The sequence below is a fragment of the Arenivirga flava genome, assembly GCF_030161575.1.
GTDB classification, from domain to species: domain Bacteria; phylum Actinomycetota; class Actinomycetes; order Actinomycetales; family Microbacteriaceae; genus Arenivirga; species Arenivirga flava.
Map to the genome: position 1 here is coordinate 1074667 of NZ_BSUL01000001.1, position 112276 is coordinate 1186942.

The window sequence follows — 112276 nt, forward strand, 5'->3', positions numbered from 1 at the left end:
GACGACGACGCGCTGCTCGACGCCGTCGAGCAGCGGCTGCTCGCGGTCGGTGCCGCGGTCTCGGGGTCGGTGGCCAAGGTGGCGCGCGCGCTGGGAGCGGCCGTGCCCGCCGCCCGGGAGGGCGCATCCGCTGCGCTGAAGCCGAAGGCTGGCCTCGACCGCTTCGCGACGGACGCGGTCGGCGCACTCGTGTCGCGGCTGGTCGCGCTCGACGAGTCGGTGCGCCGCGGCCAGGAGGATGCCGTGCACCAGCTGCGCACGACCGCGCGGCGCCTGCGCTCGGTGCTCGGCGCGGTGGAGCCCGCCTACGAAGCCCAGGCGGTCGACGCTCTGCAGAACGGCCTGCGCGAGCTCGGACGGTCCCTCAGCGCGGCGCGCGACGCGGAGGTGCGCCGCGAGCGGTTGACCGCTGCGGTCGCCGACGAGCCCGAGGGGCCGGCGGTCGAGCACCTGCTGCGGCTCGCCGCCGACCACGAGGAGACGGCCCGCGAGGCGGCGGTGGCCGCGCTCGACGGCGAGGAGTACTTTGCCCTGCTCGACGCGCTCGAGGCGCTGACCCCGCTCGAGGGCGTGCGGCATCCGCGGGCCTCGAAGGCGCTGCGCGAGCGGATGCGGCGCGAGCACCGCCGCGTGCGCCGGGCCGCGATCCGCTTCGACGAGGCCCCCGGGCCCGCGAGCTCGGGCGAGGCGCTGCACGATGCGCGCAAGGCCGCCAAGCGGCTGCGCTACGTGATCGAGGCGGCCAGGGCGCTGCCGGGATTCGGCGGCACCGGCCTGGCGCGCCGGGCCGAGGCCGTGCAGGACGCGCTCGGCGAGCATCTCGACGCCGTGGCGGCGGCGGCGGCGATCGTCGAGGCCGTGCCGCTGGCGCAGCGGCTCGAGCCGGCCGGGCTCTTCTCGCTCGGGCGGGCGCACGCGCAGGAGGAGCGCCGCGCGGCCGATGCGCTCGACGCGGGCCTGCTGGCGCTGTGGGAGCTGTTCGACCGGGAGCCGTGATCGGGGTGCCGCGTGCGCGGCGCGCATGGTCGGCGCCCGCGCGCAACCCGCTTCTGAGGCGCGTGTTCGATTCGGAGGAGATCCGGCGTCGGAGCTCATCCGCTCGGGGGCTGAGGTGCGGGAAGTCGGGGACTGCGGCCTGCGCCGCAGCTCGACGGCGCGGTTCCTCCTCCGAATCGCACATGGGCGGACGCGGCTGAACGGGCGGTCGGCGGGCCGGGAACGACGAACGCCCCCGGAGCAGCACTCCGGGGGCGTTCGTGTTGTCGGTGACCCCAGCGGGATTCGAACCCGCGTTACCGCCGTGAGAGGGCGGCGTACTAGGCCGCTATACGATGGGGCCGGTCTTGCGAGGCTTTCCGTCTCGCGACAACTCAATGAGTATGACACGGGGCCGAAGGAGCGGCCAAATCGAGGCTTGCTCCCCGGGCGTGTCGCGCCCTTCCTCCGCACCCGGCCCGCGCGCGCACCGGAGTCCCGCCCCCGGCACGGGCGCTCAGCGCCGGGCGGGCTCGGGCACGGGCGCTCAGCCCCGGGCAGGCTCGGGCACGGGCGCTCAGCGCCGGGCGGGCTCGGGCGCGGGCGGCGCGAGCACGCGCAGCGCGCCCGGCTCGACGCGCACGTCGAGGGGCAACGGGCCGACGCGCTCGCCGTCGGCGTAGCCCACCGCATCCGCATCCATCCGCACCCGGTGCACGCGCTCGATGCTGACGCGCGGGTCGCCCACGTGCGTGCCGGCGAAGACCCGCGGGAAGATGCGCAGGAACGACAACCGCCCCATCGGCGCCACGATGAACAGGTCGAGCAGGCCGTCGTCGAGCAGCGCCTTCGGCGTGATGAGCATGCCGCCGCCGAGCGAGGTGTTGTTCGCCACCGACACGAGCAGCGCCTCGACCGAGCGCCGCTGCCCATCGACGACGAGGTCGTAGCGGCGCGGGCGCAGACGCAGCAGCTCGAGCAGGATCGCGACGTTGTAGCGCTGTCGACCCCGCGGCCAGCGCAGGGCGTTCGCCCGCTCGTTGACGATCGAGTCGAAGCCCGCGGAGAGCACGCCGGCGAAGCGGCGCTCCGTGGAGCCGTCCTCCGCGCGGATGAGGCCGGCGTCGATGGTGCGGGCCGGATGCTCGAACGCCTCCAGCAGCACCGCGACGGCGCGCTGCGGGTCGCCGAGCGGGATGCCGAGGCCGCGCGCGAAGTCGTTGCCCGTGCCGCTCGGCACGAGGCCCAGCGGCACGCCGGTGCCGGCGAGCAGGCCGGAGGCGAGATGCACCATGCCGTCGCCGCCGACCACGACGAAGGCGTCGAGCGGCTCCTGGACCAGCAGCTCGCGGCAGCGCGCCTCGAGCCGCGCCATGCTCGACTCGAGCACCCGTGTGACGCGGTGGCCGGCGGACTCGAGCGCGCGCACGACCTGGTCGCCCGTCGAGCGGCGGGCTCCGAACGAGGCAGCGGGGTTGACGGCGACGACGACGTGTCGCGGAGTCCGGGCGCTCATCCGCTCAGTATGGCCGTGCGGATGCGCGCTCGGCGAGCCCTGGGGCGCGGACGGCCTGCGGGCACTGGGTCGCGGACGCCGGCGGGATCGTGCGGCGGTGTCCCTCGGGCGCCGGGCGCGGTGCGGCGGGGAGCCGGGTCAGGAGTCGGAGCGGGGTGCCGCGTCGGGTGCCGGCAGGCCGAGGGCGGCGCGCAGGCGGGCCTCGGCGTCGCCGGCGTCCTCGCGAGGTCGGCTCGCGGCCTGGTTCGCCTCGGTGACGGCCCTGAGCACCTCCTCGCGGTGGATGCGGACGCCGCGGGGCGCATCGATGCCGATGCGCACGCCGTCACCGCGCGACTCGATGATCGTGACGACGATGTCGTCGCCGATCAGCACCCGCTCCCCGGGCTTGCGCGTCAGCACCAGCATCCGCCCAGCGTATCGGCTCGCGCGCCGAGCGCTCCGAGGCGGGCGGGTGTTTCTCGGCGGACGAGGGATGAGCGCGGTGCGCGACGGGTCCGATGCGATCGCCTGCGGCTGACCGTGCTCGACAGGGCGCATCCGCTCGGCTGGTCGGCGTGGCGCGCAGCCCGGACCGCCCACGCACCCGACCCGTCGCGGATGGGAGGCGCGGGCCGCTCACGGCGATCGGTGCGAGTCGTGGCGGCCCGGCCTCGCCCGGCGCCGCGACGAGTCGCACCGCTGCCGCGCGGCGGGTTCAGAGGGCGGTGGGTTCAGAGGGTCGGGGCCGTCGCGGGGGCGGTCTCGATCCAGCCGACGGGGATGCGCAGCTCGTTGACCGTGGCGGGGCTGGCGGTGCCGGTGAGGCCGACGAGCGCGAGGGCGTCGACGGGGAGCGCCGCGGCGACGGCGCCGACCCAGCGGGCCGTGTCCTCCGGCTTGCGGCCCGGGTCCACCACGACCCAGACCTGGTCGGCCGGCACCGCGCGAAGACCCTCCAGGCGGGCGGGGTCGACGGGGAGGAAGCGGGCAGCCCGGCCGCGACGATGCCGGCCCTGCCGTGCTGCACGCCGTCGGCGCGGAAGGCGTTGCCCGAGCGGCGGTCGTCGACGCGCGGCAGCCCGGGCTCCTCCAGGGCACCGGAGACGGCCAGGCGGGCTCCCCGGCGACGGACATGGTGCGGGCGATCGCGAGCGGCACGGCGCCGAGCCCGATGACGAGCACGAGGTCGCCGGCGCTGGAGCGCAGCGCGGGCACCGGGGCCTGCGGCGGCTCCGGCGCGGTGACGGCGACGATCTCGTCGAGCAGGCGCGCGAAGTCGGGGCGCTCCGTGGAGACGTGCGCTGGCGGGGCGAGGGGTTCGCCGGCCGGGGCGCCGTGCATCCGCTCCTCCGCCCGCTCCGCACGATCGAGCAGGGCGTCGATGCCCGAGGCGTCTTCGGGGACGTGGGAGCGGCGGCCCGCAGCCGCGATGACGTGGTCGGGCCCCAGCCCCTGGCCGGAGCCGCGGGAGCGGTCGCCCGCAGCCGCCTCGGACGCCGAGCCGGCTCCCGGGACCGGTTCGGCGCGCAGAGCGGACGCCTGCGATGCCGGGCCGTCCGGGATCTCGATCTCGGCCTCGAAGTAGGCCTTGCCGAACAGGCCCCGCAGCCCGCCGGCGGTCACCCGCTCGGCGCTGAGGATGCGCGCGCGCGGTCCGAACTCCCGCTCGACGCGCTCGGTGAGCTCGGTGAGCGAGGGCGCGTCACGCCGCAATCGTCTCGGAGACACGCACCACCCCCACGGTCTCGATGCGGCTGCCGGCGCTCGTGGCCTCCTGGTAGGAGAGCACCGCGACGCCGTCGGCCTGGGTGCCGGCCAGGCGGCGGACGGCGGGGCGCAGCGCCGGCGCGCAGACCAGCACGGGCGCGATGCCGCGCGAGTCGACCGAGCGGATGGTGTCCGCCAGCGCCGCGATGACCTGCTCGATGCGGCTCGGGTCGAGCACGATCTGCGTGCCGTGCTCGCTGGGTCGCAGCCCCTCGAGCATCGACTGCTCGAGCGCCGGATCGATCATGACGACGCGCAGCACGCCGTCGTCGAGGTGCTTGGCCACGAGCGCCGGTCCCAGCGCCGTGCGGGCGGCCTCGATGAGCCCCTCCGGATCGGAGGACTGATTGGCGCGCAGCGACAGCGCCTCGTAGATGCGCGGCAGGTCGTTGATGGCGACCCGCTCCGCGAGCAGGCCCTGCAGCACCCGCTGCACCTCGGCGAGGCTGAGCACGTTCGGCACGAGCTCGTCGACCGCCGACGGGTTGACCTGCTTGACGCCCTCGGTGAGCACCCGCACGTCCTCGCGGCTGAGCAGCCGGGCGGCGTTCTGGTTGATCACCGCGGAGAGGTGCGTGACGATGACCGAGACGCGGTCGATGACCGTGGCCCCGGCCATCTCGGCGGCGTGGCGCATCTCGGCGGGCACCCACTTGCCGGCGAGCTGGAACACCGGCTCGACGGTGGCCTGGCCGGGCACGTCCTCGAGCCCGTCGCCGAGGGCCAGCAGTCGCCCCGAGGGCGCGGTGCCCCGGCCGACCTCGACGCCGGCGACCCGGATGGCGTAGGTGGAGCGGGGCAGCTCGATGCTGTCGCGGGTGCGCACGGCCGGCACGACCACGCCCAGCTCCGCGGCGACCGTGCGCCGCAGCGCCTTGACCCGGGCGAGCAGGTCGTCGCTCTGACCGCTGACGAGGTCGACGAGGTCGGGGGCGAGCTGAATCTCGAGCGCGTGCACCCGCATCTGCTCGATGAGGTCCTCCGTCGTGTCCCCGCTCGGCGCCGGCGGCATCGCCTCGGCGATGCGCTTCGCCGCCTCGGCCCTCTTCTCGCCGGCCGCGATGCGCCGGCTGGCGATGATGAGGCCGACGCCGACGACGATGAACGGGATCGGCGGCATGCCGGGGATCAGCGCCATCACCAGCGCCGCGCATCCGGCGATCATCAACGCCATCTGCGACTGCGACAGCTGCTTCGACGCCTGCGAGCTCATCTCCTGGTCGGAGGTGGAGCGCGTGACGATCATGCCGGTCGCGACCGCCATGAGCAGCGCGGGGATCTGCGTGACGAGCCCGTCGCCGATGGTCAGCAGCGTGTAGGTCTCGACGGCCTCACCGATCTCCATGCCGCGCTGCAGCATGCCGAGGGCGATGCCGCCCACGACGTTGATGATGATGATGATGATGCCGGCGATCGCGTCGCCCTTGACGAACTTCGACGCACCGTCCATCGCGCCGTAGAAGTCCGCCTCCGCAGCCACCTCGGCACGGCGCTCCTTGGCCTGCTGCTCGCTGATCATGCCGGCGTTGAGCTCGGCGTCGATGGCCATCTGCTTGCCGGGCATCGCGTCGAGGGTGAAGCGGGCGCCGACCTCCGCGACGCGCTCGGCGCCCTTCGTGACGACGACGAACTGGATGACGATGAGGATGAGGAACACGACCGCGCCGATGACGAGCGAGCCGCCGACGGCGACGTGCCCGAAGGCGGCGATGACCTCGCCGGCGTAGCCCTCCCCCAGCACCAGGCGCGTCGAGGCGACGTTGAGGCCGAGCCGGAACAGGGTGGCCACGAGCAGCAGCGATGGGAACACCGAGAAGTCGAGCGGCTTCTTTGCGAACATCGTCGTGAGCAGGATCACCAGCGCGAAGAGGATGTTCACGATGATGAGCAGGTCGAGCAGCGGCGCGGGCACCGGCACGACGAGCAGCAGGATGATGCCGACGACCCCGACGGGCACGCCGAGCATCGTGAGCAGGGACTTCATGCGCGCGGTCATGCGTCTCCTCCGGTGAGGACGGGGGTCATGGTCTGGATGCCGGATGCGCCGCCGCGGCGCTGCAGCGCCATCACGAAGGCGAGCAGGCGGGCTACGGCGGTGTAGAGCTCGGCCGGGATCTCCTGGCCGACGTCGCAGGCGGCGTGCAGGCCGCGCGTGAGCGCGACCTCGCGCACCATCGGCACGCCCGACTCCTCGGCCTTCTCGCGGATCCGGCGGGCGATCTCGTCGACGCCCTTCGCGACGACGCGCGGTGCGCTCTTGCCGGGCTCGTAGCGGAGGGCGACGGCGTAGTGGGTCGGGTTCACGACGACGACGTCCGCATCCGCCACCGAGGCGATCATGCGGTTGCGGCTCATCGCGAGTTGGCGGGCGCGGCGCTGCGACTTGATCAGCGGGTCGCCCTCGCTGTTCTTCGACTCGTCGCGCACCTCCTTCTTGGTCATGCGGGTGTGCTTGCGGTTGCGCCGGGCGATGACGAGCATGTCGAAGACCGCGAGCGCGAGCCCGGCGAGGACGCCCGCCTGCAGCAGGGCCACGACACCGCCGCTGGCGACCCCCATCACCGCGGAGAGCGGGAGCGAGGCGCTCGCGGCGAGCGTGGGCAGCAGCCCCGTCACCACGATGGCGAGCACCCCGCCGACCACGGCGGTCTTGAGCAGGGCCTTGACGCCCTCCCAGAGCGCCTGCGCGCCGAAGGTGCGCTTGACGCCGTTCACGAGGTTGAACTGGTCGAAGCGGCCCTTGAACTGCTTGAGGTGGATGCCGCCCTGCACGAAGGCCGCGGCGACGGCGACGATCGCCACCACCGCGAGCACCGGCGCGATGAGGCCGAGCACGGTGCCGAGCCCCTCGCCGAGCATCTCGAGCGCCACCCGCGGATCGGGCTGCGCGATGATGCGCGGCACGTTCAGCAGCTGGTCGGTGCCGCCGTCCGCCGCCTGCTGCACGACCGCCGGCAGCATCGCCCCGACCGCGCCGATGCCGATCCAGGCGGAGAGGTCCTGGCTGCGGGAGAGCTTGCCCTCGCGGCGCACCTCGCGCATCCGCTTGTCGGTGGCGAGCTCGGTCCGCTCTTCGGAGGAATCGGACATCAGCGAGCACCCCCATCAGCTCGAGCGCATCGCCGGTGAGCGACTCGACGATGGCGGGGAGGCCGACGAAGGTCGTGACCGCGAGCACGAGGGTGAGGAGCACCTTGAGGGGGAAGCTCAGGGCGAAGGCGTTGAGGGCGGGCGCGACCCGGGTGAGCAGGCCCATGCCGACGTCGGCGAGGAAGAGCACGACGATGAGCGGGCCGGCGATCTGCACGGCCGCGAGCAGCATCTGCCCGGTGCCCTGGATGAGCAGCGGGCCGGTGACCGCCGCGGTGAGCGCCGAGCCGACCGGCAGCGCCTCGAAGGAGCGGACCAGGCCGCCGACGACGAGCAGGTAGCCGCCGGAGGCGAACAGCAGCGCGATCGCGGTCATCTGGAACAGGCGGGCGAACTGGGCGCCGTTGACCATCGACTGCGGGTCGAAGCCCTGCGCGAGCGAGAAGCCGCCGAACAGGTCGATGAGGCTGCCCGCGGACTGCACCGCGGCGAAGGCGACGAAGACGAGGAAGCCGAGCAGCGCGCCGGCCACCAGCTCGAGCACGAGCGCCACGAGGAAATCGCCGGGGCTGCCCTGCACGTAGCCCTCGGCGGCGCGCGGCGACACCGCCAGCGCCAGGCCGACGGCGAGCATCCCCTTCACCCGGATGGGGAACGCGCCGGTCGAGAACGGCGGGGCGATGACGAGGAACGCGACCATGCGCACGGCCGCGAGGCCGAAGGCCTCCAGCCAGCCGAGGTTGATCGCGAGGGTCATGGTCGGTGCCTCAGACGGTGCCGAGCAGGCCGGGGATGCGGTCGAAGAGCTGCGTCGTGAAGCTCACCATCTCGGTGATCATCCAGTTGCCGGCGATGACGAGCGCCGCCGAGACGGCCACCATCTTGGGCACGAAGGAGAGCGTGACCTCCTGCACCTGGGTGATGGACTGCAGCAGCGAGATGGCGAACCCGACCACGAGCGCGGTCACGAGCATCGGAGCGCTGAGCTTGGCGCCCATGAGGATCGCCTGCATGGCGATGTCGAGCACGCTGGCGGTGTCCATCAGGCCGCCCCGGAGTAGCTCTGCACGAGCGCGGTCACGATGAGCCCCCAGCCGTCGACGAGGATGAAGAGCAGGATCTTGAAGGGCAGCGAGATCATCACCGGCGGCAGCATCATCATGCCGAGCGACATCAGCGCCGCCGAGACCACGAGGTCGATGACGAGGAACGGCACGAAGATGACGAAGCCGATGATGAAGGCCGCGCGCAGCTCGCTGATCATGAACGCCGGCACGAGCTGGGCCAGGTCGACGTCCGCCGGCGAGGCCGGGTTCTCGATGCCGGCCGCCCGCGACATGAGGGCGATGTCCTCCTGCCGGGTGAGGCCGAGCATGAACTCGCGCAGCGGCCCGGTGGCGGTCTCGAAGGTCGTCGTGACGTCCATCTCGCCGGCCAGGTAGGGCTGGATGGCGGTCTCGTTGATCTCGCTGATCACGGGGCTCATGATGAACAGCGACAGGAACAGCGCCAGCCCGGCGAGCACCTGGTTGGGCGGCACGGTCGGCAGCGAGAGCGCGTTGCGGGTCATCGCGAGCACCACGAAGATCTTCGTGAACGAGGTCATCATGATGATGAGCGAGGGCGCCACGCCGAGCAGGGTGACCGCGAGCAGCGTGACGATCGCCTGCGAGGGCGTGCCGTTGGGGCCGTTGACCTCGACGCTCACGCCGCCGAGCTGCAGCGCATCCGGGTTGGCTTGGGCGGATGCGGGAGCGGCGACCGCGAGGACCGCCAGGAGGGCGCCGCCGAGCAGCGCGAGGGCGGAGCCGAGGAGCAGCCGACGCGCGGTGGGAGCGGCCCTCATCGCAGCTGCTTGATCGCGCGGGCGGCCTGGCGCCAGGTGGATGCGGCGAGGATCGAGCCGTGCAGCGCGCCGCCCGGGGCGGGCAGCACGGCCTGCTCCTGCTTCGCCCGCTCGAGCTTCTCGGAGAAGTCGGCGACGTTGCCGGCCGGCTCCTCGGGCGCCTCGCTGGTGTGCAGCAGGTTCACGCTCTGCTCGGTGACGCCGAGCAGGAAGCGCTGACCGTCGAGGTCGACGACGACGACCTGCGCCTTCGCGCCGACGCCCTGGCGGCCGCGCACCTGCAGCGGGTTCGCGGGACGGCCCGCGCGACCGCGCAGGACGCGGCGCTGCACGTACCAGAGCAGCGCGACGACGACGCCCAGCGAGAGGGCGACGCGCAGCACGACGAGCACGGTGTCCACGGTCAGCGCAGCCCGTCCTGCACGTCGAGGATCTTGGTGACGCGCACCGCGTAGTCCTGGTCGACCACGACGATCTCGCCGAGGGCGATGCGGCGGCCGTTGAGCAGGATGTCGGCGGGTGCTCCCGCGGAACGGTCCAGCTCGACGACGGCGCCGGGCTCGAGGCCGAGCACGCTGCGCACCGGCATGCGGGTGCGGCCGATCTCGACGGTCAGCACCATCTCGACGTCGTTGATGCGCGCCAGGCGGTCCATCGCATCCGACGGTCCGGCGTCCAGCTCGCGGGTCGGCTCCGCGTGCGCGGTGAGCCGCACGGCGAGCCAGCCGACCACGCCGAGGGCGGTGCGCAGCTCGAAGAAGCCGGCCTGCGCATCCGCCATCAGGGCGCTCGCGTCGTCGCGGCGCACCTCGCCGAGCACGCCCGCGCCGAGCGTGTCGACGGCGGCCTCCAGGGCCGGGCGCAGGATGGTCTCGAGCGGCAGGCTGTCGCCGCCGTCGAGCCCCTCGATGCTCAGCGGGTCCTTCAGCACGAGGCCGACGTCGGCGCTCGTGGCTCCGACGAAGGACGCGACCACGGCGCTCGCGGCCTGGGCGGCGAGGCCGCGGGGGCGCGGCGCGGCGCTCGCGGTCACACCCGCGATGGGCAGGGACTGCGCGAGCGCCTCCGCCGCGGCGGCGGTCGAGCTGGCGGTGGCGACGGTCACGATGACTCCTCGGTGTCGACGATCACTCCGGCGAGTCGGCTTCCGACGGCGCCGGCGGCGGCCCGGGCGATGGGCGTGCCGTGCACGCTCACCTCGAACGGGCGGTGCTGGGCATGGGGCAGGGAGAGTACGTCGCCGACCGCGAGATCGAGGATCGCGCGGGGCGTGACGGCGAGCGGGGCGAGGCGCAGGGCGACCTCGACCGGCGCCCAGTCGAGGTGCTCGCGCAGGCGCTCGGGCGCATCCGAGATCCGCTCGACGGCGTTGGCGTTGCCGAGCCGCGGCAGCACCGCGCCGAGCGGCAGGGCGACCGTGGCGGGCGAGGAGCTGTCGCCGACGCGCACCTCGAACTCGGCGACGAGCATGAGGTCGCTGGGGGCCGCGGCCTGCGCGAACTGCGAGTTGTAGTGGATCGAGTCGATCGACACGTTGTCGGTCAGGAGCGCGCCGAAGGAGTACTCGAGGTCCTCGATCGCGTCGTCCATGAGGTTGCGGATGAGGGACTGCTCGATGGGCGTGAAGCGCCGGTCCGGCGGCGCCACGACCCCGGAGCCGCCGAGCATCGACGAGATCCACCCGAGCGCCGCCGCGGTCGGGAACTGGATGACGGCGCGGGCGGACTGCCCCTCGAGGTCGAGCAGCACCATGGCGGTGATCGACGGCAGCGACGCGGCGAAGGCGTCGTAGGTCTGCACGGTGAGCTGGCTGAAGCCGACCTGCGACATGACGCGCACCTTCGCGGTGAGCTCGGTGCCCCACTGCCGGGCGAAGGTCTCGAAGGCGACCTCGAGCACGCGCGACTGGTGGCGGGCGAGCGTGGTCGGTCGACTGAAGTCGTAGACCTCGATCACGCGTTCCTCATCCGTCACATGAGGGCACTATCGGGCGCCGGAGCGCTCGGGTTAGCGTCCGGTGCAGCCCGCGTTCGGGGGTGCGGTCAGTGCGACTCCTCCTCGGCGTGGGTCTCGACGGGCTCGGGGGCCGGCTCGGCGCCGCTCCCCTGCTGGTTCAGGTACTCCTGCGCCGCGCCGAACAGGGCGCGCACATCCTCCGGCTGGTCCGAGAAGACGACGATGTCGGTGCGGCGGTTCGCGGCGAGCGCGTCCGCCGAGTCGCCGTCCATGATCGGCCGCGCGTCGCCGTAGCCGATGGCGCCGGCGCGGCTCGACGGCAGGCCGGCGCGCTCGACGAGGTAGCGCACGACCTCGGTGGCCCGCGCCGCCGACAGCTCCCAGTTGGTGGCGTAGGGAGCGCTCGAGGCCCGGTAGTCGGCGTGGCCCTCGACCGCGACCTCCCAGGTCGCGGCCGCGAGCTCGCGTCCGATGCCGCTGAGCACCGACTCGGCCGCAGGGGTGAGCCGGTTGCTGTTGGCGTCGAAGAAGGTCTGCGTGCCGACGAGGCGCACCGTGAGACCGCGGTCGTCGAGCTCGAAGCTCACCGTGTCGTCGAGGCCCTGCGCCACGAGGGTGCTCGAGATGCGCTCGCGCAGCTCGGTGAAGTCCTCGACCTCCTGCAGTGCCAGGTCGAACGGCGTCGGGTCCTCGGTGTCCTCCGACACGAGGTCCTCCGGCACCACGGTGCCGGTCGCGGTGTCGGCGAAGCTCGTCTCCGTCTGACCGAAGCCGGTCGCCAGCGAGTTCTTGAGCTGGATGTACTTCTCCTCGTCGACCGTCGAGATCGCGTAGAGCACGATGAAGAGGCACATGAGCACCGTCACCATGTCCGAGTAGGAGACCGCCCAGCGCTCGTCGGGACCGTCGTGACCGTCGCCGTGGTCGCCGCCCTTGCGGCCGCGCCGGCGGCTCATGCGCTCGCTCCCGCATCCGCTCGCATGGCTAGGCCGCTTCCTTCTGCTGCTTGGGCTGCGAGCTCGGCGGGATCATGGCGCGCAGCCGCTCACCCAGCACGCGCGGCTGGCTGCCGGCCTGCACGGCGAGCATGCCCTCGATGACCAGGCCGAGGCGCTGCTCCTCGAGCTCGGCGAGGCGGCCGAGCTTGCTGCCGATCGGCGCCCAGAAGAAGTTGGCGCTGAGCAGGCCCCAGAGGGTGGCCACGAACGCCGCGGCGATCATGTGGCCGAGCTCGTCGGGCTTGTCGAGGTTCTCGAGCACGTGGGTGAGCGAGACCACCGTGCCGACGATGCCGATGGTGGGCGCGTAGCCGGCCATCGACATGAAGAACTTGCCCGACTTCTTCTGCTCCTGCACCGTCGAGTCGACCGTGTCCTCGAGGATGATGCGCAGCTCCTCGGCGTCGGTGCCGTCGGCGATGTTCTGCAGGGCGTCGCGGATGAGCGGATCGTCGACCTCCGCCGCCTCCTGCTCGAGGGCGAGCAGACCGTCCCGGCGGGCGCGCTCGGCGTAGCCGACGATCGCCTCGATGGTCGCGGCCGGCGGGTTCACCTTGCCGACGAACGCCTTCGGCACGGCGAACAGGGCGCGCTTCGCGTCGCCGACGGTGCCGCTCGCGATGGTGACGGCGATGGTGGCGCCGAAGACCAGGATCATGGGCGCCGGCAGGAAGAGCGCGCCGACGTGCGCGCCCTCGAGGGTGATCATCGCGTACAGGGCGCCCAGCGCCAGCAGCATGCCGATGATGGTGGAGGGGCTCATCGCTCGTCCTCCGGCAGGGGGCGGACCGCGGTCAGCGGGGCGGGCGCCGACTCCTCAATGCGACGGGCCATCGCGATGACGCGGGCGCGGAAGGCGACGATCTCGTCGATCACCTCGTCGAGCGTCTCCGTGACGACGTAGCTGACGCCGTCGACCATCACGAGGGTCGTGTCCGGGCTCGCGTGCAAGCGCGCGACGAGGTCCGGGTTCACCGCGAAGCGGCTGCCGTTCAGGCGCGTGACCATGATCATCCTGATCTCCAAGCTCGCCCGCCATCCATAGCAGGCACTGCGTACTGTCGGCCGGGGCGGGCGGCCGGTTAGGCGGGGACGGGTGGGAGGGGCTTCTCGAGCTGCGAGTCAGCAGCGTCGCGACATCTCAGCACCGAACACGGGGCCGAGTTGTCGCTTCGACGCTGACTTCCGGCGGGATCAGGCCCGGGGCAGCTTGCGGCTCGGGCTCGTGGGGACAGCTTGGGCTCGTGGGGGGCAGCTCGGGCTCCTGGGAGGGAGGCAGCTCGGGGTCGGCGCGGGGGCGGCGCGACTGCTCAGAGCTGCTCGAAGGTCGAAGCTCGAAGCCCGGAGGTCGAAGGTTGCCGCAAGTCAGCAGCATCGCGACATCTCGGCACCGAACACGGGGCCGAGTTGTCGCTTCGACGCTGAGTCCCGCGCCAGATCGCCGCGCGCGCCCGGGACGCCGCGGGCGCGGGATGCCGCGCGGGCGCGGGACGCCGCGCGGCGCCGCCCCGCGGGACGGCGCCGTGCGGCCGCGGCGCGTCGGGTGCGCCGCGGGCGGGGTCAGCGCTTGAGGTTCGACAGCTCTTGCAGCACCTCGTCGCTGGTCGTGATGATGCGGGCGTTCGCCTGGAAGCCGCGCTGCGCGACGATGAGGTTGGTGAACTCCTGCGAGAGGTCGACGTTGGACATCTCGAGGGCTCCGGTCTGCAGGCCTCCGCGGCCGTCGGTGCCGGGGGCGCCGACGGTGGCCGCGCCGGAGTTGACGCTGGCGCGGTAGGTTGAGCCGCCGGCCTTCTCGAGCCCGGCCGGGTTGATGAAGGTGGCGACCGCGACCTGGCCCAGCACCTGCTGCTCGCCGTTCGAGAACATGCCCAGGATGCTGCCGTCGTTCGCGATCGAGTAGCTCTCCAAGGTGCCCGCTGCGTTGCCGTCCTGCTCGGCGATCGAGATCGTCGACAGCTTCGGGAACGTCGTCACGGCGCCCAGGTCGACGTCGATGCCGGCGACGGTGAAGGCCCCGCCCGCGGTGAGCGCGCTGCCGGTGAAGGCGAGCGTGCCCGTGTAGGCCGTGGCGGGGTCGCCGGTCGAGGCGTCGACGGCCCAGTTCCCATCCGCCTGCGCGGTCATGCGCAGCGTGAGGGTCAGCTCGTTGCCGGCCGCGTCGTAGACGTCGATCGTGCGCACGAGCTCGGTGCCCTCGGCGGAACCGGCGGGCAGCGCACCGGTGACGGTGGCGCTCTGCGTGGCGGCGGCGGGGTTGATGACGCCGTAGGGCAGCTGGATGCTCTCGAGCTGGCCGCCCCGCTGCACCACGCCGTCGACGGCGTTCCAGCCCTGCACCATCTCGCCGTTCGGGCCGACGAGGCGGCCGTTCGAGTCGAACTCGAAGGCCCCGGCACGGGTGTAGAGCGTCTCGTTGCCGGACTGCACCATGAAGAAGCCGTCGCCCGAGATGAGCAGATCGGTGCCCTTGCCGGTGGTCTGCGTCGAGCCCTGGCCGAAGTTGGTGGTGATCGCGGCGACCTGCACGCCCAGGCCGACCTGCGCGGGGTTGGTGCCGCCGATCTCGCCCTGCGGGTGCCGGCGGCGCGGGTGAGCTGCGACAGCGTGTCCTGGAACTGCGTGGCGGAGCTCTTGAAGCCGACGGTGTTGACGTTGGCGATGTTGTTGCCGGTCACGTCGAGCATGGTCTGGTGCGAGCGGAGTCCGGAGATGCCGGAGTAGAGCGAGCGGAGCATGGCTGTCGCCTTTCGGTGGGAGCGGATTCAGGCGGTCGCCGCACCCGGGGCGGCGTCCGTGGTGGGGGTGGTCGAGGGGGCGACGCCGCTGACGGCGTCGAGCGCGACGGCCTTGCCGGCGACGTTCACGGTGGGCGGGCTGGTCGCGAAGGAGATGGACTCGGCGAGGCCGGTGACGGTGGCGCCGTCGGCGCCGACGTAGCTCACCTGCTGGCCGACGAGCGAGGCGGCGGCGGAGCGCATCTGCAGCCCGAAGCTCTCCTCGCTGAGTCCCTGCAGCGTGGTGAGGCTCTCCATCATGGCGAGCTGCGTGGTCTGCGCCATCATCTCGTTCGTGTCCATGGGGCTGGAGGGGTCCTGGTTGCGCAGCTGCGTGACGAGCAGCTCGAGGAACACCTCGCTGTCGAGCGCCTGCTTGGGGCCGGCGGCGTTCGGCGCGGCGGCGGCCGCACTCGCGGCGCCCGGGGCGCCGACGGGGGTGACGATGGTCATGACGTTCCTCCGGCTCAGGCGAGCAGATCGATGGTGGAGAGCGGATGCGCGGTGCGCGCCCCGAGGTCGGTGCCGGTCGCGGGGCGGTGCGGCTGCGGGCCTTCGTGTCCGTCGTCGTCGCGGGTGGCCGCCGCGCCGTCGCGCGCGGCGCCCTCGCGGCCGGACGTCTCGCGACTCTGCCCGTCGCGGGCGCCGCGACCCGGTGCGTCGTCGGCGGAGACGTCGAGTCGGGTGCCTGCACCGGCGTCTCCGAGGTCGCGGCGCAGATCGGCGGCGATCGCGCGCAGCGCCTCACGGCCGGCGTCGTTCGGAGCGAAGAGCTCGACCCGCAGCTGGCCGTCGGCGCCGATGAGGGCGCGCACGGTGACCGGTCCGAGCCGCTCGGGCTGCACGGTGAGGGTGACGATGCTGTCGCCGCCCTCGGCCGCGGCGATGGCGAGCACCGGCGCCTTGAGCTGCGCGCGGAACGCAGCCGGGTCCACCGGCGCCGCCGGGCCGGCGGCAGCGGGTGCGACGGTCGAGGTGAGGGACTGCACGGACGGCTGCCCGCCGACGCCGGCCGCGGTCGGGACGGCCTGCGTCGCAAGCAACTCCGCGGAGGGTGTCGCGGTGCCGACCGTCGCGGTGGCACCGCCGCTCGTGCCGCCCGCCGCGGTACCGGCCGCCGACGCACCGACCGCCCGGGCGGTGCCTGCCGAGGCCGAGCCGCCGGCGGATGCCGGGGCGCCGGGCGCCGTGAGCGCGGCGCTCGGGCCGCCTGGCTCCGGCGCCTCCTGCTCCGACCCGGCGGCCGTGGCGACGAGCGGAGCTGCCGCAGGTCGCACGGACGCGACGCTCTGCGCAGCCGGGGTCGACGCCTGCCCCTCGCTCGGCACGGCGGCGCCCTCCACCGATGCCGCGGGGCCCGCGGGCGCGGTGCCCGGTCGCAGGGTCCGTTCGGGTGTCGCCGTCGTCGGCGAGGCCGCGTCGGCCTCGGCCGCACGCGGCTCCGGGGCGACGGCTGCGCCGTCGGGCGCCGGAGCCGCGATGGCGGTCGCTCCGCCCGAGCCCCCGCGGTCGTCTCGGCCGCGGGCCCCGCGGGCGGGTCGACCGGAGGCGACGCGACGGCCGCAGCGGTGCCGTCGGCCGCGACGGACGGTGCGGCTCCAGCCGTCGCCGTCGCGGAAGCAGCCACGAGCGCGGGAGCGGCGGCGTCGGGTCGCCGGTCCTCCCCGCGATCGCGGTGGTCGTGATGGCCGTCGTGTCGGCGGCGGGCGCCGCCTCGACGACGAGCGTCGCGGCAAAGCCGAGCTGCGCGGTCGCGAGCGCGGCGACGGTGCCGGACGCGGCGTCGACATCGGCCGCGGCGTCGGAACCGGATGCAGTCACGGAGCCGGACGCGGCGTCGGAACCGGATGCGGGTCTGGAACCGAGCGCGGTCCCGGAACCGGTCTCTGGCGCGGACGCCTGCTGCGGGCCGGCCTCGGCGGACGACGCGGCGTTCGCGGCACCGGCCGCGGTGCGCATCCGCTCGTCGCCCCCGGCCTGCGCGGACGGACCTGCGGGATGGCCGCGCAGCGCCGCGTCGAGCAGGGAGCCGAAGACGTCGGGTCGGGCGGTGGAGCCGGCTTCCGCGCGGGACGCGGGACGCGACGGCACGGAAGGAGCGGGGGCGAGCGGCATCACGCGGCGCCCCCGGCGATGAGACGCTGCAGGGCGGCCTGCACGAGGTCGGTGCCGCCGGCGCCCGCCGTGCCGCCCAGCGCACCGGTGAGCCCGGCGAGACCTCCGGCTCCGGTCAGGCCGGCCAGCGCGGCGGTCGGGCCCGTCGCCGCCTGCGCCGTGCTCGCGCCCTCGGCGGGCACGATGCGCCGGATCGTGTCGATCTGCGCATCGCTGATGCGCACGGGGACGAACTCGACCTCGCCGCCGGGTCGGGGGCGTGGATCTTCATGCCGTTGCCCGCGTAGATCGCGATGTGGCCGTAGTCGGCCGAGACGATGAGGTCGCCCGGCTGGGCCTCGGCGAGCGAGCCGACCTCGGTGCCGAGCTTCGCCTGATCGGGCACGACCCGCGGCATCTCGATGCCGAGGTTCGCGAAGACGCGCTGCACGAGGCCCGAGCAGTCCATGCCGCTGGCGTCCTCACCGCCGAAGACGTACGGCACCCCGAGGTACTGCATCGCGTCGTCGACGACGGCCTGGCCGGTGACCCCGCCGGATGCGGGCGCGCCGGTGGCCGTTCCCAGCGCCTCCGCGAAGGCGGTCGCGGTCGCGGCGCCGCCCGCGGTGCTGGCCGGGGCGGCGGACCGCGTCGCGCTCGAGAGCTGGCTGATCTGCGTGCGGATCTCGTCGATCCGGGCCAGGGCGTCCACCACGCTCACGAGCGGTCACCGCCCGTGCGTCCGGCGATCTCGTCGAGCTCGATCTGGCCGAGGCGCAGCTCCTCCGCCGCGACCGCATCACGGTGGCGGGTCTCGAGCTTCTCGATGCCGCGGGCGCGGCGCACGGCGTCGCGCACCTCCGCGGCCGCCCGCTCCTCCTCGAGGCGCTGCTCCTGCTCGCGCGCGTCCAGCGCGGCGAGCATGCTGCCGGCCGCCGCCCGCGCGGCGGCGATCGCGGTGAGGCTGGCGGCGTCGACCGCGTCGGTGCCGGACGCGGCGAGGCCGCCGGCCATGCGCATCCGCTGGTCCGTGGTCGCCTGGCGCAGCGCCGTCGTGCGTCCGAGCCGCGAGACGGCGGCGTCGTGCTCGACCTGCCGCACCCGCAGCAGGCCGGCGAGCGGGAACTGGCGGTTCACGGGGCACCTCCGGGGGTGGCGAGACGGGCGACGAGCGACCCGAGGCGCTGCCACGACTGCTCGAAGGGGGCGGCCTCGTCGAGGCCCTGGCGCAGGAGCGCGTTGATCGCGTCCTGGTGCGCGAGCGCCGCGTCGACGCGCGGGTTGCTGCCGGGCTGGTACGCGCCGACGTCGATGAGGTCCTGGGCGCTGCGCTGCGCGGCGAGCACCGCACGCAGCTCGGAGGCCGCCTGGCGCCGGGCCGGCTCGACGACCCGTCCGGCGAGCCGCGAGACCGAGCCGAGGGCGTCGACCGACGGGAAGTGGCCCAGCGTGCCGAGCTTGCGGTCGAGCACCACGTGCCCGTCGAGGATCGAGCGGGCCGCGTCCGCGACGGGCTCGTTGTGGTCGTCGCCGTCGACGAGCACGGTGTAGACGCCGGTGACGGAGCCGTGCGCGGCGGTGCCGGCCCGCTCGAGCAGTTGCGCGAGCACCGAGAAGGTGGAGGGCGGGTAACCCCGGGTGGCCGGCGGCTCGCCGGCGCTGAGGCCGATCTCGCGCTGCGCCATCGCCACGCGGGTGAGCGAGTCCATCATGAGCACGACGTCCTCGCCCTGCTCGCGGAAGTCCTCGGCGATGCGGGTCGCCAGGAACGCCGCGCGCTTGCGCAGCAGCGCCGGCTCGTCGCTCGTCGCGACGACCACGATCGAGCGGGCCAGCCCCTCCGGGCCGAGGTCGTCCTCCAGGAACTCGCGCACCTCGCGACCGCGCTCCCCCACCAGCGCGATGACGGTGAGGCGCGCATCCGTGCCCCTGGCGATCATCGACAGCAGCGAGCTCTTGCCGACACCGCTGCCCGCGAAGAGGCCGATGCGCTGACCGCGCCCGAGGGTCGTGAGGGTGTCGAGCACGCGCACGCCGGTGGCGAGCGGGGTGAGGATGCGCTGGCGGGCCATCGCGGCCGGCGGCTCCTGCTCCACGGCCACCCAGCGGTCGATGCGGATGGGCCCCTTGCCGTCGATCGGACGCCCGGAGGCGTCGATGACGCGACCCAGCAGTCCCAGCCCGGTCGGCGCGAGGGCCTGGCCGGAGCGACGGCGCACGATGGCGCCGGCCCGCACGCCGGTGAGGCTGGCGAGCGGCATGCAGCGCACGGAGCCCTGGGCGGTGGCGACGACCTCGGCCGCGATGACGCGGTCGTCGGCCTGGATCTCCAGCTGCTCGCCGAGCCCGGCCGCGATGCCGCGCACCTCCACGCCGAGGCCGAGCACGGCCGAGACGACGCCGGTGCGCACGGGGCGCGCGGCGGCGAGGGCGGCGGCGTGCCGCGCCGGCCTCATCGCCAGGCCCCTTCGAGCGCGGCGCGGGCGCGGGTCATCGCGCCGGCGATCGTGGCCTCGACGACGCCGTCCGGGCACTCGCCGATCGCATCGCCGGGGCGCACGGAGGGGTCGGCCACGAGCGGCACGCCGGTCTCGGCGCGCAGGGCGGGATCGAGCATGCCGAGGTCGTCGGGGTGCAGCCGCACCCGTACGACCTCAGCGGCGCTCTCGTGCGCGAGCACGCGGGCGAGGGCGGCGCGGGCGCCGTTGGGCGCATCGTCCAGCTCGACGCCGACGATCGCCTCCGCGAGCTCGAGACCGCCCTCGACGAGCGCGTGCTCAGCCTCAGCCAGCACGGGCTGCGCGACCAGCGACACCCGCTGGGCGGCGGTGCGCAGGGCCTGCGCGGCCTGGTGCAGCTCGGCCATCGCGGCGGCCAGCGCCTGCGAGGCCTCCGCCTCGAGGCGCGCCTCGCGGGCCGCGACCTCGGCCGCGCCGGCCTGCAGCCCCTCGGCGTAGCCGACGGCGCGGGCGCGTTCGCGCTCGCCCCGCAGCACGTCGCTGCGCGGGTCGAGGCTGGGGAAGGCGATGCGCGCGAGGCGGGACTCAGACATAGTCGTCCGCCTCCTCGTCCTCGAACTGCAGGCTGATGACGCCCTCCGCGTCGAGCGAGCGCATGGCGCCGACGATGGCGGCGCGCGCCTCCTCCACCTGCGAGAGCCGCACCTGGCCGAGCAGGCCGATCTCGTCGTCGACGAGCTCCTTCTGGCGTTCGGAGATGTTGCCGCGGATGGTCGTCTCGATCCGCTCGGACGCGGCGCGCAGGGCGAGCGCCAGCACGGCGGGCTCGATGCCGCGCAGCACGGCCTGCACGTCGCGGTTGGTGAGGCGCAGCAGGTCCTCGAAGGTGACCATGCGGGCGCGCACCTCCTCCGCCAGCACCGGGTCGCGCACCTCGAGGGCCTCGAGCATGGCGCGCTCGGTGGCAGCATCCGCTCGGTTCAGGATGTCGACGAGCGGCTGCACGCCGCCGGTGACGGAGACGGCCTCGCGCGGCGTGATGACCGCGGCGATGCGGCTGCGCAGCGAGTCGGCGACGATCGCCACCGCCTCGGGGGTGGCCGCGCCCATCGTGGCGATGCACTGCACGACGTCGGCCCGCACGTCGTCCTCGAGCCCGGCGAGCACCGCCGAGGCGAGATCGGGGCGCAGGTGCGTCAGCACCAGCGCGATGGTCTGCGGCAGCTCGGCGTCGAGCAGGGTGCGCAGGTGGCTGGCCTCCGCCTGCTCGAGGAACTCGAAGGAGCGGCCGTTGAGCGTCGAGGCGACCCGGTCGAGCACGCCCGCGGCGCGCTCGGCGCCGTACGAGGCCTCGAGCAGGCCGACCGCGACGTCGCGGCCGCCGCGGGAGAGGCGGCGCCCCTCGGTCGTGAGGTCGTAGAACTCGTCGACGGCGCTCTCGGCGATGAAGCTGTCGACCCGCTGCATGGCCAGGATCTCGGCGGTGACCGCCTCGGCCTCGTCGTCGGTGAACTCCTTCATGACCTCGGCCGCGTGCTGCTGGTCGAGCTGCATGAGGATCACGGCGACGCGCTGCGCACCGCTCAGGGTGCCGGGCCGCTGCACGCTCACGAGCGGTTCCCGTCATCCATCATGGCGCGCAGCAGGTCGGCGGTGCGGGCCGGATCGCGCTGCGCGAGCGCGTTGAGCTCGGCGCGCTTGATCTCGTTGCTGGTCGGCTCCACGGGCTGCAGCTGGGTGAGCGGCACGGTCGGCGGCTCGGCGGGACCCGCGATCAGCTCGTCCCACTGCGCCTGGCCGTCGAGCTCGGCGCGCTGGTCGCGCAGCTCGCCGATGTCGACCGGCTCGCGGCGCGGCTTGCGGGCCGCGCGGGCGACGATGATCGCGACCACGATGGAGCCGATGAGCACCGCCAGCGCGATCGCGCCGGTCCGGATGAGGGACTGCACCTGCTGCTCCTGCTCGGCGGCGCGCGCCTCGGCCAGCGCCGTCTCGGCACCCTCGGCGGCCGTGGTGTCGAAGTCGACCACCTGCACGGCGACCGCGTCGCCGCGGGCGGCGTCGATGCCGGCGGCAGCTGCCACCAGCTGCTCGATGTTCCCGACGTCGGCACCGCCGAGCGCGGCCTGGTTCAGCGCGACCGAGACGGTCTGCCGCTCGACGCCGCCGGCGGGCGTGGTGACGGTCTCGACGGTGCGGTCGATCGCGTTGGTGCGGTTCGACGACTCGTTGACGTAGGCGCCGTCGCCCTGGTTGCCCTCGGCCTGCGGCACCGCGATGTTGTCCGGCCCCAGCACGCCCGCGGCGCCCTGCTGCTCGCCGGTGTAGCTCTCGGTGTCGGTCGTCTCCGTGAGCGCGGGCGCGCCCTCGGGCACGCCGTAGCTCTCGCTCGTGCGCTCGCTCACGCCCTGCGCCACGTCGGCGGAGACGACGACCGAGCTGTTGCCCGCCCCGACGATGCGGTCGAGCATCGTGGTGACGGCCGCGGCGACGCGGGTCTCGTACTCGTTCGCCTGATCGCCCGAGCTGCCGGTGGCGCCGCCGCCGACGGTCGAGAGCACGGTGCCGTCGGCGTCGATGACCGCCACGTCGGTGCTCGCCATCCCCTGCACGGCGGCCGAGACGAGGTGCACGATCGCCTGCACCTGCTCGCCGGAGAGCGTCGTACCGCTGCGGGTGGCCACGAAGACGGATGCGGTCGGGTCGCGCTGCTCGCTCACGAACACCGTCTCCTCGGGCAGCGCGAGGCGCACGGTCGCCGTCTCGACGCCGCTGATCGCCGCGATGGTCGCGGCCAGCTCGCCCTCGAGCGCGCGCTGGTAGGTCACGTTCTGCTGGAACTCGCTGGCGGTGACGCCCATCTGGTCCAGCAGGTTGTAGCCCTGCGAGTTGTCGCCGGGCAGACCGGCCGAGGCGAGCGCGAGGCGCTGGTCGTACACGTCGCCCTCGGGCACGAGCACGGTCGAGCCGCCGTCGGCGAGCTCGTACGAGACACCGCTCGCCTGCAGCTCCTCGACGACCGCGCTGGCGTCCGTCGCGCTGAGGCCCGAGAACAGCGGGGTGAGGGTCGGGCGCGCCAGCCAGCTGGCCAGCGCGACGCCGCCGAGCACGACGGCGGCCAGGCCGATGATCGCGATGGTCATCTGCGCGGGGGTGAAGCCGCGCACCCATCCGCTCAGCCGCTGCCAGAGGTTCTGCACTGCTGCCGGCATCAGGCCTGCATCCTCATGATCTCGTTGAAGGCCTCCACGCCGCGGTTGCGCATCGTGGCGATGACCTCGAGCGTGAGGCTCGAGCGCGCGGCGGCGATGGTGGCGTCGTGGATGTCGGTCAGGTCGCCGGTGACGGCCGCGATGGCGAGCTCGTTCGAGACGCCGGACAGGCGCTGCGCCTCGTCGACCGCGCCGGTCAGCTGGGTGGCGAAGCTGCCGCCGCGCTCGGCGGCCGCGGCCGCCTGCGCCGAGGAGACGCCGACGGGGGCGGTCGTGATCGGGGCGATCGGGGCGAAGCCGGCACCCGCATCCGCTCGTTCGAAGGGGTTCACGGCACCGACGCCGCCGATGGCGCCGAGCATCTCGCTGCCGAAGAACGCCATCACTGCCTGCCGATCTGGATGCCGGCGAGGTACGTCTCGCGGGCCCGGTCGACGACCGCGGCGCTGGCCTGGTAGCCGCGCTGGGCCATGATCAGGTTGCCCATCTGCTCGGCCATGTCGATGTCGGGGTAGCGCACGTAGCCCTCCGCGTCGGCGAGCGGATGGTCGGGGCTGTAGACCACGCGCCCCTCGGCGTCGCCGAACGCGGCGCTCGCGAAGGCGCCGGTCGTGCCCTCGCCCGCCTGGATGGCCACGTAGCGGGTCTGGAAGGCGGCCCCGTCGGTGCCGGTGACGGTGTTGACGTTGGCGAGGTTGTCGCTGACCGCGTCGAGCCACTTGCGGTGCGCGGTGAGTCCGGTGCCGGCGATGCCGATCGCGTCGAAGGGCATCAGCTGCCCCGCAGGGCGGTGCGCACGCCGGAGAACTGGCCGTCCATGGCGTTGGCCGCGAACTGGTAGCGCAGCACGGTGTCGACGTTCGAGAGCGTCTCGGTGTCGAGGTTGACGTTGCCGCCGTCGGTGCGGGTCGGCTCGAGCGAGAGGGAGGTCGTCGCCTGCACCCGGCCGTCGCCGCGCGAGGCGGAGCGGGCGAGCTCCTCCTCGAACCGCACCCGGCCGGCCTGGTAGCCGGGGGTGTTCACGTTCGCGATGTTGTCCGCGATCTGCCGCTGCCGCTGCGCGAGGCCGTCGAGCGCGCTGTGCAGCACGTTGAAGGTCACCGAGGTCATGGAGGTGCTCGTCTTCCCGAAAAGAGCGAAGCGGCCGATCCGTGGCCTACCCGAAGCGGGACGATCCGTGTCCCGCATCAGGCACTCTCGGCTCGGGCCGGCGGCCGGTAAGCGACGCTCGTGGCCCACTTCGGGGGTCAGTGGCTCGGCGGGCGAGGTTCCGCGTCGCCCGGGGTGCATCCGCGCGCGGGCGCTGTCGCGACCGTGCGCATCCGCTCGTCGGCGCTGTCGCGTCCCTGCGCATCCGCTCGTCGGCGCTGTCGCGTCCCTGCGCACTCGCGCGTCGGCGCTGCGGGTTCGGCCCACCTTCTTGCCGAACGACGGAGATCTCGGGCCGATGCCGTCGCATCGGGCGAGGTGCAGCGCTGCACATGGTGCCGGGGCAGGTTATCTCCGTCGTTTGGCGAAGGGCCTCGGGCGCCTCGCGGTCGAGCGGATGCGGGCGGGTGGGCGGATGCGGGCGGGTGGGTGAGTGAGTGAGTGAGTGAGTGAGTGAGTGAGTGAGTGAGTGAGTGGGCGCGGGTGCGGGCGGATGCGCCCCGCGCGTCAGGCTGAGACGTCGAGGTAGCGGGGCACGGCCGCTCCCCCGGTTGCCTCGACCGCGTCGATCGCGACGCGCTGGCGGTCGAGGTCGAGCAGCTCGGCGCGCAGCGCCGCGATGTGCTCGGCCTGCAGGGCGAGCAGCCGCTCGGCACGGCCTCGCAGTGCCTCGGGCAGCGGGCCGGCGAGCGCCGGCGGGCTCCAGCGCTCCAGCGTCGTCGTGCTCAGCGCCGCCTCGAGCTCGTCGAGGGCACGCGACCATGCTCGGGCGGCGAGGTCTGGGGCTGCGGTGGTGGTCACGGTCGGGTTCCCATGCTGTCGGGACGAGCGGATGCGGGTGGCGGCGGCGCAGCGCCGCTCAGGCGATGCCGCGCGCGGCGAGCTCGGGCGAGGCCGTCGCCGTCGAGGTCGCCGCCGCGGCCTGCCGGAAGCCGTCGGCGACGGGCTCGAGGATGCGGAGGCACTCGCGGGTCCGCCGCGCATCGCCCTCCACGTTGGCCCGCACCATCTCGCTGCCGACGAAGGTGTAGATCGACAGCAGCTGCGCCGCGCCGTCCCAGGTCTCCGTGTCGAGCGCGCTCGCGAGCTCCGCGACGATGGCCTGCGCGTGGATGAGCTCGGTCGACGCCGTGACGAAGTCCCCCTGCTGCTGCGCCCGCTCGGCGCGGGACAGGTCGAGCAGCATCCGGTCGAAGAGCATGACCACGAGCTGTGCGGGCGTCGCCGACTGCACGGACTTGCGGACGTACTCGGCGCGGGCCCGCTCGGGGTTCAGCAGTGTCATCGGTTGCTCCCTGCATTGAGGTTGGGCAGCGTGGCGAGCTGGCCGGCGAGCCAGTTGCCCTGGGACTGGAGGTTGGAGAGGGTGACCTCGAGGGTGGCGTAGGTCTTCTCGAGCGTCGCGCGGCGGGTCGCGAGGCTCACGTCCCACTGCTCGATGCGCTGGGTGAGGCTCTTCGAGAGCGACTGCTGCCCGGTCACCTTGGCGGTGATGATGCCCTCGCGGGGGTCGGACAGCCCCTTCGCCGTCTCCTCGACGCGGGCGCCGAGCGTCGCGACGGCGGCGAGGGTCTTCTGCGGGTCCTTCGCGAGCGCCGCCTCGAACTCGGCCGCGTCGAAGCTGAACACGCCTGCTTTGTCGACGGTGATGCCGTATTCGCTCGGCGAGACGCCGTCGATCGGTGCGATGAAGGCGGTGGTGAGCTTGTTCTTGGTGTCGCGGGCCGTGCTGTCGCCGGCCAGCGTGCCACCCGTGGTCGCTCCGCCGTCGGTGGCCGAGGTGATGCGGCTGTTGCTCGTGATGTAGCTCAGCGTCGAGCCGAGGTTCGTGACGAGGCCGGCGACCTTGGCGCTGACCGCCTTCGCGTCGCGCGAGACGGTGACCGTGGTCGGCGTCTCCGACGCCTCGGTCACGGCGAGCGTCACGCCGGGCAGCACGTCGGCGAAGGTGTTGCCGGCGGAGGTGACGGCCTGCGCCGCCGCGGTGCCGGGCCAGAGGGTGAGCTGCGCGTCCTGCGCTTCGCTGACGACCGCGGCGCCGTCGGCGGCGAAGAGGTCGGCGGCGCCGGCCGGATGCTCGAAGGAGGCGCCCGCGTAGACGGAGAACCTGGCCGCCTCGCCGGTCTCGCTCGACGCGAACTGCAGGCGGTAGAGCGCGGTGCCGTCGGCGTCGGTGCCGGCCGCCACGCGGGTGGCGGAGATGCCGAGCCCCGCCTTGTTCACGGCGGAGGCGATGTCGCTCATCGAGCTCGAGGCCGCGGTGAGCTCGTGCCGCTCGCCGTCGATCTCGATCGTGATGAGACCGGAGGCGTCGGCCCAGGCTGCGGACTTCGCCGTCACGGCCGTCTGACCCTGCGCGAGGCGGTCGACGGTGAACTTCAGGGTGCCGGACGCGGCGCCGTCGCCGAGGGTCGCGGTCACGGCGGTGCTGCTGCTCGTCGCGGCCGCCGCGTCGACCTTCGCGGCGCTCGTGAGCTTGCCGGCGTTGGTCGCGAGGTTCGCGACGGTGGAGTTGAGGGTCTGGTACGCCGAGATGAGGGTGCCGACCTTGACCTGCTTCTGCTTCAGCAGCGTCTGCGGGTTGGCCTCGAGCTGGATCAGCGAGTTGATCAGCGCAGCGGTGTCGAGTCCGCTCGCGAGTCCATCGATCGCGGCCATGGTCTCCTCCTGAGCTGCCGGTGGTCAGTGGGCGCTGCGCCCGGAGGCGGCGACGATCGACGCGCCGCCACCTCCGGGTGCTCGAGTTCCGGAGAACTCAGCCGAGCAGCGAGAGCACGCTCTGCGGGAGCGAGTTCGCCTGCGCGAGCATCGAGGTGCCCGCCTGCTGCAGGATGTTCGAACGGGTGAAGTTCGCCATCTCCGCCGCCATGTCGGTGTCGCGGATGCGCGACTCCGACGCCGACAGGTTCTCCTTCGAGATGTTGATCGAGTTGATCGCGGTCTCGAAGCGGTTCTGCTTTGCGCCGAGCTCAGAACGGGCACCGGCCACGTCGGTGATGGCCTTGTCGAGGTTGACGATCGACATCTGAGCCGACTCGTGGCTGGTGAACTGCAAACCGGTGCCGGCTGCAGCGCCGGTACCGTCAGGCCCCGCGAGCGTCGCCGCGGCCGTACCGACAGCGAGGTTCGTCGTAGCCAGGGCAACGATGTCGAACTTGTCATCGCTGAGACCGACGCTGATCGAGTTCGACGAACCTGAGTTGGCGCCGACCTGGAAGGTGAGGTCGTCCCCGCCCGCGAGGAGCTTGGTGCCGTTGAAGTTCGTCGAGTTGCCGATACGAGCGATCTCGGCAACCAGCTCGGTGGCCTCCGTCGTGATGGCCGCACGCGAGTCGGCGTTGTTCGAGTCGTTACCCGCCTGCACCGCCAGGTCGCGCAGACGCTGCAGGTTCGAGTGGACCTCGCCCAGCGCGCCTTCCGCGGTCTGCACGACCGAGATGCCGTCCTGCGCGTTGCGAGCGGCGACGTTGAGGCCGCCGATCTGGGCGCGCAGGCCCTCCGAGATGGACAGGCCGGCTGCGTCGTCAGCGGCCTTGTTGATGCGCAGACCGCTCGAGAGCTTCTCGAGCGAGCCGGTCAGCGAGTTCTGCGTGCTGGAGAGGTTCCGGTACGCAGCCATGGCGCTGACGTTGGTGTTGATCTGAAAACCCATGATGTCCTCCGTGGAATTGGGTGGTGAAGCGCCACCCCGTCCGTGGGGTGACAAGGGGCACTGTCGGCCCCTCGACCGGCTGCGTTAGCCGGAAGTCTCGGAAAATCTCACGAGGCGATCGCGGCCCGCGCGCGCCGCGCCTCGACCGCATCCGCCATCATCAGGTCCGCGACCTGCGAGCGGTACGCCGCCCGGCGCGCCTGCACCGCCGCGGTCGCCGTCTCGACGACCGGAGCGGGGTCCGCCGCGAGCAGATCGCCGATGGACTCGCGCATGAGCTTCATCGCCGCCGTGCGCTGCTGCGACACCGCGGAGTGGGTGACACCGAGCTCGTCGGCGATCTCGCCGACCGTGCGGCCGCCGAAGTAGAGCTGCTCGACGATGGCGCGCATCCGCTCGGGCAGTGCGGCGACGGCGCTGCGCAGGGTGCGGTCGCGCTCGGCGTCCGCCGCCTGGTCCTCGGGCGTCGCCTGCTCGGCGGCGAGGCCGTTCTCGACGATCTCGTCGATGACGCCGACGGTGCGGCCGGCGTCGGCCATCGCCTCGCGCACGCCGGCGCGGTCGGTGCCCATGGCCGTGGCAATCTCGTCGATCGTGGCGGCGCGGCCCAGGCGCGCGGCGAGCGTCTCCTGCACCTCGAGCGTCGCCTTGATGCGCTTGCGCGTGCCGCGGCTGGCCCAGTCGGCCGAGCGCATGTCGTCGGCGAAGGCGCCCATGATGCGGCGCCGCGCGTAGGCGCCGAACGGCACCCCGAGCGCGGGGTCGAAGGCGTCGGCCGCCTGCACCAGCGCGAGCGCGCCGGCGCTGGCCAGATCGTCGCGCGACAGGTGCGTGGCGCGGGCGCAGACCTCGGCGACGAGGTAGCCGACGAGCGGCAGGTTGTCGACGACGAGAGCGTTCCGATGCGCTCGCGAGGTCGTGGTGGTGTTGTCGTTCCGAGTCGCGTCCGTGCTTCCCGAAGCAGCGTCATGAGTCCCGATCATGAGGCCCCCTCAGGTGTGTGCAGTTGTGGGTCGTGCTGGCGGGCCCCCGATAGGCCCTGGTCGGCCTTCCTGGCCAGCAGCTACTGTCTCGTCCACCGAGCGATCGGGGCCACTCCCCCTTGTGGTCGGCCCACTTCGGGGGCTCCCCGCAGTGGGGGCAGGCGTGGCCCGAGTGATTTCGGGCGGATCCCCGCCAACGCTGGGATGGGAGCGGATGCAGTCCTCCTAACGACCGACCGGCGGGCGTCGATAGTGGTCTGCGAAGCGGAGGTTGTTTCACCTCCGACCACCATGCACAGCCGGCTCGCAGGTCCCGACCGCGAGCCGAGGTGCCCGATGCCGGAGCGGGAGGAAGCGTGAGCGCCAACGAACTGTCGGCCGCGCTGTGGCGCGAGCGGGAGCTGCTCGAGCTGCTCGCGTTCAAGCTCGAGGAGGAGCATCTGCTGCTCACCGCGGGCCGGACGCGATGGCTGCCGTACGCCACCCGCGAGGTCGAGCAGGTGGTGGAGCGCCTGAGCGGCGCGAGCCTCGCCCGGTCCATCGCCGCGACCACGCTCGCCGAGCTGTGGCGGGCCCCGCACGACGCGACCCTGCGGCAGCTCATCGAGCACGCCCCCGACGAGACATGGCGCGAGATCCTCACCGGGCACCTCGCAGCCCTCACCGAGCTCACCGGGCAGATCCGCGAGCTGCGCGACGGGAACGAGCGCTTCCTGCGCCAGGCCGCGCGCAGCGCCGAGGAGACGCTCGCGGCGACCGATGGTCTCGGCGACCGCTACGACGCCTCCGGCGGTCAGACCGCATCCGCTCGCGGTGGCGACCTCTTCGTGAAGGACCTGTAGACCATGAGCACCTTCGGCGGGCTGAACACCGCCTACACCGGACTCGTCGCCGCCCGCCGCGGCCTCGACGTGGTCGGCCAGAACATCGTCAACGCCAACGTCGACGGCTACACCCGTCAGCGGGTGACCCTCGGCTCGGTCGAGGCCGTCGGCAACCGGTTCAGCACCGGCGCCGCCGCCGGTCAGGGCGTGAGCGTGACCGGCATCGCCCGGCTCGGCGACGTCATGCTCGACAATCAGGTGCGCAGCACCGCCGGAGCCTATGGTCACGCGAACGTGCGCGCCACGAGCTTCTCGCGGTTGGAATCCTCGCTGCGCGAGCCCGGCGAAGGCGGCCTCTCCGCTCGCTTCGACGCCTTCGCGGCGGCCTGGCAGGGCGTCGCCAACCAGCCGGGCGAGGCTGCGCCGGCCGCCGTGCTCCTCGGCGAGGCGAAGGCGCTCGCCAGCAGGATCGCGGCCGGTCACGACGAGGCGTCCGCCGAGTGGACCCGCGTGCGCGCCGACGTCGACGGCCTCGTCGCCGAGGTGAACAGCACCGCGGCCGGGGTGGCCGAGCTCAACGACCGGATCCGCAAGGGCGCCGCGCAGGGTGTCGGGGTCAACGAGCTCGTGGATCAGCGCGATCGACTCGCGGCGAGCCTCGCGGAGCTGACCGGCGCATCCGTCCGCCACGGCGAGGGAGGCATGGTGGACGTCGTCGTCGACGGGAACAGCCTCGTCGCCGGCACGAAGGCGCACGCGCTGCGCGCCGAGGGCGGCCGGTCGATGTCCGACACCGAGGGCGGCCCCGTCCGTGTGACCTGGGCCGATTCCGGCCGCTCGGTCGCGGCGGGCGGCGAGGCCGGCGGGCTCGTCTCGCTGCTCGCCTCCGTTCGGGACGGCGGGCCGATCGCCTCCGCGGCCGCGCAGTACGACGCCCTGGCGACGAAGCTCGCGGACGCCGTCAACCGCCTGCACGCCTCCGGCACCGCACCCGACGGCTCGCAGGGCGCGCCCTTCTTCGCCATCGGCGCGCCTCCGGCGACGACGCTGACCGTGCTGCCGACCGGCGCCTCCGGCATCGCGGCGGGCATCGGCGGCGCGGATGCGAGCATCGCCGACCGCATCGCCGACCTGTTCGGCGGCCCCGGCTCGGTCGACGAGGACTGGTCGAGCTACGTCACGACCTTCGCCGCCGCGTCGAAGGCTGCGACCTCGTCGGCGAAGCTCGCGCAGACGGCCGCGACCAACGCGCTCGGCGCCCAGGCGGCCGGAGCCTCCGTCGACATGGACGAGGAGAACATCAACCTGCTGATGTACCAGCAGGCCTACCAGGCCTCGGCGCGCGTGCTCTCCGCCGTCGACGAGGCGCTGGACACCCTGATCAACCGAACCGGAGTGGTGGGACGCTGACATGGACCGCGTGACGAATCAGACCATGGCCGCGACCGCGCAGCGCAACCTGCAGGCGAGCCTGCAGCAGATGGCGCGGCTGCAGGAGCAGGGCTCCTCGCAGAAGCGCATCCTCACGCCGAGCGACGACCCGCGCGGCACCGCCGACGTGATCGCCGTCCGCTCCCAGCAGCGCGCCGCCGAGCAGCACGGGCGCAACATCGACAACGGCACCGGCTGGCTCACCACCGTCGACAGCGCACTCGGCAACGCCACGGACATCCTGCAGAGCGCGCTGCAGCGCACCCTGCAGGGCGCGAACGACGGAGCGCTCGGTCAGGAGGCGAAGAACGCGCTCGCCATCGAGATCGACGGCCTGCGCGACGCGCTGCTCAAGGAGGCGAACGCCACGTACCTGGGCCGCAGCGTCTTCGCCGGCAGCTCGGATGCGGGACGCGCGTTCTCGGACGCGGGCGCGGAGCCCCCGTACGCGTGGACCGGCACGCCCGGCCGCACCGTGGACCGGAAGGTCGCCGAGGGCGTCACCGTGCGCGTCGACGCCGACGGCGCCGCCGCCTTCGGGGAGGGCGAGGCCTCGGTCTTCGCGCTGCTCGACGGCATCGCCGCGGACCTGCGCGCCGGCACCCCGGTCTCGGGCCGCATCGACGCGGTGCGCGACGCCCTCGACGGCGTCATCGCCGCCCACGCCACGGTCGGCGCGCAGCACGGCCAGCTGCAGCGGGCCGAGTCCGTGCTGAAGACCACCGAGGTGGATCTCGAAGCCCAACGATCGAAAGCGGAGGACATCGACTTGGCCAAGGTCATCCTCGACCTCAACGTGCAGAGCACCGTCTACCAGGCGGCGCTCAACGTCACGGCTCGCGTCCTGCAGCCCAGTCTGATGGACTTCCTGCGATGAGCGCCCCGATCACCTTCGTCACGCCTCCGCTCGGTCTCGGCGACGCGCGCGAGTTCACGCTGCGCGGCATCGACGGCGCCGACGGCCTCTTCGCCCTCGAGGCCGCCGACGGCGCCCGCCTGTTCGTGCTCGATGCGGCGCGCTACGTGCCGGAGTACTCCCCCGAGATCAACGACGCGCAGGCCGGCCTCATCGGCCTCGAGCGTGCCGAGGACGGGCTCGCCCTCGTCGTCGCCAACCCCGCGGAGGGCGGCACGACGGTGAATCTGCTCGCCCCGATCGTGCTCAACCTCACGAACGGCCTCGCGGCGCAGGTGATCCTCGACGACCAGGATCAGCCGCTGCAGCACCGGCTCACGACGACGCAGCGCGCGGCGAGCTGAGGCCATCCCGAGCGGATGCACGGAGCAGCCGCCTAGGCTCGGCACCATGCGAGTCACCAAGCGCGAGCACGCCTGCCAGATCCTCGAGAAGGACGGCCGCCGCCTGGTCATCGACCCGGGGACCTTCACGGCGCCGTTCCACGTCGAGGACGTCGCGGCCGTGGTGATCACCCACGAGCATCCGGACCACTGGACGCCGGAGCACCTGGAGCGCATTTTCGCGGCGAACCCCGAGGCGCGCCTCTACGGCCCCGCCGGGGTGGTCGCCGCCGCCGAGGGCTTCGATGTGGGCGAGATCGAGGCGGGCGACGAGCTGCAGAGTGGCCCGTTCGCGCTCGAGTTCTTCGGCGCCGAGCACGCGGTGATCCACGAGTCGATCCCCGTGATCGACAACGTGGGCGTGCTCGTCGACGACGCCTACTTCTACGGCGGCGACGCGCTGCTGCCGCCCGGGCGCCACGTGCGCACCCTCGCGGCGCCGGCGGGCGCCCCGTGGCTCAAGATCGGCGACGCCATCGACTACGTGCTCGCGGTGCGACCCGCCCTGGTGATCCCCGTGCACGAGGCCGTGCTCAGCGACGCCGGCCACGGCTTCGCGGACCAGCGCCTCGCCTGGGCGGCGGAGCAGGGCGGCGGGCGCTACACCCGGCTGGCCGCCGGGGACTCGCTGGAGGTCTGAGCCGCGCACGCGGGCGCGGGTTCGGAGCGGCCGCCCAGCAGCTCGGGGCCGCGCCTGGGGCAGACTCGCCGCATGACGGTGACCCTGCGCCCCATGCCTGCCGAGCGGATCCCGGCGTGGCTGCGAGCCTCGCAGACCGCCTACGCCAGCGATCGCGAGCGAGCCGGAGAACCCGCGCAGCTCGCCCGGCGCACCGCGGAGCGCTCGATGGCCGCGTACTTCCCCGACGGCGAGCCCCTCGCCGGCCACCTGCTCTTCGAGGCGCTCGCCGAGGACGAGCCGGTGGGCGTGCTGTGGCTCGGCCCGCACCCGCAGCGCCCCGATGGGCTGTCCTGGTGGGTCTACGACATCGAGATCGCGCCGCAGCACCGGCGCCGCGGCCACGGCGCGGCGACCATGCGCGCCGCCGAGGCCGAGGTGCGCCTGCGTGGCGGCCGCGAGCTGGCGCTCAACGTGTTCGGCTTCAACACGGGCGCGATCGCGCTCTACGAGGAGCTCGGCTTCGCGGTGACCAGCCAGCACATGGCGAAGACGATCTGATCGAGCGAATGCGGGCGGTCGCCTCCGCCCCTCCTCACGCCCCCGTCGCCACCGGCAGCTCGGGGTGGTTCGCCCACTGGCTCCAGGACCCGGGGAACAGCAGCGGCTCGTAGCCGGCGAGCGTGAGCGCCACGGCCTGGTGCGCGGCGGTGACGCCCGAGCCGCAGTAGACGCCGACCGCGTCGGCGGCGCCGAGGGCGGCGAAGCGCGCGCGCAGCGCCTCGGGCGCGAGGAAGCGCCCGTCCGGGCCGACGTTGCCGGTGGTGGGCGCCGACACCGCGCCGGGGATGTGGCCGGCGCGGGGATCGACGGGCTCGACCTCCCCGCGGTAGCGCTCCCCCGCCCGCGCATCGAGCACGAGGCCCTCCCGCGCCAGCACCGCGACGTCCTCGAGGCGCAGGGTCGGCAGGCCGCCCCAGGCGAGCGTCGCGGAGCCGGGGGCGGCGGGTGCGGGCTCGCCCTGCTCGAGCGGGTGGCCCGCCTCCGTCCAGGCGCGCAGCGCGCCGTCGAGCAGGCGCACGTCGGCGAGGCCGGCGGCGCGTAGCAGCCACCAGGCGCGGGCGCTCGAGAGGTTCTGCAGGTCGTCGTAGACCACGACCGTGTCGCCGTCGTCGACGCCCCAGGCCCGGACGCTCTCCTGCAGCGCCTCGAGCGTCGGCAGGGGGTGGCGGCCGTCGGTCGGCGCACCGTGCGCGGCGAGCTCGGACTCGAGGTCGACGTAGCGAGCGCCCGGCACGTGGCCCGCGAGATGCTCAGGCCGCCCGTCGGGGCGGTCGAGCCGCCAGCGCACGTCGAGCACCCTGACGGGACCGCCGTCCGGGTAGCGGCCGGTCTCGATCGCGGCGGCGAGCTCGGCAGGGGTCGTGAGGATGCGGCTCATCCCGGCAGTCTGCCTCAGCGCGCGTCGCGGTAGCGCCACATGGTGAGCGGCCCGAACACGAGCACCAGGCCGGCGGACCAGAGCAGCACGACGAGGAACGACGAGCCGAGCTCCTGACCGCCCATGAGCTCGCGCGCCGAGGTCACGACGTGCGAGAGCGGGTTGACCCCGACGAACGCCTCGAGCCAGTCGGGCAGCGTGGTCGGCGAGACGAAGATGTTGCTCGCGAAGGTCAGCGGCATGAGCACCATCATCGAGGTACCCATGACCGCGCCGGACGAGCGCATGAGCAGGGCGATGAAGGTCCAGATCCAGCCGATCGAGAACGAGAAGAGCAGGACCACGAGGATGCCGAGGATCACGCCGACCGGTCCGCCCTGCGGCCGCCAGCCGAGCAGCAGGCCGACACCGACCATGATCGTGGAGGCGATGAGGAAGCGCACGGTGTCGCCGAGCAGCATGCCGACGAGCGCGCTGGGACGCCAGATCGGCAGCGAGCGGAAGCGGTCGAAGACGCCCTTCTCGATGTCGTTGCGGATGGTCGTGCCGGTGTACATGGTGATCATGACGACCGACTGCACGATGACGCCCGGCATGAAGAACTGGATGTAGTCCTCGACGCTGCCGGCGAGCGCGCCGCCGAAGATGAAGGTGAACAGCAGCGTCATGATGATCGGGAACAGCGTGACGTCGAACAGCTGCTCCGGCACGTGCCGGATCTTGAGCAGCGCCCGGTGCCCGAAGGTGAGCGAGGTCGAGAGCGCGCTCGGCGCCGGCGGGCGCTCGCCGCTCACGAGCACGGCGAGCAGAGCCTGCTGCGCCGGGGTTCCGGTGTTCGCGCCGGTCGGCGCGGTCTCCGTGCGCGTGCCCCGCCGGCCGTCCCGCTGCACAGCCGTCCCGTCCGCGCCCATCCGCTCGCTCATGCCGCCGCCTCCTCGTCCTCGTCCTCGGCGGTGTGCCCGGTGATCGACAGGAACACCTCGTCGAGCGTGGGCTGCCCCAGCGAGAACTGCGCCAGGGTGATGCCGTCGTTCTCGAGCGCCGTCAGCGCCCGGGTCACCCCGGCGCTGCCCGCCACGTTGGCGGTGAGCGCGCTCGGATCGATCTCCTCGCGCACCTCGACGCCGAGCTCGCGGGCGAGCACCGCGCGGGCGGCGGGCCGGTCGGCGCGGTCCATCACGCGCACGACGAGCGTGCCGCTGCCGACCGAGGCCTTGAGCTCGGCGGAGGTTCCCTCCGTGATGACCCTGCCGCGGTCGATGACCGTGATGCGGTCGGCGAGCTGGTCCGCCTCCTCCAGGTACTGCGTCGTCAGCAGCACGGTGGTGCCGCCGGCGACCATCGCGCGCACGATGTCCCACACCTCGTTGCGGCTGCGCGGATCGAGGCCCGTGGTCGGCTCGTCGAGGAACAGCAGCTCGGGCGTCACGACGATCGATGCGGCGATGTCGAGGCGGCGGCGCATGCCGCCGGAGTACTTCTTCACCTGGCGGTCGCCCGCATCCGTCAGCGAGAACGCATCGAGCAGCTCCTCGGCGCGGTCGCGCGCCCCCTGCCCGAGTAGCCGAAGAGCCTGCCGATCAGGCGCAGGTTGTCGCGCCCGGTGAGGTCCTCGTCGAGCGAGGCGAACTGGCCGGTGAGGCTCACCCGGCGGCGCACCTCCTTCGAGTCGGCGATCACGTCGCGGCCGAGCACGACGGCGGTTCCCGCGTCGGGCCGGGTCAGGGTGGCGAGCATGCGCATGACGGTCGTCTTGCCGGCGCCGTTGGGCCCGAGCACCGCGTGCACGCCGCCGCGGGCGATGGCGAGGTCGACGCCGTCGACGGCGACCGTGCCGCCGAACGTCTTGACGAGACCGGCGGTCTCGATGGCGAGGTCGTTCACGATGCCTCCGTGGTTCCAGGTGGTGCGGTGCCGGAGCGGATGGACGTGCCGAGCGGATGCACGACTGCGCCGCATCCGATGTGGACACCGTACACATATCACGGACCGCCGACAAGAGCGGCGAGGACCGCATCCGCCACCCGGCTCCCCCGCCCCGCCGTGGCGGACGGCGGCGACCGCATCCGCTCCCCGGATTTCCCGCCGTGCCGCCGCGGGCGGAGAATGGTGCGGATGCGCCGCGCACCGCGGCCGGACGAGGAGGCCGTGTGACCGTCAGCGAACCGCGCACCGGCATGATCATCAGCCGCGGCTTCGGCGACCGCCGGCGCACCCCCGACCCGTCGCTGCCGCCGGGCCAGCGCACGACCGACGACTTCCCGGTCATGTCGGCGGGCCCGACCCCGGTGGTTGCCCCCGCGGACTGGCGCTTCGCGATCGCCACCGAGCGCGGCACCGCCGAGTGGGGCTGGGACGACCTCATGGCCCAGCCCATCGACGACATCACCACCGACATCCACTGCGTCACGCGCTGGTCGAAGCTCGGCACCCGCTGGCGCGGCGTGAGCGTCGACCACGTGCTCGCCGCGGCCGGCGGCACCGAGCAGGTCTCGGCCATGATCGACTGCCACGGCGACTACACGACGAACGTGCCCATCGCCGACCTCACGGACGGCAAGGCGTGGCTGGCGTTCGAGTTCGAGGAGAGCCGCTCGAGCCCGAGCACGGCTTCCCCGTGCGGCTGATCGTGCCGCACCTCTACTTCTGGAAGAGCGCCAAGTGGGTGCGCGGGCTGCGCACGCAGGCCACCGACGAGCCCGGGTTCTGGGAGGTCAACGGCTACCACCAGTACGGCGACCCGTGGCGGGAGCAGCGGTACTGGTGAGCGGCGACTGGCTGCCCGCGACCGTCATCGACGCCGACTGGCCGATCCCAACCGGGCGCTCGCTGTGGGTGCGCGTCGACGGCTGGCCGGGCAACCTCGCCGGCCAGCACGTGGATGTGCGGCTCACAGCCGAGGACGGATACCGCGCCGAGCGCTCGTACTCGATCTCGACGCACGGGCCGAGCCCGGTGCTCGAGTTCGCGGTCGACGAGCTGCCCGACGGCGAGGTGTCGCCGTACCTCGTGCACGACATCGAGGTCGGCGACCGCTTCGAGGTGCGCGGCCCGGTCGGGCGCTACTTCGTCTGGGAGCCGCAGCAGACCGGCCCCGTGCAGCTCATCGCCGGCGGCTCGGGCATCGTGCCGCTCATGGCGATGGCCCGAGCCCGCCGCGACTCAGGCAGCGACGCACCGTTCCGGCTGCTCTACTCGGTGCGCGGCGAGCCGTACGCGTACTTCGCCGAGGAGCTCGAGCAGCTGCGCGACGAGCGCTTCGCCATCGACTGGGTGTACACGAAGCGGGCGCCCGAGGGATGGCACCGACCGCCCGGCCGCATCGACCGCGAGCTGCTCGCCGAGCTGGTGATCCCCGCCGAGGAGCGCCCGGCCGTCTACCTCTGCGGCCCGACGCCCTTCGTCGAGGTCGCGGCGAACCTGCTCGTCGATCTCGGGCACGACCCGTCCCGCATCCGCACGGAGCGTTTCGGCGGCTGACCTCGCCGTGCGCCGCGCCCGGACGACCCCCGGGGCCGAACACGAACACGAACACGAACACCAAAGCGAAAATGAAGGAGTTTGTCGCGACACGCCGCGATCTCTCGCGCCTGACATCGGCGCGTCGCGACGAAGTCCTTCGTTTTGGTGCGGCCGGTGCGGCCGGTGCGGCCGGGACCGCTGGCGCGGCTGGTACGGATGGTGCGGCAGGTGCGGCCGGGACGGATGAGCGGGGGCGGCCGGTGCCTCAGGCCTGCTCCTCGAACACCGAGCGGATGAGCGGGGCCACGCGGCTCGGCACCGGCGAGCGCAGCGCGATCGAGGTGCTGCTGCGCGTGACCCCCTCGATCGCGACGATGCGCTCGGTCAGCTCGTAGAGGTGCCCGGTGTCGCGCGCCACCACCTTGAGCAGCAGATCGAGGTCACCGGTCGTGGCGTGCAGCTCGAGCACCTGCGGGATCTGCTCCAGCTCGCGCATGGCCGCGTCGCTGCCGCGCTGCGCGATGGCGAGCGAGACGAACGCGACCAGCCCGTGTCCGAGCGCCGCCGGATCGACACGATGGCTGAAGGAGCGCAGCGCGCCGCCGGCGAGCAGCCGCCGCAGGCGCGCGTGCGCGGTGTTGCGGGCGATGCCGAGCCGGCGCGCGAGGCCGAGGGTCGTCGCATCCGGATCGTCGTCGAGGGCGAGGAGGATGCGCGCATCGAGGGCGTCGAGACCGGTCATATCGTCACTCTACGGTTCGCTGGAGAGCGGATGTGCGCAGCGCACCTCCGCTCGCTTGCGCAACATATGCGGCGGCCCGAGGATCGTGCGGTGCGACTGGCGACCAAGGACCCCGAGACCCTGGCGGCTCGCGCCCGCTTCCACTCCCCGTCGAGGACGTCATCGGCATTCTCAGCGGCACGCTGCTCGCGGCGTTCGGGGCGCACCTGCTGCACGCGGCGCAGCTGGTCACCGGCGGTGTCGCCGGCCTGGCGCTGCTCGTCGACTACGCCGGAGGCCCCGTCTTCCCGGTCGCCTTCGCCCTCGTCAACCTTCCCTTCTTCGTGCTGGCGTGGCTGCGCCGCGGTGCCGCGTTCACCCTGCGCTCGCTCCTCGGCGTCGGCCTCGTCTCCGCCTTCGCGGCGCTCATCGGCCCGCTGCTGGGCCCCGTGCATCCGCATCCGGCCCTGGCGCTCGTGCTCGGCAACCTGCTCGCCGCCGTCGGGATCCTCATGCTCTTCCGCCACGGCGCTTCGCTGGGCGGCTCGGGCATCCTCGCTCTCGTCGTCCAGGACCGCTGGGGCGTGCCGGCCGGCTGGACCATGTTGGCCTTCGACACCGCCGTCGTGCTCGCCTCGCTCAGCGTGAGCGGATGGTGGACGGTGCTGCTCTCCGCCGTCGGCGCGGCCCTGCTCGGGGTCGTCATCGCGCTGAACCACCGGCCGGGGCGCTACGCCGTCGGCAGCTGACCCGCGGCGGGCGGCAGCCGATCGCCGATGAGCGCGAGGTTCTGGATCGCGGCCAGCGAGTACTGCGCGGCGTCGTTGGTCGAGACGCTCGCGATCTCGTCGACCGGATGCAGGACGTCCGGCGGCAGCACCCGCCGTCGCTGCAGCGCGCTGCGATGCAGCAGCCATTCGCCGCCGCCCTCGAAGGCCTCCCAGGCGCGTGCGGCGGCGGCGTCGTCGTCGGAGCGCGCCGCCACGTAGGCGGTCAGCCTGCTGTGCGCCTGCTCGAGGTGGATGCCCCGCAACGGCGCTCCGAGCTCCGCCGCCTGTTCCTCGGGCGTGGCGGTGTAGAGCCTGCAGTAGCGCTCCCAGGCCCGGGCGAAGTCCGGCACGTCGAGCAGGTCGATCAGCTCGCTGCAGATCTCGACGAGGCCGAAGACGGCGCTCAGATGCGACACGGCGATGTCGTCGCGACGCCGATCGAAGCGGCCGCGTTCGAGATCGTACGAGCCGACCCCGGTGAGGAAGCCCTGCGGCATGGCCGCGATGTCCGCCATCGTGCCCAGCAGCCGGTCCCGTGATCGCTCGTCGCCGCTGCGCTCCCACGCGGTCAGCCAGGTGGCCGCGAGCGCGCCCCAATCGGTGCCGAGGGAGACGGACAGCGCAGCCGCGTCGGGACGGTACCGTCCCGCGTCGTCGCGCACCTTCCGCAGCGGGTCGAGCTGCAGGAAGGTCCGATCGCTGTCCACCAGTTCGTCGAGGAGGTCGCCGACGCGCTCGTCCGCGGTGAGGTAGTGGAAGATGCGCCGGTAGATCGGGCTACTGATGCGCAGCTGCTTGGCGCTGCATCCCCAGTGCTGCACACCGTGGCGGGTCCCGAGCCCGGCCCAGCGCCCCAGGTGGTAGACGTCGACCTCCCCGGTGTGGCGCGTCATGGCCTCGGCGAGGCGGAACACGTCGGCCCGCCCCGAGCGCAGGTAGGAGTACCACAGCCAGAGATCGGTCGACAGCTCGCTGTTGTCCCAGGCGTACCCGCCCACGTCGTAGCGCCACGCGTGACGATCGAGGTCGTAGGAGTGCATCACGTCGCCGTAGTCCCAGAAGCCGTACCACCGTCGCTGCTCCACCTGACCGAGGTAGAAGTCCAGCAGCGCGTCGAGGCTGTCCTCGATCTCCGCCCGCGCCGGCTCCAAGCGGTCCACCGGCGCCCAGTCGCCGAAGACGCCCGCCGCGTGCAGGTGCTGCGGCGTCGGCTGGAGCAGCGGAGGCGCATGCAGGTCCCGCACGTCGAGCGCGAGCCGCTGCAGTCCCGGTGTCGCGGCGTGCGCGACGAGCACGAGCTCGTGGGTGCGAGCGATGCCGTGCGCATCGCCGAAGCCCGGCTCGTAGTCCTCGTAGGTGATCTCGAGCCCCTCGAGCTGCTCGGCGTGATCGGTCTGCCCGAGCCCGTCGTGATAGAAGCGCAGATCCATCGGCGGCGCCTGCGGGGCGTGCAGCCACGCGGTCACCGTGGCGCTCGCCGTCGCCATGCCCCGCACATCGAGCTGCGCCGGGTACGACTGCCAGAAGCCGCGCACGCCCAGGCCGATGCCGCCCTCGGGGTCGCTGAGCGACACGAGGCCCTCCGAGCGGCGTCCGGCCCCGGCCCGCACCCATGCGTGCCCTTCGCCGGTGCGCTTGGTGATGACGTAGCCGTCGGGGCTGAGCTGCGCGAGGGTCGCATCCGACCATGCGGGGACGAGGTGCAGCCGTTCGGCGACGCGCGCGTCCCACTCCTCGACGGGCGCGGTGGCCTCGCCGGCGACCTGCGCCCGGCGCACACCGGCGCCCGGGTCGCGGCGCAGGCCGGTCACACCGCGCACCGCCTCGGCGAGGAATCCGCCGTCGTCGCCGGCGAACCGCAGATGCCGGTCGTGCAGTCCGGCTCGGAGCGGCACGCCCACGGTGACGCCGAGGCCGGTGAGGAAGTCCGCCTGCGGGTCGCCGTCCCACACGAAGGAGTGCACGATGCGGATGCGGTCGGAGCCGGCGGCCAGGACCACGCGCACCGTGAAGGGGAGCCAGGTCCGCACGCCGTCGTCGGCCCGATGGACGCCGTCGAGCCGCACGACGCAGCGGATCGGGCCGCGCTGCTCGACGGTGACGCGGTCCAGGCGCGAGGAGTAGGGGTGCCGCTGCCCTCCGCCCAACTCCGGCAGCTCGTGCTGCACGCTGCTCACCAGACGCAGGTGCTCGGCGACCGTCGTGCTCCCGCGCTGCACCCTGCGCAGCAGGGCGCCGTCCGATTCCCCGGGCGCGGCGATCTCGATGCGGATCACGCCGTTGCGCACCACGACGCCCGCGGGCGTCTCGTCGACGGCGACCGGCTGGGCCGCCTCCGCCTCGTCCCGGCAGTCCGCGAGCACGACCGAGCAGGCTGCCGGCGGCCGGCCGGCCCCGATCGCGGCGCCGGCCCACTTGAGCGAGCCGTCCGGCCACGTGGCCAGCGGCCAGAACTGCGCGGGCACGGCGGCCCCGGACGGGTCCGTCAGCCGCAGCCCGGCGGCATCGGCGACCGTTCCGCGCGGCAGCGGCAGCCCCCAGGTGGCGCCCGCGGGCAGCCACGCCGGCGGCTCGCCGTCGAGCCAGCGCAGGGGCGCATCGAGTTCGGCGTTCTCGTTCACAGGGTCCTGACCTCCAGGTCTCGGTAGTGGGCGACGAGCGGGGCCATCTGACGGAAGCCGATGCGCCCTGAGCCGATGAGGGGGCCGTCGACCTCGTCGTCCCGCCAGTCGAACAGGGGCAGCCCATCGATCGCGAGGCGCACCCTCGCCCCGTCCTTGAGCACCTCGACCCGGTAGAAGCGCCCGTCGGCATCGAGCGCCGGCGGAACGGGGTCGGCGCCGCTGGCCACCAGCTGGAACCCGGGCGACTTGCGCAGATTGCAGGTGTGGAACGAGCGCTCGTCCGGCCATCGCCGTCGGAAGTAGGACGCGTGCAGCGTGCGCAGCTCGCCGGAGTGGTACTGCGGGTACCCGCCGTCCCGAGGGCTCAGCGAGGGGTCGAAGATGCTGCCGCCGAGCAGCGAGGTCGCCCCGAAGAACAGCATCGCGAGGCCCGGCTCGGCTCGGGGCGAGAAGTCCCAGGAGATGGCGATCCGATCGCCGAACTCCTCGGGGCACCACAGCGTCCAGTGCGCCTCCGGGCCGCCTGCTGAGGCCAGCCGCAGGCCGTCCTGCGCTCGCCGCGCATCCACCGGACCTTCCGCGATCCAGCCGACCAGATCGTCCGGACCGCGCAGCGCGTTGCTGTAGACGCTCATCCCTTCACCGAGCCGATCAGCATGCCCTTGGCGAAGTGCTTCTGCAGGAAGGGGTAGAAGAGCAGGATCGGCACGGTCGCGACGACGATCACCGCGAACTTCACCCCCTGCGCCGGTGGCAGCGAGCTCGGATCGGACTCGAGCATCGACAGGTCGGTGGCGGCGGTCACCTGCCGCAGGAACATCTGCAGCGTCCACATCGAGTTGTCGTTGAGATAGAGCAGCGGGGACATGAAGTCGTTCCAGATGCCCACGGCGTAGAACAGCGCGAAGGTCGCCAGCACCGGCTTGGACAGCGGCAGGATCACGTTCCACAGCGTCTGCAGCTCGTTCGCGCCGTCGATCTTGGCCGACTCCTCCAGCTCGGCGGGCAGCTGCTGGAAGAAGTTCTTGATGATGATGAGGCTGAACGGGTTGATCGCCATCGGCAGGATCAGCGCCCAGTAGGTGTCGAGCAGCCCGAGATCCTTCACCACCAGGAAGGTCGGGATCATGCCGCCGGAGAAGACCATCGTGATCACGACCAGCGACACCAGGGTCTTCCGCCCCGGCAGGCCGACCTTGGAGAGCGGATACGCCATCGAGGCGGTGAGGAGCAGCTGCACGACCGTGCCGACGGCCGTGACCGCGATCGTGGTCAGCAGCGCCCGCAGGAAGGTCGGGCTCGTGAGGATGGACGCGTAGGCCTCGAGGCTGACCGTGTTCGGCCACAGGAAGAAGGACCTCGAGGCCAGCTCGGCCTCGGTGGCGAAGGACCCGGCTGTGACGAAGACGAAGGGCAGCAGCGCCACGACCCCGAGGGCGCTCAGCAGGACGATGTTCAGCACGTCGAAGACCCGGCCGGCCGGGGTGTTGAAGCGGTACGGCTCTCGCGCCATCAGAAGATCCCTGTCTGCTTGAAGCGGCGGGCCACCCAGTTGGCGCCGAAGATCAGCACCACGCCGACGACGGCCTTGAAGAGCCCGACGGCGGTCGAGTAGCTGTAGCTGCCCTGCGTGATGCCCATGAAGTACACGTAGGTGTCGAACACGTCGGCCACCTGCCGGTTGAGCGCGTTGGTCATCAGGTAGATCTGCTCGAACCCGGTGTTGAGCACCTGGCCCATCTGCAGCACGAGCATGACCACGACGGTGGGCATGATCGACGGCAGGGTGATGTGCCAGACCCGCTGGAACCGCCCCGCACCGTCGAGGATGGCGGCCTCGTACTGCTCCTGATCGACGCTGGCCAGGGCGGCGAGGAAGATGATCGTGCCCCACCCGGTGTTCTTCCAGATGTCCTGCAGCACGATGATCGGCCGGAACCAGGCGGGATCGCTGAGGAAGTCGATGTCGGTGCCGAGCAGCCCGTTGAGCGCTTGGAAGAGCGGACCGATCTCGAGCGCGAAGAGCAGGTAGGTCAGCGACGCCACCACGGTCCACGACAGGAAGTGCGGGATGTAGATGAGCGTCTGCACGGTCCGCTTGAGCAGGTTCAGCCGCAGCTCGTTGAGCAGCAGCGCCACGAGGACGGTGAGCGGGAAGGCGATCAGCAGGCTCAGCAGCGCGAGGATGAGGGTGTTGCCCAGCAGCCGGGGGAAGTCCGGGCTCGCGAAGAAGGCCTCGAAGTGCGCCGTGCCGACCCAGGGACTCCCGGTCACGCCGAGGAACGGCAGGTAGTCCTTGAAGGCGATCACGGCGCCGTACATCGGCCCGTAGCGGAACAGGGCGAAGTAGACGACGCCGGGCAGCAGCAGCAGGTAGAGCCAGCGCCACCGCGCGACATGCGCCACCGCACCGCCGCGGCGCCGACGGGGCGGGGCGGTGCGGCGACCCGCGACCGCCCCCGCCGTGTCAGTCGACATCGTCGGCGAGCGCGTTGATCTCGTCGATGACGCGATCGCCGCCGCTGCTGCGCCAACGCTCGATCGCGGCCAGCAGGCCGTCGCGGTCGATCTGGCCCGCAATGTACTGGATGCGCGCGTCGGCGATGATCGTGTCGAGCTGCGCCCCTTGCGCGGCGTAGGTCGCCGAGACGAACCCGGCCGCGGGGTCGTAGACGGCCGCCTCGAGATCGGAGGCCTCGATGCTGCGGCGCTTGTCGTAGAGCTCCTGCTCGGCCTCGCTCTGCGGCTTCGGGAGGAATCCGGGCCGTCCCGTGACGTTCGTGCCGAGCTGGGCGTAGCTGCCCACGGCGTCGAGCAGGTCCTGCGGCGCATCCTCGATCGGCACGGCGAAGTCGCCGTCGAGCTCGTACGTGACGCCCTCGAGGCCGCTGCTCACGATGGGCCAGGCTTCGTCGGAGTTCAGCGCATCGAGCACCTCGAGCACCCGGTGCAGGGCCTCCTCCGTCGGCACCGAGGCCTTCGGGATGGCGAGGAACCCGCTGTAGCCGGCCGTCGGGTGCGCGAGCAGCTCGCCGCCGGGACCGGTCAGGTTGCCGGTGACGTCGACGTAGCGGCCGAAGTGCTCGGGGTCGGCCTGCTTGAACAGCGCCGCGATCGAACCGGCCCGCGAGTGGACGTCGATGATGATGCCGCCGTCGCCGTTGAGGAACGGCTGGTTCCAGTCCGCAGAGTCGAGGGTCGCGTAGTCGGCGTTGACCAGGCCCTCGTCGACGAGCCGCTTGGCGTAGTCGACGCCGTCGAGCCACTGCTCGGTGGTGAAGCTCGGGACGAGCTCGCCGCCGCGCTCCGTCCAGCGGTTCCCCGCTCCGTGCCAGGTCTCGATGACGTCGTAGGGGCTGTTGCTGCCGATGCCCCCGGGCCACTTCGGGATGATGAGGCCGTAGGTGTCGTCGACGCCGTTGCCGTCCGGATCGCGCTCGGAGAAGGCCTTGGCGATCTCGTAGAGGTCGTCGGTGGTCTGCGGCAGCGGCAGGCCGAGCGCCTCGAGCCAGTCCTTCCGGATGATGACGGCCGCGCGCATGACATCGCGTGCGCGGAAGACCCCGTAGACCTCCCCGTTGATGCTGGCCGCCTCCTGCACCTCGGGCATGGTGGTCGTCAGGTTCGGGTAGTCCGCGAGGTGCTCGGTGAGGTTCCAGAAGGCTCCCGCCTCCGCGTTCTTGACGAAGCCGGGATCCTTGCCCTGCACGATCATCACCTGGGGGACGTCGTCCCCGGCGAGGGTGATGTTGGTCTTGTCGGCGTAGGAGGAGTTCGGCACCCAGGTGATGTCGAGCTCCACGCCGGCGATCTCCTCGAGCGCGGTGTGGATCGCGTTGTCGCCGGAGGGGGACGTGGTCGACAGGTAGGGCACCATCATCGAGAGGCGGCCGTCATCGGCGACGGGTGCGCCCGAGGAGCAGCCCGCGAGGGCGAGCATCGCGGCAGTCGTGGCGGACACGACGGCGATGCGCAGGGGTCGGCGGGTATCGGTCATGGATGAACTCCTTCGTTCTGCTGTGCGATCGCCGCTTCGTTGACGGCGAAGAAGCCGAGGCTGATGACCGTGGATGCGGTCAGCCATGCCCCGACGGAGAGGAAGACGGCCAGGGAGGGCAGCGCCAGGGTCGCCGCGGTCAGTACGGCGCCCACCGCGAGCAGCAGCAGCGCGTGCGGCAGGTTGCGCAGCAACCAGCGGGAGGCGGCCGGAACGTAGGAGCGCCCCCGGAGCTCGTAGTTGGCGACCATGGCGCTCGAGACCGCGGCGACGACCGCCGCGTAGGCACCGCCGACCAGCAGGGCCGCCGCCCAGGGGCCGCCGGTGCGCCCCAGCTGCGCGGTGCCCTGGGCGATCAGCAGCGCGGCGATCAGGACGGGCACGCCGACGGCGATCTGCGCGCCGAGGAACTCGCGTCGCCACGCCGTCGCGAAGGCCGCCACGACCGCGAAGCGCTCCCCGCGGAGACGCCGCCGGGTGAGCACCGAGACGGCGACCGTCGCGGGGGCGAGCCCGAGCACGACGCCCCCGGCGATCGTGCCTCCGAGCCAGAGGGCGTTCATCGCCGCGGCCCACAGCACCCAGTCGCAGGCCTCGTGCGCGCGCAGGGCCCAGTTCTTCGTCACAGCGACACCTCCTCGTGTCGACGTCCGCATCGTCTTGGAATGCGCTTTCCGTGAGTGTTCTCCGCGCCGCCGTCGTTGTCAATGGAAATTCGGCAAAACCGCGAGTTTTTTTGCCGGCGTCGGCATGCCTGGACCGGTCCGCGCCGCGACCGCGCGCCGGGCGGCGACCACCCCGCTCACCCGCGAACCCGGCGGGCAGGCCAGGATTGGCGACATGAAGCGCATCGGCATCCGCGACGTGGCGCGCCATGCGAGCGTCTCCATCAGCACGGTCTCGAATGCGCTGAACCGCCCGCACCTCGTCACGCCGGCACTGGCCGCCCGGGTGCGGCGCGTGGCCGACGAGCTCGGCTACGTTCCGCTGCAGGCGGCGCAGCAGCTGCGCGCCGGCCGCAGCGGCCTGCTCGGCATGACGGTCATCAACATCGCCAACCCGTTCTTCGGCGCGATGGTGGCCGGGGCCGAGGAGGCGGCGACCGCGGCGAACCTCCGCGTGCTCGTGGGCAACAGCGACGACGACCACGAGAAGGAGCGCGCGCACCTCGAGCTCTTCGAGCGGGTGCAGGTGGAGGGCGTCCTCATCTCGCCCTACGGCGCGACCCCGGAGGAGATCGACCGCCTCCGCCGCAGGGGCATCCCCGCGGTCCTCGTCGACGCGGTCGACGGACGCGGCGAACTGCCCTCCGTCTCCTTCGACGACGTCGCCGGCGGCCGCCTGGCCGTCCAGCACCTCATCGCGCTCGGCCGGCGGAGACTGGCCTTCATCGGCGGCCAGGACTCGGTGGCGCAGGTGGCGCAGCGGCTGGTCGGCGCCCGGGCGGCGGCGGCGGAGCATCCGGACGTGCAGCTCGACGTCGCCTGGACCCACCGGGTCACGAGCGGCATCGGCCGCGAGCTCGGCCTGCGCATCGCCTCGATGCCGACGGACGAGCGACCCGACGGCATCGTCACGACGAACGACCACCTCGCCTGCGGCATCGTCTACGGCCTGATCGCCGGCGGCACCCGCGTGCCCGAGCAGGTCGCGGTCGTCGGCTACGACGACATCGAGTTCGCCGCCGTCGCGGCCGTGCCGCTCACCTCCGTGCGCCAGCCCGCTCGCGAGATGGGTCGTCGGGCCGCGCAGCTGCTGCTGCCGGCGGTGACGGATGGCCGCACGCTCGATCCCGCCGACAGCATCGTCTTCGCGCCGGAGCTCATCGTGCGCGAGTCGACCGGCGGCCGCTCCTAGCGACCCATGTGCCGCTCGGGCCCGAGCCGCCCGCAGCGCCTGCGCCGCAGCACAGCGCACGGTGTTGCAGCACCCGAGCGACAACGGAGCATCGGGACCGGTACGCATCCGTCGTCCGCATACGTCATCGCCCGCAGGCGGCCGGCGCACGCGGCACCGAGCCCGAGCCGCCCGCAGCGCAGCGCAGCGCAGCGCACGGTGTTGCAGCACCCGAGCGACAACGGAGCATCGGGACCGGTACGCATCCGTCGTCCGGGTACGGCATCGCACGCAGGCGGCCGGCGCACGCGGCGAGGTGGCGCTCGGTCGACCTCGCGCCGCTCACGCAGGGGAATCACTGGCCGGAAAGCCCTTCCCGAGCCACGGCAAGTTTTCCTTGCGAAACGTTTTTCCGCCGGGTACGGTTCTCGGCAAGCGCTTTCTCACAGCGGGATCGCCGGCCGTCTCCGAGGCCGACGGTCGAGGACGACGACGTTCTGGAAGGACAACGATGTTCAACACCAAGAGGACCGCCGCGCTCATCGCAGCGGCGACCGGCACGGCACTCGTGCTCGCGGGATGCTCCGGCGGCTCCAGCGGCGGCGGGGGCGAGTTCGACCCCGACGAGGAGACCACCCTCAACTTCGCGTTCTGGGGCAACGACGTGCGCGCCGGTCTGTACGACCAGGCCATCGACCTCTTCAACGAGGAGTACCCGAACGTCTCGGTGCAGACCTCCTTCCTGCCCTACCCCGACTACTGGGAGCGCCGCCAGACCGAGGCCGCCGGCGGCGGTCTGCCCGACGTGCTCGCCACGGACATCAGCTACCTGCGCCAGTACTCCGAGAACGGGTTGCTGCTCGACCTCGAGCCCTACCTCGGCGAGCAGATCGACACCGGGCCCTTCGACGAGGCGGTCCTCGGCTCCGGCGAGGTCGCCGACATCACCGCGGGCATCCCGATCTCCACCAACGCGTGGGGCCTGTTCACCAACCCGACCCTGCTCGCCGAGATCGGCGTCGAGGACTTCGCCGGCGGCGACTGGGACGACTACACCGCCTGGATCGAGGACACCACGGCTGCCGCCGAAGCCGCGGGCGTGGAGGCCTGGGGCGCCGGTGACTGGACCGGCCGCATCCAGGTCTTCGAGCTCCAGCAGCGCGCCCAGGGCGAGGAGCTCTTCACCGAGGACGGCGAGCCGAACTTCGACGAGGACGACCTGCGCGACTTCTGGAACCAGACCACCGAGCAGCGCGAGGCCGGCGCCTTCATCCCGCAGCAGCGTGTCGAGGAGCAGCTGCCGCTGGGCGCCTTCGACACCGCCCTCACCGCGAGCGAGATGACCTGGGACAACTTCGGCGCGGGCTACCTGGCCAACCTCGGTGAGGGCTACCCCGAGCTCAACCTCATCGAGCCGCCCGTGACGGAGGAGGGCGCGAAGGACCTCTACCAGAAGGCGGGCATGCTGCTCTCGGCGTCGGCGGGCACCGACCACGGCGAGGCTGCGGCGATCTTCATCGACTTCATGGTCAACGACCCCGAGGTGGGCGCGATCTTCGGCACCAACCGCGGCCTCCCGGCCAGCGAGACCGCGCGCAGCAGCTCGGACCTGAGCGGTCTCGACGCGCAGATCGAGGAGTACGAGGCCTCGATCGCCGATCGTCTCGGCGACGCCCCGCCCGTGCCGATCGTCGGCTTCGGCAACATCGAGGAGGAGTTCCGCGTGCTCGGCACCGAGCTCATGTTCGGCACGGTGACCGTCGACGAGGCCGTCGACCGCTTCTTCACCGAGATGGACGTCGCGCTCAACTCCTGACCGGAATCACCGCGGGGGCGACGCGACGTCGCCCCCGCGGCACCCCTTCCCAGACTGCGATGGAGGAGTCACCGATGACCGCCACCACCCCGCGCCCGACGAATGCCTCGGGCCCCGCACGCCGAGCGGCGGCGAACGCATCCGCTCCCCGCAAGGGCGGCAAGCCGCCCGTGCGGCCGGGACTCAAGCTGCGTGAGCGCCGCGAGGGGCTCGCCGGCTACGCGTTCCTCACGCCCTGGCTCATCGGCTTCGTCGGGCTTACCGTGGGGCCGATGGCCTACTCGCTGTACTTCTCCTTCACGCGGTACAACCTCTTCTCCGACCCGCAGTGGATCGGCCTCGACAACTACATCCGGCTCTTCACCGACGACCCGCAGTTCATCCAGTCCGCGCAGATCACGCTGGTCTACGTGCTCGTCGGCACGCCGATCAAGCTGGCGGCCGCCCTCGGCATCGCCCTGCTGCTCAACTACCGCGACAAGGGCTCGGGCTTCTTCCGCTCCGCCTTCTACGCGCCGTCGCTCATCGGCGCCTCCGTCTCAGTCGCTATCGTCTGGCGCGCGATGTTCTCCTCGAACGGACCGGTCGACAGCGGGCTCAGCATCTTCGGCATCGAGCTCGGCGGCTGGGTGGGCAACGTCTCCCTCGTCGTGCCGATGATGATCATCCTCGCCGTCTGGCAGTTCGGCGGCACCATGGTCATCTTCCTCGCCGGCCTCAAGCAGGTGCCCAAGGAGCTCTACGAGGCCGCCGAGATGGACGGCGCGGGCGCGATGCGCCGCTTCAAGGCCGTGACCATCCCGATGCTCTCGCCGGTCATCTTCTTCAACCTGCTGCTCGAGCTCATCGGCGCCTTCCAGGTCTTCGCCTCGGCGTACATCATCTCGAGCGGCACCGGCGGCCCGGCGGGCATGACCAACTTCATCACCGTCTACCTCTATAAGCGGGCGTTCCAGGACGGCCAGATGGGCTACGCGGCGGCCATCGCCTGGGTGCTGCTCGTCGTCGTCGCCGTCATCGCCTTCATCCTCTTCCGCACCCAGAAGTCGTGGGTGCACTACGCCGGAGACAACCGATGACCGCCATCCGCCCCGAGGCCACGTTCGACGAGGCCGTCCGCACCGCGAAGGGCGCACCCACGCGCCGCAAGGTCAGCCGCAAGAGCTGGCAGACCGTCATCTGGTTCGTCGCCCTCGGCGCGCTGACCGTGCTGGTGCTCTACCCGCTCGTCTGGCTCGTGTTCTCCACGTTCAAGCCCAACGCGGAGTTCGGCCAGAACCCCGGGCTGATCCCCGAGTCGCCCACCATCGACAACTACCTGCGGGTGTTCGAGGGCATCGCCGGCGTGCCACTGTGGCGCTTCTTCGCCAACAGCCTCTTCATCGCCAGCATGGCCGTCATCGGCACCGTGCTCTCCTCGGCGCTCGCGGCCTACGGCTTCGCCCGCATCAAGTTCAAGGGCGTGGGCGTGCTCTTCGCCGCCATGATCGGCACGCTGCTGCTGCCGTTCCACGTCGTCATCATCCCGCAGTACGTGCTCTTCAACCGGCTCGACCTGATCGACACGTACATCCCGCTGATCCTGCCGAAGTTCCTCGCGACCGAGGCGTTCTTCGTGTTCCTGATCGTGCAGTTCATCCGCTCGATCCCGCGCGACATGGACGAGGCGGCGCGCATCGACGGCGCCGGGCACTTCCGCATCTTCTGGTCGATCATCGTGCCGCTCATCAAGCCGGCGCTGATCACCTGCTCGATCTTCGCCTTCATCTGGGCGTGGAACGACTTCCTCGGACCGCTGCTGTACGTCACCAGCCCCGAGCAGTACCCGCTGCCGATCGCGCTGCGGCTCTACAACGACCAGACCTCGGCGAGCGACTACGGGGCCTCGGTCACGGCCTCGCTGCTGGCGCTGGTGCCGATCATGGCCTTCTTCGCGGTGTTCCAGCGCTTCCTCATCGGCGGCGTGGCCACCCAGGGGCTCAAGGGCTGATCGCGATGACCGTGCTGCACCGGCGCGAGCTGCGCATCGCGCGGCGCCGCGACCTCGACGGCAGCGGCCCGGCCCTGCCGGGGCGCGTGATCGGGCGCAACCCCGGGGCGATCGGCGCCTTCGCGCTGCTGGGTGAGGTGCTGCTGACCGGGGTGCTGGTCACCGTCGCGTCGCTGCCGGTGATCACGCTGCCCGCGGCGCTGGCCGCCGGCGCCGGCCACCTGCGGCGGCACCTGCGCGCCGAGACCACGAGCGTCGGCGCCTTCGTCGGCGATTACCTAGCGGCCCTGCGCGGCGGCTGGCTGGTCGGCCTCGCCGCCGCCCTCGCCACCGGCGTGCTGCTGCTCGACCTCGATCTCGCCGCCTCGGGCGCGCTGCCCGGCGGCCCGGCGATCGCGGTGGTCGGCTGGGTGGGGCTCGCGGCGGTCGCGCTCGCGATCGGCCTGGCCTCGTCCGGGTGGTCGCAGCGCACGGGCTGGCGGCACGCGATCGCGCGCACGCCGCGCGCGGTGCGCCGCGACCCGGTCGGCGCGCTCTACCTGCTCGCGGCCGTCGGGCTGGTCGGCGTGTGCACCTGGGCCCTCGTGCCGCTGTTCGTGCCGGCGCTCGGCTGCCTCGTCCTGGCGCTCGTCGCCACCCCGCAGCGCCGCGCCCCGCGCGACGCCTGACGACACCCCGCAACGAACCCCGAGAGGAGTCGACGTGCTCTACGGCGCCGACTACAACCCCGAGCAGTGGCCCGAGGACATCTGGCCCGAGGACGTCGAGCGGATGCGGGAGGCCGGCGTCAACGTCGTCAGCCTCGCGATCTTCTCGTGGTCGCGCATCCAGCCCGCCGAGGACCGCTGGGACTTCGATTGGCTCGACCGCGTCATCGACCTGCTGCACGCGGGCGGGATCCGGGTGAACCTCGCGACCGCGACGGCGTCGCCGCCGCCGTGGGCGAGCATCCGCTACCCGGTGATCCTGCCGGTCGACGAGGACGGCACCGTCTTCTCGCAGGGCAGCCGCCAGGCTTACGCGCCCTCCTCCCCCGTCTACCGCCGGCTCGCGAGCGAGCTCGTGCGCCGCATCGCCGAGCGCTACGTCGACCACCCCGCGGTGGTCATGTGGCACATCAACAACGAGTACGGCTGCCACCTGCACGCCGATTACTCGGATGCGGCCCGCGACGCCTTCCGCGGCTGGCTGACCGAGCGCTACGGCTCGATCGAGGCGCTCAACGCCGCGTGGGGCACCGACTTCTGGTCGCAGCGCTACGGCGGCTTCGACGAGATCCTGCCGCCACGCAAGGCGCCGTACAGCCGCAACCCCTCGGCGGTGCTCGACTTCCGCCGCTTCACGAGCGACATGCTCATCGAGTGCTACGTCATGGAGCGCGACGTGCTGCGCGCTGCCGGTGCGACGCAGCCCATGACGACCAACTTCATGGGCCCGTTCAAGCCCGCCGACTACTCCCGCTGGGCCGAGCTGGTCGACGTCGTCGCCGACGACTGCTACCCCGACCCGTCGAGCCCCGACCGGGTGCGCGACATCGCCTTCCAGCGCGACCTCATGCGCTCGCTCAAGCCGGGCGTGCCGTGGATCCTCATGGAGCAGGCGGCAGGCGCCGTCAACTGGCGGCCGGCCAACGCCTCGAAGCCCGAGGGCCGCCTCGTCGCCGAGTCGCTGCAGGCGGTCGCCCGCGGCGCCGACGGCGTCATGTTCTTCCAGTGGCGCCAGTCGGCCGGCGGGGCCGAGAAGTTCCATTCGGCGATGCTGCCGCAGGCCGGCACCTCCGCGCGCTCCTGGCACGACGTCGTCTGCCTCGGCGCCCGACTCGGCGCGCTCGAGGCGCTGCCCGCGGCCGACCGCGAGGCCCGCGTCGCGCTGGTCTTCGACTGGGAGAACTGGTGGGCCGTCGAGGGCAGCGACCACCCGGTCGTCATCGAGTACCTCGCCGAGGTGCGCGAGTGGTACGGGGCGCTGCACGGCCGCGCCGTGCAGGTCGACATCGTGCCGCCGGAGCGCGTGGACCGCGAGCGCCACGACCTGGTCGTCGCCCCCTTCCTCTACCTGCTGCGCGACGAGGGCGCGGCGCGTCTGGCGTCGTTCGTCGGAGCGGGCGGGGTGCTGCTCACGGGGCCGTTCAGCGACGTCGTCGACGCCGACGACCGCTTCCGCCGCGGCGGCTTCCTCACGCAGCTCGGGCCGGTGCTCGGGGTCGGGCTCGACGACTTCGGGGCGCTCGCCGCGCATCCGGGCGGGCCGGTCATGCCCGTGCCGGCCCGCGACGCGATCGGCGTCGACTGGGCCGGGGCGGCCTTCCGAGGCTCGCTGCTGGCCGAGGACCTGCGCACCGAGGGCGCCGAGGTGCTCGCCCGCTTCACAGACGGGATCCCCGTCGGTCAGCCCGCGCTCACCCGCAACGCGCACGGCGCCGGCGAGGCCTGGTACGTCGGCACCCAGCCCGACCGGGCCGGCATCGCGCGCATCGTCGACGCGCTGCTCGATCGCGCCGGCGTCGAGCCGGTGCTGCCGGGCCTGCCCGAGGGCGTCGAGGCGGCGCGCCGCGGCGACGTGGTCTTCCTCATCAACCACTCGGCGGCCGCCGTGCAGCTCGCCGTCGACGCGATCGACCTCGAGTCGGGCGCGGCCGTCACGGGCGTCGATCTGGCGCCGGAAGGAGTCGCCGTGCTGAGGGTGCCCGCATCCGCTCGTCCGGCCGCCCCGCTGAGCTCGGCGGTGTCCGCGTGAGCGCCGGCGCCGGGCACCCGCTCCTGCGGCTGGGGTGACGCCATGCCGCTGCTGCGCACCGCCGCCCCGCCGATGGGCTGGAACTCGTGGGACTGCTACGGCACGACGGTGACCGAGGCGGAGGTGCTCGCCAACGCCGAGTTCCTCGCCGAGCACCTGCTCCCTTACGGCTGGGACACGGTCGTGGTCGACATCGACTGGTCCGACCCGACCGCGCGCTCGCACGGATACAACGCGCAGGCGCCGCTGGCGATGGACGCGCACGGGCGCCTGGTGCCCGACCCCGCCCGCTTCCCCAGCTCGGCCGGCGGTGCCGGCTTCGGGCCGCTCGCGGATCGCGTGCACGCGCTGGGTCTGCGCTTCGGCATCCACATCATGCGGGGCGTGCCGCGCCGGGCGGTCGCGGAGCGCTCGCCCGTGCTCGGCACCGACGCGACGGCGGACCGGGTCGCGGATGCGGGCAACGTCTGCGAGTGGAACCCCGACATGCTCGGCCTCGACCACGGCGACCCGGCCGCGCAGGCCTACGTCGACTCGGCGCTCGCGCTCTACGCGGACTGGGGCGTCGACTTCATCAAGGCCGACGACCTGCTCTGGCCGTACCAGCGCACCGAGATCGAGGCCCTCGCCCGCGCCATCGAGCGCAGCGGACGCGACATCGCCCTGAGCCTCTCCCCCGGCCGCGACCTGTCGCTCGAGCGCCTCGAGCACCTGCGCGAGCACGCCACGATGTGGCGCATCTGCGACGACCTCTGGGACGACTGGTCGGCGGTCGAGGCGAACTTCGCCCGCTTCGCCCGCTGGGCGCCGCACGCCGGATCCTCGGGGTGGCCGGACGGCGACATGCTGCCGCTCGGGCGCATCGGCCTGCGCGCGGAGCGCGGCGAGCCGCGCGACGATGCCCTGACCCCCGCCGAGCGCCGCAGCCTGCTCGCCCTGTGGTCGATCGCCCGGTCGCCCCTGATGGTCGGCGGCGATCTACCGAGCTCCGACCCGGCGACGATCGAGCTGCTGTGCAACGCGGCGATCCTCGCGATCGGCCGCGACTCCAGCCGCAACCGCGAGCTGCGCCGCGAGGACGATCTCGTGCTCTGGGGCGCTGACGGGCCGGGCGGCTCGCGCTACGCCGCGGTGTTCGACCTGCGCGGCGCGGCGCGCGAGGTCTCGCTCGACTCCGGCGACCTGGCGTTCGGCGGAGGCGGGTCGATCGTCGAGCTCTGGTCCGGCGACATCGTCGTACCGGAGGGCGAGCGGATGCGCGGCACAGCCCCCGAGGGCGCGTCGCTGCGCCTGCGCCTCGAGCCGCACGGCTGCGCCGTGCTGCACTGGCGCCCCGCCTGATCTTGTCCCCCCGCGCTCGCCGTGCCATACTCGCGGAAAGCGCTTACCCGCCGACTCCGGCATCCCCACTCAGCGCAGGACGACCACGAAGGAACCGACGTGTCAGAGACGACCATCGCCCCCGCATCCGCTCGCACCGAGAGCGCGGCGCCCGCCGTGCGCGAGGTCGGCATCATCATGAACGGCGTCTCCGGCCGCATGGGCTACCGCCAGCACCTCGTGCGCTCGATCCTCGCGATCCGCGAGCAGGGCGGCATCGAGCTGCCCGACGGCACGAGGCTGACCGTGCGTCCGCTGCTCGTCGGCCGCAGCGAGGCGAAGCTCGCCGAGCTCGCCGCGAAGCACGGCATCGAGGACTACACGAGCGACCTCGACGCCGCGCTGGCCGACCCGCGCTGGGAGATCTACGCCGACTTCCTCGTCACCAAGGCCCGCTCGAGCGCACTGCGCAAGGCCATCGCGGCCGGCAAGACGATCTACACCGAGAAGCCGACGGCCGAGACCGTCGAGGAGGCGCTCGAGCTCGCGCGCCTCGCCGCAGACGCCGGCGTGAAGACGGGCGTCGTGCACGACAAGCTCTACCTGCCTGGTCTGCAGAAGCTCAAGCGCCTCATCGACTCGGGCTTCTTCGGGCGCATCCTCTCGGTGCGCGGCGAGTTCGGCTACTGGGTCTTCGAGGGCGACTGGCAGCCCGCCCAGCGCCCCAGCTGGAATTACCGCGCCGAGGACGGCGGCGGCATCATCGTCGACATGTTCCCGCACTGGAACTACGTGCTCGAGAACCTCTTCGGCAAGGTCGAGACCGTCTACGCGCACGCTGCGGTGCACATCGCGGACCGCTGGGACGAGCGTGGCGAGCACTACACCGCCACCGCGGAGGACGCGGCCTACGGAGTCTTCGAGCTCGCCGGCGGCGTCGTCGCCCAGATCAACTCGTCCTGGACCGTGCGCGTCAACCGCGACGAGCTCGTCGAGTTCCACGTCGACGGCACCCACGGCTCGGCCGTCGTCGGCCTGTTCGGCGCCAAGATCCAGTCGCGCAACGCCACCCCGAAGCCGGTCTGGAACCCCGACCTCGCCGACGCGCACGATTACGACGCGGACTGGGCCGAGGTGCCCACGAACGACGTCTTCCAGAACGGCTTCAAGCAGCAGTGGGAGGAGTTCCTGCTCTCCTTCGCCACCGGCTCCGAGTACGAGTTCGACCTGCTGTCGGGTGCGCGCGGCGTGCAGCTGGCGGAGGCCGGACTGCGCTCCAGCAGCGAGGGCCGCAAGATCGAGATCGTCCCGCTGAGCCTGGACTGAGCGGATGAGCGCCCTCACCCTGCTCGGCGGCGACGGCGCCACGCGCGCCGTCGACCTCGCCGACGCCCCGTCCTTCGCCCGCCCCAGCGGACCGCTGCGCAGCCGCGTGGCCTACGCCGCCGCGCACGTGGTGCCCCTCGCGCACGGCGACAACACCCCGGGCCGGCCCGCCGAGATCGACTGGGACGCGACCCTCGCGTTCCGCCGGCACGTCTACTCGTGGGGCCTCGGCGTCGCCGACGCCATGGACACCGCTCAGCGGAACATGGGCCTCGACGCCGCCGCCACCCGCGAGCTCATCGCGCGCAGCGCCCAGGTCGCCCGGGAGGAGGGCGGCTCGGTCGTCGTCGGCGTCAACACCGACCACCTCGAGTCGGAGCACGTGTCCCTCGACGAGGTCGTCGCCGCCTACCGCGAGCAGCTGCGCTTCACCGAGGAGCAGGGCGCCGGTCCCGTGCTGATGGCCAGCCGGCACCTCGCCCGCGCCGCCGAGACCGCCGACGACTACCGCCGCGTGTACCGCGCGGTGCTCGGCGACGCCGGCGGCCCGGTGGTGCTGCACTGGCTCGGCACGGCCTTCGACCCCGCCCTCGAGGGCTACTTCGGCTCGACGCAGTGGCGCGAGGCCGCACTGGTGCTGCTCGAGATCATCGGCGAGCACGCCGACCGCATCGCGGGCGTCAAGATGAGCCTGCTCGACGCCGACGCCGAGGTCTTCGTGCGCGAGCGCCTCCCCGCGGGCGTGCGCATGTTCACCGGCGACGACTTCAACTACGTGGGCCTCATCGGCGGCTCGGAGGCGCCCGATGCCCCGCAGCCGGCCAGCGCCGGCGGGCACTCGGATGCGCTGCTGGGCGCCTTCGCGGCCCTCGCGCCGAGCGCGTCGGCGGCCATCCAGGCGCTCGACGACGGCGACGGGGCCGAGTACACCCGCATCCTGCTGCCGACGGAGGAGCTGAGCCGGCAGATCTTCGCCGCACCGACCTTCTACTACAAGACCGGCGTCGCGTTCCTGGCCTGGCTGAACGGCCACCAGCGCGGCTTCCAGATGGTCGGCGGCCTGCACTCCGCGCGCAGCCTGCCGCACCTCTCGCGCATCGTCGAGCTGGCGAACGGCTCGGGCGCGCTGGAGCGGCCCGAGCTGGCGCTCGAGCGCTGGCACGCGCTGCTGCGGGTCAGCGGGGTGGACGCATGAGCGACCGCCTCTCCATCAACCAGGCGACGATCAAGTACGCCGACCTGCCCACCGCCCTGCGGGTGACGGCGGATGCGGGTGTCGAGGCCATCGGCCTCTGGCGCGAGCCCGTCGCCGAGCTCGGGCTCGAGGAGTCCGCTCGCCGCCTCGCCGACAGCGGCCTGCGGTTCAGCACCTACTGCCGCGGCGGCTTCTTCACGGTGCCCAAGGGTCCCGAGCGGCGCGCCTCCCTCGACGACAACCGGCGCGCCATCGACGAGACGGCGGCGCTGGCGGCCGCCGGCGCCGCCGGCTCGACCGCGGTGCTCGTGCTCGTCGCGGGCGGCCTGCCCTCCGGCAGCCGCGATCTCGTCGGCGCCCGCGAGCGCGTCGCCGAGGCGCTCAGCGAGCTCTCGCCGCACGCCCGCGCGGCCGGGGTGACGCTCGCGATCGAGCCCCTGCATCCGATGTACGCCGCCGACCGCGCCGTGATCTCCACGCTCGGTCAGGCGCTCGACCTCGCCGAGCCCTTCGCGGCCGAGGAGGTCGGCGTCGCCCTCGACACCTTCCACGTGTGGTGGGACCCGCAGCTGTTCGCGCAGATCGAGCGGGCCGGCGCATCCGGCCGCATCGCCACCTACCAGGTCTGCGACTGGCGCGCCCCGCTCGAGGCCGACGTGCTGCTCTCGCGGCACCACCCGGGCGAGGGTGTCATCGACTTCGAGGCGATCACGCGCGCCGTGGCCGCGACGGGCTACGACCGCGACGTCGAGGTCGAGATCTTCAACCAGGCGGTGTGGGATGCGGACCCGGCGGCGGTGGTGCGGCGCACCGCCGAGGCCTTCGACGGCGCGGTGGCACCCCACCTCGGCTGAGCGGGCGGCGTGCCGCCCCGCTCAGTAGCGGGGCAGCACGTCGGAGAAGCCCGGGTCGACTCGGCGCATGTATCCGCCGTCGTCGCGCACGGTGCGTCCGGCGGCGAGGTACCGGCGGTGCAGTGCGGCGACCCGCTCCTCGTCGATCTCGACGCCGAGGCCGGGACCGTCCGGCACGGCCACCGCGCCGTCGACGATCTCGAGCGCGCCGCGTCGCACGACGTCGTCCTCGCGGTTCCAGGGGTAGTGCGTGTCGCACGCGTAGTCGAGCCGGCGGATCGTCGACCCCACGTGGGTCATCGCCGCCAGGGAGACGCCCAGGTGCGAGTTCGAGTGCATCGACACCCCCAGGCCGAAGGCCTCGCAGGTCGCCGCGAGCTCGCGCGTGCGGAGCAGGCCGCCCCAGTAGTGGTGGTCGCTCAGCACGATCTGCACGGCGTCCGCGGCGACGGCCGGGCGCAGGTGCTCGATGCGCGTGACGCACATGTTCGTGGCGAGGGGCACACCCGTCTCGGCGTGCACGCGGCTCATGCCCTCGATGCCCAGCACGGGATCCTCGAGGTACTCGAGCACGTCGCCCAGCTCGGCAGCCACCGCCACGGCGGTCCGGTGGCTCCACGCGCCGTTCGGGTCGATCCGCAGGGGCAGGCCGGGGTGCTGGGCGGCGAGGGCGAGCAGCGACTCGACCTCGAGCGAGGGGGCAGAGCCCCCGCCTTGAGCTTGATCGAGCGGAAGCCGTACCGGTCGATCAGCGCGTCCGCCTGCCGCACGATGCCTGCGGCGTCCATGGCGGCGCCCCACCCGTCCGGCTCCTCGCCCAGGTGGCCGGCCCATTTGAAGAAGAGGTAGGCGCTGTAGTCGACGCGGTCGCGCACCGCGCCGCCGAGCAGCTCGCTGACGGGCAGCCCGAGCAGCCTGCCCTGGGCGTCGAGCGCCGCGACCTCCAGGGGTGCGAAGCTGTTCAGCCGGTGCTGCGAGTCCATCGCGGGTGCGACGCGGCGCAGCACGGCGTCGACGGCGGCGTCGAGGCGGTTCGTCGCGAAGACGTCCTCGCCGACCACGGCCTCGCGCACCGCCGCGACGACCTCGGGCGGCATCGCGTCGCCGCGGCCCTCGCCCCAGGCGACGACGCGGCCGACGCGCAGCCGCACCAGGGTCCGCAGGGCGAGGGGCTCGTGCACGCCCGCTGCGTTCAGCAGCGGCGGATCGGAGAACGCGAGCGGGATGACATCGAACTCGTCGATCCTCGAGGCGGGCGCGCTCATCCCTTGACCGCCCCCGACGAGATCCCGCGCATGAAGGAGCGCTGGAACGCGAGGAACGCCAGGATCGACGGCAGCATCGCGAGCGCCGCGGCGACCAGCACGACGCCGATGCCCACCTCCGGGTCGGCGCGGAGGCTGCGCAGCGCGAGCGGCAGCGTGTAGTTCTCGGCGCCGGAGGCCACGAGCAGCGGCAGCAGGTACTGGTCCCAGATCATCGTGAAGCCGAAGACGCCGATCACGCCGAGCGCCGGCGTGACGGTGGGCAGCACGACCGACCAGAAGATGCGCACCTCGCCGGCGCCGTCCAGCCGTGCCGCCTCCTCCAGCTCGCGCGGCACCTCCTTCATGAACTCGGTCATCACGAGGATCGAGAAGCCCCACGCGACGATGGGCACGATCATGCCCGCGAGGTGGTCTGTGAGGTTGAGGTGGAGCAGCGGCAGGTCGGAGAGCACCACCGCGAGCGGGATCGCCAGGATCTCCTCGGGCAGCATCATCGTGGCCAGGATGAGCAGCAGCACGACGCCCGCGCCGCGGAAGCGCTTGCGCGCGAGCGCGTAGGCGGCGAGCACGGAGACCGCCATCTGCAGCAGCAGGCCGATGCCGACGACGATCAGCGAGTTCCCGAGGTAGTGGAGCACCTGGCGGTCGACCGCGACGACCCAGTTCTCGAGCGTGAAGCCCTCGGGCACCAGCGAGAGCCGCGACGGGTCGCGCGACTCGGAGAACGCGCCCGCGATGACCGCGATCAGCGGACCGGCGAAGACGAGCACGACGAGCGCGCAGACGGCGGCGTTGATCGCCTTGACCCACCAGCGGTTCGTGCTGCCCAGGCCCAGGGCGGTGTCCAGGTTGGCGCTCATGCGTCCCTCCTCCTGACCGCGGCGCGCACGATCAGCGTCAGCGCGATGGTGCCGACGAGCAGCACCACCGAGCCGGCCGCGGCGACGCCGAGCTCGATCCGTTCGAATCCCATCCGGTAGATGAGCGTCATCAGCACCTCGGTCGATCCGTTCGGCCCGCCGTTGGTCAGCAGGAAGATCTCGGTGAAGATGCGCATGCCGCGGATGGCCGCGAGGGTCACCAGGATGGCGATGACCGGGCGCAGCGCCGGCAGCGTGACGTAGCGGATGCGCCCGAGCCACCCCGCGCCGTCGAGCGAGGCCGACTCGTAGAGCGAGCGGTCGACGCCGACGAGCCCGGCGATGATGATGATCATGTTGTAGGGCGCGTCTCGCCAGACGCCCACGATGATCACCGACAGCATCGACGAGTCGGGCGAGTTGATCCACTGGGAGGGCTCGAGCAGCAGCCAGCCGAGGATGCTGTTCGCGACGCCGTCCTCCGTCGGGTGGTAGATGATGCGCCAGAGTTCGGCGACCACGGCCGCCGGCACCACGACCGGCAGGAAGGCGGCCGAGCGGATGATCCAGAGCCGCCTGGCCTGTCCCTCCAGCAGCAGCGCGAGCGCGAACCCCAGCAGCAGGCCGCCGGCGGTCTGCACGACCGCGATAATCGCGGTGTGCCAGGCGGCGGTACCGAATTCCTCCGTCGCGAAGAGCGCCGAGTAGTTGGCGAGGCCCACCCATTCGCTGCCGAGGTAGGGCTGCACATCCTGGAAGCTCATGACGAGTGCCTGGCCTATCGGGATGAACTTGAAGGTGACGAAGAGGATCAGCGCCGGCGCGAGGAAGGCCCACGGCACCCACCGCCGACCCGACCGCGCCTGACGGCGCACTGCGCCGCGCGGGGTCGGGCCCGGCCGCGGGGTCGTCCCGGCACTGGTGTCCCGGTGCTCGACGGCGGTCATCGCGCCAGCACCCCCTGCTGCTCGAGCTCGGCCGTGAAGGTGCGGTCGAGCCGCTCCATCTCGGCGCGCACGTCGAGGGAGCAATCGCTGATGAGCGCGTTCAGCGTCACGGCGGAGCCGTTGAGGAAGGGGTTCCAGTTCGGCACGGCGGGCACGTAGCGCCCGTGCTCGTCGAAGAGCCGCTGGAAGAGCTCCCACGCCGGGTCGGTGCGGGTGTCGCGCATGTCGACCGTCGCGTTGACCGGCAGCCGCACGAGGTTGCCGTCGCGGTCCCCCGCCATGCCGATCTGCTGGCCTTCGACCGAGATGACGAACTCCGCGAAGCGCTCCTGGGCGTCGTGGCTGTCCGAACCGGCCATGAGGTACACGTTGTTGCCCTCGGCGAGGGTCGTGAGCCCGGCCGGACCCGGTGGCGGGGCGAGCACCTCGAGGTCGTCGCCGATCGCCGCGCGCAGCGCGGGCAGCTCGTACGGCGCGACGAGGAAGGAGCCGGCGCGACCGGTCGCGAAGGTGTCCTTCGCCGCGCCAGTGTCCTGGCTGCTCGCGCCGGGCTGCAGTACTCCATCGGTGCAGGCGAGGTCGCGGATCCAGGTCGCCGCGGCGACCGAGCCCTCGCTGGCCACGGCGGAGCGGTAGCCGTCGCCGGTCTCCTCGAAGTACTCGCCGCCGCCCGACCAGAAGAAGGTGGCCGTGTTCCAGGAGAGGTAGCCGCGCTGAGTGGTGCCCGGGACGGCGAGCCCTGCGGCGTCCTCGGCCCCGGCCGGATCGTCGTCGACGTAGCCGCGCCAGAGCCCGAGCAGATCGTCCCAGTCCTCCGGCACGCCGAGTCCGAGCTCCTCGCGCCAGTCCTGCCGGTTGAAGAGCGCCACGGTGTGCGCCGTCATCGGCACGCCGTAGAAGTCGCCGTCGTAGGCTCGCGCACCATCCCAGGCGCGGTCGTTGACCTCCTCCGCACCGTCGATCGCAGCGGGGTCGATGCGCCTGAGCAGGCCCTGGCTCTGCAGATTGCCCAGCTGCGCGGTGTCGTTGATGACGATGTCGGGCAGGTTGCGCTGGATCGCGCGCTGCTGCAGCTTGATCTCGAAGTCCTGCGAGATCGACGTGAGCTCGGCGGGGATCCCGGTGCGCTCCGTGAACGCGCGCACGAGCTTCTGGCCGATCGCGTCGGGCGGGGTGTTGGGCGCCTTGCGCTGCCAGATCTCGAGCGTCTGCCGCTCGGGTTCGAGCTGGTCGACCTGCGAGGCCGCGGTCATGCCGGAGCACCCGGACAGCACGACGGCGACGGCCAGACCAGCGGCGAGGGGTGGGGTGCGTCTCATCATGATCTCCGTCGTTCATGAGGCGGATCGGCCGGGAGCGACCGATGTGCGTCGAGCCTAGGCAGCGGGCCGATGCCTGTCTAAATCCGAAAGGACATCGACTGATACCGTCTGCGCATGACGATCTCGCTCGACCAGCTCGCAGGATTCGTCGCCGTCGCCGAGGAGGGCCACTTCGGCCGCGCCGCCGAACGGCTCCGCATGACCCAGCCGCCGCTGTCCCGGCAGGTGCAGAAGCTCGAGCGCGAGGTGGGCGCCGCGCTCCTCGACCGCACGAGCCGCGGCGCCTCGCTCACCCCCGCCGGCGTCGCACTGCTCGCCGAGGCGCGGCGCCTGCTCGCGCTGGCGGAGGCCGCTCCGCGCTCCGCTCGGCGCGTCGCCGAGGGCCGGGCCGGGCGCCTGGCGGTCGGATTCACCGCGACCGCCGCGCTCAGCGTGCTCGGCCGGGTGCTGGCCGAAGCGGATGCGGTGCTGCCGGACGTGGTCGTCGAGCTCGGCGAGCACGTCTCCGCGACGCAGCTCGATCGGCTGAGGGACGGACGGCTCGACCTCGGTCTGCTGCGGGAGGCCCCGGTCGACGGGGAGTTCCGCACGCGGGTGGTGCACCGGGAGCGCTTCGTCGCGGCGCTGCCGGTCAGGCACCCCCTCGCCGCCTCCGCCCGGGAGGTCCGCGTGGCGGACCTCGCCGACGCGGACATGATCTCCTACGATCCGACGGCCGCGCGCTACTTCGATGAGCTCAGCGCGGCGGTGCTGCGCGGCGTGCGCCCGCGCTCGGTGCAGCGGGTCGCCCAGGTGCACTCGATGCTCGCGCTCGTCGCCGCCGGACGGGGCATCGCCCTCGTCCCCGAGTCCATCGGAGCCCTGCACTGGGACGGGGTGACGCTCCGCCCGGTCGACGGCTGGCCGGACCCGGTCGTGGTGCTGCGAGCGGTCTGGCGCGAGGACGGCACGAACCCGGTCGTGGCGCGCGCCCTGGATGCGCTCTCGACGCTGCGGGAGCGGTAGGCGCATCCGCCCGGTCGATGCATGGTGAGCATCGAGCGATGCCGATTGGCTCTTGGACAGGCATCGCAGCGGGTTCCTACGCTGGCCGCATCGCAGCACGCCGATCCGGAGGTCAGCCCATGCCCGAAACCGCTCCCGACGCCCTCGCCCACCGTCTCTCCGCCGGGCTGCTCTCCTTCCCGGTCACGCACTTCGGGCCCGGATACGAGCTCGACGAGCCGGCGTACCGGGAGCACCTCGGCTGGCTCGCGCAGCACGACGTCGCGGCGCTCTTCGCCGCGGGCGGCACGGGCGAGTACTTCTCGCTCGAGACCGCCGAGGTCGATCGCGTCGTGCGGATCGCCATCGACGAGGTCGGCGCCGCGGTGCCCATCGTCGCGCCCGCCGGCCAGGGCACCGCGACCGCCGTCGCGCAGGCCCGCGCTGCCGCTCGCGCGGGCGCAGCCGGCCTGCTGCTCTTCCCGCCCTACCTCACCGAGGCCTCCCAGGAGGGCCTCGTCGAGCACGTGCGCACCGTCTGCCGTGCGACCGGGCTGGGGGTCGTCTTCTACCAGCGCGCGAATGCACGGCTGTCGATCGACTCGCTCGCGCGGCTCGCCGACGACTGCCCGAACCTGGTGGCCGTCAAGGACGGCGTCGGCGACATCGAGTTCATGACCCGCCTGCGCGCGCGGTTCGAGGGCCGGTTCACGACCATCGGCGGGCTGCCGACCGCGGAGACGTTCGCCCTCCCCTACCTCGAACTCGGCGTCGTCACCTACTCGTCCGCGCTCTTCAACTTCCTGCCGGCGTTCGCGCTGGAGTTCCATGCCGCGGTGGTGCGACGCGATCGCGACGAGGTGTACCGGCGGCTGCGCGAGGTCGTGCTCCCCTACACCGAGCTGCGCGACCGCAGAGCCGGTTACGCGGTGTCGATCGTCAAGGCGGGCCTGGCCGCGGTGGGCCGGCCGACGTCGAGGGTGCGGCCGCCCCTCACAGATCTCGTCGAGCACGAGGTCGACGAGCTGCGCAGCATCGTCGAGCGCGCTGCGGCGGTGCCCGCGTGAGCGGCGGTTCCCTCGACGGCTCCCTGGTCGTCGCCGGCCGTCGGATCGCCGGCACCGGCGGCGCGCTGCGCGCCATCGATCCGAGCACCGGAGCGACGCTCGAGCCCGTCTTCGACCTCGCGGGCGTCGAGCAGGTGGACCTCGCGGCGGCCGCTGCCGACGGCGCCGTGGACGCGTTGCGGGCCACCGAGCCCCGCGACCGCGCCGCGCTGCTCGAGGCCATCGCCAGCGGCCTCGAGCACCGTGCTGCAAGCCTCATCGCCCGGGCGGGGCAGGAGACGGCGCTGCCGAGCGAACGTCTCGAGGGTGAGCTCGCCCGCACCACCGGGCAGCTGCGGGCCTTCGCCGCGCTGCTGGGCGACCCTGCGGGCGCCGATCTGCGGATCGATCGCGGCGGCGACGGCCCCGACCTGCGCCAGCGCCGCATCGGGATCGGTCCCGTCGCCGTCTTCGGCGCGAGCAACTTCCCCTCGCGTTCTCGACGGCCGGCGGCGACACGGCCGCGGCCCTCGCCGCCGGCTGCCCGGTGGTGGTCAAGTCGCACGAGGCGCATCCGGGCACCGCGGCGATCGCGGCGGAAGCGGTCGCCGAGGCGGTGCGTTCGGTCGGGCTGCCGTCCGGCACCTTCTCGGCGCTGCTCGGTGAGGGCCCGGTGATCGGCCAGGCGCTCGCGGCGCATCCGTCCATCCGTGCCATCGGCTTCACCGGTTCGAGACGGGCCGGCCTCGCACTGCTCGCGACCGCGCAGGCCCGGCCGGTGCCGATCCCGGTCTTCGCCGAGATGAGCAGCATCAACCCGGTCTACCTGCTGCCATCGGCCCTGCGACCCGAGACGGCGCAGAGCTTCGTCGCCTCGCTCACCCTCGGCGCCGGCCAGTTCTGCACGAATCCCGGGCTCCTCTTCGTGCCCCGCGGCGGCGACGGCGACCGCTTCGTCGACGGCCTCGCGACGCAGCTGGGCGGCACCGTGGGGCGCACGATGCTCACGCCGCCCATCGCGGCGGCCTACCGTGACCGCCTCGTGCGCTTGGAGCGGTCGGGGCACGCCCATCCGCTCGCTCGTGGTCGTGACGGCGACGACGGCGCGCCCGCGCCCGCGCTGCTCGAGATCGACGCCGCGGCGCTGCTCGCCGAACCGGACCTGCAGGAGGAGGTGTTCGGCGCCGCAGCGCTGGTCGCCCGGTACGACGACCTCGCCGAGCTGCAGCGCGTGACGGCAGCGCTCCAGGGGCAGCTCACCGCGACCGTGCACGCCGGACCCGAGGAGTACGACGAGGTCGCGGCGCTGCTGCCCGCCCTCGAGCGGCTCGCGGGACGGATCATCATGAACGGCTGGCCGACCGGCGTCGCCGTCAGCCCCGCGATGGTGCACGGAGGACCGTGGCCCGCGACCTCGGAGGGACGCTCCACCAGCGTCGGCACCGCCGCCATCGAGCGCTTCCTCCGCCGTATCGCCTACCAGGACCTGCCGCAGACACTGCTCCCGGCGGAGCTGCGCGATCGCTCGCAGCCGCGCGCGTGACGCCGCTCCGGGACACGTCCGGGCAAGCGGTCTCCCGGCATCCGGGCTGGCCCTAGACTGCCGAGCATGAGCGAGGCGACCCCCGGCAGAGCACGCAGCGGTGCTCCCACTCTGCAGGACGTGGCCCGCGAGGCCGGGGTCTCGCTCGCCACCGCCTCGCGTGTGCTCAACGGCACGGCACGGCGCGTCGCCCCGGCGTTCCGCGAGAAGGTGGAGGCCGCCGCCGAGCAGCTCGGCTACACCGCCAACCTCTCGGCGCAGGCCACCGCCCGCGGCAGCTCGGCGATCGTCGCCCTGCTCGTCGCCGACATCGCCGACCCCTACTTCGGCCGCATCGCCGCGGGCGTCGCCCGCGGTGCCGACGAGGCCGGCCTCATGCTCACCATCGCCATCACCGAGCGCGACCCGCAGCGCGAGGCCAAGCTCGTGCGGGCCCTGCGCGGTCAACGGCCCCGCAGCGTCATCCTCGCCGCGTCGCGCACCACCGGCCGGGCGAACGAGGAGCTGGTGACCGAGCTCGGCGCCTACACCTCGGCCGGCGGCTCGGTCGTGACGATCGGGCCGGGCGGCGGCACCCGCTCGGTCGGCGTCGACAACGTCGGCGGCGGCCGCGCGCTCGGGGCCGCGCTGGCCGAGCTCGGCTACCGCCGCGCCATCGTCGTGGCCGCTGCCGAGGGCGTGCGCACCTCCGACGACCGCATCGCCGGCTTCAGCGAGGGCTTCGGCTCGGGCGGCGGCACCATCGACGAGGTGCTGCGCGCCGGATTCAGCCGCGACGCGGGCCACGATGCGGTCGCGGCGGTGGCCGAGCGGATCGAGGCGGGCACCGTCGTCGTCGGCATCAGCGACGTCGTGGCGATGGGCGTCATGGCGGCGCTGCGCGAGCGCGGCCGCACTCCGGGCGACGACGTCGCCGTGGCGGGCTTCGACGACATCCCCACCAGCCACGACACCGTGCCGGGGCTCACGACGGTGCACGTGCCGCTCGAGGAGCTCGGGTACCGGGCGCTGCGCTCGAGCCTCGTCGTCGACGCGGTCGCGGACGCGCCGTTGACCGTCGAGGTCGTGCTGCGCGGCAGCACCCCGCGGCTCGGCTGAGCCCGCGGCGCGGCAGCACCCCGCCCGGCCCGGCTGAGCCCGCTGCGCGGCAGCACCCCGCGGCGCGCAGGACTCCGGGCGACGCGAGCCGTCGCATCGACGACTCAGCGTCGAGGCGACGATTCAGCGCCGCACGAGGCACCGAGTCGTCGCCGAGCTGCTGAGTCGCCCGCGCGACCGCGGAGGCCGCCCGCGCGCCGGGGCGGCCTCAGCCGATGAGCCCCTCGCGCCCGCCCGAGACCCAGAGCGGGTCGAAGGTGCGCGGGCCGGAGATCTCCGCCGCGACCGCCTCGAGCTCGGCGAGCTGCTCGGCATCGAGCCGCAACGACGCGGCCGCGATCGACTCGTCGAGGTGCGCGAGCGAACGGGTGCCGGGGATCGCGACGAGCCGCAGGCCCGCCTCGGCGGCTCGGTGCTCGAGCCACGCGACCGCCACCGTAGCGAGCGGGGCGCCGATGCGCCCGGCGACGGCGCGCAATCGCTCGGCGACGGCCAGGTTCCCCGGCAGGTTCGAGGCGTCGAAGCGCGGGAAGTTCCGGCGGCTGCCGCCGAGCGCCGAGATCTCGGCGTCGAAGCGGTCGGTGAGCAGGCCGCGCGACACCGGCGAGTAGGCCACGAAGGCCACGCCGAGCTCGATGGCCGCGGGGATGACGTAGCGCTCCACGTCGCGGCTGACCAGGCTCCACTCCGACTGCACCGCGGCGATCGGATGCACGGCGTGCGCCCGGCGCAGCTCCTCGCCCGTCACCTCCGAGAGACCGATCGAGCGCACCTTGCCCTCCTCCACGAGCTCGGCGAGCGCTGCGACGCTCTCCTCGACGGGCACCGACGGGTCGGGACGGTGCAGGTAGTAGAGGTCGAGCGCATCGACGCCGAGCCGCGACAGGCTGCCGTCGATCTGCTCGCGGATGTGCTCGCGGTCGCCGCGCACGCCCCGCTTGCCGATGCCGCCGCCCTGCACGATGCCGACCTTGCTGGCGATGGCGAAGCGGTCGCGCTGGCCCGTGCGTGCGAGGAAGCGCCCGAGCACCTGCTCGCTGGCGCCCTGCCCGTAGACGTTCGCGGTGTCGAGGTGGGTGACGCCGCGCTCGAGCAGGCCGTCGAGCAGCCGCTGCGCATCCGCCTCCTCGATGGCGCCGTACACGCCGGCCAGCGACATGGCGCCGTAACCGATGGCGGAGAGCTCGATCCCGTCGGCGATGGGCACGGCGGGGGCGGTGACGGTCGTGGGCATGCTGCTCCTCGGTTCGCTGCGGCGGGGTCGCCTCCACTCTGCCGGACGAGCGGATGCGCATGCCAGGCACCGTCGCACCCCGGAGCATCCGGCCCCCTCGCTAGGGTTGACGCACACCACCGAGGAGCCCGGATGCACGCTGCACGCCCCGCCCGGCGGTCCGGCGCGTGATCGGCATCCTCCTGGCCGCGGTGCTGTGGGGCACGACCGGCACCGCCGCGACGCTGCTGCCGGATGCGGTCAGCCCGCTCGCCACGGGCGCCGCGACCATGGCGGTCGGCGGCCTGCTGCTCGCGCTCACCGCCCCGCGCGGTGCGCTGCTCGCGCTGCGCACCCGCGGTGCCCCGCGCTGGCTGCTGCCGGGCGCGCTCGCCGTGGCCGTCTACCCCCTCGCCTTCTACTCGGGCATGTCGCTGGCCGGCGTCGCGATCGGCAACGTCGTGGCGCTCGGCACGGCGCCCGTGTTCGCCGCGGTGCTGGAGCAGCTGCTCGATCCCGCCGACCGCCGCCAGCCGCTCGGCAGCCGCTGGCTGCTCTCGGCGGTGGCGGCCACCGCCGGCGTCGCGCTGCTGGCGGTCTTCGGGCACCACGGCGGGGGCGCGGGCACCGCCGACGGCACCGTGCCCGGCGTGGCGCTCGGCCTGCTCGCCGGCCTCGCCTACGCCGGCTACACCTACACCGCGGGCCGGGCCATCGGGCTCGGCGTGCCGTCGCGCGGTGCGATGGCGGCGCAGTTCGGCCTCGGCGCGGTGCTGCTCCTGCCGGTGCTGCTCGCGACGGGCGGCTCCCTGCTGCGCCCGGGGGCCGGGGGCGCGGACTCGCCGTTGGCGCAGCTGCTCGGCGCACCGCATCCGCTCGTCGTCGTCGGGTACCTGGCGGTCGGGCCCATGTTCCTGGCCTACGTGCTGTTCGGGCGCGGGCTGCGCACGGTGTCGAGCTCGCGGGCGACGACCGTCACGCTCCTCGAGCCCTTGGTGGCCACGCTGCTGGCGGTCGTGGCCGTCGGCGAGCGGCTCGCAGCGCCGGGCTGGCTGGGGCTCGCCCTGGTGCTCGCGGGCGTGGTGTCGGTGGCGACCGAGCGGCGCGCGGCGCCCGGAGGCACGGCCGCGGCACCCGCACGCTGAGCGGCGCTGGGCTCGCGGCCGGAAGGCGCCGCGAGGTCGTCCGCCGTCGCCGAGGCTCGCTCGTGCGGCCCGGCTCAGTCGCCGTCGAGCCGTTGCAGCACGCCGCACATGCCGTAGGCCGATCCCTCGAGCCGCGAGGCCCGCGGTGCGAGCGCACCGAGCCCGTCGGACGAGGCCGCGGCGAGCGCGCGCAGCGCCGCCGAGCCGAGCGCCTCGTCCGCGCCGACGCTCGCCATCCGCTGCTGCGCGAAGGAACCTGCGAGCGGATGCACGAGCGCGGTCGCGCGGTCGAGCATCCGCTCGTAGGGCGCGCCATCGCCGGCCAGCAGGGCGTCGCGGAGGGCGAGGAAGCCCTCGACGCCGAGGTCGCGGCGCGCCCGCGGAGGCTCCTCGCCGGGCGCGGCCGCCGAGGCGTAGGCCTCGGGATCGGCGAGCACCGCGTCCGGGAACGTCATGACCGCGTCGCCGTGCTCGGGCAGGCCTCGGTTCGAGAGGATCACAAGCAGGTCGAGTCCGCCGTGGTTCACGGCGCGGTGCACGGTGCCCGGCCCGAACCAGACGACGTCGCCGGCGGCGAGCGGCTGCTCGCGGTACCCGCTTCGATCGAGCAGCTGCACGGCGCCGGCGCCGCCCAGCACGACGTAGGCCTCGCTGCTCACCGTGTGCAGGTGGGGCGTGCCGCCGTCCAGACCGTCGGCCGCGGGGCCCAGCTCGTAGACCCGCAGCCGCGTGACCGAGGTGCCGCCCGGGAACGGCAGGCCGCTCATGCGCCCGCCAGCGCCTCGCGACCCGCGGCGGCGAGGGCCGCCGCCTGCTCGCCCGGGGCAGCCCCGTCGGCGATGACCACGGCGTAGCGCAGCGCGAGGGTACCCTCGGCAGGCAGCTCGTGCTCCTCGCTGAAGAAGGGCGCCGGGCAGAGGCAGGCGAACTCCTCGGTGCGGGCGAACCACTGCGGCGGGTGCTGCAAGTTCCGCTCGTCGTCGACCATCACGATCGTCGAGCTCGCACCGTCGCCGTCGTGCCGGCCGGTGAAGCCGAGCCAGGGGTGCCGCGTGCCGCGCAGCTCCTCGCCGCCGTCGCCCTCGGGCGAGCGCACGAGGCCGCCGGTGAAGGAGCGCGGGCCGCGCCAGAACAGCCCGCCGTAGCCGGCGTTCTCGCGCCCCTTCGTGGTCGGTGAGCCGAAGGCGAGCGGACGGCCCGCGATGTTGGTCATCGACGTCGACACGGTGAGCGCCCAGCCGCCCTCGACGAGCCGGACGCGCAGGCGCCGCCGCTCCTCGATGACGCGCTCACCGGCCTGGGTGGTCCAGAGCAGGTCGTGGGCGATCTCGGCGACCTCGCCGTCGCTGCCGAGCGTCTTGAAGCCGAGGTGCTGCGCCGTGCCGTTGTTCTCGAGCTGCCGGTACCCGGACTCGAGCGAGAACGTCGGTCCGCCCCAGAAGTTCTCGTCGCCGACGTGCGGCAGCGCCCAGGCGATGCCCTTGTGCCACACGTGGTCGTGCGGCCTGAAGAGGGAGACGAGCCGCCCCTCGCGGGTGCGCAGCGGATGCAGGTACGGCTTCGGCGACTCGAGCTGCACCGTGTCGGGCTGCGCGACGTAGCGCAGCAGCTCGACCCCGTCGGCGGCGACCGTCACCTCGCCGCGCTGGTCGTGCTGCAGTTGGAGGCTCACGCGGGCACCGCCGCCCAGGGCGCACCGCTGCCCCGCATCGACGCGTAGAAGGGGTCGCCCGGGCCGATCTCGCCGGCGCGGACGGTGCGGTCGGTGAACGCGGAGGCGTAGATCGCTGCGCTCAGCTCGAGGGTGCGGCGCGCATCCGCCGTGGTGACGGGCGGGCGCTCCCCGCGGCGCGCGCGGCGAGCACGGCGGCCAGCTGCGCGGTGTGCCCGCTGGGGATGCTGCCGGCCTCCGCCGTCCAGCGCTCGGCGAGCGCCTCCGATCCGCGGGCCGGGGTGAAGCGCCAGTGCGTCGAGTCGTAGCCGTAGAGGTGCTCGAGCTCGGCGGTGGCGTGCTCGAAGTCGAAGCGCAGCCGGCTGGTCTCGCGCGGCGAGACGATCGAGTTGAGGATGGTGGCGACGGCGCCGTTCTCGAAGGTCACGATTGCGCTCGAGACGTCCTCGGTCTCGGTGGGCCGGTTCTGCCGCACGGCGACCGCCTTCACGCTGGACCACGGGCCGAGCACCGAGAGCAGCAGGTCGAACTGGTGGATGCCGTGGCCCATGGTCGGCCCGCCGCCCTCGACGCCCCAGGTGCCGCGCCACGGCACCGCGAAGTAGTCGTCGCCGCGGTACCAGAGCGTCTCGGCGACGGCGACGAGCGGACGGCCCAGCGCCCCCTCGGCGAGCAGCCGGCGCAGCCCGACGGCCGCGCTGCCGAAGCGGTGCTGGAACAGCCCGACCACCGGCACGCCGGTCTCGGCCTCGCTCGCGAGCAGCCGGTCGAAGTCCTCGAGCGACAGGGCCGGGGGCTTTTCGACGATCGGCACCGCACCGGCCCGCTGCGCCTCGATCGCGAGGTCGACGTGCGAGCCGGGCGGGGTGCAGATGTGCACGTAATCGATAGGCGCTGCGTCGATGGGCGCCGCGTCGATGCGCGCTGCGTCGGGCCGCAGCGCGAGCGCCTCGGTGAGCGACCCGAACACCGCGGGGTCACCCCACTGCTCGGCGAAGGCGGCGGCCCGCTCGGCGCTGAGGTCGACGACCCCGGCGAGCTCGATGCCGTCCGTCTCGGCGACGGCCTTCGCGTGCGCGTGGGCGATGGCGCCCGTTCCGACGATGACCGACCTGACCATGTGCTCCTCCTCGAGACCGCGCATCCGCTCGACCACTGCCGGGAAAGCGCTTGCCGCAGTAGTCTTGCAGAGCGCATCCGCCCTCGCAATGCTCGCAGATCGTCGCGGGCCGAGGCGGCGCACGACGAGGAGGTCGACATGACGACGAGGGTCTGCTTCGAGCTGCGGGTGCGTCCCGAGCGGATCGAGGAGTACCGCGAGCGGCACAGCCCGGTGCGCGCCGAGATGCTCGAGGAGATCGCGGCGGCCGGCCGGCGCAACTACTCGCTGTTCCTCGCCGATGGCGGCAGGCTCATCGGCTACTACGAGACCGACGACGACGACGCGGCCCAGGCCTACCTCGCCGCCTCCCCGATCGCGGCGCGGTGGGAGGAGGAGATGGCCCCGTTCTTCCTCGACCTCGGCGGCCGACCCGACCAGGCCGCGACCGGACTCGTCGAGGTCTTCAACCTCGAGCAGCAGCTCGAGCGCGCGCGATGAGCTGGACCTCCCAGGCCGAGGGCCTCATCCGCTTCTACGACACCGCCGCCGCCGACGCGCCCCGCCCCGCACTGCTCTGGCTGCACGGCGGCGGCTTCGCCGGCGGCTCGATCGACATGCCCGAAGCGGATGCGGTCGCCCGCGGCCTCGCCGCCCGCGGCATCGCGGTCGCCAGCGTCGACTACCGGCTCGCCGGCCCGGGCACGCGCTACCCGGCGCCCTCGGACGACGCCGTCGCCGCGTGGCACTGGTTCGCGGCGCACCTCGAGGCGCTGCACCTCGACCCCTCCCGCACCGCGATCGGCGGCGCGAGCGCCGGCGGCAACCTGGCCGCCGGGGCGCTGCTGCGCCTGCCGCACCCGGGGCCGCGCCCGGCCGCGGCGGTGCTCGCCTACCCCACCCTGCTCGCCGTGCAGCCCCTGCCCGGACCCGCGCTGCGCGCCGCACTCGACGCCGACCCGGATGCGGATCGCTTTGGGCCCGATGTCGTGCGCGCCATGTACGAGGGCTTCCTCGGCGGCCCCGTCGAGCGCGCGCCGCTCGCCGCGGTGCCCGGCACGGCCAGTCCCGAGGACCTCGCCGGCTATCCGCCGGTGCTCATGGTCAACGGCGACGTCGACGAGCTGAGGGTCTCGGGCGAGCACTTCGCGCGTCTGCTGCACGCCGCCGGCCGCCCGGTGCTCGTGCACCTCGAGCCGGGCACGACCCACGGGCACCTCAACCGCCCCGGCGAGGCGGCGTTCGGGGCAACCCTCGAGCGGATCGCCGCGTACCTGCACGGCCTGCCGGTCACGGCGGTCACGGGGCTCCCCGTCGCCCACGCCTGAGCGGGGCGCTGCACCGCCGCATGGCGCCGCGGGATGCGCGAGAGCGCAGCGGATACGGGCGCCCGCCGGGACGACGGATGGCCGACGAGGCGCAGGCCTCGCCGGCCATCCGGTCGGACTCCCAGCGGCGCCGACCCCACGACGGCGCCGCTGGAAGGATGCGGGCTAGATCCCCTGCGCCAGACGGTGGTAGGCGGCGTTCCAGCGCAGCTCGCGCTCGAAGCCGTCGACCGTCGTCGACTCGTCGATGACCAGCAGCTCGATCCCGCTGAACTTCGCGAAGTCCTTGAAGACCTCCACGCCCACCTGCGTGCTCATCACCGTGTGGTGCGCGGCGCCGGCCATGAGCCAGGCGGTCGCCGAGGTGCGGAAGTCGGGCGCCGGCTTCCAGACGGCGCGGCCGACGGGCAGGTTCGGCATCGGCTGCGGCAGCGGCACGTTCTCGACGACGTTGGCGACGAGGCGGAAGCGGTCGCGCTGGTCGCTGAGGGCGACCACGACGGCGGGGCCCGCATCCGCATCGAACACCAGGCGCACCGGGTCGTCCTTGCCGCCGATGCCGAGCGGGTGCACCTCGAGGCGGGCGCGCTGCGAGCTCAGCGAGGGGCTGACCTCGAGCATGTGGGCCCCGAGGATGAGCTCGCTGCCGGGCTCGAGGTGGTAGGTGTAGTCCTCCATGAGGCTGGCGCCGCCGGGCAGGCCCGCGCCCATGACGGCGGCCGCGCGCACGAGCACCGCGGTCTTCCAGTCGCCCTCCGCGCCGAAGCCGTAGCCGTCGGCCATGAGGCGCTGCACGGCGAGGCCGGGCAGCTGGCGCAGCTCGCCGAGGTCCTCGAAGCTCGTGGTGAAGGCGCCGAAGCCGCCGGCCTCGAGGAAGGAGCGCAGCCCCAGCTCGATGCGGGCGCCGTAGCGCAGCGACTCGGCGCGCTCGGCGCCGGGGTGCAGCTCGGGAGCGACGTCGTAGAGGTCGAGGTACTCGGCGACGAGCGCGTCGACGTCGCTCTCGCTGGCGGCGTGCACCGCATCGGCGAGCTCGGTGACGCCCCAGGTGTTCACCTGCACGCCGAGGCGCAGCTCGGCCTCGGTCTTGTCGCCCTCGGTGACGGCGACGAAGCGCATGTTGTCGCCGAAGCGGGCGAGCTTGAGGTGCTGCGTGGCGTGCCGTCCGGCGGCCGCGCGGGCCCAGACGCCGACGCGGGCGGTGACGGCGGGATCGCTGACGTGGCCGACCACGGTGGTGCGGGCGACGCCGAGGCGCGACTGGATGTACCCGAACTCGCGGTCGCCGTGGGCGGCCTGGTTGAGGTTCATGAAGTCGAAGTCGATCGTGTCGTACGGCAGTGCGACGTTCGCCTGCGTGTGCAGGTGCAGCAGCGGCTTGCGCAGCGCGTCGAGGCCGCCGATCCACATCTTCGCGGGGCTGAAGGTGTGCATCCAGGCGATGACGCCGATGACCTTCTCGTCGGCGTTGGCCTCGAGCATGACGCGGCGGATCGACTCGCTGTCGACCAGCGTGGGCTTGGCGACGACCGTGACCGGCACGTCCGAGGCGTTCTGCAGCCCGGCGACGACCTCGGCCGACTGCTCGGCGACCTGGCGCAGAGTCTCGTCGCCGTAGAGGTTCTGGCTGCCGGTGAGGAACCAGACCTCGTACTCGGTGAGGTCGGGGATAATGCTGCGGCTCATGAGGGGACTCCTTCGTCGTGGGGAGGGTTGGTGGAAGAGCGGATGAGGGCGCCCGCCTCGGCGAGGCGCGCCCGACGGGTGGACGGTCGCCGCTACAGCGCCTCGACCGCGGCCCGCTCGACGGCGAGGCCGTCGCGGTACCGGTCGAGGTAGCTCGCGAAGCCCGCGACGTCCGCCGGCTCCGGGTCGGCGGTCTCGAACGCGGCGTCCGCGAAGACGACGTCCTGCAGGTAGGCGTCCAGGTCGGTGCCGTGGTCGGCGCCGGCGTCGTGCTGGCGGACCGCGAACGCCGCGAGCACCGCGATCCCCCACGCACCGCCCTCGGACGCGGTCGCGGCGACCGCGACGGGCGCGTCGAGCGCCCCGGCCAGGAAGCGCTGAGCGACGCCCGCCGTGCGGAACATGCCGCCGTGGGCCAGCATCCGCTCGATCTCCACGCCCTGCTTGGCGAGCACCCGCAGGCCGAGCGCCAGGGTGCCGAAGACGCCGTAGAGCTGGGCGCGGCCGAAGTTGCCGAGCGTGAGCGAGCTGTCGGGGGTGCGCACGAAGAGCGGCCGCCCCTCGTCGGTGCCCGCGATGGGCTCGCCGGCGAGGTGGTTGTAGGCCAGCAGACCGCCCGCGTCGGCGTCACCGGTGAGCGCCTCGGTGAAGAGCGCCTCGTACACCGCGTCGGGCTCGATTGGGTGCCCGGCGGCGGCCGCGAAGCGTCCGAGCAGGCCGGCCCAGGCGGCGAGCTCGCTGGCGCCGTTGTTGCAGTGCACCATCGCGACGGCGTCGCCGGACGGCGTCGTGACGAGGTCGATCTCGTGGTGCACACCGGTGAAGGGCTGCTCGAGCACGACCATCGCGAAGATGCTCGTGCCGGCGCTGACGTTGCCGGTGCGCGGGGCGACCGAAGCGGTGGCGACCATGCCGGTGCCGGCGTCGCCCTCGGGCGGCGCGGCGATCGCGCCGGGCTGCAGCGTGCCGCTCGGGTCGAGGTAGGCGGCACCCTCGGCGGTCAGCTCGCCGGCGGCCTCGCCCGCGACGAGCACCTCGGGCAGCAGCTCCCGCAGGGCCGGCACACGGCCCGCGGCGTGCGCGTCGTAGCGCTCGACCAGCTCGGCGTCCCAGTCGCGCGTCGCGGAGTCGATCGGGAACATGCCCGAGGCGTCGCCGACGCCGAGCACGTCGCGGCCGGTCAGCAGCCGGTGCACGTAGCCGGCGAGGGTGGTGAACGAGCGGATGCGCGCCACGTGCTCCTCGCCGTCGAGCACGGCCTGGTGCAGGTGCGCGATCGACCAGCGCAGCGGGATGTTCGTGCCGAGCAGCTCGGTGAGCTCGGCGGACGCTGCGCCCGTGGTCGTGTTGCGCCAGGTGCGGAACGGCACCAGCAGCTCGCTCGTCTCGTCGAAGGCCAGGTAGCCGTGCATCATCGCCGAGACGCCGATGCCGGCGAGGCGCTCCAGGCGCACGCCGTGACGGGCCTGGACGTCGGCGGCCAGGGCGGCGAAGGCCGCCTGCAGACCGGTGCGGACGTCGTCCAAGCCGTAGGTCCACATCCGCTCGACGAACGCGTTCTCCCACTCGTGGGCGCCGACGGCGAGCACCTCGCTGGGATCGTCGCCGATGAGGCAGGCCTTGATGCGGGTCGAGCCGAGCTCGATGCCGAGGACCGCGCGACCCTCGGAGATGACGGAGGCGCTCATCGCCGCGCGTCCGTCGCCTGGCCGTACACGTTCTGGTACCGGTCGAAGAGGCTGTCGATCTTCTCCTGCGGGATCGGCAGGGGGTCGCCGAGCTGGCGGGCGATGTGGATGCTGCGGGCGACGTCCTCGACCATGACGGCGGCCTTGACCGCGTCCTTGGCGTCCTTGCCGATGGTGAAGGGGCCGTGGTTCTGCATGAGCACGGCGCGCGAGCGGTGACCGCGCAGGGTCTCGACGATGCCGCGGCCGATCGTGTCGTCGCCGATGACCGCGAAGGGACCGATCGGGATCTCGCCGCCGAACTCGTCGGCCATGCCGGTGATGACGCACGGGATCGGCTCGCCGCGGCTCGCCCAGGCGACGGCGTAGGTGGAGTGCGTGTGCACGACGCCGCCGACCTCGGGCATCTCGCGGTACACGTAGGCGTGCGCGGCGGTGTCGCTGGAGGCGGCGCGCTCGCTGCCGGGGTGCCCGGCACGACCTCGCCGTCGAGGGTGCAGAGCACCATGTTCTCGGGGGCCAGGTCGTCGTAGCTCACGCCGCTCGGCTTGATGACGAAGTAGTCGGTGCCCGGCACCCGGCCGCTCACGTTGCCGCCGGTCCAGATGACCAGCTGGTAGCGCACGAGCTCGTCGTGCAGCTTCGCGACCTCCTCGCGCACCTTCTGGATCGCCTCGCGGGCCTCGGCAGGATCGACAGCGCTCACGCGGACTCCTTCGTCGTGGAACTCGCCCGGATGTGTCCCGGGCCGCGGTCAGTCTCGCATGTGAGCGCTCACACTTGCAACCGTCGGCTCGCGCTCCGCCCCTCCGCAACCCGCGCTCGCTCCGCTCCGCCCCGTCACGCCGCGCCCTAGCTCCGCTCCTCCGCAACCCGCCCTCGCTCCGCTCCTCCGCAACCCGCCCTCGCTCCGCTCCCTCACCCCGCCCTCGCTGCGACCCCGTCGCTACCCGCTCGCGCTGCACCCCGTCGCGACCTGCTCGCGCTGCGCGCCCTCGCGACCCGCCCCGCTGCACCCCATCGCGACCGGCTCTCGCTGCACCCACTCCGCGACCGGCCCTCACTTCACCCCTCGCGACCCGTTCTTTTCATCGAGTTGCCTCGAATGGTTGCTACCCGGCCGCCGAAGCAGCCAATCGCGGCAACTCGATGCACGGGAATCAGCGCGGCCGTGGATCTCGGCGTGTACGCGTCCGAGGAGCGTCCGAATCGAGGCGTGCAGAGACGACCGACCCACCAGCCCTCGCCGCCCGCAGAGCCGACCTGAGCTCCGCCTCAACTCACCACGCGCGACACCGAGTTGCCGCGAATGGCTGCCACCCGACCGCCGAAGCAGCCAATCGCGGCAACTCGATGCACGGGAATCAGCGCGGCCGTGGATCTCGGCGTGTACGCGTCCGAGGAGCGTCCGAATCGAGGCGCGCAGAGACGACCGACCCACCAGCCCTCGCCGCCCGCAGAGCCGACCTGAGCTCCGCCTCAGCTCACCACGCACGACACCGAGTTGCCGCGAATGGCTGCCACCCGACCGCCGAAGCAGCCAATCGCGGCAACTCGATGCACGGGAATCAGCGCGGCCGTGGATCTCGGCGTGTACGCGTCCGAGGAGCGTCCGAATCGAGGCGCGCAGAGACGACCGACCCACCAGCCCTCGCCGCCCGCAGAGCCGACCTGAGCTCCGCCTCAGCTCACCACGCACGACACCGAGTAGCCGCGAATGGCTGCCACCCGACCGCCGAAGCAGCCAATCGCGGCAACTCGGTAACGTCTGCGCGGTACGGCAGCGGACGTGTGGTCAGGTCAGCGCGAGCGATGCCAGTTGCGCGGCGCAGGCGCAGCGCGACAGCGCGGCGCAGCCGCCGGCGCGCGGCCGCCGGTGCGCGGCGCGCTCAGCCGCTCGTGCGCGCCAGCAGCTCGGGCGCGGGCGCCGGGGCGTCGCGGGCCTCGGCGCCGTCGAGCAGCGCGGCCACCGCGCCCATGAGCCGAGCCCCGAGCGCCGCGTGGTCCTGGCGCACCGAGGTGAGCGCGGGGATGAGGAACCGCGCCTCCGGGATGTCGTCGTGCCCCACGACCGCCACGTCGCCCGGCACCGAGCGCCCGAGCCCGGCGAGCGCGTGCAGCAGCCCCAGCGCCATGGTGTCGTTCGCGCTGAACACGGCATCGCAGTCGCCGAAGCGCGTCGCGGCGTCGGCGCCGCTCGCCGCGCTCCAGTCGCCGGCGACGACCGGGCCGGGCTCGAGGCCGGCGCGCTCGAGCGCCAGCGCCCAGCCGGCCTCGCGCTCGCGGGCGTCCCACCACTCGGCGGGTCCGGCGAGGTGGCCGATGCGGCGACGACCCGAGCGGATGAGGTGCTCGGTCGCGAGCGCCCCTCCGGCCCGCTGGTCGAGGGATGCTGCGCCCGCGCCGCGGCCGCGGCCGGCCGTGCTGAGCACGGGCACGGCGTTGGGCACCAGGCGGCGCACCGCATCCGCCAGCGGGTCGCTCGGCGAGACCAGCACGATCGCCTGCACCTGCTGCAGCAGCAGGGCCTCGACGGCCGCGCCCACCGCATCCGCTTCGGAGCCGACCGCGAGGCTCGCCACGGTGTAGCCAGCCGAGGCGGCCTCGGCGGTGAAGGCCCGCGCGATGCTCACCGGGCCGAAGAGCTCGGCGTCGCTGCGCAGCACGCCGAGCACGCCGCTGCGACGGCGGGCGAGCGCGCGGGCGGCGGCGTGCGGCCGGTAGTCGAGCGCGGCGACGGCGTCGAGCACCCGCTCACGGTTGTGCGGACGCACCCGGTCGTCGCCGTTGAGCACGCGCGAGACCGTCTGGTGCGAGACCCCCGCGGCGGCGGCGACGTCGAAGATGGTCGGCATGTGCCGAGCTTAGAGCGGCGCCGTGGGGCGGGCGCACGGCGCCCGACCCGACCGGTCGACGGCACGGTGCCGCGTCAGACTGCTCGGCACAGCCCTACCGCGCCGCGTCGGACTGCTCCGCACGGCCCCACCGCGCCGCATCCGACTGCCCAGCACGGCCCCTCCGCGCCGCATCCGAATGCTCGGCACGGCGCCGCGCCCCGGCGCCGGCCGGCCCACGGCGCCGGGCCGGATGTGCTCGGGCCGCCGCCGGCCGGCGCACCGCTCACGCCCCGAGCGAGGCCACCGCCCACTCGTAGGAGATGCGGTGCGACTCCTTCACCGACGGCACGCTCGGGTGGTCGACCTCGATCATGAGGTCGCCGTCGTAGTCGTGCGGCAGGGCCGCGACGACCGCGTCGAGGTCGAGCACGCCCCGGCCGGGCTCCGCCCAGAGGCGCCCCGAGCGGCCGAGCTCGCGGTAGTCCATCCCCTCGTGCGACGCCGGGTCCAGGTAGTCGGGGTAGACGTCCTTGAGGTGGATGCCGCCGATGCGGTCCGCGTAGCGCCGGATGAGCGCCACCGGGTCGGCGCCCGCCCAGCGCAGGTGGCCCGTGTCCGGCCCGAAGCCGATGAGGTCGGGGCCGAGCTCGTCGAGCAGCCGCACCACCTCGGCCTCGGTCTCGAACACGCCGCCGACGTGCGAGTGGTGCAGCGGACGCACGCCCTCGGCGAGCAGCACCTCGCAGACCCGCCCGGCGTTCTCGATCGCCAGGGCGAGGCGGGCCTCGTCGAAGCCGGCCCCCACCGCCGGGCGCTCCATCCGCGCGGGCACCGACATCGACGAGAGCATCGTGCGGTCGAGGCCGAGCTCGGCCTGCGCCGCCCCGAAGCGGCGGGCCCGCTCGAGCACCTCGTCGATCGCGACGGTCTCGTCGAGCGGGCTGCTGAAGAGGCTGAGCGCCGGGGCGAGCCCGTAGCCGCCGATCCAGTCGAGGTACTCCCCCGCGCGCATGCCCTCGGGGATGTCGGCCTTCACGGCGGTGAAGCCGATCTCGCGGAAGTCGGCGAGGGCCTCGTCGAAGACCTCCTTCGTCTTGCCGCGCTCGGCCCAGTACGGGATCGGGTTCGCGGCCACCCGGATGCTGCGGACCACGGCTCACACCTCCAGCGCCACGGGGCGGCCCGTGCGCGTCGACTCGTACAGGCCGGTGATGATCGCGATGGCCCGCCGGTTCTCGACGATGCCCACCCGCACCTCGCGCTCGCCGTCGATCGCGGCGAGCACGTCGCGGTACTGGAAGAGGTGGGCGTCGCCCATCGCCCCGGGCACGCTGGTGCCGGCCACCTGGGGCCGTCCGTCCTCGCCGTGGTAGCGCTCCGCCTGATTCGTGTCGCCGTTCTGCGCGCCCATCGCGATCTCGGTCGCATCCGCGTCCGACGGGGTCGCGTGCAGGTAGACGAGCCGGTCGTTCTCGATCACCGCCGAGCCGCGGTCGCCGTGCACCTGCAGCCGGGTGACGAGGCCCGGGTACACGGCGGTCGAGGCGTGGATGACGCCGAGGGCGCCGGAAGCGAAGCGCACGACGCCGACCGCCACGTCCTCGACCTCAATGCGCTCGTGCGCGTTCGTGGCGGTGTAGCCGAAGACCTCCACGGGCCGCCCGAGCGCGGCGACGAGCAGGTCGACGGTGTGCACGCCCTGGTTCATCAGCGCGCCGCCGCCGTCGAGCGCCCAGGTGCCGCGCCAGTCACCCGAGTCGTAGTAGCTCTGCCCGCGCCACCAGTCGATGGCCGCGACGCCGGAGGTGATGCGGCCGAGCTCGCCGGCGCGGATGCGCTCGAGCACGATCTCGGTGGACGGGTCGAAGCGGTGCTGTGAGATGACGGAGACGACGCGGTCGACGCGCTCCTGGACGGCGAGGATCCGGTTGGCCCGGTCGACCGTGATCTCGGCGGGCTTCTCGATGATCACGTGCGCGCCGCGCTCGAGCGCGTCGATCGCCGCGTCGCCGTGGGCCCCCGTAGGGGTGCAGACCACGACGAGCCCGATCGGGCCCGCGGCGAAGGCCTCCTCGATCGAGGCGAACGCGACGCCGCCGTGCTCCGCGACGAGGGCTTCGGCCTTCGCGACGTCGCGGTCGACGACCGCGACGAGCTCGAGGCGGTCTGCCAGTTGGTCGATGACGATGCCGTGCTGCGCGGCGATCACGCCGGCGCCGACGACGGCGGTGGGGATGCGGGTCATGCGAGGGTGGCTCCGATTCGGTCGGTGAGGCCGCGGAAGGCCGCGGCGGCGGTGCGGAAGGCGTCGGGGCCGGAGAAGCCTCCGAGCTCGTGGGCGCCGGACAGGTGCGGTTCGAGGGAGGCGAAGCCCGCGTACCCGGCGTCGCGCAGGGCGGTCAGCGTCTCGAGCAGCTCGCCGTCGCCCTCCCCCGCCGGTACGACTCGGCCGTCGGCGGCGAGCGCGTCCTTCACCTGCAGGTAGTCGACGTGCTCGCGCAGCAGGTGCCAGCCGTCGCTGAACGGCCGGGAGCCCACCTGCACGAAGTTCGCGTTGTCCCAGGCGAGGCGCAGCGCCGGCGACGCGACGGACTCCACGAGGTCGAGCACGTGCTCGGGGGTGTCGCCGTAGATGCCCTTCTCGTTCTCGTGCAGCAGCACGACGCCGGCGCCGGTCGCGACGTCCGCGAGGGCGCGCATCCGCTCGAGCACCGCGTCGCGGACGTCGGCGTGGCCGAGCCCGTCGGCGCGGTAGAACGAGAAGACGCGGATGAACGGGGCATCCAGCCCGTCGGCGACGCGGATCACGCGGCGCAGCCGCTCCACCTCGTGCTCCACCGGCAGCGACACGTCGACCTTGCCGATGGGCGAGGCGACGGCGGATGCGGCGAAGCCGCGCCGGTCGAGCACCGCCCGCAGCCGATCCGTGCGCTCGTCGTCGAAGTCGGCGACGTTGACGCCCCAGGCGCTGCGCACCTCGATGTGCGAGGCGCCCACCTCGGCGAGCACGTCGAGCTGCACCTCGGGGTCGTCGTCGATCTCATCGCCGAAGCCGGAGAGGGTCCAGGTGGCGCTCATCGCGCGTCCGCCCCGCGCACCGCGGCGAGCGCCGCGGGCAGCTCCGCGGCGACGTCCTGCCAGAAGCACTCGATCGACACGGCGCCGTCGTAGCCGCCGTTCCGCAGCGCCGTGAGGAACTCGCGCAGCGGCCAGTCGCCCTGCCCGGGCGGCCGCCGGTCGGTGTCGGCGATGTGCGCGTGGCCGACCCTGCCGGCGTGCGCGCCCACCTGCTCCAGGGGCTCGCCCTCGAGCATGATGTGGAAGAGGTCCGCGACGACGGGGACGTCGTCGATGCCGTGCCGGTCGAGGAAGGCGACCGCCTCGTCGATGGTGTGGATGAGGTTCGTCTCGCCGCGGTGCAGCGGTTCGAGCACGATGCGCACGCCGTTGCGGCGGGCGATGTCGCGCGCCTCCGCCACGACCTCGGCGAAGCGCCGCTCGGCCGCTTCCCGGTCCACGCCGTCGGGCACGGTGCGCGCGATGCCGCTGCCGAGCACGATCCTCGCCCCGTCGGCGGCGTGCGCTCCGACCACGGCGAGCACGTCCTCGAGGTAGCGGGTCACCTCCTGGGCGGGGAATCCGGGGTCGGCGATGCGCAGGCTCCCGGGGAAGAGGATCGCGAAGGACGGCGAGCGCTCGGCGCCGCGGTACTGCGGGTTCAGGATCCAGCGCCCCTCCGACTCGACCACGAGGTTGCCGACGATGGTCGGCTCCACGTAGTCGGCGTGGGTCGTGGCGGCGGCGTCGATCTCGGCGGTGGGGAGGATCACTCCGTAGGCGGGCATCCGGGCCCTCTCTGTGTCGGGTTCGGTCGGTCGGTCGGTCGTCACTTCAGGCTCCCCGACACGAGGTCGAGGCGCCAGAAGCGCTGCAGGAAGAGCACGAAGGCGATGACCGGCAGGATGGCGACGAGCGCGCCGGTGATGGCCATGGCGTAGAGGATGGGCTCGCTGCCGCCGCGGTTGAGCATGAGGTACATGGCGACCGTGACGGGTGCGAGGTCCGAGTCGGACTGCATGATGTAGGGCAGCAGGAAGTTGTTCCAGATGCCGATGAACTGCAGCAGGAAGATCGTCACGAGCCCGGGCAGCAGCAGCGGCAGCCCGATCGCGCCGAAGGTGCGGCCTTCGGAGGAGCCGTCGACGCGGCCGGCCTCGAGCAGCTCGCGCGGCACGGACGCCCGCGCGTAGACGAAGGCCAGGTACACGCCGAAGGGCGTCACCGAGACCGGCAGCAGCACGGCCCAGTAGGTGTTCGTGAGCCCCCACTCGGCGAAGAGCATGTACTGCGGGATCGTGAGCGTGATGGTCGGCAGCAGCACGCCGCCGAGCAGCCCGATCATGACGGCCTTCTTGCCGGGGAAGTCGTACAGGGCGAGCGCGTACCCGGCGGCGGCGGAGACGATCGTGGAGAGCAGGGCCCCGCCGATCGCGTAGACGAAGCTGTTGCCCATCCACTGCACGAAGGCTCCGCCCTGGTACGTGAAGAGCTGCACGAGGTTGTCGCCGAAGCCGGTCCCCATCGCGAACGACGGCGTGTTGAAGAGCTCGCCGGTGGTCTTGGTGGCGGCGAAGACCACCCAGACGACCGGTACCAGGAAGTAGGCGACGGCGGCGAGGAGCACCACGGTGGGCACGAAGCCGCCGCGGGTGCGTCGGCGCGGGCGCGCCGAGGCGATGTCGGGGCGGGTCGAGCGGATGCCGGTCGCGGTCATCGGGTCCTCCTCGCGAGCACGGTGCGCAGCCCGAGCACCAGCAGCGAGAGCAGCACGGTGGCGAGGGCGAGCAGGATGGAGGCCGCCGAGGCGGCGTTGAGGTCGTCGTGCGCGAACGCATCGCGGTAGACGCGCATGAGCGGGAAGAACGTGGAGTCGATGGACGTGGTCAGCGTCGAGAGCATCTGCGGCTCGCTGTAGATCTGCAGCGCCCCGATGACGGAGAAGAGCCCGGTGAGCAGCGTCGCGGGCACGACGTGCGGCAGCTTCACGAAGCGGGCGATGCGCAGCTCGTCGCAGCCGTCGATGCGGGCCGCGTCGATCTGCTCCTTGGGCAGCGACTGCAGGGCGGTGTAGATGATGATCGTGTTGAAGCCGATGCCGCCCCAGAGGACGACGTTGACGATCGCGACCTGCACGAAGCCGCCCGTGAGCAGCGCCGGCAGCTCGATGCCGAGCCCGCTCGCGAACTGGTAGACCGGGCTGATCTGCGGCACGTAGAGGAAGCCCCACATGAGCGCCGCGATCACGCTCGGCACCGCGTACGGCAGGAAGATCGCCGTGCGGCTGAACGCCCTGGCCCGCACGCGCGGCAGGTCGAGCAGCAGGGCCAGCAGGATCGCCGTGCCCATCATCAACGGCACCATGACGATCGCGAACACCCCGAGGCGGCCCAGGCTCGACCAGAAGGTCGGGTCGGCCAGCACGCCCGCGTAGTTGTCGAGCTGCACGAACACCGTCTCGGGCGGCGCGAAGGCGCTGCCGGTCGAGCGGCTGCCCATGAAGCTCAGCCCGATCGAGTAGCCGATGGGGATGAGGAAGGCAATCGAGAAGAGGATGAGCGCCGGTGCGAGCAGCAGGTAGGCGAAGCCGGCGTGACGCGGCATCCGGCGTCGGCGGGCACCGCCGAGTCGATCCGCCCGCCCTGCCCCGCGGTCGTGCGTGGCGGGGGCGCGCTCCCTCAGGGCGCTGCTCATCGTTCGAGGTCCGTGCTGACGACGCGCTGCACCTCCGGCAGCACCTCGGACCAGGGCAGCTGGCCCTCGAAGGCGTTGCCGAAGGCGTCGCCGATCGCCGTGAAGGCCACCTGCGTGTTCGGGCCCCACTGCGCGGCGACGAGGTGGTCGGCCTGCTCGGAGGCGGTAGGCCAGTAGCCGCTCTCGTCCGGCATGAGCTCGGGGGCGGACCGCTCGATCTGCTGCCCGTGGCTCGCCGCCGTGAACTTGTTCACCTCGACCAGGCCCTCCGCACCCTCGTCGGAGGCGTTGAGCCAGGTGAGGAACTCGATCGCCTGCTCGGGGTGCTCGCTGTCGGCGAGGACGACGTCCGCCGAGCCGCCGCGCGCGAAGACCCTCGGGTCGGAGGGGTCCCACTGCGGGATCGGCGCACCGGCCCAAGCGCCGACGGTCTCGGGGTACTGGCTCATGAGCGGACCCGGCGCCCACGCCCCGGCGAGCTGGCTGAGGATGCGGCCGCTCGCCATCGCCTCGACGTACTCCGGGCTGTTGGTCTGGTAGGTGCTGACCAGGTCGTCCTCCACCATCCCCCGCCAGAAGTCGAGCACCTCCTGCGTCTCGGTGCTGGCGATGTCCACGCTCCAGCCGTCGTCGTCGTAGTCCCACCACTGGGCGCCGTTCTGGAGGGCGAGGCCCATGAAGAGGTCGGCGTCGAGCGCGCTGAAGTTGAGCAGGTAGCGATCGCCGTCACCGGAGGCCCGCACCTGCTCGGCGAGGGCCCGGAACTCGTCCCAGCTCGCCGCGGGGCTCAGCCCCAGCTCGGCGAAGAGGTCCTTGCGGTGCACGAAGAGCGCCGGTCCGAGGTCCTGCGGGATCCCGAAGATCAGCTCGTCGAAGGTGACGGTCTCGAGCACCGACTCCGAGAACTTGTCCGCGAAGGCGTCCGCGGAGGGCGTGAGGTCGGCGAGGATGCCCGCCGTCACGTACGACGGCAGCTGGGTGTACTCGGCCTGCGCCATGTCCGGCCCGTCGCCGGCGCGCGCCGCGCTGAGCACGACGGTCGGCATGTCGGCACCGGAGGCGGGCGCGGAGATCTCGACCTGGATGTCGGGGTTCTCCTCGTTCCACACCGCCACGCGCTGGTCGATGTTGGAGCCCCAGGCCCAGAACTCGAGCGTCACGGAGCCGTCCGAGCCGCCGTCGCCGGCGGCGCAGCCGGTGAGTCCGATCGCCATGACGCCGAGCGCGGCGATGCCCGCGCGGGTGGTGCGTCGCATGTTCAATCTCCCTTGATCGATCATTCGGAGCCGGGCACCGCGGTCGCGGACGCCGGTCGTTCAACGCCGCAGCGCCGCCGTCCCGGTCGGCGCGGCGACGACCTCGTCGTGCTCCCCGCCGAGCACCGCGTCGACGGCGATCCGCCGTCCGAGCGTCGCCGAGACGTAGAGCGCGCGCACGGTCGCGAGCACGAGCGCCGCGTCCTCCACGGGCACGGCCGGGCGCGAGCGCCCGTGCAGCGCGGCCTGCAGGTCGAGGTACTGCCTGGCGTGACCTCCGGCCCAGCCGAGGCCCAGCGCCTCGGCCGGGTCCGGCTGCGCGAGCATGGAGGCGTGCGCGTTCCGCGGGTCCGCTCCGTTCTCGAGGTCGGCGAGGTGCAGCGACACGAGCACGTCGTCCTCGACGACCGCGCTGCCGGCGCTCCCCTGCACCTGCAGCCGCGCTCCCAGCCCGGGGTAGCCGGCGGTGGTGGCGTGCACCGCGGCCAGGGCCCCGCTCTCGAAGGCGATGGTGCCGACCAGCGTGTCCTCGACCTCGATGCCCTCGTGCGCCGTCCGTGCGAACTCGGCCGTGACCTGCGCGGGCCGGCCGAGCAGCGCGAGCAGCAGGTCGAGCGTGTGCACGCCCTGGTTCATGAGCGCGCCCCCGCCGTCCATGGCCCACGTGCCGCGCCAGTCGGCCGCGGCGTAGTAGTCGTCGCCGCGCCACCAGGGCACGCTGGCGACGGCGGAGGTGATCCGGCCGAGCCTGCCCTGCTCGATGGCGGCGGCGAGCGCGACCGTGGAGGGATCGAGGCGGTGCTGGCTCACGACCGAGGCGAGCACCCCGCGATCCGCCGCCTCCCGGGCCGCGTCGGCGAGCGCCCGGGCACGGGGCAGGTCGACGTCGAGCGGCTTCTCGACGAGCACGTGGCGATCGGCGTCCAGCGCCTCGAGGGCCAGCTGCACGTGCAGCCCGCTGGGCGTGGCGACGACGACGAGCTCGAACGGCTCGCCCTCCGCCAGCGCCTCCGCCAGCGATGCGGCGGTGCGCGGGCGGGGGTCGCCTTGAGCGGCGACGAGGTCGGCGATGGCGGATGCACCGTCGGCATCGCGGTCGATCGCCGCGACGAGGCGGTAGCCCGGCAGCGCGGCGAGCACCTGCGCATGGGTGCGACCGATCACACCGCAGCCGACCAGCGCCGTGCGGATCGGCGGATGCTGCTCGACCATGTCGCGTTCCCCTTCGAAGCGTCGCACCGTGACGCTCATGCCCACGGCCGGATGCTCAGCGACGGTAATCGCTTCCCGCGGGCTTGGCAACTGATTGCCAATACGGATTCCGAAAGTTTCGCCGCACTCCACGATCGTTGCGAGCAACGGTCGATCTGGAAGCCGTAACGCGCTGATCCCGCGGGCAGATCCGATGGCAACTGATTGACAAATCTTGCGCCGCACCGACACGATGCTCTGGTGACGACAACGGCGTACCTCCATCCCGACCGGCTCCTCCCCGCGGACGCGGCGACCCGCTCGATCGCCCGCGGGCTGTACGAGCGCGTGGCCGGCGCGCCGATCCTCTCCCCGCACGGCCACGTGCCCGCCGAATGGATCGCCGACGACGTCCCCTTCAGCGACCCGGCGCAGCTGTTCATCGCCGGCGACCACTACGTGCACCGCCTGCTGCACGCCTCCGGGGTACGGCACGAGCAGCTCGGGCTCGGCGGCGCACGCGTCGATCCGCGCGAGGCGTGGGCGCTGCTCGCCGAGCACTGGCATCGCTTCGCCGGCACCGCATCGGGGTACTGGATCAACGACGTGCTCGGGCGCGTGTTCGGCGTCGAGGAGGAGCTCTCCCCCGCCACCGCCGACGCCGCCTACGACCGGGTCGCCGCGGCGCTGCTCGACCCCGGGTTCCGCCCGCGCGCCCTGCTCGAGCGCTTCGGCATCGAGGTGCTCGCCACCACCGACGATCCGCTCGACGACCTCGCCGCCCACCGGCGCATCGCCGAGGACGACGCGGTCGCGACCCGCGTGCTGCCGACCTTCCGCCCGGACGCCTACCTCGACCCCGAGCACCCCGCGTTCCTGCGCAGCGCCACGCGACTGCTCGACGGCCGGCCGGCCAGCTGGCGCGCCTACCTGGTGGCGCTGGCGGAGCAGCGGGCCCGGTTCGCCGAGCACGGCGGGGTGTCGGTCGACATCGGCATGATCGCCCCCACCACGCTGCGCACCGATGAGACGGATGCGGACGCCATCCTGCAGCGCGCCCTCGCCGGCGAGGCCACCGCGCAGGAGGCCGCTCGCCTGCGCGCCTACGGCCTCTACGAGTCCGCTCGGCAGTCGACCGAGGACGGCCTCGTGCTCACGGTGCACACCGGGGTGCGGCGCAACCACCACGCGCCGACGCTGGCCGCGATCGGCCCGGACGGCGGCCACGACATCCCCGTCGCCGCCGAGTACACCGAGAACCTGCGCCCGCTGCTCGAGGACTTCGGCCTGCACCCGCAGCTGCACCTCGTGCTCTTCGCGATGGACGAGACCTTGTTCTCGCGCGAGCTCGCGCCGCTGGCCGGCTTCTACCCGAGCGTCTTCATCGGCGCCCCGTGGTGGTTCCTCGACGCCCCCGACTCCATCCAGCGCTTCCGCGCCGCGACGACCGAGACGGCGGGCTTCTACCGCGGATCCGGCTTCATCGACGACACCCGCGCGTTCCTGTCCATCCCGGCGCGGCACGACATGGCGCGGCGCTCCGACGCCGCCCACCTGGCCCGGCTCGTCGCCGAGGGCCGCATCACCCGGACCACCGCCGAGCGCATCGCCGACGACCTCGTCGACGCGGTGCCGCGCACGGCGTTCAAGCTGTGAGCGCCGCGCTCCGCCGGGAACGGCCCGGGCCGCCCGTGCGCATGGTGCATCTCGGCCTCGGCGCCTTCCACCGCGCGCACCAGGCCTGGTACACCCAGCACGCCGACGACGGCGCCGACTGGGGCATCGCCGCCTTCACGGTGCGCTCCCCCGACGCCGCGCGAGTGCTCGACGCGCAGGACGGCCTCTACACGATCGTGACCCGCGCGGCCGACGGCGACACCGCCGAGCTCGGCACGGCGATCGTCGCCGCCCACGACGGCGCGGATCTCGAGTCCCTGGAGCGCTACCTCTCCGATCCCGCCGTGGCGGTCGTCACCCTGACGGTGACCGAGGCCGGCTACGCGCTCGATGCCGACGGCTCGCCGAGCGCGCGCCTGCGCGACGATGCCGAGGCCGATCGGCCCGCCACCGCGCTCGGCCGGCTGCTGCGCGGCTTCGACGCCCGCCGGCGAGCGAATGCGGGACCGATCGCCGTGGTCTGCTGCGACAACCTGCCGGAGAACGGCGCCCTGCTGCGCGGCGCGCTGCTCGCCGTCGCCGCCGAGCCGCTGCGCGCCTGGATCGAACGCGACGTCTCGGTCGTCGGCACCTCGGTCGACCGGATCACGCCGGCGGTCACGGACGAGCTGACCGCCGAGGTCGAGCGCCTCACCGGGCTGCGCGACGCCGCCCCGGTGGCCACCGAGCCGTTCAGCGACTGGGTGCTCGGCGGCGACTTCCCCGCCGGTCGACCGCGCTGGGAGAGCGCCGGGGCGCGTTTCGTGGACGACCTCGAGCCCTGGGAGCGCCGCAAGCTGCGCCTGCTCAACGGCGCGCACACCCTCCTCGCCCTGGCGGGCCCGCCCCGCGGGCACCGCACGGTCGCCGAGGCGATCGCCGACCCCGCGCTGCGCTCGGCGGTCGAGGCGCTCTGGGACGAGGCGTCGGCCACGCTGCCCGACGGTCTCGACCTGCCGGCGTACCGCTCGGCACTGCTCGAGCGCTTCGCGAATCCGCGCATCGAGCACCGGCTGGCGCAGATCGCCCAGGACTCGCTCACCAAGCTGCGCCTGCGGATCGTGCCCGTCGCCCGGCACCGGCTCGCCGAGGGCGCGTCGACGAGCGGATGCGCCACCGCCGTCGCCGCCTGGATCGCCGCCGAGCGGCCGGACGTCGCGGCCGACGCGGCGCTCGCGGACCTCGACCCCGCCCTGGCCGCCGACGCCCGCTTCGCCGCCGAGGTGACGGACGCGCTCGCCCGGAGCGCCCAGGCCGCGCGGGCAGGCTGACGCCGCGCTCCCATCCGCTCATCCGCTCATCCGCTTCGAAGGAGAATCATGATCATCGAGCAGGCCGACGTCATCGTCACCAGCCCGAACCGCAACTTCGTCACCCTGCGTCTCGTGACCGACGAGGGTCACGTCGGCATCGGCGACGCGACCCTCAACGGCCGCGAGCTCGCGGTCGTCGCCTACCTGCGCGACCACGTGGTGCCGCTGCTCATCGGCCGCGACGCCCATCGCATCGAGGACACCTGGCAGTTCCTGTACCGCAGCGCGTACTGGCGTCGGGGGCCCGTGACCATGGCCGCCGTCGCCGCGGTCGACATGGCGCTGTGGGACATCAAGGGCAAGGAGGCCGGGCTGCCCGTCTACCAGCTGCTCGGCGGCGCCTCGCGCACCGGCCTGCTCGCCTACGGCCACGCCTCGGGCAAGACGAACGACGAGCTCTTCGACAGCGTGCGCGAGCACCTCGAGCAGGGGTACAGGGCGATCCGCATCCAGGCGGCCGTGCCGGGGCTCAAGTCGATCTACGGCATCGCCTCGAACGCCACCTACGAGGCCAACAAGGGCGAGCGCTACGACCACGAGCCGGCGCAGCGCGGCGGCCTGCCGAACGAGGAGGACTGGGACACCCGCAGCTACCTGCGGCACATCCCGACCGTCTTCGAGGCGGTGCGGAACGAGTTCGGTCCCGAACTGCCCCTGCTCCACGACGGCCACCACCGCATGACGCCGATCCAGGCGGCGCAACTCGGCAAGAGCCTCGAGCCCTACGACCTGTTCTGGCTCGAGGACTGCACGCCCGCGGAGAACCAGGAGGCGCTGCGCCTGGTGCGCCAGCACACCACGACGCCGCTCGCGATCGGCGAGATCTTCAACACGGTGTGGGACTACCAGCAGATCGTGCGCGAGCAGCTCATCGACTACGTGCGCAGCGCCGTCACCCACACCGGCGGCATCACGCACCTCAAGAAGGTGCTCGACTACGCGAGCCAGTACCAGATCAAGTCGGGCATGCACGGCCCGACCGACATCTCGCCGGTCGGCATGGCCGCGGCGATGCACCTGGGCCTGTCGATCCACAACTTCGGCATCCAGGAGTACATGCAGCACGGCGCGAAGACGGATGCGGTCTTCGAGCAGTCCTACACGTGGAAGGACGGGCTGCTGCACCCGGGCGACAAGCCGGGACTCGGCGTCGAGCTGAACGTCGACGAGGCCGGCAGGTACCCGTACCAGCGGGCCTACCTGCCCTACAACCGGCTCGCGGACGGCACCGTCCACGACTGGTAGGGCTCCTCAGCTCGAACCGCGCACGATCAGCTCGGTGCGGAACGGGTCGTCGCCGACGGGCTCGCCGAGCAGCGTCGCGACGGCCCGCTCCGCCATGCGCTCGAGCGGGGCGCTCACGGTCGTGAGCGGCGGGGTCGTCAGCGTCGAGCCGAAGATGTCGTCGTAGCCGGTGATCGCGAGGTCGGCGGGGATGCGCGCGCCGGCCGCCTGCGCCGCCTGCATCAGGCCGATGGCCATGAGGTCGTTGTACGCGACGACCGCGGTCGCGGGCGAGGCCGCCACGCGCTCGTAGGCGTCGCGGCCGCCGTCGATCGACGGCGTGCCGCCGGGGATGTCGAAGATGGACAGACCCCGCTCGCGGGCCAGCGCGAAGAGGGAGTCCCAGCGGCGGCCGTTCATCCACGACCGCAGCGGACCCCCGAGGTAGGCGATCGCCCGATGCCCGCGCTGCTGCAGATGGTCGAGCAGCGCACCGTTGCCGGGGTCGACCCACGGCACCTCGCCCTCGACGCCCGCCACCTCGCGGTTGAGCAGCACCAGCGGGCGCTGCGCGGCGAGCTCCAGCACCTCCGCGTCGTCCAGCCGGGTGCTGGCGAGCACGAGCCCGTCGACGCCGCGCACGAGGTTGCGGGCGGTGTGCGCCTCGCGCTCCCCTCCTCCTGCGACTCGGCGATCACGAGGGTGTATCCGGCGCGGGCGCACGCGCGCTCGGCGCCGCGGATGATGCCGAAGACCACGGGGTTCGTGATGTCGGCGACCACGAGGCCGATCGTCGAGGTGCGGCCGGTGAGCAACGCCCTGGCGGCGGGGTTGAACTGGAAGCCGAGCTCGTCGGCCGCGGCGCGGATCCGCTCCGTGGTCTTCGCCGTGATGCGGCCCGGGCGGTTCAGCGCGCGGGAGACGGTCGAGGGGCTCACGCCGGCCAGTGCGGCGACGTCGTAGATCGTCGGGGAGCTGCGCGGCGCATCCGTCATCTGCAGCTCCGTCCGGCCGGTGGGAGGGGCGTCCGACGAGCGCCGGGCCCCTCCCGCCAGCCTAGCGGCGGGCGCTACGCCAGCGCCGGCAGCAGGATCGTGCTGAACGAGTCCGCCGGCAGCACCGGCGAGAGCACCCGCTCGCCGAGCAGGATGTCGACGCGCTGCTCGACCCGCTGGCCGTTGTGCAGCACGAGCACGATCGAGCCGTCCGGGTTGCGGAACGCCAGCTGCTCGTCGAAGCCCGAGTAGCTCGTGGTCGGGATTACCTCGGCGCCCTCGGTCACGAAGTGCGAGACGTGCTTGAGCAGGTGCAGCTCGTGCGTGCAGCGGTAGGTCCTCGTCGACGGGTCGACCACGACGAGCGAGTTCTGCGCCCAACCCCAGCGGCTGACGCCGCCCTCGAGCAGCGCCATGTTCCAGTACTGGTAGGCCGTCGCGCCATTGGTGATGAAGTGCCGCAGCAGGGTCCAGGCGAACCGGGCGTAGCGCCAGTCGTTCAGCCCGTCGCCGCACTCCTGCTCGGTCTGGTAGATCCGCAGCTCGGGGCGATGGCGGTGCAGGATCGGCGCGGCGGCCTTGCCGTGCCATTGGATGCCGACGCCGGCGATGTACGGACCGGCGACCTCGTCCTCGATCACGGCCTCCGCCATCCGCTCGTCCGGTCGCTCCAGGGTGCCGAGGAACACCTCGACATCGCGCTCGGCCATGGCCGGGCCGAGGTGGCGGACGAAGGCGGTGAGCCCCTCCGGCGTCCAGGTGCAGCTGGGGAAGATCTGCGCCGAATTGAACTCGTTCTGCGGCATGACCATGCCGATCTCGATGCCCTGCTCGCGGTAGGCGTCGATGAAGCGGCCGAAGTAGTCGGCGTAGGCCTCGAGCACCGGCTCCTCGAGTCGGATCATGTCGGTGCCCTCGCGACCGACCTGGTCTTCGCGCAGCCCGTTCTCGACGTTGCCGATCGAGGTGCCGGGCATCGCGGCGGCGTAGTGGCCGTTCGTCTTCATCCAGCTGGGCGGGCTCCACGGCGAGGCCCAGAGACGCAGCGCCGGCTGGTGCGTCTTGGCGGCGCGGATGAACGGGATCAGCGTCTCGTGGTCGTTCTCGATCGAGAAGTGCTCGAGCGCGAGGTCGCCATCGACCTCGTCGTAGGAGTACCAGTCGCGCGAGAAGTCGTTCGCGCCGACCGGCATGCGGCACAGCGAGAGATTGGCGCCGGTGCCGGGCTCGAAGAGCTCGCGCAGCACGGCGTCGCGGTCGGCCTCGTCGAGCAGCTCGAGCGCGGTCCAGCCGAGCTCGTTGAAGCTGGCGCCGAAGCCCTCGATGCGCTGCTGCGGCCGGTCGAGCTCGACGAAGACGCCGGGCAGCCCGCTCGGAGCGGTGAGCTCGGGGGCGGGGCGCTCCTGCCACGGGGCGGTCTCGGTCGTGACGATCCAACGGGCGTCGGTGGGCATGCGGGCTCCTTGCTGGGACGGGTCGGCCCAGTCTCGGTGCAGGCGAGGCGCATCCGTGCATCGCTTGCGCAATTTCCAACGCCCATTGGACTGGCAGGCTGTCTGCATGACACTCGCTCTCGCCGTGGATCTCGGCGGCACCAAGGTCGAAGCCGCCATCGTCGACGACGACGGGGTGATCGTCCCCGGCACCAGGCACCGCGCCCCCACCGGCGAGGCGGCGGCGGGCGACGCCGGCGTCGCCCGCGAGTCCATCGAGACGGTGGTCCGGCGGGCGCTGGCCGCCGCTCCCGCGCCCGTGACCGCCGCCGGCATCGGTGCGGCGGGACCGGTCGACGCGGGCGCGGGCACCACGTCGCCCATCAACCTCCCGGCGCTGCGCGACTTCCCCATCGCCGAGGTCGTCGCCCGCGCCTCCGGCCTCGACCGCGTGCGGCTCGGCCTCGACGGCAGCTGCATCGCCCTCGCGGAGCGTTGGCGCGGCGCGGCGCGTGCCTGCGACGACGCGATCGTGCTCGTGGTGTCCACCGGTGTCGGCGGCGGCGTGATCGTCGACGGCCGGCTGCTGGGCGGCGCGTCCGGCAACGCCGGGCACCTCGGGCAGCTGGTCATCGAGCCCTTCGACGGCGACCCCGCGCCCGCCACGGTCGAGCGGATCGCCTCCGGTCCTCACACCGTGCGCTGGGCACGGGAGCGCGGATGGGCGGGGTCGACCGGCGAGGAGCTGGCCGCCGCGTACGCGGCCGGCGACCCGTTGGCCACCGAGGCCGTGCGGCGCTCCGCCGCCGCCGTCGGCGTGGGCATCGCGAACGCGGCGACCCTGCTCGACCTCGAGCTCGCGGTCGTCGGCGGCGGCTTCGCCCAGGTCGCGCAGGATTACGTCGACCTCGTGCAGGCGTCCGCGCGCGACGCGGCGCAGAACGCCTATGCCGCGCGCATCCGCGTCGAGCGGGCGCAGCTCGGCGGGGAGGCCCCGCTCATCGGCGCGGCGGCGCTGGTGCTGCTCGACTGAGCCGAGGTCAGGCCTCGAGGAAGCGCACCCAGTTCGCCCCGGCGCCGGTCTCGGCCTGCTGCAGCAGCTCGAGGCGCTCGCCGTCGACCGCGTAGAGCGAGACCGTGGTCGAGCGCTCCCCCGCGGCGACGAGGAATCGGCCGTCGGCGCTCAGCGCGAAGCCGCGCGGCTGCGGCTCGGTGACGGTGAAGTCCTCGGCGGCGGTCATCCGGCCGCGCTCGTCCACGGGCACCGCGGTCAGGGTGCTCATCGAGCGCTCCGAGGCCCAGAGCACGCGCTCGTCGGCGCCCCAGTGCAGGTCGGCGCCCCAGACGGCGCCGCGCGCGACCGGGTCGGCCTCGATCTCGCCGCGCACGAGTCCCGCGCGCAGGTCGGTGATGTTCGCGGCCGTGCGCAGCGCGAGTTCGCCGGTCGCGACGTCGCGGTCGAAGCGCAGCACCTCGCCGGAGTACTCGGTGACCACGTAGACCGCGTCCTGCGAGGCGTTGAGCACGAGATGGCGGGGCGCGGCGCCCTGGGGCACGGAGGCGGACTGCACGTGCGTGAGCGTCAGGTCGTCGCCGATCGCGTAGGTGGCGACGAGGTCGTCGCCCAGGGAGACGAAGTGCGCGAAGCGGTCGTCGGCGCTCGGCAGCACCGAGTGCAGGTACGTGTGCTCGACGGTCGAGATCGGCTCGCCGACGACGCCGTCGACGATCGGGGCGATGAAGCCGTAGCTGCCGCCGTACGAGGCGCCGAGCAAGGCGCCGCCGTCGCGGGTCAGGGCGAGGTAGGCGACGGAGCCGCCGGGCAGGTCGGTGCGCGAGCGCTCGGCGAGCGCTCCGGTCGCGCGGTCGAGCTCGAGCGTGACGACGGCCGCCGGGTCGCCCTTGACGCCCGCGTAGACCAGTCCGCGCGCCGCATCGATCGCGAAGGTACCGGTGCCCTTGAGACCGCCAGTCACGGCCAGACGGCTCAGGGCGCCGTCCTCGAGCCGGAAGGTGCCGATGCTGCTGTCGCCGGCGTTCGCGACGAGGACGAGGGATGCGTTGCTCACCGGTCGACCCTATCCGAGCGGCCCATCCAGCACGCTCAGCAGACGGTCCGCCTTCAGCCGCACCTCCGCGAGCTCGAAGGCCGGTTCGGAGAGCGCCGTGATGCCCCCGCCGGCGCCGACCGTGACGCCGTCGGGGGCGAAGACGATGCTGCGGATGACCATCGCGAGGTCGACCGAGCCATCGGCCCGGACCAGCCCGAAGGCCCCGGAGTACACGCCGCGCGGCGCCCGCTCGAGTCCGCGCAGGATGGCCATGGCGCTGCGCTTCGGGGCCCCGGTCATCGATCCGGCCGGGAACAGCGAGCGCACCGCGTCACCGGCGCCGAGCCCGTCGCGCAGACGGCCTTCGACGGTGCTCACCAGCTGGTGCACGGTCGCGTAGCGCTCCACGTCGAGCAGCCGCGTGACCCGCACCGAGCCCGGCACCGCGATGCGGCTGAGGTCGTTGCGCACCAGGTCGACGATCATGACGTTCTCGGCGCGCTCCTTGGCGTCCGCGCCCAGCTCCTCCGCGAGCGCGTCGTCGACGAGCGGATCGGGGTCCCGCCGCCGGGTGCCCTTGATAGGACTCGATCGCACGAGGCCGTGCGCGTCGATCTCGAGGAAGCGTTCCGGCGAGGCGCTCACCAGCGTCGTGCCGCCCAGCCGCAGCAGGCCCGCGTGGTGCGTCGGCGCCGCCGAGCGCAGGCGCGCGTATGCGGTCCACGGGTCGGTCGCCGTCCCGACCCGCGCCGTGTTCGTCAGGCAGAGCAGGTAGGCGTCACCGCGCTCGATCGACCGCTTGCAGGCCTCGATCATGGCGAGGTAGGTGTCGTCGTCGTGCCGCCAGCGCACCACGGCGAGCCGGCGCACCGGTACCGGTTCGGGCGCCGCATCGCCGAGGTCGCAGAGGTCGATACCGCTGGCGCGCACCTCGCGGCGCGCGTGGTCGAACACCATCCAGCGCTCCGCGCGCAGGAAGCGCGCGCCACCCTCGTAGTCCAGCCACCCGGCCCAGAGCGGACGGTCACCGGCGGCCGGGTCGAGCGGCACCTCCGGCCAGGCGTCGACGAGCTCGGAGCCGAGCACGAGTGTGCTCGTGCCGCGCCCGTCGGTCGCCTCGAGCAGCGCGACGTGGCCCTCACCGGCCAGCGCGCGGGCCGCATCGAACGGCTCGACCCATCCGGGCAGCAGCCCGCCGACATCCCGCCCGTGCACGTCCCCATGCTACGAGCCGCGGGGCTCCTAGGATCGACGCATGCCCGCCGAGCCCGCCGTCCTGCGCTGGACGGGCCGCGCGCTCGAGCCGGTGGACGAGGCAGTCGCGGGTCCCGTGCTCGCCGCCGACTCCTGGCTCGTCGACGACGGCCTGGTGCTCGCGCTCGACGCGCACCGCGCACGCTTCCTCGGCGCAGTGGGCGGACGAGCGGATGCGGCCCCGTTCTGGGCCGCCGCCGTCGCCACCCTGCCCCGCGAGGGCGCGTGGTTCCCCCGCGTCGAGCTGCTGCGCCTGAGCGACGGATCGGAGGAGCTGCGCCTGCAGCTGCGCCCTGCGCCGGCCCGCGGCCGCGAGCTGGTCGTCGCCACGCACTGGGGCCCGGACCCGCGCTCGCAGCCGACCGTCAAGGGCCCCGACCTCGAGGCGCTCGGCGCCGCGCGCGCCCGCACCGCGGAGCGCGGCGCGGACGAGGCGGTGCTGCTCTCCCCCGACGGCGAGCTCGTGGAGGGCGCGTGGAGCGCCCTCGCCTGGTGGCACAGCGAGCGGATGCACGTGGTCGACCCGGCGCTCCCCCGCATCCGCTCGGTCACCGAACACGAGCTGCTGGCCGTCGCGGCCGAAGAAGGGGTCGGCATCGACTTCGTGCGCGCCACGCCCACCGAGCTCGACGGCGCGGAGCTGTGGGTGCTCAGCGCACTGCACGGCCCGAGACGCGCGACGGCCTGGCTCGATGGCCCGCGCCTGACCGGCCGGCCAGGGCGGCTCGACCATTGGCGAGGGCGACTCCTCGCACGCCGTCAACCGCTCGCCTGAGACTGCGGCGACCCGGGCTGCAAACAAGAAAACCCCCGACCAGATCGGGGGTTTCAAAGCTGGGGTACCTGGACTCGAACCAAGAATAACGGTACCAGAAACCGTCGTGTTGCCAATTACACCATACCCCATGGCTGGTTCCCGCTCAGCGGGCCGTCGACAACTCTAGCAGAGGTCGAGGGCGCCCGATGACCACCGGGCGCCCTCCGCGGGGTCAGCGCGCCAGCGCCTCGTCGAGCACGCGGCCGAAGTTCGCCGGGTCGTGGGCGAAGCGGCCCAGGAAGAGGCCGTCGACCTCGGGCACGGTGGCGAGCAGTCCGGGGCCCGCGCTGCCGCCGTAGACGATCGCGGGCGCGGGGCCGCCGATGAGCTCGGTCAGCGAGGAGCGGATGCCCGCCACCACCGCGTTGACGTGGTCCGCTCCGGCCGGGGCCGGGGCGCCGATCGCCCAGACGGGCTCGTACGCCACGACGATGCGGTCGAGCAGCGCGGCGTCGCCGACGGCGGCGACGCACTGGTCCACGACCGTGCGCACGGCGCCCTCGGGGTCGCCGCCCTCGGCCTCGCCGACGCAGAGCAGCGGGGTCAGCCCCGCCGCGATCGCGACGCGCGTCTTCGCGGCGACCACCGCATCCGTCTCCCCGTAGCGGGCACGGCGCTCGGCGTGGCCGATCTCGACCAGGCGCACGCCCATCTCGGCGAGCAGCCCGGCACCGACCTCGCCGGTCGCGGCGCCCTCGTCCTGGCTCACGGCCTGCGCGCCGACGGTGACGCCGGCGGGGCCGAGGATGCGCAGCGCGCTCTCGAGCACGGGGAACGACGGGATGACGAACGGGGTGATGCCCGCCTCCGCGAGGGCCGGCCGCTCCTCGACGATGCGCGCGACCGCGCTCATCCAGTCGAAGTGCTGCTGGTAGCCGAAGTACATCTTGGTGCTGGTGCCGATCCAGCGGGCGCGCTCTGCGGGCATGCTTCCTCCATCGTGGGGTTGGGGATGGGCACAAGCCTAGGGGCGCGGTTGTCGCAGGGTCGTAGATCCCATACGATCTGGGGAGCGGACGTCAGACATCCTGTCGCACCGCGAGAAGCGTGGCGTGAGGCGCCGCGCTTCCCCGGTCAGGGTGGACCAGTATCCGGATCGGGCGCACCCGAACCCGGAAAGTGATCCCATGCACCTCGCGCAAGTCATCGCCGACGAAGCGACCCGCCCCGCCGGCGCCCTCATCGCCATCGCGGTCGGCGCCATCGCCATCCTGCTGTTCCTCATCATCAAGCTGAAGTTCCACGCGTTCTACTCGCTCATCATCGTGAGCGTGCTCACCGCCCTGGTCGCCGGGGTCAGCGTGGGCGACCTGCTCGGGGTCATCCAGGGGCCGTTCGGCACCACGCTCGGCAACGTGGCCATGCTCATCGGCTTCGGCGCGGTGCTCGGCCGGGTGATCGAGATCTCCGGTGGCGCGCAGGTGCTCGCGGAGAGCCTCATCCGGCGGTTCGGCGACAAGCGGGCCCCCTTCGCGCTCTCGCTCGCGTCGTTCCTCTTCGCCTTCCCGATCTTCCTCGACGCCGGCTTCATCGTGATGCTGCCGATCATCTACCAGGTGGCCCGCCGCCTGAAGGGCAGTCTGCTGCTCTACGCGCTCCCGGCCACGGGCGCCTTCCTGACCATGCACGGCCTGGTGCCTCCGCACCCGGGGCCGACGGCTGCCGCCGGCATCGTCGGCGTCGACGTGGGGCTCGTCGTGCTCATCTCCGTGCTCGTGGCCATCCCGGTCTACCTGCTCTCGGGTCCGGTGGTCGGCACGGCGATCGCCAAGCGCATGCCCCACTTCCCGGTGCCGGACCTCCTGGGCGAGGCGAAGGACCGCAGCGACCAGAAGCTGCCGAGCTTCTGGCTGGTCATCTTCCTGCTCCTCCTGCCGCTGGTGCTCATCTTCCTCAACACCGGCGCCGCCGCGCTGGCCACCAACGGCACGATCACGGACGACACGGCGATCTACGCGCTGCTGACCACCGTCGGCGCCACGCCGATCGCGCTGCTCATCACGTCCATCCTGGCCATCGTCCTGCTCATCGTGGTGCCCAACTGGGGCGACGTCGGCAAGCGGATGGAGGACGTGGTCGACGACGCGCTCGGCCCGATCGCCTCGATCCTGCTCATCACGGGCGCGGGCGGCATGTTCGGCGGCGTGCTGACCGCGACCGGCATCGGCGCGGTGCTCGCCGACGGTTTGAACGACCTGGGACTGCCGCTCATCGTCGCGGCCTTCGCGATCGCTGCGATCATGCGCGTCGCGCAGGGATCCGCCACGGTCGCGACGACCACCGCCGCCAGCCTCATGGCCCCGGCGGTCATGGCGGCGGGCGAGGTGAGCCCGCTGCAGCTGGCGCTCATCGTCGTCGCCATGGGCGCGGGCGGCATCTCGCTCTCGCACGTCAACGACTCGGGGTTCTGGCTGGTCAGCCGCTTCCTCGGCCTCGACACGAAGCAGGCGCTGCAGTCCTGGAGCGTCATCTCGACCGTCGTCGGCTTCTCCGCCTTCGCGATCGTCGGCATCGCCTACCTCTTCACCTGAGCCGTCGAGACGGGGCGCCCGCCGAGGCGGGCGCCCCCGCTCCGTCCCGGAGCACGAGCGAGGGGTCCCTGCGCACGCGCAGGGACCCCTCGGGCGTCTCGGACGGTCAGGCGATGGGCGCCGGGCCGAGCTCGTCGATCAGCTTCTGCATGGCCACGTACGCCTTGTTGCGGTAGGCGATCAGCTCCGGCGTGCGGTCGGCCGGCACGTCGAGGAAGCCGGCGCCGGTCTTCGTGCCGAGCTTGCCGGCGTCGACCAGGTTCTGCAGGATCGGCGGGGTGGCGAAGCGCTCCGGGAACTCGGTCTGCAGCGAGGCGTAGCAGAAGGCGTAGACGTCGAGGCCGGCCATGTCGGCGATCGCGAACGGGCCGAAGAACGGCAGGCGGAAGCCGAAGGTCGTGCGCACGATGGTGTCGATGTCCTCGGGGCTCGCGATGCCGGAGTCGACGAGCTGGGTCGCCTCGTGGAAGAGCGCGTACTGCAGGCGGTTGAGCACGAAGCCCGTCGCGTCCTTGATGCGAGCCGTCTGCTTGCCCGTGCCCTGCACGATGGCCTCGACGGTGGGCAGGATCGCCTCGTCGGTGCCGTCGTGCGGGATGAGCTCGACCCCGGGGATGAACGGCGCCGGGTTCGAGAAGTGCACGCCGAGGAAGCGCTCGGGCCCCTCGACGGCCTCGGCGAGCTTGCCGATGAGGATGGTCGAGGTGTTCGAGCCGATGATGGCGTCGGGTCGGGCGGCCTTCGAGATGCGCGCGAGCGTGGCGTGCTTGATCTCGATCTTCTCCGGCACGGCCTCCTCGATGAAGACGGCGTCGGCGACGGCCTCCTCGATCGACTGCGCGGGGTGCAGGTTGGCGCGCAGGCGCTCGACCGCATCCTCGGGGAACAGCCCGTCGGCGACGAACTGCTCGGCCTCGGTGAGGAGGCGGTCGTAGTTGCTCTGCGCGATCTCCGCGGAGATGTCGGCGATGCGGACGGTGGCCCCTGACAGCGCGAGCACCTGCGCGATCCCCCGCCCATGTATCCGGACCCGACGACGGCGATGACCTGCTGGGTCATGGCGCACCTCTCTTCTTCTTCATCGAAAACGCGGCCCGGACGGACCGTGGTGGTGACACGTCGGCCGGCCGGCGCCCGTGGGCGCCGGCCGGCCGACGGGAGCGATCAGTCCTCGTAGGAGCAGATCGCGTCGACCTTCTCGGCCGAGGCCGAGGTGGGGTCGAAGCGGTAGTCGAGCCACTGGCTCGCCAGCATCTTGACGAGCTCGAGGCCCGCGACGCGCTGGCCGAAGCACAGCACCTGGGCGTTGTTGCTCAGCACGGCGCGCTGCACGGAGAACGGGTCGTGCGCGGTGACCGCGCGGACGCCGTTCACCTTGTTCGCCGCGATCGCGACGCCGAGGCCCGTGCCGCAGACGAGCAGCGCGCGGTCGGCCTCGCCGGCCGCCACGAGGCGGGCGGCGTCGACGGCGACGTGCGGGTAGGCGCGGTCGTCGGTGTTCGCGGGCACGCCCACGTCGATGACCTTCGCGACACGCGGGTCGACCTCGAGCTGGGCCTTGAGGGCCTCCTTGTACTCGAAGCCGGCGTTGTCGCAGCCGATGGCGATGGTGAAGGGGGTGGTGTTGTCGGTCATTTGGCGATCTCCTCGGCGACGGCGGTCACGATCAGGGACAGGGAGACGGCTCCCGCATCCGGGTGGCCGATGCTCTTCTCGGCCAGGGGCGGGCACGGCCCTTGAGGGGGCGCAGCTCGGACGTCGCGGCGGCGGCCTCGCGGGACGCGGTCGCGGCGGTGGTGAAGGCGGTGGCGACGTCGTCGCCGGCGGCGGCGCGCGCCTCGAAGGTCTCGACGAACGGCACGAGCGCGTCGACGAGCGTCTTGTCGCCGACCTCGGCCTTGCCCAGGTCGGTGATGGCCTTCAGACCCGCACGGGCGGCGGCGGCGGCCTGCTCGGCGGTGGGCTGCTCGCCCGACGAGAGGGTCTTCGCGACGGCGGTGATGGCCGCGCCCCAGAGCGCACCCGAGGTGCCGCCGGCCTTCTCGGCCCAGTTCTCTGCGGCCAGCTCGACGAGCTGCTCGACGCCGCGCTGCAGCTCGACCGACTCGCGCGCGCTCTTCGCGGCCGCCTCGGCGCCGCGTCGCATGCCGATGCCGTGATCGCCGTCGCCGGCGATCGCGTCGATGCGGCCGAACTCCTCCTCGTGCTCCTCGATCGTGGCGCGCACGACCTCGATGAGGCGGTTCGCGACCGAGCCGGCGGCCTGCTGGGCCGGAGTCGAGTCGACCGTCTCGACGACGAGCGCCGCGGCGATCTCCGACTCGTCGATGCGGTCGCGCGAGGCGATGGCGCCCTTGCGGAAGGCGGGGGTGTCGGCGGGCGCCGACCAGAGGGTCTCGAGCTCGTCGTCCAGCCAGAAGAGGGTGAGCGACAGACCCGCCATGTCGAGGCTCGTGACGAGCTCGCCGACCTCGGGCTCGACGATCTCGAGGCCCGCCTCGACGAGCAGCCTCTCGACGTGCGTGTACAGCACGAAGAGCTCCTCGTACTTGACGGTGCCGAGGCCGTTGAGGATGGGGGCGACGCGGGTACCCGCGGCCTCCGGCTTGTCCTCGAGCAGCTTGCCGACGATGAGGTCGGCGAACTCCTTCGCCGAGAGCATGTCGTGCTCGCTGATGCCGGGCTCGCCGTGGATGCCGAGGCCCAGCGAGAACTGGCCCTCGGGCACCGTGAAGAGCGGCTCCTCGGCGCCGGGGAGGGTCGGGCTGCCGAAGGCGACGCCGAGCGAGCGGGTGTTCAGGTTGGCCTTCTCGGCCACGCGCACGACCTCGTCGAGGTCGTCGCCGCGCTCGGCGGCGGCACCGGCGACCTTGAAGACCGTGAGGTCGCCCGCGATGCCGCGGCGCTTCTCGATCTGGTCGAGCGGGGCGCTCGCGATGTCGTCGGTGACGCGCACGGTGCGGGTCGGGATGCCGGCCTCGTTGAGCTGGCGCTCGGCCTCGCCGAAGTGCAGCACGTCGCCGGCGTAGTTGCCGTAGCTCAGCAGCACGCCGCCGCCGCGCTGGGCGGCCTTGGACACGCGGAAGACCTGCGAGGTCGAGGGCGAGGCGAACAGGTTGCCGCAGACCGAGCCGGCCGCGAGACCGGGGCCGACGAGGCCGGCGAAGGCCGGGTAGTGCCCCGAGCCGCCGCCGATGATCACGGCGACCTGGTTCTCGGGGGTCACGGTCGAGCGGATCACGCCGCCGTCGACTCGTGCGAGGTACTGACGGTGGGAGGCGACGAGGCCGTCGATCGCCGTCTCGGCGAACTCCTCGGGCCTGTCGAAAACGCGCGTCATTGTGCTGGAACTCCTAGTGATGTGGGGATGACCGAGCGGTGACCGCGTCAGGCGACGCGGGACGACCGCTGGGTGACATTGCTGACACCAAGAGCGTAGCCGTCCTGCTTCGGCAGCACCTGCCGGCGCAGGTACGCCTGATTCGCGGCGCTGACCGACAGGCCGTCGCCGCCGTAGCTCTCGGCGCAGATGACACCCTGGAAGCCGTGCTCGAGCGCGAGCTTGAACACCTCGCGGTAGTTGATGACGCCGCTCTCCATCGGGGTGGGGATGGAGGTGTAGAGCCCCTTCGCGACGTTCTCGTCGCGCTGGTAGCCCTTGACGTGCCAGTAGTTGGTCCACGGCAGCACCTGCTCGAAGATGCTCCACCAGTCCTCGATGGGGCGGTGCAGGCGCACCAGGTTGCCCACATCCGCGTTGATGCCGACGTTCGACAGGCCGATCTCCTCGGCGAGGCGGGCGGAGGAGGCGCCGGTGCCGAGGTAGGTGTCCTCGTACATCTCGAGCGACATGAGCAGTCCGAGATCCTCGGCGTGCCGGCCGAGCTCGCGGAAGCGCGTGACGGCCGCGTTCCACACCTCGGGGTGCTCGGTGGGGTCGGGGTCCTGGTGGCCCTCGACGGTCCAGAACCAGAGCTGCTCCTTCTGCGCCGGCGTCAGCGCCTGATGCAGGCCGAAGGAGACGACGGTCTGGCCGAGCTGCGCCGCGGCCTCGAGGGTGCGGTGGCTGTAGGCCAGGTTCTCCTCCCAGTTCGCCGCGTCGATGATGCTGCGGCGGATGGCGGAGAGCGACGGGGCTGCGAGCCCGGCCTCGTCGAGGGCGCCCTTGAGCTCGTCGAGCCGTGCGCTGCTGAGGTCGCCGGCGCGCACCCAGCTGTCGGTGAGGTCGACGGCGTCGAAGCCGGACTCCTTGACCTCGCGGAAGGTGGCGACCCACTCGCTCGCGTCCGCCTCCTGCACGACGGTGCCGTCGCGCTTCACGGCGGGGAACTGCAGCAGGGCGGCGGCGATGGGCCAGGTGTCGGCGGTCAGGGCCAAGAGTTCACTCCGTCGTGGTCGATCATGCTTCCTATACGATCGTCAGGATAGCCGACCGGGCCCGACAGCGCACCGAACTTCGCCGGGGATTGCGCAAACGCGTCAGGCGGGCCGCTGCGGCGATCGCGCCGGCGTGCTAGGAGCAGCGGATGGGCGCAGCGGCTCCCCCAGCGCCCGTCGCGCGAGGAGCGTGGCCGCCGCCACCGCCGCCGGCATCACGACGACCGCCGCGAATGGCACCAGGAACAGCAGGTAGACCGTCGTACCGAGGCCGATGCTGGCCGCCCGCATCCGCTTCAGGGCCGCACGGCGCTCGCGAAGGCGATGCCCGCGCGCGTCGAAGGCGTAGCCGCTGAGCTCGACGGCGAGCAGCCAGCCGCCCGTCAGCGCTCCGACGACCGCCGCCAGCGGCGCGCCGAGCAGCGGCACGAGGCCGACGAGGAAGACCACGACGCCGAGGCCCGCGGAGAGCAGCAGCAGGCGCAGGGCGTCGCGGAGCGCCCGCACGAGGCCCCGCCAGAAGCCGACCTCCTCGGGCTCGGGCGGCGCGCCGACCCGGGCGTCGACGCTGCGGCTGATGCGCTCGTAGAAGGGGTCGCCCACCAGCAGCGTCAGCGCCGTGAAGCTCAGCACGGCGAGCCCGACACCGAGCACCACCACGGCGATGGCGACCGCGACCCGCAGCGCCTCGCGCCCCAGCTCGTCCCACCCCGAGGCGAACGGCGTCACCGCCTCGGCGACGGTCGTGGCGTTCAGCGCCAGGGCGACGACGCCCGCAAGCGCCGCGGCACCGACGATCAGCGCCGGCAGCGCGCCGAGCGCCAGCAGGCCGGGCGAGCGCAGCAGCAGCCCGAGTCCGCGCAGCAGCAGCCCGGCGCCGCTCAGCGCCTCCCGCAGCGCCGGCGGCCGCGCCTGCGACGCCTCCCCCGCGCTCAGTCGTCCGCCCCCTCGCGCTCGCGGGTCTCCTGCATCGAGCGCAGGCGCACCGCCCCGATGTGCGCGGCCATCGCGGCGCGCGCCGCGACCGGGTCGCGGGCGACGAAGGCGTCGAGCACGGCGGTGTGCTCGGCGATCGCGTGCTCCGCATCCGTCACCCCGAGACCGGCGAAGAGGCGGAAGCGCTGCACCTGGCCGCCGAGCGAGCGGTAGGCGGCGAGCAGGAAGGGGTTGCCGGTGGCCTCGGCGATGAGGCCGTGGAAGCGCTCGTCCGCCTCCCAGTAGGCGCGGAAGTCGGCGAAGCTCGGGCCGGTCGGCTCGCGCAGGTCGTCGATCGAGCGGCGCAGCTCGGCGACGAGCGCGTCCGTCATCCGCTGGCACGCGAGGAACGCGTTCTCGGGCTCGATGAGCAACCGAGCGTCGGTGAGGTGCGCGAGATCCTCGGGCGTGAAGAGCGGAGCGACGCGGTACCCCTTGAGGGCGAGCCGGCGCACGAGGCCGGTCGCCTCCAGCCGGGCCAGGGCCTCGCGGATCGGCGTCTGCGACACCTCGAGCTCGCGCGAGAGCGCGTCGATGTTCAACGGCGCGCCGGCTTCCAGCCGACCATCGACGAGCGATCCCATGAGCTCGTCGTACACGTGGTCGGCGAGCACCTGACGCGTGAAGCCGCCGCGGGCGCTCGTGCCGTTCATGCGGTCATCGTAGTGAGCGGATGCGCTCAGCCGCCGAGCGCGACGCGCAGCAGGTCGCGGTGCACGGCCGAGGCGGTGCGCGCCCCGGCGCCGGCGGCGACGATGAGCTGCTGCGGTCCGGGCGGCGTCACGTCACCGGTGGCGTAGAGCCCCGGCACCGCGGTGCGCCCCTCGGGGTCGACGACGAGCAGCCCGTCGTCATCGGCGGCCGGGGCGAGCCCGTCGAGGAACTCGAGCGCGGTCGCGTAGCGCGGTCGCAGGAAGCCGCCCTCGCGGGCGACGACCTCGCCGTCGGCGAGCCGCACGCCGGTCATGCCGGCGCGGTCGCCCTCGATGTCGGCGATCGCGCGGCGCTCGACGCGGATGCCGAGCTCGCCGAGGCGCGCCTCATCCGCTCCGCCCACCTCGCCGATCGCGTTGGTGAAGACGACGAGGTCGCGGCTCCAGGCGCTCAGCAGCAGCGCCTGCTCGGCGAGATCGTCGGTCTCGCCGATGAGGGCGATCGGGCGATCGGCCTTCTCGTAGCCGTCGCAGGCCATGCAGCTGTGCAGCGCGGTGCCGTAGAAGGCGCGCAGGCTGGGCAGCGCGGGCATCACCTCGGTGAGGCCGGTCGCGACGACGACGGCCGCGGCCCTCCACTCGAGGGGCTCGGCGGCGCCGCGGGCCTGGGCCCGCACGAGCAGGCCGTCGCCGGATCGGACGACGCTCGTCACGTTCACCCGGTCGACCACGGTCGCGCCCGGATAGCCGGCGACCTCCTCGCGGCCCAGCTTGCGCAGCTCGAGCGGCGAGATGCCGTCGCGGCTGAGGAAGCCGTGCGAGGCCAGCGTCGCGGCGTTGCGCGGTCGGCCGCCGTCGATCAGCACGACCTCGCGGCGGGCGCGCACGAGGTTGAGCGCGGCGCTCAGCCCTGCCGGGCCCGCGCCGATGACGACGACGTCGACCGCCTCGCTCACCGCTCGGACAGCCTCTGCAGGCGGCGCAGCGTCGAGGCCTTGCCGAGGATCTCCATCGACTCGAACAGCGGCGGGCTCACCCGGCGGCCGCTCAGGGCGACGCGCAGCGGCCCGAAGGCGAGTCGCGGCTTGAGGCCGAGTCCGTCGATGAGCGCCTCGCGCAGCGCCGCCTCGATGGCGGCGGTCGTGAAGTCCTCGAGGTCCTCGAGCGCCGCGTAGGACGCCTGCAGCGTGGCCGCTGCGTCGTCCTTCAGGCTCGCGAGGGCGTCCTCCTCGTAGATCAGGGCGTCGTCGTCGGTGAACAGGAAGCCGAGCATGCCCGCGGCCTCGCCGAGCAGTCCCATCCGCTCCTGGACCAGCGGGGCGGCCTCGGCGAGGACCGCGGCCTGCGCCTCGGTCGGCGGGTCCGCGACGAAGCCCTCGAGGTACGGCAGCAGGCGCCGCTGGAAGTCGGCGGCGTCGAGCAGGCGGATGTGGTCGCCGTTGATCGACTCGGCCTTCTTCACGTCGAAGCGCGCCGGGTTGCCGTTGACGTCGGCGACGGCGAATGCCGCGATCATCTCGGCCTGGCTGAAGACGTCGCGGTCGGACGACAGCGACCAGCCCAGCAGGGCGAGGTAGTTGAGCAGGCCCTCGGGCACGAAGCCGCGGTCGCGGTGGTGGAACAGGTTCGACTCGGGGTCGCGCTTGGAGAGCTTCTTGTTGCCGTCGCCCATCACGTACGGCAGGTGGCCGAACTGCGGGATCGCCTGGGCGACGCCGACCTCGATGAGCGCCAGGTACAGCGCGATCTGCCGAGGCGTGGAGCTGAGCAGGTCCTCGCCGCGCAGCACGTGGGTGACGCCCATGAGCGCGTCGTCGACCGGGTTGACGAAGGTGTAGAGCGGCGCGCCGTTCGGCCGCACGACGACGAAGTCGACGAAGGAGCCGGCCGGGAAGGTGATCTCGCCGCGGACGAGATCGGTGAAGCCGAGCGCGGTGTCGGGCACCCGCAGGCGCAGCGACGGCTGGCGGCCCTCGGCGCGGAAGGCGGCGCGCTGCTCGTCCGTGAGGTCGCGGTCGAAGTTGTCGTAGCCGAGCTGCTTGGCGCGGCCGTTGGCCTCGTTGCGCGCGTCGATCTCCTCGGGGGTCGAGAAGCTCTCGTACAGGTGGCCGGCGGCCTGCAGCTTCTCGAGCACCTCGGCGTAGATCGCGCCGCGCTGCGACTGGCGGTAGGGCTCGTGCGGGCCGCCGGTCTCGACACCCTCGTCCCAGTCCAGACCGAGCCAGCGCATGGCGTCGAGCAGCTGCTCGTAGCTCTCCTCGCTGTCGCGGGCGGCATCGGTGTCCTCGATGCGGAACACGAGCTTGCCGCCCGTGTGGCGCGCGTAGGCCCAGTTGAAGAGGGCCGTGCGGATGAGGCCCACGTGCGGCGTGCCCGTCGGGGACGGGCAGAAGCGGACGCGGACGTCGCTGCCGGAGGCGGTCGTGAACGGGAGGGCTGCTGCGCTGGTCATAACTGCGGATCAGCCTAGTGCGAGCGGATGCCGCGAGCGGTGCCGGAGGCGCGCATCCGCTCGCCGCGCTCGCGCGCGATGACCAGCAGCGCAGCCAGGGCGCCGGCGACGAGCAGCGCCGAGGCAGTCGCCAGCCCGGCGTACCCTGCGGCGGACAGCACGGTGCCGGCGAGCGCGCTGCCGCCGGCCCCGGCCAGGTTCATGGCGAGGTCGCTGCGCCCCTGCAGCCGCGGACGCTCCCCCGGCGCGAGCCCCTCGCCGAGCAGTCCCGCGCCGGCGATGGTCGCGCCGCTCCAGCCCAGGCCGAGCAGGACGAGGGCGACCACGACCCATGCCGTGCGCTCGCCGCCGAGCGCCGCGACCACGAGGGAGGCGAGCAGCAGCGCGAGGCCGAGACCGGCCGTGCGCACGCGCCCCCAGCGGTCGGCCAGGATGCCGAACAGCGGCGAGAAGCCGTACATGCCGACGACGTGCAGGCTGATCGTCACGCCGATCACGACGAGCGAGGCGCCGTGGTGCTGCAGGTGCACCGGCGTCATCGACATGACCGCGACCATGGTGGCGTGGCTCAGCGCGACCAGGGCGATCGCCGCGGACGCGCTGCGCGGCACACGGGCGGGCGGATGCACGGTGAGCGGAGCGGGCTCGCCGCCGGGGGCGGGCGGTGCGGCGGCTCCGCCGACCGCAGCGGCGTCCGCATCCGCTCGCTCCGTCTCCAGCGCCCGTGCCGTGCGCAGCGGATCGGGGCGCAGTGCGGTGATGAGCAGGATCGCCGCCAGCAGCTGGCTGACTACGGGGAAGAGGAACGGCCCGGTGAGCGGCGGCAGCTGCAGCGCGGCGCCGAGCGCCTCCCCGGCGCCGGCGAGGTTGGGGCCGGCCACGGCGCCGATGGTCGTCGACCAGACCACGATCGACAGGTCCCGGCCGCGGTGCCGTTCCTCGGCGAGGTCGGCGGCGGCGAAGCGCGCCTGCAGGTTGGCGGCGGTGCTGCAGCCGAGCAGCACCAGGCCGGCGAAGACGAGCGGCGCGGAGACCAGCACGGAGGCCACTACGACCACGACGGCGCCGATGCCCGCGAGCAGCGCGCCGGTCGCGAGCGCCGGCCCTCGGCCGCGCCGGCTCGCGAGCCTCGCGAGCGGGATCGCCGCCAGCGCGGCGCCGAGCGTGGTGCTCGTCGTCGCGAAGCCCGACAACGACTCCCCCGCGATGCGCGCGACGAGGAGCGCGCCCACCGAAAAGGCGGCGCCGATGCCGACACCGCCGAGGATCTGACCGGCGACGAGCACGCCGACCGTGCGGCGCTGCAGCCGCGCGATCGGCGGGGTGCTCACCGGTTGCGGGCCGGGTTCGAGAGCGTGCCGATGCCCTCGATGGTGATGTCGACGGTCTGCCCGTCCGTGAAACCGCCGAGGCCGGCGGGGGTGCCGGTCAGGATGAGATCGCCGGGCAGCAGGGTCCAGATGTCCGAGATGTAGGCGATCAGCTCGGGCAGCTGGTGGAGCATGTCTGCCGTGTTACCGCTGCGGCGCGGCTCACCGTCGACAAAGGTCGAGATCTGCACGTTCTGAGCGTCGAGCTCGGTCTCGATGACCGGCCCGATCGGGCAGAAGGTGTCGTAGCCCTTGGCGCGGGCCCACTGGCCGTCGGCGAACATCTGGTCGCGGGCGGCGACGTCGTTCGCGATCGTGTAGCCGAAGACCACGTCGCGCCAGTCCTCGACCCGCACCGACTTGGCGACCTTGCCGATGACGACGGCGAGCTCGCCCTCGTGCACGATGCGGCCCTCGACGGGCGGCAGCTGGATGTGCTCGCCGGGCCCGATCACCGACGTGTTCGGCTTGAGGAAGAGCAGCGGCGCCTCGGGAGCCTGGTACTCGAGCTCGTCGCGGTGGGC

Annotated in this window: 105 protein-coding genes, 2 tRNA genes and 8 pseudogenes (2 of these 115 running past the window's edge); 34 read left to right on the forward strand and 81 right to left on the reverse strand. The window is 73.1% G+C overall.

Annotation, left to right across the window (positions count from 1 at the left end):
- Positions 1-996, forward strand: partial view of a CYTH and CHAD domain-containing protein gene (locus tag QQK26_RS05235; protein WP_284230736.1) — the 3' portion only. It extends 525 nt beyond the left edge of the window; only the last 996 of its 1521 coding nucleotides appear in the window; its start codon lies beyond the left edge, outside the window; its stop codon occupies positions 994-996.
- A gap of 270 nt (positions 997-1266) precedes the next feature.
- On the opposite strand, the gene QQK26_RS05240 is transcribed toward QQK26_RS05235, so the two are convergent.
- From QQK26_RS05240 to QQK26_RS05400, 33 genes and pseudogenes are all read right to left on the reverse strand, one after another.
- Positions 1267-1339: transfer RNA gene (locus QQK26_RS05240), tRNA-Glu, on the reverse strand.
- A 213-nt stretch (positions 1340-1552) separates the two neighbouring features.
- Positions 1553-2491 carry a diacylglycerol/lipid kinase family protein gene (locus tag QQK26_RS05245; RefSeq protein ID WP_284230738.1) on the reverse strand — a complete coding sequence of 313 codons (939 nt, stop codon included), beginning with the start codon at positions 2489-2491 and terminating at the stop codon, positions 1553-1555.
- A 138-nt stretch (positions 2492-2629) separates the two neighbouring features.
- Positions 2630-2899: a carbon storage regulator CsrA gene (gene csrA / locus QQK26_RS05250; protein WP_284230740.1), complete on the reverse strand. Its 270-nt coding sequence runs from the start codon at positions 2897-2899 to the stop codon at positions 2630-2632.
- Between the two features lie 305 nt (positions 2900-3204).
- Positions 3205-3414, reverse strand: a complete 210-nt coding sequence (locus QQK26_RS05255; RefSeq protein ID WP_284230742.1) for a hypothetical protein — start codon at positions 3412-3414, stop codon at positions 3205-3207.
- Positions 3415-4175: 761 nt separating this feature from the next.
- Positions 4176-6236, reverse strand: a complete 2061-nt coding sequence (locus QQK26_RS05260; protein WP_284234455.1) for a flagellar biosynthesis protein FlhA — start codon at positions 6234-6236, stop codon at positions 4176-4178.
- Complete coding sequence (locus QQK26_RS05265) at positions 6233-7330, reverse strand: EscU/YscU/HrcU family type III secretion system export apparatus switch protein (protein ID WP_284230744.1); 1098 nt, start codon at positions 7328-7330, stop codon at positions 6233-6235. Before QQK26_RS05265 ends, QQK26_RS05260 begins: the two co-directional genes overlap by 4 nt.
- A 94-nt stretch (positions 7331-7424) precedes the next feature.
- Positions 7425-8087, reverse strand: a pseudogene (locus tag QQK26_RS05270) (flagellar biosynthetic protein FliR); the annotation flags it as partial.
- Positions 8088-8097: 10 nt separating this feature from the next.
- Complete coding sequence (gene fliQ / locus QQK26_RS05275; RefSeq protein ID WP_284230747.1) at positions 8098-8373, reverse strand: flagellar biosynthesis protein FliQ; 276 nt, start codon at positions 8371-8373, stop codon at positions 8098-8100.
- Positions 8373-9176 (reverse strand): flagellar type III secretion system pore protein FliP, encoded by an 804-nt coding sequence (gene fliP / locus QQK26_RS05280; RefSeq protein ID WP_284230749.1) that lies wholly within the window; start codon positions 9174-9176, stop codon positions 8373-8375. Before fliP ends, fliQ begins: the two co-directional genes overlap by 1 nt.
- Positions 9173-9577 (reverse strand): FliO/MopB family protein, encoded by a 405-nt coding sequence (locus QQK26_RS05285; RefSeq protein ID WP_284230750.1) that lies wholly within the window; start codon positions 9575-9577, stop codon positions 9173-9175. Before QQK26_RS05285 ends, fliP begins: the two co-directional genes overlap by 4 nt.
- Positions 9578-9579: 2 nt before the next feature.
- Positions 9580-10281: a flagellar motor switch protein FliN gene (gene fliN, locus QQK26_RS05290; protein WP_284230752.1), complete on the reverse strand. Its 702-nt coding sequence runs from the start codon at positions 10279-10281 to the stop codon at positions 9580-9582.
- Positions 10278-11150: a flagellar motor switch protein FliM gene (locus QQK26_RS05295; RefSeq protein ID WP_284230754.1), complete on the reverse strand. Its 873-nt coding sequence runs from the start codon at positions 11148-11150 to the stop codon at positions 10278-10280. Before QQK26_RS05295 ends, fliN begins: the two co-directional genes overlap by 4 nt.
- A gap of 68 nt (positions 11151-11218) precedes the next feature.
- A complete protein-coding gene (locus QQK26_RS05300) occupies positions 11219-12088 on the reverse strand; it encodes an OmpA/MotB family protein (RefSeq protein ID WP_284230755.1) in 870 nt (289 codons plus the stop codon).
- A gap of 28 nt (positions 12089-12116) precedes the next feature.
- Positions 12117-12893 carry a motility protein A gene (locus QQK26_RS05305; protein WP_284230757.1) on the reverse strand — a complete coding sequence of 259 codons (777 nt, stop codon included), beginning with the start codon at positions 12891-12893 and terminating at the stop codon, positions 12117-12119.
- Positions 12890-13138, reverse strand: a complete 249-nt coding sequence (locus QQK26_RS05310; protein ID WP_348519988.1) for a flagellar FlbD family protein — start codon at positions 13136-13138, stop codon at positions 12890-12892. Before QQK26_RS05310 ends, QQK26_RS05305 begins: the two co-directional genes overlap by 4 nt.
- Before the next feature lie 552 nt (positions 13139-13690).
- A pseudogene (locus tag QQK26_RS05315) lies at positions 13691-14868 on the reverse strand (flagellar hook protein FlgE).
- A gap of 27 nt (positions 14869-14895) precedes the next feature.
- The gene (locus QQK26_RS05320; protein ID WP_284230761.1) at positions 14896-15360 is read right to left on the reverse strand and encodes a flagellar hook assembly protein FlgD; all 465 of its coding nucleotides are present in this window, start codon (positions 15358-15360) and stop codon (positions 14896-14898) included.
- Positions 15361-15374: 14 nt separating this feature from the next.
- Positions 15375-16184, reverse strand: coding sequence for a flagellar hook-length control protein FliK (locus QQK26_RS05325; protein WP_284230763.1), 810 nt, complete (start codon positions 16182-16184; stop codon positions 15375-15377).
- Between the two features lie 837 nt (positions 16185-17021).
- Complete coding sequence (locus QQK26_RS05330) at positions 17022-17204, reverse strand: hypothetical protein (protein ID WP_284230765.1); 183 nt, start codon at positions 17202-17204, stop codon at positions 17022-17024.
- Positions 17138-17722 (reverse strand): C40 family peptidase, encoded by a 585-nt coding sequence (locus QQK26_RS05335; RefSeq protein WP_284230767.1) that lies wholly within the window; start codon positions 17720-17722, stop codon positions 17138-17140. Before QQK26_RS05335 ends, QQK26_RS05330 begins: the two co-directional genes overlap by 67 nt.
- On the reverse strand, positions 17719-18138 hold the full coding sequence (locus tag QQK26_RS05340) for a flagellar FliJ family protein (RefSeq protein ID WP_284230769.1): 420 nt from the start codon (positions 18136-18138) through the stop codon (positions 17719-17721). Before QQK26_RS05340 ends, QQK26_RS05335 begins: the two co-directional genes overlap by 4 nt.
- On the reverse strand, positions 18135-19457 hold the full coding sequence (locus tag QQK26_RS05345; protein ID WP_284230772.1) for a FliI/YscN family ATPase: 1323 nt from the start codon (positions 19455-19457) through the stop codon (positions 18135-18137). Before QQK26_RS05345 ends, QQK26_RS05340 begins: the two co-directional genes overlap by 4 nt.
- On the reverse strand, positions 19454-20053 hold the full coding sequence (locus QQK26_RS05350; protein WP_284230774.1) for a FliH/SctL family protein: 600 nt from the start codon (positions 20051-20053) through the stop codon (positions 19454-19456). The genes QQK26_RS05345 and QQK26_RS05350 overlap by 4 nt, the downstream gene beginning before the upstream one ends.
- A complete protein-coding gene (gene fliG / locus QQK26_RS05355; protein ID WP_284230776.1) occupies positions 20046-21071 on the reverse strand; it encodes a flagellar motor switch protein FliG in 1026 nt (341 codons plus the stop codon). The genes QQK26_RS05350 and fliG overlap by 8 nt, the downstream gene beginning before the upstream one ends.
- Positions 21068-22672: a flagellar basal-body MS-ring/collar protein FliF gene (gene fliF, locus QQK26_RS05360; protein ID WP_284230777.1), complete on the reverse strand. Its 1605-nt coding sequence runs from the start codon at positions 22670-22672 to the stop codon at positions 21068-21070. Before fliF ends, fliG begins: the two co-directional genes overlap by 4 nt.
- Entirely contained in the window at positions 22672-23034 is a 363-nt protein-coding gene (gene fliE / locus QQK26_RS05365; protein ID WP_488798486.1) for a flagellar hook-basal body complex protein FliE, read from the reverse strand. The genes fliF and fliE overlap by 1 nt, the downstream gene beginning before the upstream one ends.
- Positions 23035-23054: 20 nt before the next feature.
- Positions 23055-23444, reverse strand: a complete 390-nt coding sequence (locus QQK26_RS05370) for a flagellar basal body rod protein FlgC (protein WP_284230781.1) — start codon at positions 23442-23444, stop codon at positions 23055-23057.
- Positions 23444-23782 carry a flagellar basal body rod protein FlgB gene (locus QQK26_RS05375; RefSeq protein ID WP_284230783.1) on the reverse strand — a complete coding sequence of 113 codons (339 nt, stop codon included), beginning with the start codon at positions 23780-23782 and terminating at the stop codon, positions 23444-23446. Before QQK26_RS05375 ends, QQK26_RS05370 begins: the two co-directional genes overlap by 1 nt.
- A 546-nt stretch (positions 23783-24328) precedes the next feature.
- Entirely contained in the window at positions 24329-24622 is a 294-nt protein-coding gene (locus QQK26_RS05380; protein ID WP_284230785.1) for a hypothetical protein, read from the reverse strand.
- Between the two features lie 58 nt (positions 24623-24680).
- A complete protein-coding gene (gene fliS / locus QQK26_RS05385) occupies positions 24681-25106 on the reverse strand; it encodes a flagellar export chaperone FliS (protein WP_284230787.1) in 426 nt (141 codons plus the stop codon).
- Entirely contained in the window at positions 25103-26479 is a 1377-nt protein-coding gene (gene fliD / locus QQK26_RS05390; protein ID WP_284230793.1) for a flagellar filament capping protein FliD, read from the reverse strand. The genes fliS and fliD overlap by 4 nt, the downstream gene beginning before the upstream one ends.
- A gap of 97 nt (positions 26480-26576) precedes the next feature.
- Positions 26577-27473: a flagellin N-terminal helical domain-containing protein gene (locus tag QQK26_RS05395; protein ID WP_284230795.1), complete on the reverse strand. Its 897-nt coding sequence runs from the start codon at positions 27471-27473 to the stop codon at positions 26577-26579.
- A gap of 107 nt (positions 27474-27580) precedes the next feature.
- Positions 27581-28456, reverse strand: coding sequence for a sigma-70 family RNA polymerase sigma factor (locus QQK26_RS05400; protein WP_284230797.1), 876 nt, complete (start codon positions 28454-28456; stop codon positions 27581-27583).
- Positions 28457-28812: 356 nt separating this feature from the next.
- On the opposite strand from QQK26_RS05400, the gene QQK26_RS05405 reads away from it, so the two are divergent.
- The 6 genes from QQK26_RS05405 to QQK26_RS05430 all read left to right on the forward strand — a co-directional run bounded on the left by QQK26_RS05405 (position 28813) and on the right by QQK26_RS05430 (position 33190).
- On the forward strand, positions 28813-29298 hold the full coding sequence (locus QQK26_RS05405) for a flagellar protein FlgN (protein ID WP_284230799.1): 486 nt from the start codon (positions 28813-28815) through the stop codon (positions 29296-29298).
- Between the two features lie 3 nt (positions 29299-29301).
- On the forward strand, positions 29302-30690 hold the full coding sequence (gene flgK / locus QQK26_RS05410; RefSeq protein ID WP_284230801.1) for a flagellar hook-associated protein FlgK: 1389 nt from the start codon (positions 29302-29304) through the stop codon (positions 30688-30690).
- 1 nt (position 30691) lies between these two features.
- On the forward strand, positions 30692-31588 hold the full coding sequence (gene flgL, locus QQK26_RS05415) for a flagellar hook-associated protein FlgL (RefSeq protein ID WP_284230805.1): 897 nt from the start codon (positions 30692-30694) through the stop codon (positions 31586-31588).
- Positions 31585-31971, forward strand: coding sequence for a flagellar assembly protein FliW (locus QQK26_RS05420; protein ID WP_284230807.1), 387 nt, complete (start codon positions 31585-31587; stop codon positions 31969-31971). Before flgL ends, QQK26_RS05420 begins: the two co-directional genes overlap by 4 nt.
- A gap of 46 nt (positions 31972-32017) precedes the next feature.
- Entirely contained in the window at positions 32018-32650 is a 633-nt protein-coding gene (locus tag QQK26_RS05425; RefSeq protein ID WP_284230809.1) for an MBL fold metallo-hydrolase, read from the forward strand.
- Between the two features lie 72 nt (positions 32651-32722).
- Positions 32723-33190 (forward strand): GNAT family N-acetyltransferase, encoded by a 468-nt coding sequence (locus tag QQK26_RS05430; protein WP_284230811.1) that lies wholly within the window; start codon positions 32723-32725, stop codon positions 33188-33190.
- Positions 33191-33224: 34 nt separating this feature from the next.
- On the opposite strand, the gene QQK26_RS05435 is transcribed toward QQK26_RS05430, so the two are convergent.
- Genes QQK26_RS05435 through QQK26_RS16185 form a run of 4 tightly spaced genes read right to left on the reverse strand, consistent with a single transcriptional unit; the run spans position 33225 to position 35954 of the window.
- The gene (locus QQK26_RS05435) at positions 33225-34070 is read right to left on the reverse strand and encodes a sulfurtransferase (RefSeq protein ID WP_284230813.1); all 846 of its coding nucleotides are present in this window, start codon (positions 34068-34070) and stop codon (positions 33225-33227) included.
- A 14-nt stretch (positions 34071-34084) separates the two neighbouring features.
- Positions 34085-34993, reverse strand: coding sequence for an ABC transporter permease (locus tag QQK26_RS05440; protein WP_284230815.1), 909 nt, complete (start codon positions 34991-34993; stop codon positions 34085-34087).
- Positions 34990-35598 carry an ATP-binding cassette domain-containing protein gene (locus QQK26_RS05445; RefSeq protein ID WP_431308028.1) on the reverse strand — a complete coding sequence of 203 codons (609 nt, stop codon included), beginning with the start codon at positions 35596-35598 and terminating at the stop codon, positions 34990-34992. The genes QQK26_RS05440 and QQK26_RS05445 overlap by 4 nt, the downstream gene beginning before the upstream one ends.
- Complete coding sequence (locus QQK26_RS16185) at positions 35577-35954, reverse strand: ATP-binding cassette domain-containing protein (protein ID WP_431307982.1); 378 nt, start codon at positions 35952-35954, stop codon at positions 35577-35579. Before QQK26_RS16185 ends, QQK26_RS05445 begins: the two co-directional genes overlap by 22 nt.
- 383 nt (positions 35955-36337) lie before the next feature.
- Here QQK26_RS16185 and QQK26_RS05450 point away from each other — a divergent pair.
- Both QQK26_RS05450 and QQK26_RS05455 read left to right on the forward strand, forming a co-directional pair.
- Positions 36338-36837 (forward strand): annotated as a pseudogene (locus QQK26_RS05450) (molybdopterin-dependent oxidoreductase).
- Entirely contained in the window at positions 36834-37550 is a 717-nt protein-coding gene (locus tag QQK26_RS05455; RefSeq protein ID WP_284230817.1) for a ferredoxin reductase, read from the forward strand. Before QQK26_RS05450 ends, QQK26_RS05455 begins: the two are co-directional and overlap by 4 nt.
- 247 nt (positions 37551-37797) lie before the next feature.
- Here the strand turns inward: QQK26_RS05455 and QQK26_RS05460 are convergent, their stop codons facing one another.
- The gene (locus QQK26_RS05460) at positions 37798-38274 is read right to left on the reverse strand and encodes an Lrp/AsnC family transcriptional regulator (protein WP_284230820.1); all 477 of its coding nucleotides are present in this window, start codon (positions 38272-38274) and stop codon (positions 37798-37800) included.
- Between the two features lie 32 nt (positions 38275-38306).
- Between QQK26_RS05460 and QQK26_RS05465 the strand changes: the two genes are divergently transcribed.
- Positions 38307-39002: a YitT family protein gene (locus QQK26_RS05465; protein ID WP_284230822.1), complete on the forward strand. Its 696-nt coding sequence runs from the start codon at positions 38307-38309 to the stop codon at positions 39000-39002.
- Here QQK26_RS05465 and QQK26_RS05470 read toward each other — a convergent pair.
- From QQK26_RS05470 to QQK26_RS05495, 6 genes are read right to left on the reverse strand one after another with little or no spacing between them, the layout of a single operon-like run.
- On the reverse strand, positions 38984-41644 hold the full coding sequence (locus tag QQK26_RS05470; protein WP_284230824.1) for an exo-rhamnogalacturonan lyase family protein: 2661 nt from the start codon (positions 41642-41644) through the stop codon (positions 38984-38986). The genes QQK26_RS05465 and QQK26_RS05470 overlap by 19 nt on opposite strands.
- Positions 41641-42282 (reverse strand): DUF1961 family protein, encoded by a 642-nt coding sequence (locus tag QQK26_RS05475; protein WP_284230826.1) that lies wholly within the window; start codon positions 42280-42282, stop codon positions 41641-41643. The genes QQK26_RS05470 and QQK26_RS05475 overlap by 4 nt, the downstream gene beginning before the upstream one ends.
- Positions 42279-43160 carry a carbohydrate ABC transporter permease gene (locus QQK26_RS05480; RefSeq protein WP_284230828.1) on the reverse strand — a complete coding sequence of 294 codons (882 nt, stop codon included), beginning with the start codon at positions 43158-43160 and terminating at the stop codon, positions 42279-42281. Before QQK26_RS05480 ends, QQK26_RS05475 begins: the two co-directional genes overlap by 4 nt.
- Positions 43160-44125: an ABC transporter permease gene (locus QQK26_RS05485; protein ID WP_284230831.1), complete on the reverse strand. Its 966-nt coding sequence runs from the start codon at positions 44123-44125 to the stop codon at positions 43160-43162. Before QQK26_RS05485 ends, QQK26_RS05480 begins: the two co-directional genes overlap by 1 nt.
- The gene (locus QQK26_RS05490; RefSeq protein WP_284230832.1) at positions 44115-45644 is read right to left on the reverse strand and encodes an extracellular solute-binding protein; all 1530 of its coding nucleotides are present in this window, start codon (positions 45642-45644) and stop codon (positions 44115-44117) included. Before QQK26_RS05490 ends, QQK26_RS05485 begins: the two co-directional genes overlap by 11 nt.
- Positions 45641-46270 (reverse strand): DUF624 domain-containing protein, encoded by a 630-nt coding sequence (locus QQK26_RS05495; protein ID WP_284230834.1) that lies wholly within the window; start codon positions 46268-46270, stop codon positions 45641-45643. The genes QQK26_RS05490 and QQK26_RS05495 overlap by 4 nt, the downstream gene beginning before the upstream one ends.
- Positions 46271-46484: 214 nt before the next feature.
- Between QQK26_RS05495 and QQK26_RS05500 the strand changes: the two genes are divergently transcribed.
- The 10 genes from QQK26_RS05500 to QQK26_RS05545 all read left to right on the forward strand — a co-directional run bounded on the left by QQK26_RS05500 (position 46485) and on the right by QQK26_RS05545 (position 58717).
- Complete coding sequence (locus QQK26_RS05500; RefSeq protein ID WP_284230836.1) at positions 46485-47501, forward strand: LacI family DNA-binding transcriptional regulator; 1017 nt, start codon at positions 46485-46487, stop codon at positions 47499-47501.
- Between the two features lie 490 nt (positions 47502-47991).
- Entirely contained in the window at positions 47992-49296 is a 1305-nt protein-coding gene (locus QQK26_RS05505) for an ABC transporter substrate-binding protein (RefSeq protein ID WP_284230843.1), read from the forward strand.
- 74 nt (positions 49297-49370) lie between these two features.
- Positions 49371-50375 carry a carbohydrate ABC transporter permease gene (locus QQK26_RS05510; protein ID WP_284230845.1) on the forward strand — a complete coding sequence of 335 codons (1005 nt, stop codon included), beginning with the start codon at positions 49371-49373 and terminating at the stop codon, positions 50373-50375.
- Positions 50372-51286: a carbohydrate ABC transporter permease gene (locus tag QQK26_RS05515; protein ID WP_284230847.1), complete on the forward strand. Its 915-nt coding sequence runs from the start codon at positions 50372-50374 to the stop codon at positions 51284-51286. The genes QQK26_RS05510 and QQK26_RS05515 overlap by 4 nt, the downstream gene beginning before the upstream one ends.
- A gap of 5 nt (positions 51287-51291) precedes the next feature.
- Positions 51292-51954 (forward strand): hypothetical protein, encoded by a 663-nt coding sequence (locus tag QQK26_RS05520; RefSeq protein WP_284230849.1) that lies wholly within the window; start codon positions 51292-51294, stop codon positions 51952-51954.
- Positions 51955-51988: 34 nt separating this feature from the next.
- On the forward strand, positions 51989-54022 hold the full coding sequence (locus tag QQK26_RS05525) for a beta-galactosidase (RefSeq protein WP_284230851.1): 2034 nt from the start codon (positions 51989-51991) through the stop codon (positions 54020-54022).
- Between the two features lie 42 nt (positions 54023-54064).
- Positions 54065-55363, forward strand: coding sequence for a glycoside hydrolase family 27 protein (locus QQK26_RS05530; protein WP_284230853.1), 1299 nt, complete (start codon positions 54065-54067; stop codon positions 55361-55363).
- 99 nt (positions 55364-55462) lie between these two features.
- Positions 55463-56668, forward strand: coding sequence for a Gfo/Idh/MocA family protein (locus QQK26_RS05535; protein ID WP_431307983.1), 1206 nt, complete (start codon positions 55463-55465; stop codon positions 56666-56668).
- A gap of 4 nt (positions 56669-56672) precedes the next feature.
- Entirely contained in the window at positions 56673-57863 is a 1191-nt protein-coding gene (locus QQK26_RS05540; RefSeq protein WP_284230855.1) for a DUF993 family protein, read from the forward strand.
- On the forward strand, positions 57860-58717 hold the full coding sequence (locus QQK26_RS05545; RefSeq protein ID WP_284230857.1) for a sugar phosphate isomerase/epimerase family protein: 858 nt from the start codon (positions 57860-57862) through the stop codon (positions 58715-58717). Before QQK26_RS05540 ends, QQK26_RS05545 begins: the two co-directional genes overlap by 4 nt.
- A 21-nt stretch (positions 58718-58738) precedes the next feature.
- Here the strand turns inward: QQK26_RS05545 and QQK26_RS05550 are convergent, their stop codons facing one another.
- The 4 genes from QQK26_RS05550 to QQK26_RS05565 all read right to left on the reverse strand — a co-directional run bounded on the left by QQK26_RS05550 (position 58739) and on the right by QQK26_RS05565 (position 63114).
- On the reverse strand, positions 58739-59551 hold the full coding sequence (locus QQK26_RS05550; RefSeq protein ID WP_348519989.1) for an enolase C-terminal domain-like protein: 813 nt from the start codon (positions 59549-59551) through the stop codon (positions 58739-58741).
- Positions 59552-59978: 427 nt separating this feature from the next.
- A complete protein-coding gene (locus QQK26_RS05555; RefSeq protein ID WP_284230859.1) occupies positions 59979-60845 on the reverse strand; it encodes a carbohydrate ABC transporter permease in 867 nt (288 codons plus the stop codon).
- Positions 60842-61687, reverse strand: a complete 846-nt coding sequence (locus QQK26_RS05560) for a carbohydrate ABC transporter permease (protein ID WP_284230861.1) — start codon at positions 61685-61687, stop codon at positions 60842-60844. The genes QQK26_RS05555 and QQK26_RS05560 overlap by 4 nt, the downstream gene beginning before the upstream one ends.
- A gap of 101 nt (positions 61688-61788) precedes the next feature.
- Positions 61789-63114: a sugar ABC transporter substrate-binding protein gene (locus tag QQK26_RS05565; protein WP_284230862.1), complete on the reverse strand. Its 1326-nt coding sequence runs from the start codon at positions 63112-63114 to the stop codon at positions 61789-61791.
- A gap of 114 nt (positions 63115-63228) precedes the next feature.
- Between QQK26_RS05565 and QQK26_RS05570 the strand changes: the two genes are divergently transcribed.
- The 5 genes and pseudogenes from QQK26_RS05570 (at position 63229) to QQK26_RS05590 (ending at position 67785) form a co-directional block, all read left to right on the forward strand.
- On the forward strand, positions 63229-64119 hold the full coding sequence (locus tag QQK26_RS05570; protein WP_284230864.1) for a LysR family transcriptional regulator: 891 nt from the start codon (positions 63229-63231) through the stop codon (positions 64117-64119).
- A 119-nt stretch (positions 64120-64238) separates the two neighbouring features.
- Entirely contained in the window at positions 64239-65165 is a 927-nt protein-coding gene (gene kdgD / locus QQK26_RS05575; protein WP_284230866.1) for a 5-dehydro-4-deoxyglucarate dehydratase, read from the forward strand.
- Positions 65162-65575, forward strand: a pseudogene (locus tag QQK26_RS05580) (aldehyde dehydrogenase family protein); the annotation flags it as partial. The gene kdgD and the pseudogene QQK26_RS05580, both read left to right, overlap by 4 nt.
- A gap of 119 nt (positions 65576-65694) precedes the next feature.
- On the forward strand, positions 65695-66687 hold the full coding sequence (locus QQK26_RS05585) for an aldehyde dehydrogenase family protein (RefSeq protein ID WP_284230868.1): 993 nt from the start codon (positions 65695-65697) through the stop codon (positions 66685-66687).
- Positions 66688-66753: 66 nt separating this feature from the next.
- On the forward strand, positions 66754-67785 hold the full coding sequence (locus QQK26_RS05590) for a LacI family DNA-binding transcriptional regulator (RefSeq protein ID WP_284230872.1): 1032 nt from the start codon (positions 66754-66756) through the stop codon (positions 67783-67785).
- Positions 67786-67993: 208 nt separating this feature from the next.
- On the opposite strand, the gene QQK26_RS05595 is transcribed toward QQK26_RS05590, so the two are convergent.
- Positions 67994-69019 (reverse strand): aldo/keto reductase, encoded by a 1026-nt coding sequence (locus QQK26_RS05595; RefSeq protein ID WP_284230875.1) that lies wholly within the window; start codon positions 69017-69019, stop codon positions 67994-67996.
- 167 nt (positions 69020-69186) lie between these two features.
- Between QQK26_RS05595 and QQK26_RS05600 the strand changes: the two genes are divergently transcribed.
- Positions 69187-70143, forward strand: a complete 957-nt coding sequence (locus QQK26_RS05600; protein WP_284230877.1) for a DMT family transporter — start codon at positions 69187-69189, stop codon at positions 70141-70143.
- A gap of 74 nt (positions 70144-70217) precedes the next feature.
- Here the strand turns inward: QQK26_RS05600 and QQK26_RS05605 are convergent, their stop codons facing one another.
- The 3 genes from QQK26_RS05605 to QQK26_RS05615 all read right to left on the reverse strand — a co-directional run bounded on the left by QQK26_RS05605 (position 70218) and on the right by QQK26_RS05615 (position 72935).
- A complete protein-coding gene (locus QQK26_RS05605; RefSeq protein WP_284230879.1) occupies positions 70218-70910 on the reverse strand; it encodes a cupin domain-containing protein in 693 nt (230 codons plus the stop codon).
- Complete coding sequence (locus tag QQK26_RS05610) at positions 70907-71815, reverse strand: DUF6807 domain-containing protein (RefSeq protein WP_284230881.1); 909 nt, start codon at positions 71813-71815, stop codon at positions 70907-70909. Before QQK26_RS05610 ends, QQK26_RS05605 begins: the two co-directional genes overlap by 4 nt.
- A 121-nt stretch (positions 71816-71936) precedes the next feature.
- Positions 71937-72935 carry a Gfo/Idh/MocA family protein gene (locus QQK26_RS05615; RefSeq protein WP_284230884.1) on the reverse strand — a complete coding sequence of 333 codons (999 nt, stop codon included), beginning with the start codon at positions 72933-72935 and terminating at the stop codon, positions 71937-71939.
- Positions 72936-73073: 138 nt separating this feature from the next.
- Here QQK26_RS05615 and QQK26_RS05620 point away from each other — a divergent pair, with 138 nt between their 5' ends.
- Together QQK26_RS05620 and QQK26_RS05625 are read left to right on the forward strand one after the other, a co-directional pair.
- The gene (locus tag QQK26_RS05620; RefSeq protein ID WP_284230885.1) at positions 73074-73415 is read left to right on the forward strand and encodes an L-rhamnose mutarotase; all 342 of its coding nucleotides are present in this window, start codon (positions 73074-73076) and stop codon (positions 73413-73415) included.
- A complete protein-coding gene (locus QQK26_RS05625; protein ID WP_284230887.1) occupies positions 73412-74242 on the forward strand; it encodes an alpha/beta hydrolase in 831 nt (276 codons plus the stop codon). Before QQK26_RS05620 ends, QQK26_RS05625 begins: the two co-directional genes overlap by 4 nt.
- Positions 74243-74407: 165 nt before the next feature.
- Here the strand turns inward: QQK26_RS05625 and araA are convergent, their stop codons facing one another.
- From araA to QQK26_RS05685, 12 genes and pseudogenes are all read right to left on the reverse strand, one after another.
- The gene (gene araA / locus QQK26_RS05630) at positions 74408-75928 is read right to left on the reverse strand and encodes an L-arabinose isomerase (RefSeq protein ID WP_284230889.1); all 1521 of its coding nucleotides are present in this window, start codon (positions 75926-75928) and stop codon (positions 74408-74410) included.
- A gap of 92 nt (positions 75929-76020) precedes the next feature.
- Positions 76021-77616, reverse strand: coding sequence for a xylulokinase (locus QQK26_RS05635; RefSeq protein WP_284230891.1), 1596 nt, complete (start codon positions 77614-77616; stop codon positions 76021-76023).
- A pseudogene (locus QQK26_RS05640) lies at positions 77613-78322 on the reverse strand (L-ribulose-5-phosphate 4-epimerase). The gene QQK26_RS05635 and the pseudogene QQK26_RS05640 overlap by 4 nt, the downstream one beginning before the upstream one ends.
- Positions 78323-79505: 1183 nt before the next feature.
- Positions 79506-80471 (reverse strand): LacI family DNA-binding transcriptional regulator, encoded by a 966-nt coding sequence (locus tag QQK26_RS05645; RefSeq protein ID WP_284230893.1) that lies wholly within the window; start codon positions 80469-80471, stop codon positions 79506-79508.
- A 265-nt stretch (positions 80472-80736) separates the two neighbouring features.
- Entirely contained in the window at positions 80737-81606 is an 870-nt protein-coding gene (locus tag QQK26_RS05650; RefSeq protein WP_284230895.1) for a sugar phosphate isomerase/epimerase family protein, read from the reverse strand.
- A gap of 3 nt (positions 81607-81609) precedes the next feature.
- On the reverse strand, positions 81610-82698 hold the full coding sequence (locus tag QQK26_RS05655) for a Gfo/Idh/MocA family protein (protein ID WP_284230897.1): 1089 nt from the start codon (positions 82696-82698) through the stop codon (positions 81610-81612).
- Positions 82695-83531 carry a sugar phosphate isomerase/epimerase family protein gene (locus tag QQK26_RS05660; protein WP_284230899.1) on the reverse strand — a complete coding sequence of 279 codons (837 nt, stop codon included), beginning with the start codon at positions 83529-83531 and terminating at the stop codon, positions 82695-82697. The genes QQK26_RS05655 and QQK26_RS05660 overlap by 4 nt, the downstream gene beginning before the upstream one ends.
- Entirely contained in the window at positions 83528-84298 is a 771-nt protein-coding gene (locus tag QQK26_RS05665) for a sugar phosphate isomerase/epimerase family protein (protein ID WP_284230901.1), read from the reverse strand. Before QQK26_RS05665 ends, QQK26_RS05660 begins: the two co-directional genes overlap by 4 nt.
- Before the next feature lie 41 nt (positions 84299-84339).
- Positions 84340-85227: a carbohydrate ABC transporter permease gene (locus QQK26_RS05670; RefSeq protein ID WP_284230904.1), complete on the reverse strand. Its 888-nt coding sequence runs from the start codon at positions 85225-85227 to the stop codon at positions 84340-84342.
- Complete coding sequence (locus tag QQK26_RS05675; RefSeq protein ID WP_284230906.1) at positions 85224-86204, reverse strand: carbohydrate ABC transporter permease; 981 nt, start codon at positions 86202-86204, stop codon at positions 85224-85226. The genes QQK26_RS05670 and QQK26_RS05675 overlap by 4 nt, the downstream gene beginning before the upstream one ends.
- Positions 86201-87460 (reverse strand): ABC transporter substrate-binding protein, encoded by a 1260-nt coding sequence (locus tag QQK26_RS05680; protein ID WP_284230908.1) that lies wholly within the window; start codon positions 87458-87460, stop codon positions 86201-86203. Before QQK26_RS05680 ends, QQK26_RS05675 begins: the two co-directional genes overlap by 4 nt.
- 60 nt (positions 87461-87520) lie before the next feature.
- Positions 87521-88711, reverse strand: coding sequence for a Gfo/Idh/MocA family protein (locus QQK26_RS05685; RefSeq protein ID WP_284234464.1), 1191 nt, complete (start codon positions 88709-88711; stop codon positions 87521-87523).
- A 201-nt stretch (positions 88712-88912) separates the two neighbouring features.
- Here QQK26_RS05685 and uxaC point away from each other — a divergent pair, with 201 nt between their 5' ends.
- From uxaC to manD, 3 genes are read left to right on the forward strand one after another with little or no spacing between them, the layout of a single operon-like run.
- Positions 88913-90307 carry a glucuronate isomerase gene (gene uxaC, locus QQK26_RS05690; RefSeq protein WP_284230910.1) on the forward strand — a complete coding sequence of 465 codons (1395 nt, stop codon included), beginning with the start codon at positions 88913-88915 and terminating at the stop codon, positions 90305-90307.
- On the forward strand, positions 90304-91578 hold the full coding sequence (locus QQK26_RS05695) for a mannitol dehydrogenase family protein (RefSeq protein ID WP_284230912.1): 1275 nt from the start codon (positions 90304-90306) through the stop codon (positions 91576-91578). Before uxaC ends, QQK26_RS05695 begins: the two co-directional genes overlap by 4 nt.
- Positions 91579-91626: 48 nt before the next feature.
- Positions 91627-92865 (forward strand): D-mannonate dehydratase ManD, encoded by a 1239-nt coding sequence (gene manD / locus QQK26_RS05700; RefSeq protein WP_284230916.1) that lies wholly within the window; start codon positions 91627-91629, stop codon positions 92863-92865.
- 6 nt (positions 92866-92871) lie between these two features.
- Here the strand turns inward: manD and QQK26_RS05705 are convergent, their stop codons facing one another.
- From QQK26_RS05705 to QQK26_RS05715, 3 genes and pseudogenes are all read right to left on the reverse strand, one after another.
- A complete protein-coding gene (locus QQK26_RS05705; RefSeq protein WP_284230919.1) occupies positions 92872-93486 on the reverse strand; it encodes a substrate-binding domain-containing protein in 615 nt (204 codons plus the stop codon).
- Between the two features lie 254 nt (positions 93487-93740).
- Positions 93741-93839, reverse strand: a pseudogene (locus tag QQK26_RS16400) (LacI family DNA-binding transcriptional regulator); the annotation flags it as partial.
- Between the two features lie 74 nt (positions 93840-93913).
- Entirely contained in the window at positions 93914-95293 is a 1380-nt protein-coding gene (locus QQK26_RS05715) for a glycoside hydrolase family 30 protein (RefSeq protein WP_284230923.1), read from the reverse strand.
- Between the two features lie 106 nt (positions 95294-95399).
- On the opposite strand from QQK26_RS05715, the gene QQK26_RS05720 reads away from it, so the two are divergent.
- A complete protein-coding gene (locus QQK26_RS05720) occupies positions 95400-96305 on the forward strand; it encodes an ROK family protein (RefSeq protein WP_284230925.1) in 906 nt (301 codons plus the stop codon).
- Between the two features lie 7 nt (positions 96306-96312).
- Here QQK26_RS05720 and QQK26_RS05725 read toward each other — a convergent pair whose 3' ends face one another.
- The gene (locus QQK26_RS05725) at positions 96313-97341 is read right to left on the reverse strand and encodes a lactonase family protein (RefSeq protein ID WP_284230927.1); all 1029 of its coding nucleotides are present in this window, start codon (positions 97339-97341) and stop codon (positions 96313-96315) included.
- Between the two features lie 9 nt (positions 97342-97350).
- A complete protein-coding gene (locus tag QQK26_RS05730; protein WP_284230929.1) occupies positions 97351-98538 on the reverse strand; it encodes an anthranilate synthase component I family protein in 1188 nt (395 codons plus the stop codon).
- Between the two features lie 40 nt (positions 98539-98578).
- Between QQK26_RS05730 and QQK26_RS05735 the strand changes: the two genes are divergently transcribed.
- A complete protein-coding gene (locus QQK26_RS05735) occupies positions 98579-99352 on the forward strand; it encodes an aminotransferase class IV (RefSeq protein WP_284230930.1) in 774 nt (257 codons plus the stop codon).
- Positions 99353-99411: 59 nt separating this feature from the next.
- Here the strand turns inward: QQK26_RS05735 and QQK26_RS05740 are convergent.
- Together QQK26_RS05740 and QQK26_RS05745 are read right to left on the reverse strand one after the other, a co-directional pair.
- Positions 99412-99483: transfer RNA gene (locus QQK26_RS05740), tRNA-Gln, on the reverse strand.
- 83 nt (positions 99484-99566) lie between these two features.
- On the reverse strand, positions 99567-100322 hold the full coding sequence (locus QQK26_RS05745; RefSeq protein ID WP_284230932.1) for a triose-phosphate isomerase: 756 nt from the start codon (positions 100320-100322) through the stop codon (positions 99567-99569).
- 199 nt (positions 100323-100521) lie between these two features.
- Between QQK26_RS05745 and QQK26_RS05750 the strand changes: the two genes are divergently transcribed.
- Complete coding sequence (locus QQK26_RS05750) at positions 100522-101925, forward strand: GntP family permease (RefSeq protein ID WP_284230934.1); 1404 nt, start codon at positions 100522-100524, stop codon at positions 101923-101925.
- 106 nt (positions 101926-102031) lie between these two features.
- Here QQK26_RS05750 and QQK26_RS05755 read toward each other — a convergent pair.
- The 10 genes and pseudogenes from QQK26_RS05755 to QQK26_RS05800 all read right to left on the reverse strand — a co-directional run.
- Positions 102032-102984 (reverse strand): annotated as a pseudogene (locus QQK26_RS05755) (3-hydroxyacyl-CoA dehydrogenase family protein).
- Positions 102985-103089: 105 nt separating this feature from the next.
- Positions 103090-103560 carry a ribose-5-phosphate isomerase gene (locus tag QQK26_RS05760; protein ID WP_284230936.1) on the reverse strand — a complete coding sequence of 157 codons (471 nt, stop codon included), beginning with the start codon at positions 103558-103560 and terminating at the stop codon, positions 103090-103092.
- A pseudogene (locus tag QQK26_RS05765) lies at positions 103557-105265 on the reverse strand (dihydroxyacetone kinase family protein). The gene QQK26_RS05760 and the pseudogene QQK26_RS05765 overlap by 4 nt, the downstream one beginning before the upstream one ends.
- Positions 105266-105312: 47 nt before the next feature.
- Positions 105313-106302 carry a sugar phosphate isomerase/epimerase family protein gene (locus QQK26_RS05770; protein WP_284230938.1) on the reverse strand — a complete coding sequence of 330 codons (990 nt, stop codon included), beginning with the start codon at positions 106300-106302 and terminating at the stop codon, positions 105313-105315.
- Positions 106303-106404: 102 nt separating this feature from the next.
- The gene (locus tag QQK26_RS05775; protein WP_284234466.1) at positions 106405-107238 is read right to left on the reverse strand and encodes an EI24 domain-containing protein; all 834 of its coding nucleotides are present in this window, start codon (positions 107236-107238) and stop codon (positions 106405-106407) included.
- A complete protein-coding gene (locus QQK26_RS05780; protein WP_284230940.1) occupies positions 107235-107930 on the reverse strand; it encodes a GntR family transcriptional regulator in 696 nt (231 codons plus the stop codon). Before QQK26_RS05780 ends, QQK26_RS05775 begins: the two co-directional genes overlap by 4 nt.
- A 26-nt stretch (positions 107931-107956) precedes the next feature.
- Entirely contained in the window at positions 107957-108886 is a 930-nt protein-coding gene (locus QQK26_RS05785; RefSeq protein ID WP_284230942.1) for an NAD(P)/FAD-dependent oxidoreductase, read from the reverse strand.
- The gene (gene gltX, locus QQK26_RS05790) at positions 108883-110382 is read right to left on the reverse strand and encodes a glutamate--tRNA ligase (protein WP_284230944.1); all 1500 of its coding nucleotides are present in this window, start codon (positions 110380-110382) and stop codon (positions 108883-108885) included. The genes QQK26_RS05785 and gltX overlap by 4 nt, the downstream gene beginning before the upstream one ends.
- 14 nt (positions 110383-110396) lie before the next feature.
- Positions 110397-111713: an MFS transporter gene (locus tag QQK26_RS05795; RefSeq protein WP_284230947.1), complete on the reverse strand. Its 1317-nt coding sequence runs from the start codon at positions 111711-111713 to the stop codon at positions 110397-110399.
- A protein-coding gene (locus tag QQK26_RS05800; protein WP_284230950.1) for a fumarylacetoacetate hydrolase family protein crosses the window boundary here: on the reverse strand, positions 111710-112276 show its 3' portion. The gene runs 201 nt beyond the window's last position; 567 of the gene's 768 nt are visible here — the last part of the coding sequence; the start codon falls outside the window, past its right edge; it ends in the stop codon at positions 111710-111712. The genes QQK26_RS05795 and QQK26_RS05800 overlap by 4 nt, the downstream gene beginning before the upstream one ends.

Excerpts from the sequence above, each read along its gene's own strand:
- QQK26_RS05715 (WP_284230923.1), bottom strand. The coding sequence starts at position 95,293 with ATGCCCACCGACGCCCGTTGGATCGTCACGACCGAGACCGCCCCGTGG.
- fliF (WP_284230777.1), bottom strand. The coding sequence starts at position 22,672 with ATGCCGGCAGCAGTGCAGAACCTCTGGCAGCGGCTGAGCGGATGGGTG.
- QQK26_RS05370 (WP_284230781.1), bottom strand. The coding sequence starts at position 23,444 with ATGCCCTTCGACGCGATCGGCATCGCCGGCACCGGACTCACCGCGCAC.
- QQK26_RS05615 (WP_284230884.1), bottom strand. The coding sequence starts at position 72,935 with ATGGTCAGGTCGGTCATCGTCGGAACGGGCGCCATCGCCCACGCGCAC.
- fliD (WP_284230793.1), bottom strand. The coding sequence starts at position 26,479 with ATGGCCGCGATCGATGGACTCGCGAGCGGACTCGACACCGCTGCGCTG.
- QQK26_RS05590 (WP_284230872.1), top strand. The coding sequence starts at position 66,754 with ATGAGCGAGGCGACCCCCGGCAGAGCACGCAGCGGTGCTCCCACTCTG.
- QQK26_RS05635 (WP_284230891.1), bottom strand. The coding sequence starts at position 77,616 with ATGAGCGCCTCCGTCATCTCCGAGGGTCGCGCGGTCCTCGGCATCGAG.
- QQK26_RS05555 (WP_284230859.1), bottom strand. The coding sequence starts at position 60,845 with ATGAGCGCCAACCTGGACACCGCCCTGGGCCTGGGCAGCACGAACCGC.
- QQK26_RS05675 (WP_284230906.1), bottom strand. The coding sequence starts at position 86,204 with ATGAGCAGCGCCCTGAGGGAGCGCGCCCCCGCCACGCACGACCGCGGG.
- QQK26_RS05475 (WP_284230826.1), bottom strand. The coding sequence starts at position 42,282 with ATGAGCGTCTACAGCAACGCGCTGCGCGGTCCGGACGATCTGGTCGGC.
- QQK26_RS05440 (WP_284230815.1), bottom strand. The coding sequence starts at position 34,993 with ATGAGCGAGCGGATGGGCGCGGACGGGACGGCTGTGCAGCGGGACGGC.
- QQK26_RS05510 (WP_284230845.1), top strand. The coding sequence starts at position 49,371 with ATGACCGCCACCACCCCGCGCCCGACGAATGCCTCGGGCCCCGCACGC.
- QQK26_RS05430 (WP_284230811.1), top strand. The coding sequence starts at position 32,723 with ATGACGGTGACCCTGCGCCCCATGCCTGCCGAGCGGATCCCGGCGTGG.
- QQK26_RS05395 (WP_284230795.1), bottom strand. The coding sequence starts at position 27,473 with ATGGGTTTTCAGATCAACACCAACGTCAGCGCCATGGCTGCGTACCGG.
- QQK26_RS05300 (WP_284230755.1), bottom strand. The coding sequence starts at position 12,088 with ATGAGCCGCCGGCGCGGCCGCAAGGGCGGCGACCACGGCGACGGTCAC.
- QQK26_RS05680 (WP_284230908.1), bottom strand. The coding sequence starts at position 87,460 with ATGCGACGCACCACCCGCGCGGGCATCGCCGCGCTCGGCGTCATGGCG.
- QQK26_RS05565 (WP_284230862.1), bottom strand. The coding sequence starts at position 63,114 with ATGATGAGACGCACCCCACCCCTCGCCGCTGGTCTGGCCGTCGCCGTC.
- QQK26_RS05460 (WP_284230820.1), bottom strand. The coding sequence starts at position 38,274 with ATGACCGGTCTCGACGCCCTCGATGCGCGCATCCTCCTCGCCCTCGAC.
- flgL (WP_284230805.1), top strand. The coding sequence starts at position 30,692 with ATGGACCGCGTGACGAATCAGACCATGGCCGCGACCGCGCAGCGCAAC.
- QQK26_RS05515 (WP_284230847.1), top strand. The coding sequence starts at position 50,372 with ATGACCGCCATCCGCCCCGAGGCCACGTTCGACGAGGCCGTCCGCACC.
- QQK26_RS05735 (WP_284230930.1), top strand. The coding sequence starts at position 98,579 with ATGCCCGCCGAGCCCGCCGTCCTGCGCTGGACGGGCCGCGCGCTCGAG.
- QQK26_RS05265 (WP_284230744.1), bottom strand. The coding sequence starts at position 7,330 with ATGTCCGATTCCTCCGAAGAGCGGACCGAGCTCGCCACCGACAAGCGG.
- QQK26_RS05670 (WP_284230904.1), bottom strand. The coding sequence starts at position 85,227 with ATGACCGCGACCGGCATCCGCTCGACCCGCCCCGACATCGCCTCGGCG.
- QQK26_RS05620 (WP_284230885.1), top strand. The coding sequence starts at position 73,074 with ATGACGACGAGGGTCTGCTTCGAGCTGCGGGTGCGTCCCGAGCGGATC.
- QQK26_RS05660 (WP_284230899.1), bottom strand. The coding sequence starts at position 83,531 with ATGAGCGCCACCTGGACCCTCTCCGGCTTCGGCGATGAGATCGACGAC.
- QQK26_RS05490 (WP_284230832.1), bottom strand. The coding sequence starts at position 45,644 with ATGACCGATACCCGCCGACCCCTGCGCATCGCCGTCGTGTCCGCCACG.
- QQK26_RS05420 (WP_284230807.1), top strand. The coding sequence starts at position 31,585 with ATGAGCGCCCCGATCACCTTCGTCACGCCTCCGCTCGGTCTCGGCGAC.
- QQK26_RS05305 (WP_284230757.1), bottom strand. The coding sequence starts at position 12,893 with ATGAGCCCCTCCACCATCATCGGCATGCTGCTGGCGCTGGGCGCCCTG.
- QQK26_RS05245 (WP_284230738.1), bottom strand. The coding sequence starts at position 2,491 with ATGAGCGCCCGGACTCCGCGACACGTCGTCGTCGCCGTCAACCCCGCT.
- QQK26_RS05760 (WP_284230936.1), bottom strand. The coding sequence starts at position 103,560 with ATGACCGACAACACCACCCCCTTCACCATCGCCATCGGCTGCGACAAC.
- QQK26_RS05485 (WP_284230831.1), bottom strand. The coding sequence starts at position 44,125 with ATGTCGACTGACACGGCGGGGGCGGTCGCGGGTCGCCGCACCGCCCCG.
- QQK26_RS05345 (WP_284230772.1), bottom strand. The coding sequence starts at position 19,457 with ATGAGGCCGGCGCGGCACGCCGCCGCCCTCGCCGCCGCGCGCCCCGTG.
- QQK26_RS05500 (WP_284230836.1), top strand. The coding sequence starts at position 46,485 with ATGAAGCGCATCGGCATCCGCGACGTGGCGCGCCATGCGAGCGTCTCC.
- QQK26_RS05645 (WP_284230893.1), bottom strand. The coding sequence starts at position 80,471 with ATGCCGACCATCTTCGACGTCGCCGCCGCCGCGGGGGTCTCGCACCAG.
- QQK26_RS05320 (WP_284230761.1), bottom strand. The coding sequence starts at position 15,360 with ATGACCATCGTCACCCCCGTCGGCGCCCCGGGCGCCGCGAGTGCGGCC.
- QQK26_RS05720 (WP_284230925.1), top strand. The coding sequence starts at position 95,400 with ATGACACTCGCTCTCGCCGTGGATCTCGGCGGCACCAAGGTCGAAGCC.
- QQK26_RS05550 (WP_348519989.1), bottom strand. The coding sequence starts at position 59,551 with ATGGGCCGGCCACCTGGGCGAGGAGCCGGACGGGTGGGGCGCCGCCAT.
- fliE (WP_488798486.1), bottom strand. The coding sequence starts at position 23,034 with ATGCTCGGCGCCATCGGCGGCGTCGGTGCCGTGAACCCCTTCGAACGA.
- QQK26_RS05745 (WP_284230932.1), bottom strand. The coding sequence starts at position 100,322 with ATGCCCGCAGAGCGCGCCCGCTGGATCGGCACCAGCACCAAGATGTAC.
- fliS (WP_284230787.1), bottom strand. The coding sequence starts at position 25,106 with ATGACACTGCTGAACCCCGAGCGGGCCCGCGCCGAGTACGTCCGCAAG.
- QQK26_RS05685 (WP_284234464.1), bottom strand. The coding sequence starts at position 88,711 with ATGAGCGTCACGGTGCGACGCTTCGAAGGGGAACGCGACATGGTCGAG.
- QQK26_RS05625 (WP_284230887.1), top strand. The coding sequence starts at position 73,412 with ATGAGCTGGACCTCCCAGGCCGAGGGCCTCATCCGCTTCTACGACACC.
- QQK26_RS05425 (WP_284230809.1), top strand. The coding sequence starts at position 32,018 with ATGCGAGTCACCAAGCGCGAGCACGCCTGCCAGATCCTCGAGAAGGAC.
- QQK26_RS05605 (WP_284230879.1), bottom strand. The coding sequence starts at position 70,910 with ATGAGCGGCCTGCCGTTCCCGGGCGGCACCTCGGTCACGCGGCTGCGG.
- QQK26_RS05480 (WP_284230828.1), bottom strand. The coding sequence starts at position 43,160 with ATGGCGCGAGAGCCGTACCGCTTCAACACCCCGGCCGGCCGGGTCTTC.
- araA (WP_284230889.1), bottom strand. The coding sequence starts at position 75,928 with ATGAGCCGCAGCATTATCCCCGACCTCACCGAGTACGAGGTCTGGTTC.
- kdgD (WP_284230866.1), top strand. The coding sequence starts at position 64,239 with ATGCCCGAAACCGCTCCCGACGCCCTCGCCCACCGTCTCTCCGCCGGG.
- QQK26_RS05530 (WP_284230853.1), top strand. The coding sequence starts at position 54,065 with ATGCCGCTGCTGCGCACCGCCGCCCCGCCGATGGGCTGGAACTCGTGG.
- QQK26_RS05505 (WP_284230843.1), top strand. The coding sequence starts at position 47,992 with ATGTTCAACACCAAGAGGACCGCCGCGCTCATCGCAGCGGCGACCGGC.
- QQK26_RS05520 (WP_284230849.1), top strand. The coding sequence starts at position 51,292 with ATGACCGTGCTGCACCGGCGCGAGCTGCGCATCGCGCGGCGCCGCGAC.
- fliQ (WP_284230747.1), bottom strand. The coding sequence starts at position 8,373 with ATGGACACCGCCAGCGTGCTCGACATCGCCATGCAGGCGATCCTCATG.
- QQK26_RS05435 (WP_284230813.1), bottom strand. The coding sequence starts at position 34,070 with ATGAGCCGCATCCTCACGACCCCTGCCGAGCTCGCCGCCGCGATCGAG.
- QQK26_RS05540 (WP_284230855.1), top strand. The coding sequence starts at position 56,673 with ATGAGCGCCCTCACCCTGCTCGGCGGCGACGGCGCCACGCGCGCCGTC.
- manD (WP_284230916.1), top strand. The coding sequence starts at position 91,627 with ATGATCATCGAGCAGGCCGACGTCATCGTCACCAGCCCGAACCGCAAC.
- QQK26_RS05750 (WP_284230934.1), top strand. The coding sequence starts at position 100,522 with ATGCACCTCGCGCAAGTCATCGCCGACGAAGCGACCCGCCCCGCCGGC.
- flgK (WP_284230801.1), top strand. The coding sequence starts at position 29,302 with ATGAGCACCTTCGGCGGGCTGAACACCGCCTACACCGGACTCGTCGCC.
- QQK26_RS05545 (WP_284230857.1), top strand. The coding sequence starts at position 57,860 with ATGAGCGACCGCCTCTCCATCAACCAGGCGACGATCAAGTACGCCGAC.
- fliP (WP_284230749.1), bottom strand. The coding sequence starts at position 9,176 with ATGAGGGCCGCTCCCACCGCGCGTCGGCTGCTCCTCGGCTCCGCCCTC.
- QQK26_RS05595 (WP_284230875.1), bottom strand. The coding sequence starts at position 69,019 with ATGCCCACGACCGTCACCGCCCCCGCCGTGCCCATCGCCGACGGGATC.
- QQK26_RS05400 (WP_284230797.1), bottom strand. The coding sequence starts at position 28,456 with ATGATCGGGACTCATGACGCTGCTTCGGGAAGCACGGACGCGACTCGG.
- gltX (WP_284230944.1), bottom strand. The coding sequence starts at position 110,382 with ATGACCAGCGCAGCAGCCCTCCCGTTCACGACCGCCTCCGGCAGCGAC.
- QQK26_RS05350 (WP_284230774.1), bottom strand. The coding sequence starts at position 20,053 with ATGTCTGAGTCCCGCCTCGCGCGCATCGCCTTCCCCAGCCTCGACCCG.
- QQK26_RS05780 (WP_284230940.1), bottom strand. The coding sequence starts at position 107,930 with ATGAACGGCACGAGCGCCCGCGGCGGCTTCACGCGTCAGGTGCTCGCC.
- QQK26_RS05655 (WP_284230897.1), bottom strand. The coding sequence starts at position 82,698 with ATGACCCGCATCCCCACCGCCGTCGTCGGCGCCGGCGTGATCGCCGCG.
- QQK26_RS05260 (WP_284234455.1), bottom strand. The coding sequence starts at position 6,236 with ATGACCGCGCGCATGAAGTCCCTGCTCACGATGCTCGGCGTGCCCGTC.
- QQK26_RS05570 (WP_284230864.1), top strand. The coding sequence starts at position 63,229 with ATGACGATCTCGCTCGACCAGCTCGCAGGATTCGTCGCCGTCGCCGAG.
- QQK26_RS05375 (WP_284230783.1), bottom strand. The coding sequence starts at position 23,782 with ATGACCTCGGTGACCTTCAACGTGCTGCACAGCGCGCTCGACGGCCTC.
- QQK26_RS05665 (WP_284230901.1), bottom strand. The coding sequence starts at position 84,298 with ATGCCCGCCTACGGAGTGATCCTCCCCACCGCCGAGATCGACGCCGCC.
- QQK26_RS05310 (WP_348519988.1), bottom strand. The coding sequence starts at position 13,138 with ATGGTCACGCGCCTGAACGGCAGCCGCTTCGCGGTGAACCCGGACCTC.
- csrA (WP_284230740.1), bottom strand. The coding sequence starts at position 2,899 with ATGCTGGTGCTGACGCGCAAGCCCGGGGAGCGGGTGCTGATCGGCGAC.